We start from the raw sequence: 108,196 nt of genomic DNA, 5'->3' as shown, positions 1-108,196 counted from the left end.
GTACAGCGAGTGGAGAGCGAGCAGGCCGGGCGCGGCGGCGCGCACGACATCGACCAGCTCGGCGGCCCAGGCCGTGGACGCCTCGGGCGTGGTGGGGTTGCTCGGGTAGAGGTTGTTGACCTCGTTGCCGAGCGTGACGGCGAACACGTTGTCGCGGGTGGCGACGGCGCGGGCGAGCCGGTCGGCGTACACGGCGATGCCGTCGCGCACATCGCGGTCGGTGAAGAGGCTGCGCCGATGCCAGGTGAGCACCCACGACGGCAGGAAGTCGAAGCTGGACAGGTGCCCCTGGAGCAGGTCCACGGCGACGGACAGGCCGAACTCGGCGGCGACGTCGATCAGCGCCAGCAGGTCGTCCACGCCGCGCTGCCGGATCAGCGCCCGGTTGGGCTGCATCCACGGCCAGATCGGGAACACGCGCACGTGGTCCAGGCCGATCGAGGCCAGGTCCTCGAAGTCGTGGCGAACGGCGTCGAGCGAGAGGTCGAGCCAACTGTGGAACCAGCCGGCCGAGGGCACGTAGTTGGCGCCGTAGCGGATGGGGTCGGACAGGGGCACGCGTCCTCCGGGGGTCGAACGATCTCCCGGCGGAGCCTAAAGCGTTTTAGTCACCCTGCCAAGTCCCTGGCGGCGCCGTGCTCTCCCGGACCACCAGCCGGGGGGTCGCCGTCTTGACGTCCCGGCGCAGCCCCGGCTCGGCGATGACCTCCAAAATCACCTCGGCGAGCTGCTTGCCGAAGGCGAAGGTGTCGCGGGAGAGCGCGCTGATCGCGGGGTGCGCGATCCGGGTCAGCACCGAGTCGTCGAAGGCCACGATGGACAGCTCGTCCGGCACCTTCATCCCCATCTCGCCCGCCACGCCCAGCCCGGCCAGTGCCATCACGTCGCTGTCGTAGACGATGGCCGTCGGCCGGCGGGGACGCGACAGCAGCGCGCGGGTCGCGGCGGCGCCCTCGGAGTCACTGAAGTCGGTGTGCACCGATACCGCCTCCTCCAAGTCCAGCCGCCCGGCGCGGTCGCGCAGCGCGCGCGTGCGCCGCTGGGTGTGCCGGAACGCCGGGAGGCCCGCGACGTGGGCGATCCTGCGGTGGCCGAGCGCGGCCAGGTAGTCCACGACCGACAGCATCGCCTCGCGGTCGTCGGCCCACACGCTGGACAGGCTCCCGTGCTTGCCGGGACCGCCCAGGACCACCGCGGGCGTCCCCAGCTCCTCCAGCACCTCGATGCGCGGGTCTCCGACCTTGAGGTCCACCATGACGAACCCGTCCACCCGGTGCGCGGAGGCCCAGTCGCGGTAGACCTCCATCTCGGCCTCGGCGTCCTCGACGATCAGCAGGTGCAGCGCCGCCGACTGCGTCGACAGCCCCGCCTGCAGCCCGGACAGCAACTGGGCGAAGAACGGCTCCACGCCGAGGGTGCTGGCGGGCCGGGCGATGACCAGGCCCACGGCCTCCGCCCGAGCCCCGCCCAGGGCTCGGGCGGCGCTGTGCGGACGCCAGTTCATCTCCTTCGCGACCTGCAGGATTCGCGCGCGGGTGGCCTCGCCGACCCCCGGGCGTCCGTTGAGCGCGAAGGACACCGCGCCCTTCGAAACCCCGACCCGCTCCGCGATGTCGGTGATCGTCGGTCGGCGCACCACTGCTCCTTCACGAGTTCGTCTCAGCTATTGACACATGAGTCTAGCCGGAGGAATAGTCCCGCAACTAGAGCGATTTAGCACCCAAGGAGAGCGTCATGCGTAGGTACTGGACGGGACCGGCGGTGGCAGCCGTCATGGTCGTCTCGGGCTGCGGGCTCGGTGGGGCCGACCCGCAGGGGGCCCCCGCCCCGACCGCGGCGGCCACGGGCGAGGTGAAGGGCACGGTCACACTGCAGACCTGGGCCCTGAAGCCCAAGTTCACGACGTACATGGAGGGCGTCATCGGCGCCTTCGAGAAGAAGTATCCGGGCACGAAGGTCCAGTGGCTCGACCAGCCCGCCGACGCCTACTCCGACAAGGTCCTCAGCCAGGCCGCGGGCGGCACCCTGCCCGACGTCGTCAACCTGCCACCCGACTTCGCCCGCCCGCTGGTCAAGCAGGACATGCTGCTCGACGTCGCCCAGGTGGACTCCAAGCTGGCCGACGAGTACGTCGCGGGCGGCCTCGACGCGTACCGGTTCCGCGGCCACCAGGGCACCTACGGCTACCCGTGGTACCTCAACACCGACGTCAACTACTGGAACTCCGAGTTGATGACAAAGTACGGGCTGGACCCGAAGAAGCCGCCGACGTCCTTCGACGAGCTGGTCGAGCAGGCCCGGATCATGAAGGAGAAGTCGGGCGGCAAGGTCCTGCTGATGAGCCGCCGCCCCGAGATCGGGGACCTGAAGGAAGGGGGGGTCAAGCTCCTGTCCGACGACGGCACGAAGTTCGTCTTCAACACCCCCGAGGCCGCCGCGGTGATCGACGAATACCGCGCCGCCTTCAAGGAGGGGCTGATGCCGCGTGACGTGCTGACCGACACGTACGCCGGCAACGCCAAGCTGTTCAACGAGGGCGCGGTGGCCTGGACCACCGGCGGCGGCAATCACATCACGAGCGTGGCCAACGAGAACCCCTCACTCGCACCCAAGATCGTGGCCTCCTCCGACTTCGGCATTCCGCCGCTGTACGTCCAGGGCCTGTCGATCTCGAAGAAGACCAAGAACCCGCCGGCCGCGATCGCGCTGGCCCGCTGGGTGACCAGCCCGGAGAACCAGGCGGCGTTCGCCCATCTGGTGAGCATCTTCCCGAGCACGAAGGCCTCGGCGAACGACCCGTTCTTCAGCAAGAGCGACGGCACCAACGCCGGGGACGCCAAGGTCATCGCCTTCAATTCCCTGGCCAAGGCGGAGGTCCTCCAGCCCTTCGAGGTCACCGACGCGATGAGCAAGTTCATCCGGCAGCAGATCGCGGCGGCCCTCACCGGTGAGATCTCCTCCAAGGAGGCCCTCGACGCCGCGGTCGCCAAGTGCAACGAGCTGCTCAACCAGTGACGTCTCCCGCACTGACCCGCCCGGGGCGGCTGCGCCGCCTGTTCACGCCTTGGGCGCTGGTGGCGCCCGCCACGCTGTGGCTGCTCGTGTTCAACGTCTGGCCGTCGATCAACACGATCGTCCTGGCGTTCACGAACGCGAAGCCGCTGGGCGGCGGGCACTTCACCGGCCTGGACAACTTCGCCCGGGTGCTGAGCGACGCCCAGCTCGCCGACGCGCTGCTCAACAGCATCGTGTTCATGCTGGTCTGCCTGCCGCTGCTCACGGTCCTGCCGCTGCTGCTGGCGATCCTGGTCGAGAAGAAGATCCCGGGCATCGCGTTCTTCCGTACGGCCTTCTACACGCCGGTCGTCGCCTCCGCCGTGGTGGTCGCGCTGATCTGGAGCTGGGTGCTTAACGACCGGGGCCTGGTCAACGGGATCGCGCAGTGGCTCGGCGTCATCGCCGAACCGATCCCGTTCCTCACCGAGCGCTGGCTACTGGTGTTCAGCGCCATCTCCCTGACCGTGTGGAAGGGACTCGGCTACTACATGATCATCTATCTCTCGGCGCTCGGGAACGTGCGGCGGGAGCTGCACGAGGCCGCGGCCGTGGACGGGGCCGGGTCGATCCGCCGGTTCTGGAGCGTGACAATCCCCGGCGTGCGGAACACGATGCTGCTGGTCTCGGTGATGGTGGCGGTCTCGGCGCTGCGCGTGTTCTCGGAGCTGTTCGTCCTCTCGAACGGCACCGGCGGCCCCGGCGGGCGCGCCCAGTCCGTCGTGATGCTCATCCAGATGTACAGCCGCGGCTTCTACGGCCACTTCGGCTACGCGTCGGCGCTCAGCATCGTGCTGCTCGTCATCACGATCGGCCCGATGCTCCTGCTGCTCCGGCTCAACAGGAAGGCGGGCTGACATGCCCGACGTCACAGCACGCGCCGACCCCGGGCCCCACGCCGTACCGGATGAGAGATCGCGGCCGAAGCCCGGCCCGGCGCAGGGCAGGCACGCGGGCCGTACGCGGCGGCGAGGGCGGGGCGGCTTCGGTGCGGCGGGATCGGGCGAGCTGGTCCTGCGCTACACGCTGCTGGTGCTGGTGCTCCTGCTGCTGGTCTCACCGTTCCTGTGGCAGCTGTCCACCTCGCTGAAGAGCCTGCACGAGGACATCTACACCGAAACCCCGAGCTTCCTGCCGCAGCAGCCCACGCTGGACAACTACGCCCAGGTCACCGAGACCATCCCCGTATGGTCGTACGCGCTCAACTCCCTGATCGTGGCCGTCATCGTGGTCCTGGGCAACACCGCGGGCGCGACCCTCGCGGGCTACGCGCTGGCCCGGCTGAGATTCCGGGGCGCGAAGCTGCTGCTGGTGGGGTTCCTGTCCACCCTGGTGCTGCCCGGCGAGGTGACGATCATCTCGCAGTACATCACCGTGCGCGGGCTCGGCCTGGCGGACACGCTGCTGGGCGTCGCGCTGCCCGGCGCGATCGGCATGCTCAACGTGCTGCTGATGCGCACCGCGTTCATGGCCATTCCGCAGGAGATGGACGAGGCCGCGGTCATCGACGGCGCGACCCCGTGGCAGCGGCTGATCCGCATCGGCCTGCCGAACGTACGAGGCATGCTGAGCGTGATCACGATCTTCGCGTTCATCGGGGCCTGGGACGACTTCCTGTGGCCGCTCATCGTCCTCAACGACCCGGAGAACTTCACGCTCACCGTGGGCCTGCAGTACCTCAACGGGACGTTCACCAACAACCCCCGGCTGCCGGCGGCCGGGACCATGATCTCCTTTATCCCCATCGTGATCCTTTTCGCGTCGTTGCAGCGGTTCTTCTTCCGCGGCGTCGAAGAGGGCGCTATCAAGGGCTGAACCGGTTTCCAGAACGAGGAGTCTCTCCCCATGCATGACGACCGCGAGCTGGTCGAAGCCCGACTCAGGCGGGTGCTCGACGAGCGGATCCGCCCCGCGGTGTACCCCGCGTCCGTACCGCTGGACGTGGCCGTGTGGCACGCGCCCGGCGAGCCCGTGCCGGTGGCCGAGGGCCTGGCGGCCTCCCCCTCACCGATCGCGGTCGGTGACGCGTGGGGCGCGCCGTGGGGCACGAGCTGGTTCACGGTCACCGGCACGGTGCCCGCCGACTGGGCGGGCCGGACCGTGGAGGCCGTCCTCGACCTGGGCTTCGACGAGAACATGCCGGGCTTCCAGTGCGAGGGTCTGGTCTACCGGCCCGACGGCAGCCCGGTGAAGGGTCTCAACCCGCGCAACCAGTGGGTGCGCGTCGGCGCGCCGGTCCAGGGTGGTGAGGAGGTGCGGCTGCACATCGAGGCGGCCTCCAACCCGGTCATCCTCGACTACCACCCCTTCCTGCCCACGAAGCTCGGGGACGAGGAGACGGCCGGGAGCGAGCCGCAGTACCGGCTGGCCCGCATGGACCTGACGATCTTCGACGAGGCCGTCTGGCAGCTCGTGATCGACCTGGAGGTGCTCGGCGAGCTGATGGCGGAGCTGCCTGTCGACGGCGCCCGCCGCTGGGAGCTGCTGCGTGCCGTCGAGCGAGCCCTCGACGCGATCGACCTGCAGGACGTCAACGGCACGGCCGCCGCCGCCCGCGCCGAGTTGGCCGGGGTGCTGGCCACGCCGGCCGCGCCCTCTGCCCACCGGATCAGCGCGGTCGGGCACGCCCACATCGACTCGGCCTGGCTGTGGCCACTGCGCGAGACCGTGCGCAAGGTCGCCCGCACCACCTCCAACATGACCGCGCTGCTGGAGGACGAGCCGGAGTTCGTCTTCGCCATGTCCCAGGCGCAGCAGTGGGCGTGGATCAAGGAGCACCGGCCGGAGGTCTGGGCTCGGGTCGTCAAGGCCGTGGCCGAAGGGCGGTTCGTCCCGACCGGCGGCATGTGGGTGGAGTCGGATACGAACATGCCCGGCTCGGAGGCCATGGCCCGGCAGTTCGTGCACGGCAAGCGCTTCTTCCTCGACGAGTTCGGCGTCGAGAACGAGGAGGCGTGGCTGCCCGACACCTTCGGCTTCGCCGCCGGGCTCCCGCAGATCATCAAGGCGGCCGGATCGAAGCGGCTGCTCACCCAGAAGATCTCCTGGAGCCAGGTCAACAAGTTCCCCCACCACACGTTCCTGTGGGAGGGCATCGACGGCACCCGGATCTTCACCCACTTCCCGCCCGTGGACACCTACAACTGCTCGATGAAGGGCAGTGAGATCGCCCACGCGGCGCGCAACTTCAAGGACAAGGGCGTGGCCCGGCACTCGCTGGCCCCCACCGGCTGGGGCGACGGGGGCGGTGGCACCACCCGTGAGATGGTCGCCAAGGCGGCCCGCCTGCGGGACCTGGAGGGGTCGGCCACCGTCGTCTGGGAGACGCCCACCGAGTTCTTCGCCAAGGCCGAGGCGGAGTACCCCGCCCCGCCGGTCTGGGTCGGCGAGCTGTACCTGGAGCTGCACCGCGCCACGTTCACCAGCCAGGCCAAGACCAAGCAGGGCAACCGCCGCAGCGAGTCGCTGCTGCGCGAGGCCGAGCTGTGGGCGGCCACCGCCGCCACGCGTGTCGGGTCCGAGTACCCCCACGAGCGGCTCGACCGGATCTGGAAGACCGTGCTGCTCCACCAGTTCCACGACATTCTGCCCGGCTCCTCCATCGCCTGGGTGCACCGCGAGGCCGAGAAGACGTACGCCGCCGTGGCCGCGGAGCTGAACGAGATCATCGACGGCGCGCAGCGGGCCCTCGCGGGGAACCCCGGCTCCGGCGAGCTGGTCTTCAACGCGGCGCCGCACGCCCGCAACGGCGTCCCGGCCGGCGGCGCGGCCGCGGTTCCGGCCCCCGCCCTCACCGCCGAACTCCGCACGCGCGGCGAGGGCGGGTACGTCCTGGACGACGGCCTGCTCCGGGTGGAGATCGACGGCCGCGGCCTGGTCGTCTCGGCATACGACCTGCGGGCGGAGCGGGAGACGGTCGCGCCGGGGCATGCCGCCAACCTGTTGCAGATCCACCCCGACTTCCCCAACATGTGGGACGCCTGGGACGTGGACCAGTTCTACCGGAACACGGTGACCGACCTGGTGGACGCCGACGAGGTCGCGCCGGGCGAGGAGCCGGGCTCGGTCCGCGTGGTGCGCTCGTTCGGCGCGTCGCGGGTCACACAGGTCCTCACCGTGGAGGCCGGGCGGCTCGACATCCGCACCGAGGTGGACTGGCACGAGACCGAGAAGTTCCTCAAGCTGGCCTTCCCGCTGGACGTGCACGCCGACCGGTACGCCTCCGAGAACCAGTACGGCCACGCCTTCCGCGCCACCCACACCAACACGAGCTGGGAGGCCGCCAAGTTCGAGGCGTGCAACCACAAGTTCGTGCACGTGGAGGAGCCGGGCTGGGGCGTGGCGCTGATCACCGACTCCACCTACGGCCATGACGTGACCCGCACCGTGCGGGCGTCCGACCCGGGCACGACCACCACGCTGAGGGTGTCGCTGCTGCGGGCGCCGCGGTTCCCCGACCCCGAGACCGACCAGGGCCTGCACCGGTTCCGGCACGCGCTGGTGCCGGGCGCGGCGATCGGCGACGCGGTGCGCGAGGGCTGGTTCCTCAACCTGCCCGAGCGGCGGGTCCCGGGCGACGCCGAGGTCGCGCCGCTGGTCACCGTGGACGACGACGCGGTCGTGGTGACCGCCGTGAAGCTGGCCGACGACGGGAGCGGGGACGTCGTCGTCCGCTTCCACGAGTCCCGGGGAGGCCGGGCCCGCGCCCGCGTCTCCACCGGCTTCGCCGCCACCGGCGTCACCGTGACCGACCTGCTGGAGCGCCCGCTCGCCGACGCGGACGGGCCGGATCTGATCGACGGGTCGGTGGCGGTGTCGCTGCGCCCGTTCGAGCTGGTCACGCTGCGGTTCAGCCGCTGAGCGCGCGCCCTCGGCGTACCGCCCGGGTGGGCGGTACGCCGAGGGCCGGGCGACGTCCTCCTCCAGCGGGGAGCTCACCCCGATCCTGCGGCCCTACATCGATCGCTCCTCGATCCGGGCCGGCTGGACGCAGCCGGCGCTCCGGCTTCTTCGGGTGTTGATGAGATTTCAGGGATTCCGAAGGTCTATCGTCCTCATCGTTCGTCCTGCTCTGACGGTGAAGGCGAGGAGGCCCGGGTTGGCACTGGCGGTGAGACGCATGCGTTCAGTGGGGATACGGATGCTGACCTGGACGACACTGCTCGCGACCGCGGTGGCATGCGGCCAGGAACGGCCGGTCGCGCAGGACGGTATCGCCCCGTCCGCGCAGGAACACGCATCTACGCCGAGCCCCGCCCCCGAGGAGGGTTCCAAGGCGCCCGCGGACACTGCCGAGCATTCCGATGAACCGCGCGAGAGCGACATAGGTCCTGATCACAGCTTGTTCGAAGGCAAAGTCACGCTCGCGGACGGACGCCGGGTGGCGATGCACTACCGGCGCGGCGAGGGACTCTTCGAGCAGCACCAGATTCCAAACGCCGGCGGATGGACCAAGCCACGCCTGATCTACCGCACCAGGACCCCTGCCTGTCAGGGCATCGAGCTCCAGGCCAGCGATGGCACGGTCACGGCGATCGCGGACTTCGGCCTCTACTGCGCGGACGGCGAGCCGCCGACGGAGTCCATCGCGGCGGTGGGGATGGGGGACCTGCGTAGATGGGATCACCACCTCACCAAGGACTTCGACGGCTGGGAGCGCGTCACCGTCACCGACCACGGCAGGAAGGCCACCTTCGTCAATAGGTCCCTGAAGGGGCATACCACCCTCGTTTGGACTTTGACCGGCGGCTTCTCGGACCCGGTGGACAAGCACGCCGACTGAAAAAGAGCTGGTCACCGGCCGCTACCGGCGGACTCGGAACTGCCGGCGATCACCGTGCCGGCCCGCGCCCCGAACGCGCTCCAGAACCGCCGGCGACCCCGTCAACGATGGGATGATCGTATGACCGCGCCACCGCGATGCTCATGCCATGGGCGTGAGCACCGCGATCTGGTACCCGTCGGGCCCTGCGACGAGCTGGTAGCAAAAGCGCTCCCGCGCCTTGCCGTCATAGGACCATGTGACATCGACCCATAGGCTGCCCGGTGCCTCCCCCATGACGACGATCTGTCCGTCAACAGCGTCGATTCCGTCGTATTGGCCCCACGACGCGGCAAAGAACTCCTCGGTCTGGCCGGCATCGCCGACGGCGATCGACTTGCCGGGTAACACGATCAGCGAGGGGACCGCATACATGCCCGCGATCGCCTTCTCGTCGCGGGCCAAGAGCGCGGCCGCGTATCGCTCGAAGAACTCGTGCGCCGTGTCACTGGTGTCTGTCATGGCACTCATGCTAGGAACCAAACCCGACAAGCCGGTGTCACCTTTAAGGTGAACCTGTGAACCGAGGCACCCGGCTCGCCGCATCCTCCCGCGACGGGCATCTGGCACTGCGGCGTGTCGAGCGCCAGCAGGCGCTGATCGAATGGCTGCACGCCGCCCACGGCCAACGGATACGACTAGGGGAGCTGGCGCGCGGCCTCGGCGTGTCCGCGCGGACGGTTGCCCGCGACGTGGAACGGCTCCGACTCAGCGGCGTCCCGCTGAACGCGCACCAAGGCCGTGGAGGCGGGGTGAGCCTCCTGCCCGCCCGCTCCACGATTGCCATCGTGTTGGATCTGCCAGAAGCCGCCGCGCTGATGTCCAGCCTCGCGGTGCTCGGGCCGAGCGTGAGCCAGAGCGCGGCCTCGGCCATGCGCAAGCTGGCCGAGGCTTTGAACCCGACCGACCCGGGTGGCCGTTGACGAATCTGCGGCCGGAACCGGCCGCAGACAGCGGACCATGGACGTCCTCCAGCGCTCGACGCAGGTCATGATCGACGAGGCGGCCGCCCGCGGGCAGACCGCCTCGACCCGGTCGGCGTGGACTCCACCACAGCCCGTCCCCGCGGCGTGGTGGGCACGGGCTGTGGTGGAGTCCACGCTGCAGGAGCCGAAGAAGACCGTCAGGAAGAAAAGGGGCTGCGCGAACGAGGCGAAACCAGATTCAACCTGCCCTGTACCGGGCCGCGCCACCATCCGTTGGAAACCCGATGGACGAGGCGGTCCAGGCGATGCGATAGTCCCACCGTGACCGAGACCACGGCCTCCCCCACGCCCATCGCACCCATCTCACTGGCCGGCGGCCTCGTCCTGCGACAGGCACAACCCGCAGACCTCGACCAGATCGGCACGCTCCTCAGCGAACGCGGCGAACCGGCCGACGCCCTCGACCACCGGCTGGTCGTCACAGACCCCGACGCCGGCTGGTCCGCCTGCGCCGTGGTCGTCGACGGCGACCGGGTCGTCTCCACCGCAACGCTCCTCGACGAAGAAGTACGCATCGGCAGCATCCGCCTACCCGCCGGCCAAGTCGAACTGGTCGCCACCGACCGCGAATATGAAGGACGCGGACTCGTACGGACGCTCATGCAATGGGCCCACGACCGCTCCGCCGCCCGCGGCCACGTCATTCAGGCGATGATCGGAATCCCGTACTTCTACCGGCTGTTCGGCTACGAGTACGCCATCGACATACCGCCGGCGCTGACCGTGCACACCCCACCGCCCGGCGAGGCGACACCCGCACTCCGCGCCGCCCGGCCCTCCGACATCCCCGCCATGGCAGCTCTGCAGGCCACGACCCAGAACCGGTTCGACGTGGCCATGCCACACTCGGCGGCATGCTGGCGATGGTTGCTGGCCCACGAGGCGAGCACCCTCTGGGTCCTGGAGCACGCCGACACTGTCATCGCCACCGGACGCACCACGCCCCCCGACGACCAGGTGCTTCTGGCCGAGGCCGCCGCACTCGACGAGGCGGCGGCACGGGACCTGCTCCGCGGAGTCGCCGCCCTGACACCCGGCAGCCAGGTGCGAGTCGTCCATCGGACCGGCACCGTGACCGCCGCCGCCTGGCAGGAGTTCCTCGACCACGAACCGCGCAAGCAGGCGGAGCAGTACTACGTCCGCATCCCGCACGTCGCGGCGCTGCTCGACCGGTTGCGGCCACTGCTCTGGCACCGCCTCACCACAGCCGGGATGGATCGCACCGGCCGCGACCTCGTCATCTCCACCTTCGGCGCCCACTACCGGATCCCGGTCCACGCCGACGGCCTCGGCGAGGTCATCACCGGCGGCGCGATGCAGGGGCCCGGAGCCGTGGGGGGCGCCGGAGTGGCGCCCGACCACCTGGCCGCCCTGCTGTTCGGCCCGCACGGAATCGAGGGGCTGACCCGGATCCGGCCCGACGTCTACGCCGGGGAGGAGGAACTGTTCCAGGCACTCTTCCCGCCGCTCACCGCCGATGTGCTCAGCTACTACCTGCCTTACTAGGCCTGTTCGGGATTCGGATCAGCGTGGACGCCGGCTACGAGAACGCCTGGCCGACCGCGCCCGCCTGGTTGCACGAGGCCCGAGCCATCACTACCCGGCAGGACCGACTTGCCGCGCCGGCCGCCTTCCCGTACCGGCTATCCGGATCACGAAATGCGTGATCCGGATACCAGGCTCTGCTCGTTCCACCGTAGGGAAGAAGTCAGACGGAGGGCTTGCGGAACTGTTTGATCATCGCTGCGTAACTGTCGTCGGCGTGGCCGTCGGCTGCCGCGCGTTTGGCCAGTTCCAGGAAGAAATTCGGCAACTCGGCGTTGACGCCGAGCGCCTCGGCCTCCTGGACCAGGTGCTCCATCCCGCCCATGTGGATGGCAACGGTGGCGTCGGTGGCCGGATACTTGCCCTCGTCGATCTGCTGCGCGTATGCGGAAACGTAGTCGGTCGTCACGTTGATCGCGGTGCTGGCCAGGGTCGCGAAAGTCGTCGCCTTGACATTCGCGGTGCCCAGCAGTGCGGCACCCTGCAGGAAGCCGTTCAGGACACCCCACATGATGCTCAGGACGGACATGTCATACAGGGCAGACAGGCCGTGGTCCTCGTCGAGGTAAACGGTTCCGGTCTCGCCGAGTGCCTGGAGGGTGGCCTGGTGCTCCTCGAAGGCGGCCTTCGATCCGGAGTACAACAGCGTGGCATCGGCGGTGCCGATGGCCTGGGGAAGGGCGAGGATCGCCCCGTCGAGGTAAGCGCTGTCGATCTTGGCCGCCCACCCGGCGGTTTCGCGCGCTTGGGTGGAACTGGCCGTGGTCAGGTTGACGAGGGTACGGCCGGCCAGCGAGGCGCCGACCGGGTCCAGCAACTCGTGCACGGCGTCGTAGTCCGAGACGCAGACAACGACGAGTGGGCTTGCCTCGACCGCGCTCTTGATCGAGCCGGCCAGGGTGGCGCCGTTGGCGACGAGATCGTCAGCCTTGGCCGCCGAGCGGTTCCAGACGGTGGTCGGGTGACCATTCGTCAAGAAGGCCGCGGCCAACGCATGGCCCATCAGTCCCAGGCCGACAACGGTGACCGGCGATTGCGAGGCGGAAGGGGTGGACATATGTGCTCCTGCGTATCTCATGCGGCGTCCGCCGCGACGGGTGTGGTTGCCGTGGCCAGGGCTTGGGCGTGATAGGTCGCCGGTCCGGACGGCTCGGCCAGGTATGTCGTGATGGTCGCCGAGTCCAGCGCGCCGGCGGGGACCGGCGCACTGTCGGTGGACCGGCACGCTGTCGGTGGACCGGCACGCTGTCGGTGGACCGGCACGCTGTCGGTGGACCGGCTGGGGCCGAAGCCGGCACTCGGTCATTGCGGCGAGGTGGCCCAAGCGGCGGTCCAGCCGTGCTACGGGTACCTCATGTGAAGAACCCGACGATGCTGCGGATGCGGTCCCCGGCGAACTCGACGACGTCGTAGCCGGTGGCGACCGTGCCGAGTTTCCAGCTGAACAGCGCACGGTCGTGGTGGGCGCCGACCACGGTGTCGAGGGTGAACCTCAGGTCGCCGAGCTTCTCCCGGGCGCGGCCGATCGCCTCGGACAGTTCGGCGTGCCCATGCAGACCCGCGTTGTCGGGATCGGCGTAGAGCGAGTCCTCGGTGAGGACGGACTTCATCAGTGTCACCCGGGCGGCGGCGTCTCGCTCGTTCCAGATGTCGAGGTAGGCGAGGATCACATCGGTGGCGCTCACTTGCCGGCTCCTTCCAAAGTGGATGTTCGCTGTGGTTGCAGAGGGGGCCTGATGACGAGGGCGACCAGGCCACAGGCGACGGTGACGGCGGACGTCCAGCCTGCGAGGTGCAGGCCATCGAGTAGATGGGTCGAACTGGTGGTGAGGACGACGAAGACCGCGAGGCCGAGCGCGCCGCCGATCTCCAGCCGGTCCACGGTTCGCCCGCCGAACAGCAACAGGCCACCGAGCCCGCCGGCATAGGCGCTGACCGTCCACTGCACCGACTGCGGGCTGAACTCCAGCGCGTGCCCGATGTCGGGCAGCGCCACGTACACGATGTTGTAGTCGAGCGCCACGATGAGCCGGGTCAACGCAGCAGCCCGGGACGAGGTCCTTCTCTGGCCACAAGCCCCATTTCTATATGCCGTCGTATTACTACACGGTGTTTAGTTAAAGCATGCTGTAGACTAGAATCAACACTGTAGACTGTCAACTGTGAGCGACCACACGATGAGCCGCCGCGACCGGCTACGCACCCAGACCAGCGCCGAGATCAAGGCGATCTCCATGAAGCTCATGGCGGACGGCGGCCCGAACGCCATCTCGCTACGCGCGATCGCCCGTGAGATGGGCATGACGGCCGGCGCGATCTACAGCTACTTCGCCACCCGCGATGACCTGATCACGACGCTCATCGGCGACGTCTACACCTCGGCGGTCGACGCCGCCGAGGCCGCCCGTGACGCGGTGCCGGAAACCGATCCAGGCGGCCGGATCCTGGCCTGGGCCCAAGCCATGCGCGAGTGGGCGTTGGCCAACCCCGAAGGCTTCCGTCTGATCTACGGCGACCCCGTGCCCGGCTACCGTCCGCCCGACGACGGCCCCGGCAAACAAGCCGAGGCACGCGCCTGCAGCGGACTGATCGGCCTCGTCGCCGCAGCCTGGCCGACAGCCCAGGCGCGCCGATCCCAGGACCGCGCCTACAACTGGGCTGACTTCGATCCGGACCTGGTAGCCCATGTCCGGAAGGACTTTCCGGACCTGCCACCGGCAGGCATCGCGATGACGCTAAGGGTGTGGGGCCGCATGCACGGGCTCATGGCCCTAGAGATCTACGGCCACCTGAGCACCCTCATCCACGACCCGGCCACTGTCTACCGCGACGAGATGCACGACCTCGTCGCCTCCCTCGGCCTCATATCGTGACCGCAGCCCGCGATCAGCGGAGATCCGGCGAACGTGCCGACCATGAGGGGCACATTGCCGGCGTCGCCGGCCTCGCCCTCTTGCAGCACGATCACCTCACCGGATCCGATCACGCCGCCCGGGCCGGCACCCGGCGCCCGCGCGGCCACCGTCCCGGACTCCGTCGTACTCGGCCCGGACCTCCTATGGCTACGGCAAGCCGCCACCCGGTCGATCGCGGGCGCGGAGGTAGGCGTCCAGGTCGGCGGCGCCTGTGAGCATGGCGCGGCCCCGGGCGGACAGGCGGGCCTGCCAGTCGCGCAGCATCGACTCCAGCGGGGCGACGCCTCCGGCGGAGCGGACCTGGGCGATCAGCGGGGCGATCTGCTCCAGCAGGTAGCCGCCCCGCCTGAGCTGGTGGGCCAGCCGGGCGTCGCGTACGTCGGCCGCGCTGTAGACCCGGTAGCCCGTCTGCGGATCGCGACGCGGCCGGACCAGCCCGGCGTTCTCCCACTTGCGCAGGGTGGCCGGGCGGATGCCGAGCCTTGTCGCCAGGGGGCCGATGAAGGTGTCGCCGCGCTCCTGCGGCACGGGCGCCAGATCGCGGAGCGCGGCTTCGACGGCCTGGAGGGTGCGGCGGTCGTCGAGGAGCTGGCCGTGGCTGTCGTCGATGAGCCGCAACGCGTCCTCGGTCGCGTCCCGGTTGACCGCCTGCATGATCGAGGTCGCCGTCTGGTGGCCGTGTCCGGGCACGAGGGCGAGGAACGCGCGCAGGGCCTGCGCGTGCAGCGGCGTGTAGGCGCGGTAGCCGTGGGGGGTACGTTCGGCGGCCGGCAGGATGCCGGCCTCCTCGTAGTTCCTGACCGCCTGCGTGGACAGACCATGCCCGCGCGCCAGGTCCACTGGCCTCATGAATGCATCACCGATTGAAGGTCTGTCGCGATGAGAACGAGTATTTCGCGGCAAAGTTTACACTGAAAGTTCAACGATACCGTTGAAGGTATGGATATCAAGGACACGGCCCGGCCGCTCGACGGCGCGGGCGTCTCGACGTTCCTCCGGTCGCTTCCCGCCAAGCCCCTGCTGCTCGGCCTGGGCGAGGCCAGGCACTTCGTAGGGGAGCTGGGCGAGCTGCGCAACGAGATCTTCCGGCATCTGGTCGAGCACGAGGGCTACCGGTCGTTCGCCATCGAGAGCGACTGCCTCAGGGGCCTCATGGTGGACGACCACATCACGACGGGCACGGACACGCTCGATGACGTCATGGAACGCGGTTTCAGCCACCGCTTCGGCGCGTCCCCGGCCAACCGCGACCTCGTGCGCTGGATGCGCGCGTACAACGAGAAGCATGACGAAAAGCTCCGATTCTTCGGGTTCGACGGCCCGCTGGAGTATTGGGCCGAGAGCCCGCGCCAGGCGCTCACCGCCCTCTACGCCCTCCTCGACGGCCCGCTCCCCTGCACCAGGGAGACCCTCGACGCGCTGCTCGGCCCGGACGAACGGTGGACGAACGAGGCCACGGTCATGGACCCGTCCCAGTCGATCGGCCAGTCCGCCGACGCCCAGCGGCTGCGGCTGCTCGCCGACGACCTGGTGGCGCTGCTCGACACGCAGGTGCCGCGGCTGAGCGCGAAGGACAGGGAGCGGGCGGCACTGTACGGGCGCACCGCCGTCGGCCTGCTCCGCTACCACTACTGGATGGCCGACACGTCCTCGGCGCGGATAACGCGGCTGTCGGCCCTGCGGGACGCGATGATGGCCGCCAACCTGCGCGCCGTCGCCGAGCACGGCCCGGCCCTGGTCTTCGCCCACAACCTCCACCTGCAGCGGAACAAGAGCCTCATGCCGGTCGGCGACCAGACGCTGGAGTGGTGGAGCGCGGGGGCGATCACCGAAGCGCACCTGGGCGACCGGTACGCCTTCCTGGCCTCAGCATTCGGCACGGCCGGCGACGACACCCCGCCCCCGGACACCGTCGAGGGCATCCTGTCCACGCTCCCGTGGGACCATTCGCTCATCGACGCCCGCCGCCTGGCCGAGGCCATCACGAAGCCCGCCCCGCGCATCTCCCACGATTTCGCCTATTTCCCGCTGGACCCGGCCCAGCTCGGCATGATCGACGGCGTCGTCTTCCTCAAGGAGGCTGTCAGGCTGGATTGACAGGCGCACCATCACACCATCTATGCCCGGGTGCCGTTGACGCCGCTGTCACCGGCCGCCGTTTCGGCGTTGAGCTGGGTGAGCAGTGGACGATGGATGGCCGCGGAGTGCCGTAGCTGGTGGAGATCGAGTCCGGTGTAGGGGTGGAGCAGAACGCGGGTCCGGTCGTAGCCCAGGCGGGCTCGGCCGGTGCTCTTGGCGACGGCGCGGGTCTCGTCCGGGGTCTCCTTGCGGCGTTCGGCCTCGGCGGGCCAACTCGATCGGGCGCTGCTCGCGCAGAACCTTCCAGAAGGTCATCAGATCGCAGTCCAGGTCGTTGACCGTCTCCAGCCGGGAGGGCTTCTTGGCCGGGAGTACGGCCAAGGATCCGGCGAACGGTTCGACGTGGTGGGTGTGCTCGGGCAGCATGACGGCGATCTGGTCGGCGATCTTCCGACCGGTCGCCTTTACGATGTAGATCAATAACTTTGAGCGGCGTCGCCCCGAGCCCAGGCGCCTGAATCCTGTCCAGCGGGCAGAGCCCCGGCCTGCGCGTCGACTTACCGCACCCCCACCAGGCCGACGCGGGCTACCACCATCCATACTGCGAGACTGTTCCCGAAGGCCCCTTGAGCCGAAGCTCTCACCCCTCCCCCATCGGGTTCGCCCTCCGGGTCATCCTCGACGCCGTTCTTCGGCCGGTCCCCCACCGCGACGGCGGCGTCTGATCATCGGACCTCAGCAACCCGCTGGATCAGGACCGCTCCCTTACGACTACGGCTGCTCTCCGAGCGCCCGCGCGAGCAGGGCGGCGTGCGCCGAGGAAGGCTCGGACAGATAGGCGTCGTGAGGTCACAAGGGCGGCGGAGCCTGGATGGCGGGAAGGAAGAGGGTCCAGAACTCGCTGATGCGCCGGGCCAGGTCGGCGCGGGCGGTCAAGGCGTTGGACACGTGCTGGACACCGAAGAACGCGGCGGCCGTCATCCACCCCAGCGTGGCAGGCTCCACGCCGTCGCGCAGTTCGCCCTGAGCCGCCGCGTCGGCGTACAGAGCGGTGAAGGAGTCGATCCAGCCGACGAACGGCGGCGGGAGCGGCGCGTCGATGACGTTGCGTTCGAGTTGCAGGCGCGATGCCGCCTGAATGGCGGCATCGTCCGTCAACGCCGACGTCAGCGCCTCGAGCAGCTGCTGGACCCGGACCAGGCCGGGCGATTCCGGCTGGATGCGCGCGACCATCTCGGCCCTGCGCTGGTCGAACGCCTGGACCAACGCCACCGTGATGGCCGCCTTGGGAAGATGTTCATCGTCGGCACACTCGCTTTCGGCGCAGCCTCACTGCTGTGCGGTCTCGCCCAGACCTCCGGCGAACTGGTGGCCGCGCGTCTGCTGCAGGGCCTGACCGGAGCCGCCATGGTGCCCCAGGTGCTCGCTCTGATCAGCGCGGTCTTCCCGCCGGCCGAACGTTCCCGTGCGCTGTCGTGGTTCGGCGTCACCGTGGGCGTAGGCGGGGTGGCCGGGCAGGTGCTGGGCGGCGTCCTGCTCCAGGCGAACGTGCTTGGCTTGGGATGGCGGGTCATCTTCCTGGTCAACGTGCCGATCGCGCCGGCCGCCGCCGTACTGGCCCATCGGTTGCTGCCACGTCTGCGCTCGGCGGCCAGGCCCCGGCTGGACCCGGTGGGCGCGGCCGGCATCTGCCTCAGCCTCGCCCTGGTGCTGGTGCCGTTGGTGCTCGGCCGCGCCGAGGGCTGGCCGCTGTGGGGGCGGTCTTCTTCCAGGCTCTGGGAACCGGCCGCGGTCCAGCCAGCCGCCTACGCCTCCGCTCTGGCCACCGTGGTCGTCGTCGACCTACTGCTGGTCGCGCTCGCCATGATCGGCAGCCTCCTGCTTCCCCGCCCCGCCCGCAAGCAGCCGGCCTGAACGCCATCAGCCACACCACCCGCGCGAGCCGCCCCCGGCCGTACACCAGGACGAACCGATGGTCAGGCTCACCACGGCCGTCATCGGCCCGGCGGTCCGGCCTTCACCACGGGAGCGCCAGCGCCTGTTTCCCGAGCCGAAATCAGGCGCCGCCACCCCTGGAACCGCTCACCGAAGCATTGCTCGGCGGGCGGGGCGACAATCGGGGCGGGGGCCGACGCAACGGCCGACTGAGTCAAGGCGTCCAGAACTCGCTTCAGCTCATCGGTCCGCCACGGGGCGGGCGGACGGCCGTCCACGTCCTCGAACAGCAGCGCGACCCAGCCTTCGGAATCGAAGGAGGCCAAAAATCCAGGCGCGGGCACGTCGGCGGAGGTGGGAGGGTCAGGAAGCGGTGACGGGGACCTTCTCTTGGGCCGGAGCAGGAGCGGAACGCCGCAGTACGGCGAGGCTGACCACGAGGGCGGCCGCGAGGAGCCCGGCGGCTACCGTAAAGGCCAGCCGGTAGCCGCCCGTCAGCGCCGCCGCCTCGGAGGCCCCGGAGGCGAGCAGGACGCCGGTGCGCGAAGCGGCGAGCGTGGACAGGACGGCGACGCCGAGCGCCATGCCGATCTGCTGGGTGGTGTTGAACAGCCCGGACGCCAGCCCGGCATCGTCGGCTTTGGCCCCAGACATGCCCAGCGTGGTCAGCGCGGGAAGCACCAGCCCGCCACCCGCGATCAGCAGCATCACCGGGAGCAGGTCAGCGGTGTAGGAGGCCTGCACCGGCACCCTGGTGAGCCAGCCCATCGCGCCCAGCAGCAGCACCAGGCCGGCGACCAGGACGGCGCGCTCCCCGAAACGGGTGTTGAGCCGGGCGGAGACGAACAGCGACACGCCGCCGATGGCGACCGCCGCCGGAAGCATCGCCAGCCCGGTGTCGAGGGCGCCGTAACCGAGAACCTTCTGCATGTAGAGGGCAACGATGATCTGGAAGGCGAACATGGCCGACAGTGTCAGCATCTGCACCAGGTTGGCACCCGAGACGTTGCGCGAGCGGAAGATGCGCAGCGGCATCAAAGGGGTGGGCGCGCTCGCCTGGCGGAGGAGGAAGGCGGCCAGCAGGACGAGCGACACGGCCCCAAGGCCCAGCGTGTGGCCGGCCAGCCATCCGTACTCCTCGATCTTGACGACCGTGTAGATTCCCAGCATCAGCCCCGCGGTCACCAGTAGGGCGCCGAGGACGTCGGCACCCGCGGCCAGCCCCACGCCGCGGTCGGCGGGTAGCACCTTGACCGCCAGCGCGACGGTGGCCAGTCCGATCGGCACGTTGACGAAGAAGATCCAGTGCCAGCTGAGCGCATCGGTGAGCACTCCCCCCAAGACCTGGCCGATCGAAGCGCCGGCGGCACCGGTGAAGCTGAAGACGCCGATGGCCCTGGCGCGTTCCCCGGCTTCGGTGAACAGCGTCACCAGGATTCCCAGCACCACCGCCGAGGCCATCGCGCTGCCCGCCCCCTGCAGGAAACGCGCGGCGATCAGCAGGCCGGGACCGGTGGCCGCCCCGGCGAGCAGAGAGGCGGCGGTGAAGACCGCGTTTCCGGTCAGGAACATCGCCTTGCGTCCGATGAGGTCACCCAGTCGCCCGGCCAGCAGCAGTAACCCGCCGAACGCGATCAGGTAAGCGTTGATGGTCCAGCTCAGGCCGGCGGTGGTGAAGCCGAGATCGCGCTGGATCGCGGGCATGGCCACGGTCACGATGCTGCCGTCGAGAATCGACATCAGCATCGCCGCTGACAGCACGGTGAGGGCGAGGCGTTGGGGATAGGACATGGTCTTCTCCTGTTCGGAAGCAACAAGAGAAACCGTAACAGATAGTTTTGTTATAGACGATCCCTTGCGGATCTATTGTCGGGCTCGCCGCGCCGCCTGTGGTGCCTCCACCGGGGTGGCGAGGTGCCCTTGAACCAGGCGATCCATCGCACGGAGCAGCACCTCACGCTCGGCCTGCGGCAGCGCGTCCAGGGCCGCGCGATGAACGCCGTCGACGATCTCCTGGCTGCGCTTGGCCACTTCCCTGCCTTTCTCGGTGACCGCGATGATCCTGGCCCGCCGGTCGGCGCTGGACGGGCGGCGCTCGGCCAGGCCGGCTTTCTCCAGGGCGTCGACCGTGACCACCATCGTTGTCTTGTCCATGTCGCCGATCTCTGCGAGCTGGATCTGCGTGCGCTCCTCCTCGGCGGCGTGAACCAGCACACAGTGCATGCGGGCCGTCAGCCCGATCTCGGCGAGGGCCGCCGCCATCCGGGTACGGAGCACGTGGCTGGTGTGGTCGAGCAGGAAGGACAGGTCGGGCACGGTGCGCGTCGAGGCCATAGTGGTCATGGGGCCAGTCTAAGTTCGTTGCGGATTATCTGCGTCATGCCTATTCCGCAGGCAGCCGAGGCATGACCGGGATGCATGACCACGACACTCAAGACCGCTTCCGCCGTCTCAGCGCTGCCGGTAGTAGTCGGCGAGTGCGGCGAACGCGGCCTTGGGTTCCCACGGCATGTCGGGGTAGGTGGCTCCGAGGCGGTCCTCGTAGACCTTGACGATGCCGTAGCTTGCCAGGTCCAGGTCCTCACGAGGGTCGCCGTCGGGGCGGTGCGGGTGGTCGTAGAGCGCGAAGGTGAACACGAAGGTGCCGTCGATGCCTCCGGCTTCGAAGGCCTCCAGCAGCTCGCGCAGATACGCGGCCTGACCTGCCTCGTCGCGGGCGTACCGACCCTTCAGCCGAACAGGAACACGGGTGTCCTTGCCGTACTCGACGATCTCCAGACCGTGAGCGCCCCGCTCGCCGGCCCCCTGGTAGCCGGCCGCGCCGAACTCGGTGATCGCGACCGGCTTTCCCTGCGCGACAAGGTTACGGACGCCTTCGGCGAAGCGGTCGGCGATCTCGGCCGACCGGTAGAGATCCACGGACATGATGTCGAAGGGTGTCCAGTCGACGCGCTCAAGCGGTACGGAGGCGTAGGTCACCTTGCCGCCGAAGTGCTCACGGACGAGTGCCACGACCCTGCCGAGGAAGTCGTTGACACGCGCGCTGACCTCGCCGATCTGCTCACGCACGCGATGCGGCCGGCTCAGCAGCGCCAGGCGAACCGCTACTGGAGCTCCCCCCTCGGCGCGATCCTGCGCGAACTGTTCTCTGCAGCCGGCGGCGTGTCGGAACTCCTTGCGCAGCTGCAAGACCAGTCCGGCGACGCCGCAGCCGCCCCCTGGTTGACCATCCTGGGGCGCGCGGTCGCACGCGGTGAAGCGGCCCCCGAAGCACTCCATCCACGGGTCGCCACCGTGGCCATCGTCCTGCTGCGCAACGAATTCGTCGTGCGCGGGGTCCCTACCGCACCCGACGACGTCCTCGTCGAGATCGTCGACGAGGTGTACCTGCCTCTAGTACGGCGACGCGGGCCGACCCCGGACTGATCTTCCACCGGCGCCGAGACCTGCCCAGCGTCCGCTGTCGCGGTTTCCGGCCGAGGCGCATATCGGGGTCGGCCCGGTCTGACGGACAGTGGAGCGGCCCACGCCTGGGTGCCCGGCGATCGCGGCGACGGACTCCACGACCATGAACAACAGCTTGTCGACCATGGACTGCCTGCCGAGCCGGTGAATCCCCGCGCAGATGCCCGGTCCTCGCGGCGCCGAGATCCGGAAACACGTTGTGAGCACTCACCCACTGCCGGGCCTTGCCGAAGGCTTCTGCGTTGGTCCGCGCGGAGAACGGCGACCTGGCGATCGACCGGCAGCCCGGACATCCGCCGGCCTCTCGGCCGGTGGTTCTGCGAGCGACGAGGGGTCGTCAGGGCGGACTCGGGGGAAGGCCCGGGAGACCAGTAGGAGCCGCGCCGCTCACGGGAATACCGGCCTATTCATGAGGCAGCGTTCCGGGCACAGATGCTACGGTGGACGGCACTCGTAATCGCGGGCAAGGGGAAACCAGACATGACAGGTGACGACGACATCTCCGGGTGATACCGGAAGTGATCGGTCCACGGCAGGCGTGTAGAACCGCCGCCGAGGCCATGTCGTTGTTTCACAAATCCCTGTCACCCTGTCGGGCTGCTGCGGCGCGCCCGCGTTCCATACGAGGTCTCTTCCATGTCCGGCGTGTTCATCGTCTGTTCCAACCTGTCCTTCTCCTGGCCTGACGACACCCCGATCTTCCACGATTTGTCCTTCACCATGGGCCCCGGCCGCACCGGCCTGGTCGCCCCCAACGGCGCGGGCAAGAGCACCCTGCTCAAGTTGATCGCCGGCGAATACCGGCCGGGTGGCGGAAGCGTCACGGTCGGAGGCGTACTCGGCTACCTGCCGCAAAGCCTTCCCCTGGCCGGCGACCTGACCGTGGCCGAGGTCCTCGGGATCGCCCCAGTGATCAGGGCCCTGGACGCCATCGAGTCCGGGGACACCAGCGAGGAGCACTTCAACACGATCGGCAATGACTGGGACATCGAGGAGCACACTCGCGCCCAGCTTGACCGGCTCGGCCTCGGAGACGTTGATTTCGGCCGCCACCTGCGCACGCTCAGCGGTGGCCAGGTCGTCTCCCTCGGGCTGGCCGCGCAGTTGCTGAAGCGACCCGATGTGCTGCTGCTCGACGAGCCGACCAACAACCTCGACCTCGACGCCCGCCGTAGGCTCCACGGCGTGCTCGACGACTGGAACGGCTGCCTACTGCTCGTCAGCCACGACCGGACGCTGCTCGACCGCATGGACGGCATCGCCGAACTCGACCAGGGAGAGCTGCGCTCGTACGGGGGTGACTTCAGCGCGTATGAGGAGGCCGTGCGCGCCGAGCAGGAGGCCACCGAGCGGAACGTGCGCAGCGCCGAGCAGGAGCTGAAGCGCGAGAAGCGGGAGATGCAGCAGGCCCGCGAGCGCGCCGAGCGCCGGGCAGGCAATGCCGCGCGCAACCTGAAGAGCGCCGGCCTACCGCGCATCTTCGCCGGGAACATGAAGCGCGGAGCCCAGGAATCGGCGGGCCGGGCGGGCAAGACGCACACCGCGCGGGTCAGCGACGCCAGGACCCGACTGGACGAGGCAAGCCGCGCCCTGCGCGACGACCAGAAGATCGTGCTGGATCTACCGGAAACCAACGTCCCGGCCGGGCGCACGGTCTTCCACGGCGAATGCATGCAGGCCCGCTACGGCGAACGCCCCCTCTTCACCGGGCAGGGGATCGACCTGACCATCCGAGGCCCGGAGCGCATCGCCCTGACCGGGCCCAACGGCGTCGGCAAGTCCACGCTGCTGCGCATGGTCAACGGCGAGGTGGAGTCGGAGGGCGGTCTCGTCAGGCGGGCCGTCGGGCGCATCGCGTATCTGTCCCAGCGGCTGGATCTGCTCGACCTCGACCGCACCGTGGCGGAGAATCTCGCCGCCTTCGCGCCCGGGATGCTCCCAGCCGATCGGATGAACCTGTTGGCCCGCTTCCTCTTCCGGGGCTCCCGCGCCCACCTTCCGGTGAAGGTGCTCTCCGGCGGCGAGCGGCTGCGCGCCACGCTCGCCTGCGTCCTGTGTGCCGAGCCGGCACCACAGCTCCTGTTGCTGGACGAACCCACCAATAACCTCGACCTGGTCAGCGTCGGCCAGTTGGAGAGCGCGCTCGCGGTGTACCAGGGGGCATTCGTGGTGGTCAGCCATGACGAGCGGTTCCTCGCAGAGATCGGAGTGAGCCGCTGGTTGCGGCTCTCCGAGGGCCGCCTGCTGGAAGCAGGGGGTCCGCAAGGCGCCTGATGCGCCTGCCAGGTCGGTATCGATCACGCGGTTGGTTCTGTTCTCCCAGCTCAGAACGCCGACCTGGGCTGACACGACCGCGTGCGCTTCGTGACGACTTCGTTGCCGACACCCCTGATACGGCCACGGGCCCGCCGCCATCCGCGTGAGCGGCCCAACGTAGTCGATGCCGGACGAGCGCCTACCCCGAGACCGTCGTCTTCATCGCTGCCTGGCCTCTGCCGGGCCTCAGCCCCGGCAGAGGCCCGGCGACCCGATCCTGGAGCCGACTGAGACGACCCTCCTCAGGACCGCCTTCAGGGCCGGGTCAACGCATCGCGCCCCCTGTCCACGATCTCCCTGACCGCCTTCAGGTCTCCGATGTCGCCGGCGGTCGCGAGTGCCGCCTTGGCCGCGTCGTAGGCGTCGAGGACCGCGTGCCAGTCGGTCCCGTCCCCGCCCTCCTGGTCCAGGAGATCGATCTCCTCGCCCAGCCGGGTCACCTCCTCCTCGGCGCGCCGCCTGCCGGCCTCGAAAGCGGCCTTGGACTCGGCGGCGGATCGCCGCCCGGCTCGGCGGCGCCTCAGCTTGATCCTGATCGCTCGGAGCACCAGGGCGACCACGAGCAGGCCGCAGACTGCAAGGACGATGATCCAGCCGGTCGCCAGTCTGCTCGTGGAACCCGAGAGGTCGGCGTCCTTGGCGTATTCGACGTCCATGTCGGTGACGTCAGCGCCCTCGAAGGTGGCGCCTTTCACCTCGGCGTGGGACAGATCGGAGGCGATCATCTTGGCGTTCTTGAAAACGGCGTCGAAGAACTGGCCGCTGCCCATCTCGGCCCGATCCATCCGGGCCCGGGTGAAGTCGGCCTGGTCGGCCTTGATGGAGGAGAGGTCGGCATCGGTGAGATCGGCGCCGACGAACTTGGCGCCAATGGCGTTTCCGCTGTTGAGTTTCGCCCTGGACATGAAGGCACCGCTCAGATCCGCCCCCGCAAGCTCGACGCTTCTGAGCTCGGCCTGGCCGAGACGGGCCCCCCTGAGGTCGGCTCCCTTGAGATAGCGGACCGTCGCACCGGTGAGCGAGGCCTTACGGAGGATCGTACGGTCGAGCCGTACGGAACTCAGATCGACTCCGTCCAGCTTGGCGCCCGTCAGGTCGGCGCAGCTCAGGTCACTGGGGAATTTCTTGATCGCGGTCAGGTCCCAGCCCGCGTACTGCTGCCCGCCGCCCGGCTCGCACGCGGCGTCAGGAAGAGGTAATTCCTGGGGCACGCCCGTGCTGCCCGCGAGTCGCGCGCCGGTCGCGTCACGCAGGTCGGCCTGGCTGAGGTCGGCTCCCTTGAAGGTCGCCCCCTCCAGGGCCGTGGAGTAGAGCTCCGTCCCTGTCAGGTCGGCGTCCCGGAACACGGTCTTGAGGAACGTGGAGCTGCGAAGCTTGGCCTTGCCGGCCTTGACCCGGGTGAGGTTCGCGCGGCGCATGTCCACGTTGTACGCCTCGGCGTCGCGCATATCGACGCCGACGAGCTTCGCGTCGTCGAACTGGGCCTGGTAGGCCTTGGCCCGGACCATCGTGGCCCCGCTGAGATCGGCTCCCTCCAGGTGGGCGCCGTAGAAGGAGGCGTCGTCGAGATTCGCTCCGCGAAGATCGGCGCCGCGGGCGTTCGCGTCGGGGAAACTGGCCTCGGAGAGATCGGCCTTGCGCAGGTCGGCACCCGCCATCTCCGCATAGCTCAGGTTCGCTCCCTTGAACGAGGCGCCCCTGAGATCGGCCCCGGTGAGCACGCTCCGCACGGACACGCCGTCCAGCTTCGCGTTGCGCAGATCCGCACAGGTCAGATCGGCAGGCAGGGGGGCTCGGCTGAGGTTCCTGCCGGCCAGCTTGAGACCGCTTCCGGGCGTGCATGCGGCCTCAGCCCTGGACAGAGGGCTGAGGACGACCGCCGCCAGGATCGCGGCCGACATGAGTACTCGAGGTATTACCGACATTTCCGCTCACGATCTCCCCCGAGACACCTGAATCCTATCCTCAAGGGAGGAGAACGGAGATCCCTCAGGGACCTTCGACAAGGTCGGCGTAGTCGGGATGACGCTCGATCCAGCCCTTCACGAACCAGCAGCTCGGCACGATCGTCACTCCTTCGGCGCGGGCGGCGTCCAAGGCCACGCGGACGAGTTCACTGCCCACCCCCCTGCCCTCGAACTCCGGGTCGACCACGGTATGGGGATAGACGATGACGGCGCCGCGCCGGACGAGATCCAGCCGTCCCGCGTGCTTGCCGTCCACCTTTGCCTCGAAGGAATCGCCGCCGAGGGAGAGCTTGACGTCAATCTGCATGAGGTCTCCTTGGTCGGGCCGCCGGACGGCGGCGCATCGGTCAGCCGATCCGTTGCGGGATTCATTCCCCTGAGTGTGGGAAGCGACCTGTTCACCGGGCGCTTCACCGAACAGTTCGGCTCCGCCTGAAGGGGGCACACGTGGAGCACACCCACCTCGGTCGCAGCGGCCTTTCCATCGGATGGTCTCGCGCCCGGTCGGTCGGCGGACTCCGCGCGAACGGCGCATCGGGCGCGCGATGCGCAGCCGTTGAGTCAGGGATCGGTCGATCGTCTGCCTGCGGCGCGGATCATAAAGCGACAGGTAGATCGCCCTCCCGCGAGACCACGGGTGAAAACCCGCGGTCTCGCACACGCACCTCCACGGCTTCATGATCATCTATGGGTGATGCGTTGATCCCTTGAGGCCGCCATCGTTCATCGACGGTCGGCAAGATCGGCTCCTGCTGCATCCAGAGCGACGGCATGACCAAGGCGTCAGATGATCCCGTGTTTTCTGGCAAGGATTCTCGCAGACAGGCACGCCACCAGGTCCTGCCGCACGGGGATGATCAGTCGGTCGGTGAAGTGCCGCAGAGTGCGTTGTCGATTAGGCGGGCAGTGGCTTGGGCCTGCTCTTGTGTGCCGGGATAGGTGGTGCGTGAGACGATCACGCTGGAGCGGCCGTCCTGGGTGACGGCGTTGTCGGTGATGAACCCGGGTGTACCGCCGGGGTGCGACCAGGCCGTGATCCCGCAGCTCAGTTGCTGCTTGGCCATGCCCAGGCCGAACTCCCTGCCGGGCACGCCGACGGGGACCGTGGTCGTCATCTTCTTCAGCTGTTGCGGCGGCAGTAGCCGCCCGCCCAGCAGCGCACGCCAGAACCTGCTCAGGTCGCCGGTGGTGGTGACGGCCTCGCCCGCCGCGCCGGCCCAGCCGAGACTGAGCAGGGTGGCGCGGAACGGCCGGGAGGTCTCGGCGTCCTGGGTGTAGCTCTGCGCGTGCGGCTTGGGCAGGAGCGGGGAGTCGCCGGGCAGGGTCGTGTTCCGCAGCCGCAGCGGCGTGATGATCCGGCGATTCACCTCCTTGCGCCAGGAGTTCCCGGTGGCCTGCTCGATGACCAGCCCGGCCAAGAGGTAGTTGATGTTGGAATAGCTCCAGCGGGAGCCGGGGGCGAAGAGCGGGCGCTGGCGGACGCTGAGAGCCACCAACCGCCGCGGGTTCATGCGCAGGAACCGGTAGGTGCGGTAGCCCCGCTCGGTGCGCATCTGTTTCTCGATGTCGCCCACGGAGTCATACAGGCCACTGGTGTGCTGGAGCAGGTGCCTGATGGTGATCGCGCGCCCGTCGTTGCCGTTGCCACGCACCAGATCGGGAAGCCACCGCTCGACGCTGTCGTCAAGGGACAGGCGGCCCTCCGCCTCCAACTGCAAGACCACGGCAGCGACGAAGGTCTTGGTGTTGCTGCCCATCCGGAAGTGCCCGTCGAGCGGGATCGGCACGTTGCGGCCCCGCACCGCCGTACCGCTCGCCGCGGCCAGGTCACCGCCGGGTGAGACCACCCGCGCCTGCACTCCCAGCGTGCCGGCGTCGCGGATCGCATCCAGATCCGCCTGCAAGGCCGCCCCATCGTATCCCGACGACGATGCGTGAGCCGGACTCACCGCCAGCGCACCGATCGACAGCGCACCGACCGACGCGGCCATGGCCGCTGACGCCACGACCGCATGGAAACGACGCCGGCCCACACTCTTCATAATCATTTTTGCCTCCCGGCGGAAATACGGATGTCTGCCGGGGGTTCCCGGCCGGTATCCAGACCATCACTCCGAGAGGCGGCGAACCTCCTGACAGCGGATGATCCAGGGCCGGGGCCCTGGATCCCTCCCCCGGCCCGGGACCAGGACCCTGGTCCTGGTCCTTGCCCCGATCCGGGTCCGGGGTAGGGTCCCGATCCGGGTCCGGGGCCGCGAGCTGCCGCCGGTGCTGCCACTGCGGCTGCTGTGCAACCTGTCCCGGGGGCCGCAAGGCCCGACACAGGGAGAACGGACATGCTCAGGAGCCGACACGTCGGGCCCGGCGATGCCCGGGAGCTGCCGCACAGTGATGAGAGGCGGGTGCGCACCGCTGACCAGCCCACATCCACCGGGTTGGAGCCGGCAAGAATTCAACAGGCATCAGGCTCTGACGGCGCGCCCGGGCAGGGCGGTCGGCAGCAGATGCTCGCCGCGGACCACGAACTGGCCGCCGACAAGGACATGGACGAAGCCGGAGGAAGGCCTGGCCGTCTCGGTGTAGCTAGCACGGTCGCTGACGGTCTCGGGGTCGAAAACGGTCAGGTCGGCGTCGCAGCCCGCCTGAACGCGGCCCTTGCGCCGCATCGCCGGGACGCCTGAGCCCACGACGTCGGCGGGGATGAGCGTGCACCGGCGCACGGCCTCGGGCAGCGACAGGACATCGTTCTCCCGGACGAGCCTGCGCAGCGTGCGGCCGTAGGTGCCTGCCGTACGAGGGTGGGTGACGGCGTCGGGCGCGAGCGGCCAGGAGAGCGGGTCGGGTGCGCCCGAGCGCCATAGGAGGGGTACGGCGTCGGTGGCGACGGCGGCGTCGGTGAAGGTGAGGGCTCGCTGGATGTAGTCGAACTGGGCGGGGTCATCCTCGTCGAGCAGGTGGACGAAAGCGGCAGAGCCGGGTTCGCTCTCGCGGACCCGGCGCAGGGTGTCGGCGTCGGGGATGCGACCCCTGGCGCCGAGCAGGCCGATGGAGTGCGGGGTCAGCCCGCGCCGGTGAAGGAGTTCCGGGGCGAGGAAGGCCGCGCCGATGCCGGTCATGCCCGCGCCGTAGGGGTAGGCCTCGGTGGTGACGCGCGAGCCTTCGGCGCGGACCTTCTCCACCAGGCCGAGCACGCGGTCGACATGGCGGATGGAGGTGCTGTTGACGTGGCAGTAGTGCATGTGCGCGCCGGTCTCGGCGGCGGCGCGGGCGATCTCCTCGGCGCCGTCGACGGGGGTGGTGGGATCCATCTCGACAAGTTCGCGGGCGTGGGTATAGGTGGGCAGCCCGGCGCGGGCGGCGAGGGCGGCCACGGCGAGGTACTCGGAAGGGTCGATGCGGGGCGCGTAGCCGACGAGGATGCCGATGCCGAGTGCGCCGTCGCCGAGGTCGCGCTCCAGCATGCCGACGATGCGATCGACGGTATGCCGCGGGGCGGCGCGCTGCCATTCCTCGCGGCCGATGTTGGCGAGGAAGTCGTTCTTCAGGTCGCCGCCGGTGTCAAGGCCGAGGAGGACGGCCATACGGGCCACGGCCCACGAGGTGGCGAAGCCGTAGTTGAGGGGCCTGCCCTCGATCTCGGCCCTGCGGTAGGCGGCGGCGACCGGGTAGGCGCCGGCCTCGAGTTCCAGGACGGTGGTGACTCCGTCGAGCGCCTGCAGGCGGTGACCGGCGACGTCCATGCTGTGGCTGTGCAGGTCGATGAAGCCCGGGCTGACGACCAGGCCGGTCGCATCGACGGTGGTGACGCCGTCGAGCGGCTGGTCGGAGACGGCCTGGATGACCCCGCCATCGACGCCGACGTCGCGCACGGCGTCCAGACCGGTCTCGGGGTCGATGACCCGGCCGCGGGCGAGGACCAGATCGTATGTCGTCACGCGAGCTCCTTCGTTCCGAGGCTGAACTGTTCAGGGCGCTGGGGCACGATCAACGCGATCAGCGCGCCAAGGATGGTGGTGGCGATGAGCAGGCCGAAAGCGGCGGTGTAGGAGAATTCGTCGACCAGGAAGCCCATGAGGACAGGGGCGAGGACACCGGCGATCTGGCCGCCGACGTTGACGATGCCCATGCCGGATCCGATGACGGCGGGCGGCAGGGCGCGCACGGGCATGCCGAGGATGCCCATCGCGGAAAGGCCCGCCACACCCATGGCGAGGGTCTGGTAGACGGTGAACCCGACGGCGGAGTCGGCCATCAGCATGAGCACCAGGAGCACGGCGGTGACCAGGAGCAAGGGGATGACGTAGAGCCTGGTCCTGTCGTGGAAGAAGCGGTCGAACAGCCAGCCGCCGAGGAATGTGGTCGCGCACGCGACCAGGCCGGGGATGGCGGCCATGACGCCGGTGTTGATGAGGGAGATGCCGCGCTCCTCAAGCAGGTAGCTGGGCACCCAGGTGATCAGGCCGTAGCCGAGCATGTTGGTGGTGCAGAAGAGGGCGGCGAACTTCCAGACCGACCGCGAGCGCATAACGGCGCCGAGGCTGATCCCCTTGTCCTGAACGATGTCGGAGCCGTTGAGGTGGGCGGGCAGCGCCTTGGGCAGCAGCTTCCAGAGCAGAACGCCGATGGCGACGCCGGCGGCGGCGGTGACCCAGAAGGTGTGGCGCCAGCCGAGGACGAGGATGAGCGGCGCGACGATGAGCGGGGCGACGCCGGCGCCGAGCTGGTTGGAGGCGAGCATGGCGCCGGCGGCGGTGGCGCGGGCGGCGGGGGTGGTGCGTTCCGCGATGGCCTTGAAGGAGGCGCCGGGGAAGAGCCCCTGGCCGACGCCGAAGAGGGCGCGGATGACGAGGAGGGACGCCAGCCCCCAGGCGATGCCGGTCAGAGCGGTGAAGACCGACCAGAGCAGCAGAGAGACCATGAGCTGGCGGCGAGCGCCGAACCTGTCGGCGAGGATGCCGCCCGGAACCTGGCACAGCAGATAGACCAGGGAAAAGGCGGTGATCAGCCAGCCTTGCTCGGTCTTGGTGAGCGCGAACTCCTCGCCGATGAACGGCAACGCGACGGCCATCATCACCCGATCGACGTAGTCGATCACCCAGACACCCATGAGCAGGCCGACGGTGACGGTCGCCGTCCTGCGTATCTGCGCGGACGCCAAGGTGGGGGTGTCTTCGGCGAGTCCCATTCACAGACCTCCGGAGCTTTCGAATCGACGTTCCAGCAACCCTCCATCACGTCATCCGAGAGTGCTTCGTGCAGGGACATGAAGTCGGGGCCACCGGCGGTGCGATTGCACCAAAATCTGTCCGCCGGTGTTGAAACGCCTCGATGACGCTCCGTTTGGGTCCATGCGAGGAGCCCCACAGACATCCCGGGAGCTTAGGCGTCAAGTGGCAAGGGATCTGGGGGTTCACCCGAAGGGAGTACACCGTCCGTCATGCGGCGGGTAGCGTCGTAACGGACTGCCGCTGGGCGGGTCTTCGTGCCCCGCCTGGTCCACCGGACCGAAGCGCTCCGCCCAAGGACCCGGACGACCGGGTGCGCGCCGCCGTCACCGCGCTCATGCACCCCTGAGGCACTCCGGTCCAAGCCTCAGTACGCCGTGACCCGGTCGGGCTCCGGGACAGGTACGGTCGCACGGTGCTGCGGGTGGCCGTCCTTGGTGGGCCGTGGGCGGAACGGCCACCAGATGGCCCGGCCGAGGAGTGCGGCAAGGGCGGGGACCAGCACCAGCGAAAGGACGAGCGCGGAGAGCATGATGCCGAGCGTCATCGCGAAGGCGATCTGCCCGTTGCCCGGGGTCGTGGCGAGGGTGGCGAAGGAGGCGGCCAGCACCAGGCCTGCCGTCGCGATGGCCGGTGTCGTGTGCCGTACCGCGCAGGCCACGGCGGCGCGGGCCGGGCCCGGCTGCTGCATCTCCTCCCGGATCCGGTCGGTGATCAGGATGTTGTAGTCGGTGCCCAGTGCCACGACGAACAGGAACAGCACCAGCGGGAGGGTGTAGTTGACGCCTGGGTTGCCGAGAGCGTGCTGGAACAGCAGCGTGGCGGCGCCGAGGGTCGCGGCGAAGCCGAGCCCGACGGAGAGCATCAGGACCACCGGTGCGAGCAGGCTGCGCAGGAGCAGCAGGAGGATCAGCGCGATCAGCGCGGCCGCGACCGGGAACACGATCTTCAGGTCGTGGTCGACGGCGGTCGCGATGTCGGCGAAGATCGCAGCCGTTCCGCCCACGTGTGCTGTCGTCCCGGCGGGTGTGTGCTGGGCGACCGCGGCCCGTACGGGTCCGGAGGCCAGGTCGCGGGCCTGCTGACTCTGCGGGTTCGCGGTGAGGTAGAGGTCGATCCGGGCGGCGCGGTGGTCCTTGTTCAGTACGGTCCGTGCGACCTGGCCCACGCCCTTGACCTGGGCAAGCGTACGGGAGAGGCCGCCCAGGCGGTCGGCGGTGAGGGTGCCGCCGTCCTTGGTGGTGACGAAGACGCTCGTCGGGTCCGACACGCCGGCCGGCAGCGCACGGGAGATCTCGGTCGCGGTGGCCGCCGCGGGGGTCCTGGCAGCGGCGTCGCCCTGGCCGTAGTCCATGCGAATCCCGACCATCCCGGCGGCCAGCGCGCCGAGCAGGGCGACGGAGGCGACCACCATCGCCACCGGTCGTCGCGTGACCAGCGCGCCGAAGCGGGCGGCACGGCCCTCGAGCGGCTCACGTTGCAGGGCGCGGGAGGGCCAGAACATCTTGCGCCCGGCAGCCGCGAGCAGCGCCGGCAGCAGGGTGAGGCTGCCGAGCAGCATCACCAGGACCGCGACGGCGATGGCGGGGCCCAGCGAGCGGAACTGCCCGAAGGTCGCCACGCCCAGTGTGGCGAAGGCGGCCACGATGGTCAGCGCCGCCGAGGTGATCGCGGTGCCCACCCGGCCGGAGACCTGTTCGGCCGCCTCGCGGGCGGACTGCTCGGGCCGGGCCCGCAGTTGCTCGCGGAAGCGGAACAGCAGGAACAGCAGGTAGTCGATGCCGATGCCGAGCAGGACCACGTTGATCAGCTCCGTGATGCCCGCGTCGAGCATGCGCCCGGTGAGCATTGCGCCACCCGCGACGGCTCCCACCGCCACGCCGCCGATCATGGCGACCGCGAGCAGCGGTAGCAGGGCCGCCAGCGCGCTGCGGAACACCAGCACGTTGAGCAGGACGATGAGCCCCAGGGCGAGGGTGCCCCCGACCTTCGCGGCGGTCTTGTGGGAATCGGCGGTGTCGACGCTGTCGGCGAGACCCCCCGTGAAACCGGTGCGCATCCCCGCCTCGGAGAACTGCGTCCGGGCGGCGTCCCGGAAGGTCCGGTAGACGCCCTGGACCCCCTTGTCCGCTCGATTCCCGATCAGCTCGACGGAGAGCAGTCCGAAACTTCGGTCGGGCGCCATCATCGCCGGGGCGATCCGGGGCGTCTGGGAGCGGTCCGGGACCAGGAACCGCGGACGGTCGTCTTCCCTTGGCATGATCACCCGGCGCTGGGCCAGCTTCGCCGCCTCGGCCTCGATCCGCTTCTGGTCGGCGGCGCCGAGGGCCTTGCCGTCGGACCGGGCCACCAGCACCGTCACCGTGGTGGCGTCGGGGTTCACCCCGAACTGCTCCTGGGCGATGTGCAGCGCGGCGGCCGAGTCGTAGCTCCGGGGCAGGAAGTCCCCGGTCTGGTTCTGGGTGACGCGGGCGATCAGCGTCGGGGTCAGGGCGCTCAGTGCGACACCCAGCACCGCCCAGAGGGCGATGACCTTCCACGGGTGTCTGGTCGAGTATCTGGTCAGGGCGCGGATCACGATGTCCTCCGGCGGACGGACTTGAATGCGGACGTCTGCCGGGGGTTTCCGGCCGGTATCCAGGCCATCACTCCGAGAGGCGGCAAACCTCCTGGCAGCGGATGATCCATACCGGGGCCCTGGATCCCTCCCCCGGCCCGTGACCAGGACCCTGGTCCTGGTCCTTGCCCCGATCCGGGTCCGGGTCCGGGTCCGAGGCAGGGGCCCCGAACTGCCGCCGCCGGTGCTGCCACTGCGGCTGCTGTGCAACCCTGTCCCGGGGGCCGCAAGGCCGGACACAGGGGGAACAGACATGCTCAGGAGCCGACACGTCGGGCCCGGCGATGCCCGGGAGCTGCCGCACATCGACCATGCCGAGCCGCCGTGGACCCGTAACGACGCACTCGTGGCCGGCGGGGCCTGCGCGATGAACCTGCTCAGCTACGTGTTCTTCGACGACCCCGACGGCCGGTACGCCGTGAGCGTGGCCGGGTTCCTCCTCGTCGCGCTGGCAGCCCTGCCGCTGCTCGCCCGGCGCCGCCACCCGGTGGCGGCGCTCGCCGCCGTCCTGGTACTCGATTCGACGGCCACCCTGACCGTGCCGCTGCCCAGCCACTTCGGTGCCGTCCTGCTGGTCGCCCTGTACTCGGTCGCCAGGGCCTGTCCCGGCCGGGTGACGGCGTTCGCGGCCGTCGCAACGGTGTCGCTGACGCTGCTAAGCCAGAGCGACGGCCGGATTCCGCCCTGGCAGGACTCCGTTGTCGCACCCCTCTCCACCCTGATCGTCGTCGGCACCGCCATGGCGATCAACCGCTGGCAGCAAGAGGTGGCGGCCAACCGCAGGCTCCTTGCCGACCGTGCGGTGGCCGACGAACGCCGCCGCATCGCACGGGAGTTGCACGACATCGTGGCCCACCACATCACCACCATGCAGCTGATGGCCGGCGGAGCACGGGCCAACATCGCCGAACCGGAGGTGGTCCAAGACGCCCTGGTCACCCTGGAGGCTTCCGGGCGCCTCGCCCTACGCGAGATGCGCCAGCTCCTCGACGTCCTGCGGGCCGGTGACGAGCCGGAGGACGTACCGTCGCAGCCCCAGCCCGGCGCCGACGACCTCGGCGGCCTGGTGGCCGAGTCCCGCCTCGCCGGACTGCCGACCGAGTTCAGCGTCCACGGGCGGCGGCGCCCGCTGCCGCCGACCCTCGGCCTCACGGTGTTCAGGATCGCTCAGGAGGCCCTCACCAACGCCCGCAAGCACGCGGGGCCCGCCCGCGCGTCCGTACAGCTGACCTACCGTCAGGAGCGGGTCACCGTCGAGGTGCGGGACGACGGCGGAGGTGCACCGCCGCAGGAGGGGGCGTCGGCGATGGGTTCGGGCGGTTACGGCCTGGTCGGCATGCGCGAGCGCGTCGCCCTGCACGGCGGCACCCTCACCGTCGGCCCGCAGGCCGACGGGGGGTTCGCCGTGGTGGCCGACCTGCCGCTGACCCCGGACGAGGCGGCCGAGGCGGCCGTCCAGCACGAGGGAGCACGCCGATGACCGGGACCGGGCCGACGCCGCCGCCGCCGCCGAGGATCAGGGTGCTGATCGTGGACGACCAGCCGCTGATCCGGCGTGGCCTGTCGCTGATCCTCTCCCCCGACCCGTCCTTCGAGGTGGTGGGAGAGGCCGAGGACGGAGCGCAGGCCGTCGCCCTCGCCCGGCAACTGCGCCCCGACGTCGTGGTGATGGACATCCGGATGCCCGTACTGGACGGGGTCGGCGCGACCGGGGAACTCGCCGCCACCGTGCCCGGCTGCCGGGTCCTGGCCCTCAGCACCTTCGACATGGACGAGTACGTCGTGGGCGCCCTGCGCGCCGGAGCCTACGGGTTCCTGCCCAAGGACAGCTCCCCGGAGGACCTGAGCGCGGCGATCCGCACCGTCCACGCCGGCGAGGCCGCCGTCGCGCCGCGCCTGCTCACCCGGCTGATCTCCACCTACGTACGGGCGCCCCGCGGTGCGCGGCCGACCCTCGCCGGCCTGGGTGAACTCACGCCCCGCGAGGTCGAGGTGTGGCGGCTGATGGCCACCGGCCTCGACAACGCCGGGATCTCCCGCGCCCTGGACATCAGCCTCTCCACGGTCAAGAACTACATCACCAGCATCTTCGACAAGCTCGACGTCCGCGACCGCGCCCAGGCGGTCATCGCGGCCTACGAATCGGGCCTGGTCACTGCCCGCGCGGCAGCCGGGGACCCGCCCGGCGACGGGCACACCGGATAGCGGGGACCGGTACGCTCACTTCCCGCACAGGGTGGTGTCGAGGAGGGCCCGGACTTCGGCAAGCTGTCGCAGGTCGTCCAGGGCATGGCGGTTTTCAGGCCGCTTCAGCGGGCATCGCGTAGGTCGCGCTGGCCCGTTTTCGGACCTCGTCCACCACCGGTGAGCTGGTGAATGCCGCCGACACCGCGCTCAGCCAGGCCGTCTCCGCGTCGATGCTGGGTATCGAGGCGGTGCGCGCGGCGGGCGGTTGCGGCCAACTGTGCCCGGACTTCTGGGCCACCAGCGCGGCGGCGAGTTCGGCGGCCGTCATGGTTGGCTCGTCCTCGGCGGCGGCGTGCCGGCAGGCCGACTCGCGCACCCAATCCGCCAGTTCGGGTGGCACATGCCGGCGCAGGACCAGCAGTCCGTCCCGGATCTCGATCAGCCTGCGATACAGCGCGAACTCCGCGCCACACCGGGCAGTCGGCGGCAACGCGATCCTGGGTAGCGCGGCCACCAACACCGACCATAGCGGCGTTACCGCGCGGACGTTGCGCCGGGCCGTCAGCCACCGCAGCGGTCGCTCCACCATGCCCTGCCAGGTGGTCACCACCGCGCCCACGACCCACAGCACCATTGCCATCAGCCCGATCATTCGGCCGACCGGCAGGAAGTCGTCACCGGACAGGCCGGTCACCGACAGCCAGAGCGTGGGAAGGCCGGAGTACACGCCCCACACCACGGTCACCGCCGAGGCTGTCACGATCACCTGCAGTCCGGTGCGGAAGCTGCCACGTGGGCACTGCCGGGCATGCCCGGTGAGCACTCGCATGAACGTCATGAGACAGCCGACCGCGTATCCGACCAGCACCACCTGGTATCCGACGGTGCCGAACCGCCAGCCGAAACCGGGGACGTTGAGCTGATCCACATGCAGCACCATGTCGACGAAGCACACCGTCATCAGCACCCAGCACAGCACCAGCGGCCACAACCGGGTGCGCGGTACGGGAGTCTGGGTGGCGCGGGCCAGCCGCATCAGTAAGTGCACGGCCAGCACCTGCAACGCGTTGCTCACCAGCCGGCACACCAGAGCCACCGTAGGCAGCCCATGGGCGAGCAGCGATCGCACGGTCGGTTCGGCCGAGATCGCCAGCGCTACCGCCATACTCAGGAAGAACCCCAGCAGGTATCGCATACCAGGGCTCATCGGGATGCGCCGCGCGGCGGCCAGCTTGCCTGCGCTGATCAGCACCAGCAGCCCGGCCGTGAAATAGCTGATCACCTCAGTCACCGGGACCGAACGCCGAGTGCAGATGTTTCAGTTCGCTGCTCACTGGTTCGGCGGGCACGCCGCGGCGGGCCTTGTGCATGATCAGCGAAGCGACCGTCTCCGCCTCCCGTTCCTGCCGTTCGGCGTAGGTCGTGCGGCCCAGCACCCGCCGTACGAGTTCGACCGGAAGGTTCGGCATGAGCACCGAGGAGACCGTCTCGTCCAGTTCGCTGGAGCCCGTGTGGCCGCACAAGAGATGGCCCAGCTCGTGCATCAGGATGTGCTCCTGGTGCAGGGGGCTGGTGTCGGCGGTGTAGAAGACGTAGTCGGTCCGGTCGGTTGCCGCGAGCACGCCGCACAGCGTGCTGGGGTGTGCCGCCAGCGGGATCAGCTCGATGGGCCGACCTCTTCTGGCGGCAAGTGCGGCGACGAGCGTGGCGACGTCAAAGGGATCCGGTATATCCACAGTGGACACGATCTGTGCGCAGTGTCGCCAGAGCGCGTTTCGCCTGTACCGCAATCTCACTCCTCCGGCTTGCGACCGTGCGCCTCCCTGGCGCCGCCCCGTTGCGCCTCGCGGCGCTCAATGGCATCGATGATGTCAGCGACCGTGCCGAGGCCCTCCTCGGAGAGGTTGACCGCACGCAGTGCCACATCACGCACCGCGCTGTTGCGCAACGCACCGAGTAGCTCCAACTCCCTGGCGATCACCGCGCCCTGTTCGTCGTCGAAGAAGTACGCGGGTGGCACCTGAAAGAAGGCGGCGAGGGCTTCCAGGTGCCGCTTGGTCGGGTTGTCCCTGCGGCCGGTGCGAAGCTGCCAGAGGTAGGTCGCGGAGAAGGTCTCACCGGTGCTCTCCCGGCAGGCCTTAGCCACCTCCTCGTGGCTGTGCTGCTCGCCGTTGGGGCGACGGACCACCTGGAACAGGTGATCGATCCGGTCGCTGAGCGTGCCGGCCACCGGTGCGCGGTCCTGCTCGTCGGTCATCTGCGCCTCCGGAGGGTAGGTGGCGACGACAGCAGAGATGAATGATTACGAGAAGATCATTCATCTCTGTTGACATCCCCATGGTGTGTGGCTAGCTTGTGTCTTGATCATATTAGCTGAGATGAATGAGGGAGGGAGAAGCGGATGAAGAAGATGCTGGGTGCCGCCGTACTGGCCGCCGGCGCGATCGTGATCGCGGCGGGACCGGCGTCGGCGGAAGCCCGTTCGTTCACCGCGACCGCTCAGGGCACGAGCCAGACCAGCGCAGTGAGCAGCGCGGTGAACTTCGCCTACGGCAAGGCGACCACGGCCGGATTCCTGCGCTCGCAGTGCTACGTGAGCAACTCCAGCGCGAGGTCCGGAGACATCCCGGGCAGTTGGTTCGGCACAGCGACGGTGTACTGCCAGCGCTGAACCCTAGTACTGGAACCAAACAACAAAAGGGGTCTTCAGGAATGCGTTCGATCGTTGCTCGCGGCGTCGTCGCCGCGATGGTCACCGGCCTCGCCGTCCTCGCTCCGGCCGCGGCGTTCGCCGCGCCGGCCGCGACGGGACAGGCGAGCGTGCTCGAGGAGCGCGGCTTCAACGGCATGGCACTCGAGAACAGCCCCAAGGAGGCCAAGCGCGAGGCGGAGAAGGACGCCCGCCACCAGGCGCTGATCTCGGGCTTCAGCGACGAGCAGTGCGTGCTGCTGTTCGCTGACTCGTCCCGCCTCGGGCCGGGCTACTACTGGGGCAGTGCCTCCATTCGGTGTACCCGCTGATGCCGGCGGTCACAGTCGCGCCCGTGCCGCGCCGCTGACCGCCGTCAATCGCCCGGAGGTGGCACTCCAGCCCACCTCCGGGCGATCGCCCTGCCTGCTCACGATGAGCTGGCGGCACGGATCACGAACTCCCCAGACCGACGGTGAAGATGAGCACCCCGACGGCCCCGTCCATACCCATGGGCCTCTGCTCCTGTCCGACCGCCGGCTCGTCCCCGCACGCCACCCCGGCCCCGAGCACATCTACCCCCACACCGGCCGCGGCCGACTCGGCTACGACCGCACCCGCGTCCGCCCGGCGGGGGTCAAGGGGTCAATAGGTGTTGCCCTCCCGGTTGCGATCCTGCTGGTTGGCCAGGGCGACAAGCAGACCGTCGGCCATGCCGCCGAACATGGCACGCAGGTCACCGGGGTTGTCGACGATGACGACGCTGTCGAGCAACTCCGCGCGAATCTTGGCGGCGCGGACGTCGCCGGCGCCGTCCGGGTCGAACGCGGTCGCGGCGAGGAAGAGCCCGCCAATGCCCGTGGACGCCGCCGCGTCCGCAGCCGCGGTGCCGCTCACACTGGAGGCGTCGTCGGGGACGGCAGGCAGGGCGGGCTGACCGTTGCGGGCCAGGAGCGTCAGGGGGCGCGCCGGCGTGGTCTCCGAGACGCTTCCCTCCGGCACGTGCGTCTCCCCGGTGACCAGCCGCGCCTGGTCACCGGGGTAACCCCACGGCCGGCCCACGGCCGCGTCCTTCAGGCCGGCGCGGGTGAACAGGCCGCCTTCGGCGTCCAGAACGAGATCACCCGGCTGCCACTGCTCACCCTCGATCGGGTGGTGCGCGTCGTTCATACGGGCACGTTACCCACCAGGACCGACAAATGACGTCGAGAAGACGATCAACTGATCGCAGGCGCGAATCAAACCGGGCCGGGACTCACCTCGATTTCTGGCGCTCAGCGTGGCCGGAGCGCCGATGGCAACCGTAGGCCCCGGGTGGGCGAGCCTGATCGATGCGGCCACGTTCCTGGTGAGTGCGGCCTTTCTCTCTCGGCTTCCTCGCGCGGTCGCCGCGCAACGCCTGGCAGCGAGCACGGGGCTACTGGCCGGCATCGAGGGAGGTCTCGCGGAGGTCACCTCAGCCGTACTCGTGAACGCCCCCTGATCGGCCGCTCGCGGGGATCGGCGGCTCCTGGGATGTCGCTCAGCCTGAGTGGAGGATCTTGGTGAGGAGGTCGACGAGCTGGGTTCGTTCGGCGGCGGAGAGTCGTCCGAAGAATTCGTCTTCCATGGCGTCGGCATCGGTGTCGACGGCGGCGAGTGTGGCGCGTCCAGCGTCGGTGATGGTGGTGATGTAGGCGCGTCGGTCCTGGGGGTTGCGCTCGCGGACGAGGAGACCTGCTTTTTCGAGGGCGTCGACGGTGCTGACCATGGTGGTGCGGTCCAGGCGCAGGCCCTGGCTGAGCTCCTGCTGGGAGCGCGGGCCGGCGGCGGCGAGCATTCCCAGCACCAGGTATTGGGTGAGGCCGAGTCGGTGGCTGGCGGCGGCGGTTTCGCCGAGTCGGGATGCGAGAGTTCCTGCCCGACACAGGCCGACGATCTTGCGGCGGCGCAGCAGATCGGCGAAGTAGTCGGCGGGCAGTGGGGACCCGGTGTTTGCCATGACCGTAGCTTAATGGATTGTTGGGTGGTCAACAGTTGATTGTTCGTCGTCGTGTGGGCGGCGGACCAGGCGTCCGTTGGCCTGGAGCTTGTCCAGGCGATGTTGCTCACGGACGACCCATCGGGCCACGGCGTCCGGGGCCAGGGGGCCGCCATGGCCGACGTGTAGGGCGGTGGGCTTCAGCGCGAGCATCGTGCGGAGACTGGCCAGGTTGCGTTGCGGGTCGTCATGGAAGGGCGGGTTCGCGGGTTTCCCGGGAATCAGGCCCATGAAGGAGCCGGACACCAGGTCTCCGGCGACGAGGTCGCCGGTGGCGGTCAGGACGGACACGGAGCCGGCGGTGTGCCCGGGGGTGGGCATGATGCGCCCGTCGATGCCGTAGTCCGACAGATCCAGCTCGCCGGTGAGGTGCACGTCAGGCTCGACTGTCTCGACGCTTGCGTGCAGGGCCTTGTTCATGGCGAGGGCTCGGCCGAAGGGGCCTGTGGGCAGGTACGGTTCGCGGACCCGGCCAGTGCGGTAGGAGACGAGGTCGGCGACGTGTCCGGCGACGGGTGCTCCGATCATCCGGCGTAGCTCGGCCGCGGAACCGAAGTGGTCGATGTGTCCGTGGGTGAGGACGATCAGAGCGACGTCGGCAGGGTCCACTCCATATCGGACGACCTGGTCATGGATCCGCTGGGCGGCGCCGGGGATTCCTGCGTCCACGATGACCGGGCGTCGCCCGAGCAGAAGGTAGGCATTGACGTTGTGCCGTCCGAGAACGGGTAGGGCGAGGACTTTCGTGCCGGACATCGAGTCTCCGTGAGAAGCATGGTTCTGCCGTGACAGCACCCGTAAATGTTGACCAGCAAACTATCAGTTAATCACGTGACTGCCCAACAATTGGGTGGACACGTTTAAGTCAGTCTTCGCAGCGCACGTCATCTCTGGCGGCAAGTCAGGACGCGTGCTTCCGGATCGGTCGCCCCGGGCACGGGCCCGGTTCTGCGGGGGCGGAGTCTGATGCACTCCAGAAAGATCACTTTCCATACCGGAAAGAAGGAGAGGGCGACAGGGTCCACGATCCCCACCAGCGCCGCCCGCTGACTGCCACCGCTACGATCGCGGCTGCTCCTGCGCGGACGGAGAAGCTGAGCGCCGAGCCGAGGGCAGACGGTCGTTGAGAGGGGCCGCTACCGGCCCTGCGATGACGATTTACGCCGACAAGGGGGCGGCCGCCTGCGCGCGACAGCGCCGTGCGCACTGTCGATCTTTGATCCGGCCCCCTGCCGCGAGAGGGAACCGCCGAAGGCGCACTACCGACCACCTGCGCCCCGGGATCTTCGCCGGGTGGATCAGGCAAGACTTAATGATCTTTCTGACATGAAGTGGCAAATCCACTGACATCAACGGGCATTACACCAGGACAACTTCGCGGCAGTTTGCAGCTGATAGAACGCCGACAGCGCGGACAGCGGTTCAAGCAGTTGATCACGGCTCGTGAACGCCCCCTGGCCTGCCGCCGGATCGGGCCGAGCAGGCAGGGGACACCCCACTTCGACGACCAACACCTCGTTCTTGCTTCCGGAGATCGTCCAACGCATTGGGCGGCGCCGTACGGCGGCAGGGGTCAGAATCCTTCCCCCTGTTCGTCGTAGGAGCAGGAGGTCAGGCCGGCGGCGGTCAGAGTCAGGTGCTTGGCCAGTACTTTGGCGGCGGTGTCGGCGTCACGGGCCAGGGCCGCCTCCTCCAGGCGGCGGTGTTCGGTGATGCCGTCGCGGTCGGGTGTGCGGTGGGCCGACCAGCGTCGGGCCAGTTCGCTGGCCGTCCACAGTCTGTCGAAGGTGTCCAGTAGCACTGGGTTGCCGCATCCCTCCAGCAGGGTGCGGTGGAAGACGCGGTGGGATTCGGACCACGCGCCGCTGTAGTACGCGCCTTCTTCCGGCGCGTACACCGGGGTGCGGACCAGCCGGTGGTGGGCCGCGCGCACCCGTGCTTCCCAGTCGACGTCGCCGCGCTCGATCGCCAGGCGCAGCATGACCGGTTCGATCGTGCGGCGCGCCTCGGCGATCTCCTGCCAGCGTCGATCGGAGAAGTCCGGGACCGCGAAGCCGCAGTTGGGCAGCCGCACCGCGATGCCCTCGCCGACCAGCCGTACCAGGGCTTCGCGGACGACCGCCAGGCTGAGCGGCCCCACCGGCCGGGCACGGCCTGCACCGCTACTTCATCGTGGTGCACGCCCTCGACGTCGAGACCCTCGGCGTCCCGGCCCAGGCCACCCCTGCCTACCTCGGCTTCACCATCGCCGGCCGCATCCTCGGCCGTGCGGTCCTGACCGCCACCGCCGAGATCCCCGCCTGACCACCGAAGCCGGCAACGGCGGCAGGAGGCGATGTGGTTACTCCTACAGCCGTTGCCGGCTCCCCCTCGGGATGCCCGCCTTGGCGTAAGGGGGAACAGGAAGCACTGCCGCGCCGGCTGTTGAGAATGGCGATCACGTCACCCACCCGGTACGGGATTGAGACTGGTAAGAGTCGTTGGCGGTAAGCCGCTCCGTCGCAGATCACGGAATGCCGCGCAGGGCACCGGTGCAGGGTTTCCTGCGGCCGTACCCTCACATCAGCCGCCCCTGACCGCCTGTCCCTTTCACATTCGACCAGCTCACCGCCACTCGGATCAAAGCCCGTGAAAGCGATCGAGGAACCGTCACCCGGCAGAGGGCCCCGATCAGTCACGATCGTGATGGCATACGGCCTCCAGCATGATCCCGAAGGGGTCGAGCCAGAAGGTCGCGTAGTAGGGCGGCGGATACTCGGGGAAGTACCGCGGCTCGTGAAGCACCTCGGCGCCGAGCTCGACCACACGGGCGTGCACCGCGTCCACGGCCGATCGGGTCTTCACCATGAAGGCGATGTGCTGAAGCCCGGCCCGGTGCCGTGAGTGGGCGCCGTCCTCCGCGGCCTGATAGACGAAGAGGAACGTGCCACGCCCGCCGTTCACCGGACAGTAGGAGAACTCGCCCGCGGTGCTGAAGAACTCCTCGAAGTCCACCAGTGGCATGACCTCGTCGTAGTACGCCTTCGCCGCCGAAAGATCCGGCACATTGATCCCGATGTGGCCGATCACCCTGGGATCGTCTCACAACCCGCTCACGGCTGCCACGGGCGGGACACAACGGATGCCGGGTGGTCAGGAGGCGATCGAGACGCCGAGGCCACCGCGGGTCTGCGCGCCGTAGCGCTCCTTCTCCCCGGCGATGTCGAGGGGCTTGATGCTGCTCCGTCCCCGCAACCCTTCTTCAGTGATCAGGTCGTCCGGGCGCATGGTGAAGATCTTGACGGCTGTTGAGACGCTGCGGTTCAGGGGGCCGGGTTCAGCGGCCGAAGCCCTCCGGGCAGCTCGGGAAGAGGGCATCGGCCCAGTTGCGCGGGTGGGCGGTGTGTCAGGTGGTGATGGTGGCGACGGGTTCGAGGCCGTAGGTTCGGGCGTAGCCGTTCTCGGTGCCGACGAGGAGGTCGATGACCTCGAAGTAGCGGTCCCAGAACGGGGTTTCGCGCAGTGCGTCGATGAGGAGCTGGTAGGCGTGGTGGTCTTCGGCTTCCCACACCCAGACGTCGGTGACGCGCGCGGAGTAGAACTCCGTGTCGTAGAAGCGTGACCGGACGCCGGTGGTCTTGGCCTCGATGGCCGGCAGGACCTGGGTGGTGAAGGCGTCCACGCGTTCCTGGACGGTCAGAGCGAGCCACTCGGGTGTGGTCTTGACCAGTATGAACGCCGTGACCGGCGGTTCGGTCTTTTCAGTGGACATCAGGGTGCCTCCAGAGTGGCAGGTGGTCTTGGTTCGCCGGGCTGTATGTGTTCCGGCGCTGGGTGCTGGACTTCAGGAGAGGACGGCGGGTTTGAGGGTCTGGGCGCACCACTGCTCGAAGCTGGTGGGGAAGGTGGTGTCCGGAGTGCGGGCGATGCCGGCGTCGAGACCCTCGTCCTTGGCCCGCTTCATGTCGACGATGCCCTGGACGAACGCCTCGTTGAGGCCGTAGCCGACGAGGGTGGTGTACAGCTCGTCGAGCGGCTGGCGTTCGTAGCGGACGGGGCGGCCGAGCTGTTCGGTCATGATGCGGGCCAGGTCGTTGGGGGACAGATCCTGCGGCCCGAGGACCGGGACGCTGTCGGTGCCGGTCCACGAGCGGTCCAGCAGCAGGCCGGCGGCGGCGGCCGCGATGTCGGCGACAGCGACGAAGGGTGCCTTGCGGTCGGCGTCGACGGAGTCGGTGAAGAGGCCCTTCTCGCGGATCGAGTCGGACTCCTCCAGGAGGTTCTCGAAGAAGGACGGGCTGGCCAGGGCCCGGTAAGCGACGCCGGTGTCGGCGATGAGGTCGTCCATGGCGAGGGAGGCGGTGACGAGGCCGGCCCGGTCGGCGAGCGGGGTGCCGCGGCCGAGCGCGGAGACGCCGACGACATGGCCGACGCCGTGGGCGGCGAGCGCCTTGACGGCGGGGCGGGTGAAACCGCTGTAGGCGTCCTGCGGGGTCAGGGAGGCGTCCGGGGGAACGAGCCAGAAGACGGCGTCCGCACCCTCGAAGGCCCGGTCGAGGACCTCGGCTTCTGCGTGCGAGCCGGTGACCACCTCGACGCGTCCGCGCGCCGCGTCCGGAAGCCGGGCGGGATCGCGCACGATCACGCGCAGTTCCTCGCGCGCGGCGGGGGCGGACTCCAGGAGCCGGGAGAGTAGGTGACGGCCGATGTTCCCGGTGGGAGCAGTAATGACGATCATGAAAACCTCGTAGGTCGCGCTGGTTCGGTACGCCCCTCATCCTGCTGAGGATCTCCGTGCTGCCACAATGGGAACTTCAGCACAGAATCATTGACTGAAATGGAATAATGCTGGTGAGCAGCCCGGATCCGGTCATCGACGCCAATCTCGCCATCGCGCTGGATGCTCTGCTGGCCGAGCACAGCGTGACCCGCGCCGCCGCACGTCTGCACACCTCGCCCGCCGCCATGAGCCGCACCCTCGCCCGTCTGCGCCGCATCCTCCAGGACCCCCTCCTGGTCCGGGCCGGACAGACCATGGTTCCCACCCCCCGCGCCCAGGCCCTGCGAGAGGAAGCCGCCACAGTGGTACGCAGCCTCGGAGCGCTGCTCAGCCCTGGCGCGAGTGTCGACCCCGCCAGCCTCCGCGGCACCTTCACCCTCCAAGCCGCCGACCTGGTCGGCGCGGCGCTGGCCCCCGGACTGCTGCAACTGGCCCAGCGGGAGGCGCCGGGGGTCTCGTTCCGGATCCGGGCCGAAGAACTGGAGGCCGGGCCCGCCCTGCGCGACGGCCGGATCGACCTGGAGATCGGATCCATCGACCATGTGGACCCCGAAACCCAGATCGAAGAGCTGGTCAGCCTCCGAATGGTGGCGGCCGTCCGGTCCGGCCATCCGCTCACCGAAGGGCCGCTGACCCCAGTCCGGCTTGCTGCCGCCCAACACGTCGCGGTCAGCCGCCGCGGCCGGTTCACCGGCCCCCTCGACACCGCCCTGGCCGAGCAGAACCTCCGCCGGCGGGTCAGCGTCGTCCTCCCCAGCCACCTGGCCGCGATGACCCTCGCCGCCCGCAGCGACATCGTCTGCCTCGTACCCGCCGCACCCCCCGGCGCTGCCCCCTCGCCCCTCACCCACGACGCCAGCGCCCTCGGACTGCACCTCCTCGACATCCCCCTGGCATTGCCACCACTGACCATCGGCATGGCCTGGCACCCCCGACACACAGCCGACGGAGCCCACCACTGGCTCCGCAACGCCGTCCGCCGGACTCTCTGCACACCGACAGCAGCTTCTGAGATCACCGTGGCGGACGCGATCGACCCCGAGTAGTACGACACCGCCCCGGCCTATGCGGACGCATGCCCGTTGACAGCGATGTCGCAGTTCGGAAAGCAAGCCGAGTCATGCTCCGGCTCCTACCGGCCCGCTGGCAGAAGTGCTCCAATCCGCCAGTTCAAGCGAGCAGTCACACGGGTTCTGCCCCCGTCCTGGGACAGAACCCGGTAGGAGCCGGTGGGTGTGACGCGTGGGCGACTCACTGACGAGCAGGGGAATTCGATTGAGCCCGTTGTGGCCGATCTCGATGCCGGGCGGCATCCCCTTGGCCGGCTTCGTCCCCGACGGGATCGTCGACCGGTTGTGCCTGCTCGGCTCGACGTCCGCGCATGTGGACCGGCCACGCCGAGCTCAGCGAGTTCGGCGTGGCCGGGTTCGCACTCTGGCTGGTGCCGGCGTACGGGCCCGCGGTGCTCGGCCCCTTCAGCTCGCGGCCTGCCCGCCGCAGAACACCTCCTTGATGAGCCTCTGCGTCAACTTCTGGTACTCCGTTGCCAGGTCGATTGCGGCGTCCCCGGTGGTTATCGAGGCGGTCAGGGTCTTACTGCCGTCGGGCGAGCTGTACATCAGCGCCCCGTAGCCCGCCGGAGGGCTGCCGTTGTGCTGGAAGACGATGCCGCCGCAGTTCGGGCCCACATCCTGCACCCACAACCCGAAGCCGTAGCCGAGCTTCCCCTGCGGCTTGCGCATCTCGGCCATCAACGGGGCCGGCAGGAGCTTGCCGCCCATCAGCGCGGAGAAGAACGTCTGGAGATCCTGGGTGGTCGAGATCAGGTCACCGGCGCCGGCCAGCAGGGACAGATTCTGGCGGCTGACGTCGACCACCTTCCACTGGCCGGCGTCCTGGTAGCGGAAGTAGCCGTGCGCGTGCGGCCCGGGGAGCCGCGTCCGGTTGCCCGCCGCCATGGTGCCCCGCATCTTGAGCGGCCCCAGGATCCGCCGCTGCAACTCCTCGGCGTAGGAGTGGCCGGTGACCTTCTCGATCAGCAGCAAGGCCAGCGTGTAGTTGGTATTGGCGTAGCTCTGGTCCGTCCCCGGCTCGAACCGCGCCGGCTTGGACAACGCCAGCCGTACCAGCTCTTCGGGCCGGTAGCTGTGGAACCGGTTGTCCAGCCACTCCTTGCCCGTGCCGGGGATCCCCGGCACGATCGTCCCGTCGTCGTAGTACTCGCCGGTGTAGTTGAACAACCCGCTGGTGTGCTGCAGCAGCATCCGCACGGTGATCCGCCGGTCCAGCCCGAGCTTGGGCAGGTAGCCGGCCACCGGGGCGTCCAGCCCGATCTTGCCCTCGGCCACCAGCTGCAACACCAGGGTCGCGGTGAAGGGCTTGATGACGCTGCCCGTCCAGAACGACCCGTTCGTCGGCGGCTTGGCGCTCTGGCCGAGCTTGCGCACCCCGGCGCTGCCGACCCACTCGCCCCGCTCATCGTGCACGCGCAGCTGCACCCCGGCGAGACCGGAATCGACGAACTCCTGGATGGCCTTCTGCAGTTCCGGGCGGTCCTGCCCGGCAGCGGCCTTCGGCACGGCCACGCCGCTGTCCGCGGTGGCCGCCCCGGGTGTGGCCATGGCCGCCCCGGCCAGCAGCGCCGCCGCCAGCGCCGTGGCCCCTACTCGCCGGAAGACCCGCGGCATCCGGACCCTGTTGATGCCGTCGAGCACGATCTTGTCTTTGAATGCCCTTCGCAGCCCCGAGGCCGCAATGGCTGAACCGTTCATGGCATTCACCGTCGCCGACCGCCCTGACATCGGGCCGTTGCCGTGCTGACGCGGCCGCTGACACGACACCACAGCAGACCTGATCGCCGCAAAGGGCCCCGTCGGCCTGGCACGCCGCCCGACGCCGCCTTCATCACCGCCACCCGCGCCGCCTACGACACCGTCGCCGCCCGCCATGCCGAGTCCATCCCCGAGCGTTTCCATTCCAGCCCGCTCGACCACGCGATGATCCCCGTCTTCGCCGAGCTGATCCGGGCCGCCGGTGACGGCCCGGTGGCGGACGTGGGATGCGGCCCCGGCCACATCACCGTGCGCCTGCACTCCCTCGGCGTCACCGGAGATGATCGCGATCGCCCGCGGCGCCCACCCGGAGCTACGTTTCGAGGTGGGGCTGATGGATGCACTGGAGGTGGAGGACGCCTCCCTCGCCGGGGTGCTCGCCAACTACTCGATCATCCACACCGCGTGGGCGCTCAGCAGCGGCAGGCCGTGGCGCAGGAGGCGGGTCAGGTAGGCGTTGGCAAGGGCGTCGGCCTTTTCCACGGCGGGAAACAGCGGTTCCATCAACAGCCCCGCGGCCGCCGGGCCATCGTCGGCGGCGGTCACGGTGGGGATTTGCATGTGGATCCAGGCGTGCCTGGGGCCTGTCCGAGATGTTCCTGCTGTTCATGCTGCTGATGAACGCCGCCCCGGCGCCGTTCGAGGCCGGCTGGACGGACGTTCCCCCGAGGGCGTCGAACTGCTCCGCGGCGCGGCCGGGGGCAACCCGCACACGCTCGTCGCCGACCCGGACACCTGCCGGTGGACGACCGACGTGTCGGACTCCGACGGGCCGGCGATCGGCGTCTTCATGACCTCGGCCGTCGTCTACCTGCTGCATCCCGAGCACGGAGCCACGGGCTGCACGCCGGGCAGCTACGCCGTCCGGCGGCAGCACGAGCACGAACGGCGCAGGGCACGCCTCGTCGCGGACTGATCCCGGCGCACTCGGCAGGCTTCCTCAAGGCTGTGAACAGCCGTCCACACCGGTCTCGGACATCGAGGAGGCGGTTCAGTCTTCGGTGCTCCGGGGCGACAGGCCGGATTCGAGGTGAGCCAGCGCGTCGTCGAGCAGTCTCCGGTGGCGGTGGACGAAGCCTTCGGACAGGTCGTTCGCGGCGGCGTTCCAGGCGGCGATGGCGACCCCGATGGCCGCGCCCGAGACGGTGAGGAGATGGATGTCATCGGCGGGACGGCCGAGGCGCCGGGCGAGGGTCTCGGTCAGTAGCGGCAGCGCGGCGGCGATGTGGCCGGGGACCCGGGCACGCAGGTCGGGGACGCTGCGCAGCAGTTCTTCACGTTGCCGGTTGAGCGCGTGCTCCTCGGCTGTGGCGGTGTCGACGAGCGAGGTGACGGCGTTGCGCAACGCGCCGATGAGGCTGGTCTCGTCGAGATGCTGGGGGAGCACGTCGAGCACCATCAAGTCGGCGATGTCATGCAAGACGAGGTCGGCCTTTGTCGGGAAGTAGCGGAAGAACGTCGCCCGTGAGACCTCGGCGGCTTCGGCGATCTCGTCGATCGTGGTGGTCTCGTAGCCGTTCTCGGCGAACAGGCGCATCGCCTCGCGCTGGATCGAGGCCTGGGCTCTGGCCTTCTTGCGTTCCCGCAGCGACACCTGGCTGGTGCCGTCGGCCGACCGTCGTCTTGCCATCGTTCACTCCTGGCTGGATTCGCCCGCCTGCGGGCCGCGGAACCGTTCGGTCATCTGTCGTAGCCTGTCGAGTTGTCCTGCTTCACCGATGGCCATCCCCCACAGCTGGTGTGCGGCGTGGAAGCCTAGGTCGTCGAGGAACGCGCGTTTCCACGGCCTGACGGCGATCGCGTGGGTGAGCAGTCGTGAGGCGCGTGGCCGCGCCATCATCATCTCAGCGATCTCCCAGGCCCTCGGCAGCAGGCGCTCCCGTGGCAGCACCTCGTTGACCAGGCCGAGCCGGAGCGCGGTCGGCCCGTCGATCGGCTCGCCGGTGTACATGTAGTACGACGCGCGCTTGGTGCCGATCGTGTGCTGCAAGGTCAGGCCCATCCCGTCTCCCGGCACTCCGCCGCCCAGGAAGTGCGGGTCGAAGAAGTCGGCGTCCTCCACGCAGAGGGTGATGTCGCACGCCGTGGCGAACTCGCAGTGCGTGCCCGGTCCGTTGACCGCGGCGATGGTGGGGATGTCCACGGCGGACACGAAGCCCTCCAGCAACCTAACCATATCGCCGTACATCTTGAGCTGGCTGTCGGTGCTCCATTGCGGGAACGGTGTGTGCCACAGTTCGGCCGGATCGCCGGTGTGCCACCGCTCACCGGTCCCTGTGATGATCAGGACCTCGTTCTCCGGGTCGTTGCCGACCTCGGCCCACGCCTGGTGCCAGGCGTTGTGGCCGATCCAGCTGTGCTTGAACGGCCCGCCGTCGGTGTGCATCCGCAGCTCGATGATCCCATCCCGGCGAGTCATCACGAAGAACTCCTCGTACTTCTTGGAGTACTCCTCGAACGGCGTCGGCTTTACGCGGCCGTCCCACGACGACAGTTGCTCCGGCATGTCCTTCTCCTAATTGATCGGACCGCTCGCCGCGGTCTTCCGCCACTCCCATAATGAGACTAGTGTCATTTGAGACTAGTGTCATTATGGGAGTGGGAGGGAATTTGACTGACGACGTGCTCGACCTGGCCGGCGGTCTGATGGGCTCGCCCTGGCTCTACCTGGTGCTGTTCCTGTGCGCGGTGCTGGACGGCTTCCTGCCGCTCCTGCCCAGCGAGGGCATGCTGCTGCTGGCGGGAGCGTTCGCCGCCACCGGACGTCCCAACGTCGCACTGGTGGCCCTCGTCGCGGCCTCCGGCGCCTTCGTCGGCGACCACATCTGCTACCTGATCGGGCGACGCCTCGGCCCGCCCGTCCTACGCCGCCTGCGGCCCGGTACAAAACGCCACACCGCCGCCAGGTGGCTGTCCGAACTCCTCGGCCGTCGCGGTGGTGTCATCGTCATCATCGGCCGATTCCTCCCCGGCCTGCGGTCGATCACCACGCTGACCGCCGGAGTGGCCGCCTACCCGCGGCGCGCCTTCGCGCTTTTCGACGCGATCGGCGCACTGATGTGGGGTGTCTCAGGCGCGTTCCTGGGCTACTTCGCCGGCACCGCCTTCCAGGATTCACCGGTGAAGGGACTGCTCGTCGCTCTCGTCCTCGTAGCCGTAGTGATCACGATCGGCGAGATCGCCCGGTACGCGCAACGCCGCCTGAGGGCGTCCGGCGGCGGGGGCGACTCCCCGGAGTCCCAGGACACCGCCGCACCGGCGCCCTGACGCGCTGCCGTACGGCTCACCGGGCAGGCGCGGGGGCAGGCTTCCCGCGCCTGACCACCGTGTCACCGGTGCCGGCGGGGGTGGCGAGCTTCTCCCCGCGGATCAGGAGGTCAGGGGGTGGAGTCCTCGCGTCCGGGACGAGCGTGCAGCGGCACCGGGAAGAATCCGCGCGAGGCCCTACCGTCGGTTCGATTTTTGGAACCACGGCGCTGGACACTCAGGAGCTCCCGCGGCCGTGACCTCTGGGAGCCGGGCCAGCGTCGCCCCCGGGGCAGAAGACACCCCGTGACCGAGCCGAGATCTTGGGCTGCGATGATCTTGGCGGTCCCGTCCCCGTAGGGCAAGAGCAGTAGGAGAACCTCCGATGAGATGGCCGCTCGCCGCGTTCGCCGTCGCCCTGGCATCCGCCCTGGCCGCCGGGCTCGGTGACGGCGCGAGCGCCCAGAGCGCTCCGGCGGACCCGGTGGAGGCGCTCAAGCACCAGATGGCGGGCAACGGCGGAGTGCGCTTCTCCAGGGTCGCGGTCGACACGGTCGAGGATCAAAGCGATGTTCCCTCATGGATGACCGAACACAAGCAGAAGATCACCTTCCGCAGCAAGGGAGCCGTCCAGTTCGGCGGGGGGAAGGTCACGGCCAGCGATGTGACGCACCGGAACAGCTATACCGGACCGGACAATCCCCTGCGGTTCGTCACCTTCGAAGGCCGCAACTACATGTCGGGATGGCTGGCACCGCCCCTGCCCGCGGGCAAGGAATGGGTCCTGTTCGAAGACGACAAGACCAGACCGGAGATGGACACCGGACGGATCAGGCTCGCCGATCCCGCCACGCTGCGGGCCGTACTCGCCACCACCACGACCAGACGACCCGCAGGCGTCTACGACGGCACCCGCACCACCCTGTACCAGGGAAAGGTCACCTTCGGCGAGCTGAGCAGGGCCGATCTTGGGCTCCGTCTCAGTTTCGACGAGAAGCCGACCGTGAAGGATCTGAAGATCGAGGTCTCGTGGCGGCTCTGGATCGGCGAGGACCAACTCGTCCGCAGGGCGTGGAGCTCGTGGACCGAGCCGTTCATCAAGGAGACCAACGACTACGTCTCCAGCGTCACCGACGTCCGCCTGACCGGCTGGGGCGCTGCACCCCGTGTCCTTGCCCCTTCGGACGACCAGGTGGTGAAGGCCGGTGGTCCCGCCCCGGACTTCACCGTCCATACCTTACGGCGGATGGGCGAGGACCTCAGGTCCCAGGACCGCCCCGCCTCCCGCTGACCGCCCGGCCCGGCTGCCTGGTCGTCATCAGTGACCGGCTCCCTGCGCCATTCACCCGGACCGGGGTGCGGTCCCCTGCTGCCGCCACCTCGAACTCACCCACCAAGAGTCCGCCGGCGCGCGGCTGGAGCTGTTCGCCGCCGAGGCGGATCCGGCACCCTGCGCAGACGCCTCGGTGCCCGCCCGTGACGCCTTTATCCGAAAACTATGCGTTTCTCATCTTCGGGGGTCCGAACGGAGTAATCGCGCCGGATGTCGCAAGACCGGCGCGGAGTCGACGCGCGCTGTCGACCAGAGCTTGATCGGCATGTGCCCCCTCGCGACCTGCGAGGTGAGGCACACCGTTTCATCGACATCAGCTCCCCGATGGCCTCGGCGGACCTGATCGGCGGGGCCTGGTGATCGCCGGTGTCAGGCCGGGCGCATCGGCTCCTGGCCGGAGACGATCGAGGCGCATCGTGACCGGTCGTGCGGCAGACCCGCCTCATGAAAGGCCAACGCGACCGACAGAACCCGGCACCAGGTGCGATCTGCGCCAGCGGGGGAAGGGCAAGGCGGCTCGGAAGCTCCGGTCCGCCTTGCCGGAAACCTAGACGGCCCGCCGTACGGTCACCTGGGTGTGGGCCACAGCGGCGTTGCCCGCCCGGTCCACCACCCGATACGTGATCCTGTACACCCGAGCCGACCCGCCATCCCGCTCCGCACGCAGCGCGAAGGAGGTGTCGGCCGTGCCGTACGAAGCACCGCGGACGTCGCCCTCCACCCCGGCCGACGAGCTGGTGATCGAGACCAGGGTGACCGTGACGGGACCGGCGTCGGCCGCCTTCAGCGAGATGTCCACCGGCACCAGCTTGTGGTTCGGCGGCCACAAGCGGTCGGGGCTGGGCGTGACGGTCAGCGTGGGAGCCGTCGTGTCGATCCTGACGGTGACCGATCGGGACTCCTCGACGTTGCCGGCCCGGTCGACGCTGCGGAAGGTCAGCACGCTCTCCCCCTCACGGTCCACGCGCACGGGACCGGAGTAGGCCCGCCAGGCGTCGTCGCCGAGGTGGTACTCGGTCCGCTCTACGCCGGCGCCCGCGTCGGAGGCGGTCAGTGCCACCTGTACGGGCTGGGAGGCCCAGCCTGAGGGCACCCCGGACGCGGTGGTCACCGGCGCCTCGCCGTCCCCAAGAGCAGTGTGGATCTTGAAGCCGTCGACGATGAAGTAGGAGCCGTCCTTCTTCACCCCCTTGAGTGTGTGCGGCCCCGATGCCAGGCCGGTCTTGGTGTAGACGATCTTCTGGTACTCGCGGATCGGGTTGTGGTTGTCGATGGTGGTGTCGAGCTTGCCGTCCAGGTAGAGGTCGACCTTGCCCTCGTCGGAGTTGACCTGGGCGATGTATTCGACGCCGGTGCCGTGAAAGGCCAGCTCGAAGGCGTCCCCGTCGGTCTGGGTGGCGTGTAGGTCGTCGAGGGTGGATCGGGCGCCGCCGCGCTGGTCGTTCTTCCAATCCCAGCCGGTGCCGGTGTAGGTGACGCCGGAGACGTTGTCGATCGTCTCCACGCCGGCGGCCTTGGTCAGGCTCAAGTCCGTCAGCGCCTGGTTGCGCCAGACCTTCAGCGCCGTCGGCCGTCCGGCGGGAGTGCGGTTGTAGACCTTCCAGAAGCTGTTGCGGTCGCTCACCTTGACGTCGGCGATCTCCCTGATGACGTCGCCGGTGCGCAGCCCCTGCCGCCAGGCGTGGGAGTCGGCGGGCACGGCCGCGAAGAACAGGCCGTCGTAGTCGGTGAGCCCGACGGAGGACTTCACCTCGTCGCTGTGGATCTCGGTGACCGTCGCGCCCATGAGCGGCTCGACCAGGTTGCCGATCGTCATGCCGGTGTCCGGCTTGCGCCAGGTGAGCGGCGGCGGCGTGGGCGAGCCCGGCTTTCCGAATCCGGTCATCGCGAAGGGCTTGAAGCCCAGCGCCAGAGCCGGGGAGCCGGCCTTGAGGGAGTAGTCGAGCTTGGCCGGATCGGCGTAGGGGCTCGCCCCCTCGAACAGGGGATCGCCGACGATCGAGCGGGTGTCGAGGCCGCGGGCGCGCCAGGCGTCGGTGATGTCGGCGACGGGCTTGCCGTTGTTCCAGAAGAGGTTGTCGTCGTAGGCGGTCTTGGAGGTGGACGGATCGCTCTGGATGAAGTCGTAGGGGTCGTCGGTGACGAAGATGTTCTTCTCGACGACGTCGCCGTTGTCGGCGTAGGAGACGTGGAAGTGCCCGCCGCCGTTGACGAAGACGTTGCCGCGCACCGTGCGGAAGAAGCCCTCGCGCAGCTTCACCCCGCCGTTGAGCAGGAGGTTGCCGGTGACCTCGTAGTTGGATGAGCCGTCGTCGAGGTCGACGTCCCAGTGGGAGGAGTGCCAGATCCGGTTGTGCCGGATCTTCGTGGTCTCCATCGCGTCAAGCTTGGCGTAGTCCTTCTTCACGGCGTCACCGGCGGTCAGGGGCCAGAAGCGGTCGCGGCCCCAGGAGTTGATCGGCCCGTGGTCGGAGGTCTCCTTGACACAGTCGAAGATGTCGTTGTCCTCGATGACGTGCCCGCCCCAGGTGCCGTCGTTGATGTCGACGCAGGCGCGCGGCCCGTCGTGCACGGTGTTGCCGGAGACCGTGACCCGGCGGCTCATCGAGATCTGCACGCCGGAGGTCTGCTTCTCGAAGCGCCCGTTGCGGGTCAGGTAGTTGCCGGTGATCGCGATGTCGCGCGGGTAGTCCTCGGTCTTCGGGCCCGGCGTGGTGTCGGTGATGGTGCTCCGCATGGCATCCCAGGTGGAGCGCTCTCGGATGGCGTCGTGGGAGCCGATGACCGCGATGTCGCTCGCCCCGGAGTCGCGGAAGTCGCCGCCGGAGACGACGTTGCCCTCGGCGTATCCGTCCATGAAGACGGCGTTGCCACCGACCTGGTCGAAGCGGGCGTCACGGACGGTGATCCCTCTGGTGTTCTTGAGGTAGACCGCACCCGCGCGGGCGATGGCCCAGTCACCCAGCTGCAGTTTCTCGTACGGCCGGCTGAACAGCGTCCGGTGCGTCTGGGTGAAGGTGAACCCGGCAAAGGTGAGGTCGTGCACCGGTGACGCGGGTGAATCGCCCACGACGCGGATGAGCTCCTCCCGCTCGGCCGTCTCGACGCGGACCGCCGCGGGGTCGACGCCGGCGGGAGGCTGGAGGTACAACCTGCCCGCGGCCTTGTCGTAGAACCACTCCCCCGGCGCGTCCAGCTCCTCCAGGACGTTCTCGACCATGCGCTTTTGCGGGTGCAGCCCACTGCCCCGGTTGTTGTCGCCCACCCACTGCAGCGTCGGGTCGCCGTTGCCGTCGACGCCTGTCACCTTGAAGGAGTTGCCGCCCCATTCGCCCTGGTGCAGCCCGCGCACCAAAGCGGTCGTGGGGTTCTTCCAGCGGGCCACCCGCGACGGGGAGATCGCGTCGGCGGCGTACCCGTTGAGCACCGCGACCTTGGGATCGAAGTTCGGGTACCTGGCCAGGACCTGCCGCTTGCCGTCCAGGAAGAGTTCGTCGAAGTCGAGGTCCTTGCCGATGTCGGCGACCAGGGTGGCGCCCTGGTGGGTGGTCCAGGCGGGCGCGAGCCTGCGCCCGCCGCTGAGCACGACCTGCTCGCCCGCGGCCGCCTCGTAGGTGGCACCGGAGTCGACGGGGGTGAAGGTGAGGGGCTCGGAGAGGTAGTAGACGCCGCCCCGCACCCGCACCCGCAGCGGGCCGGTCGTGGTGGGCAGTGCCTCACGTACGGCGCGCTGGGCGCGTGCGATCGTCCTGAACGGCGCCGTCTCGGTGCCCGCGGCATCGTCGTCGCCCTGCGTGGCCACGTGGAAGACGGTGTCGGCCGCCAGGGCCTCGGTGGGGGTGAGGGCGGTCAGCCCGCTCGCGGCGACGCATGCCGCGAGGAGCAGCCGCCAGGACTTGCCGTGACGCATAGGGGTCTCCTGTCGTGGATCACCTCATTTTTGACACAGTCCCCTTGTGAAGGCGATCACGCCAAGGTCACGTTTCATCCGATCAATCAACGTCCGAAGTCCCCTCATGAGGCGAAAAGCATGCTCAGTCCCCGCTACCGGCCCCCTTATCATCGGATCTCTTTTCGTCACGCAACCCGCCGCGACCGCCGACACGCCACCCGCCCTTGTGGGACAGCAAGAGCAGCGGGCGTGACACCGTCGACCTCGGACCCCGCCGCGACCTGGCCAAGGAACTGTTCGACGCGGCACGCCAGGACAAGGCCAAGCTGAAGGCCGGGTTCTACTACTCGCTCTATGAGTGGCACAACCCCGCCTACACCGGACGGCCGGCCACCAAGATGGACGGGCCGCTTCACCTCAGTGGCGCGCAGGTGTCCGGGACGCTGGATCTCAGCGGCACGGCGATCCACGCGGATCCGGCCGTCCAGGCCGACGGCCTGACCGTCAACCGGGATCTTCTGGGCGCGAACGCTGTCATAGACGGCGGGATCTGCGTCACGGGCGCCAGGATCGGCGGGACGGTGAGACTGGATGGCACGCGGGTAGGGCGGCCGGGCGGCCATGGTCTGGCCGCCGAGGGGATCGTCATCGAGGGCGGGTTGTCGTGTCGCGGCGGCTTCCAGTCCTACGGCGAGCTGAGCGTGCAGGATGCCCGGGTGGGACGTCGTTGCGTGTTCAGTGGCGCTCGGCTGTCCAACCCCGGCGGCATCGCCCTGAACGCCGAGCGGCTCACCGTCGAGGGCGGGCTATTCATCGATGACGGCTTTGCCGTCGACGGCGAAGTCCTGTTGCGCGCAGCCCACGTGGCCGGTTCGCTCTCCCTCGCTCACGCGAGCCTTGCCAATCCGGGTGGATACGCGCTGAACGCGCCGCTGATGGAGCTGGGCAGCGGATTGCGAGCCACACCGGGCTTCGTGGCGATCGGAGAGGTCTTCCTGGACTCCACGCAGGTCCGCGGATCGGTCACCTTCGACGGCGGGAGGATCTCCAACCCGGACGCCACGGTGCTTTCGCTGCGGAGGCTTACGGTCACCGGCAGGCTCAGCTGCAGCGAGGGCTTCCGTGCCGATGGCGAGATCGTGCTCATCAACGCCAGGGTCGAGGGCGGCTTGGAGTTTCACGGCGCCGCGCTCAGCAATCCCAGCGGGCGCGTGCTTGCTCTGTGGGAGGTGAATGCGGGCGGTGGAATCGACTGCTGCGAAGGCTTCACCGCCACGGGAACCCTCTCGATCAGGAATTCCCGGATCGCCGCCACACTGTGCCTCGCCGAGAGCACCATCGACGGCGACCTTCACCTGCGTGGCGTAGAGGCGGCTTCGCTGAAGATCGGGCCGCAGACCGCCCTGCTCGGTAGCGTCGACCTTCGCCACACTCACATCGGCGTGCTCGACGACGTTCCCGGCCAGTGGCCTGCCCGGCTCTTGATGAACGGCTTCACCTACGACAGCCTCGAGGCGCCCCTTCCGGTCCGAGGGCGCCTCGGCTGGCTGGCCAAGGAGGCCTACCAGCCCCAGCCGTATGAGCAGCTGACCGCCGTCTACCACAGGCATGGTCACGATGAGGCCGCTCGAGACGTGCTGCTGGCCAAACAGCGTCGCCGCCGCGCGGGACAAGGGCTTGGGGCGCGAGCATGGGGATACCTGCAGGATTGGACCGTCGGCTATGGCTACCGCCCCTTGCGTGCCGCGCTCTGGCTCGCAGCTCTTCTCCTCGTCGGCACGCTGGTTTTCGCCATCCACGAGCCGCCGGCCGTCAAGCCGGGCGAGGCACCGCCCTTCAACGCCTTCCTGTACACCCTGGACCTGCTTCTCCCGATCATCGGCTTCGGGCAGGAGAGCGCCTTCGGCCCGCGTGGCGCACAACAGTGGCTCGCCGCCGCGATGATCGCTGCGGGGTGGATCCCGGCAACGACCATCTTGGCAGGCCTCACTCGCGCGCTCTCCCGCCGATAACCGGCCAGAGGCGTTCACCTCGGCACCCCAGCAGCCACTGTCAGGTCGGTCTCCTTCGGGGCTGGAGATGCTCGGGAGAACGCCTCCAGGGCGAACGCCTCATCGACGTGGCTTCCCGGCTACACGGGATGGCACCACAGCTTTGCCACAGATGGGTGGCGCCATAGGGCAGGATGCACTCACCTTCGGATCTGAAGAGGAGGCCTATTCCGATGCCTGCCGTTGACCCTGCCGTCGTGATCACCCGCAACCTGGGGCACATGCTCATCCCCGGCCGCCCGTACCCGGGTGAGTTGCCCACGGAACTGGCCCCGTGGCACTGCTACACCCCCCATGACGGCCACTCGATCATGGTGCTCCTCGCCCAGTTCGCCAGCGAGGGCGACCCGGAGGACTACATCGTGCCCCTCCCTGTCAAGTCGGTGCTGCGCGCCGGCTGGCAGGTCAACGGCGACGGATTCATCGTCATCGACCTGCCCTACAGCACGGAAACCGGCCTGGTTACGCCGCCTGAGGACGATGAGTACTAAGCCCATCCGCGGCGGCCTTGAGGCCGAATCTCAACATGTCCATCGCTGAACACACGGTCATGGAACATCTGAAGTCCCCGCCGCACAGCCGGAGCTTCGCATGTTCCGCCGCGCGGATCGGTCAGAGCAGATCGTCGTCGCGTTCGTAGGCCAGCCACGCGCACACCCTTCACCATCGCGTCCAAGCCCTCCTCGCCGCTCAGGGAAGCAGGGCCGGTCAGGACGGCGTGTTCATCCAGCAGCGCGCCGAACAAAGGGCGTCGTCGATGCCTTGGGACTTGAGCCAGGTGAACAGGAAATGCCGCAGGCGGTGGGGTGGCATGTTGTGTTCCAGGCCGGCTTTGGCGGCGTAGCGAGCGAGCATGGCGCGCACGCCCCAACCGGGCGATCCGCCTCGAAACAACGGTCAGAGGCGAACTGCGCCGGGACGGGAACGTACGCTATCGCTGCCCACCGCCGAAGTCCGCGGTGTGCTCGGCGGCCCACGCCGACAGCGTCGTGGCGGGCTCGCCCGTGGTGTCGGGCACCGCGGACGTGACGTCCGGGCGCGGGGCCGCCGCCATCTTGGTGTAGCCGTCGAGCAGCTCGTCGACGAAGCCGTCGGGGAAGTCAGGGTCGGCCAGCAGCCGGGCACGCTCCTGCTCCAGCGACAACTCCTCCCAGCGCAGCGGACGGCCGATGGCCTCGCCGATCAGCCGTACCTGCTCGGCCTGGGTCAGCACCTCGGGCCCGGTGAGCGTGTAGCGGCGTCCTTCGTGCCCGGATTTGGTCAGTGCCTGGACGGCCACCGCCGCGATGTCGTCCTCGTGAATCGGTGTCATCGCCAGCGAGCCGAAGGCCCCGCGGACACTGTCGCCCGCCCTGATCTGGTCGCTCCACCACAGGGTGTTGGTCATGAAGGTGCTGGGGCTCAGCACCGTCCATTCCATTCCGGACTGCTCGATCAGCCGCTCGACGGTGGCGTGCCAGCGGGCGACCGGGTTGGGCTGCTCTTCGGGCGCGACTCCGGGGAGTGCGCCGCCACCGGTCATGAAGACGACACGGCGGACGCGGCGCTTGAGCGCGTCGACGATGGGACGGGCGCGTTCGGCCGAGTGGAAGGGCCACATGAGGAACGCCGCCTCGACATCATCGAGAGCGCCGGGCGCGCCCAGGTCCGGGGTGATCACTTCGACGCCTTGGGGCAGCTTCGCGGCCTCAGGGTTGCGGCTCGTCGCTCGTACGGCGGCGCCCCTCCAGGCCAGCCGCTCGGCCACCCTTCTGCCCACACTGCCCGTTGCGCCGAAAACCAGGTAAGTGCTCATGCATCAAGAATCCCGTCACCCCGGCGACCACGCACCTCATGGACTATTTTGCGGCGATAAGTAGCGTGAAACCATGAAACATGGCGAAAACTAGCGTGTTGGACGCGATGGACTACGCTCTCGTGCACGCGCTCCAGATCGACGGCCGCGCCTCCTTCCGCACGATCGCCGACGTGCTCCACGTCTCCGAGCACACGGTCGCCCGCCGCTACCGGAAGTTGCGCGCGCACGGCGTCCTGCGCGTGGTCGGCTGGCTCGACGGCCGGCGCTTCGGCCGCACCTCGTGGTCGGTACGGCTCGTGTGCACGCCCGACGCGGCAGGCCAGGTGGCCGAGGCCATCGCCCGGCGCGACGACACCGTCTGGGTCCGCCTGCTGTCCGGCGGCACCGAGATCGCCTGCGGCGTCCAGACGGGCGGCGACCAGGACGGCGACGCCCTGCTGCTGAAGAAACTGCCGCGGACCCCGCGCATCGTGGCCATGTCCGCGCACGCCACCTTGCACATGTTCGCCGGATGGCGCAGCCGCGTCGCCGTGCTCACCGACGAGCAGGCCGAGCGAATCCGACCCGCTCTGCCGTACGAGATGGAGATCTCCCTGAGCGCACAGGACCACGCCATGCTGCGCGTGCTGGCCCAGGACGGGCGAGCCGGGTACGGCGAGCTGGCCGCAGCCAGCGGATGGTCGCAAACCACCGTACGACGCCGCCTCGGCGAACTGCGATCCGGCGACGCGCTCAGGTTCGACGTCGAAATCCCATCGCAGGCCCTGGGCTACCACGCCGAGGCCTGGCTGTGGATGAAGGTGGAGCCAGCGGCCCTGGCCTCGGTCGGCGCCGCGATAGCCGCTCACCCCGAGGCCGACGTGGTAGCCGCCACCACCGGCCACACCAACCTCATGGCCGGCGTGACCTGCCGCGACACCCGCGACCTCTACCGCTACCTCACCGAGCGGGTAGCGCCGCTCCACGGCGTGCGCGAGTTGGAGACCGCGCCCGTGATCCGCACGGTCAAGCGGGTGGGCACCCTCCTGGCCTGAGACTCAGCCCGCGCCCGGCCGATGCCTCACCCACTGCCCGTGCTCTCGAACGCGCCGAGTTGTCTGCCGACACCGATATCGGAAGTCAGCCTGGACCTCCTGGCCGGGCCCCTCCACCGGCGAGCCGCCATCATCCAGGCCCCCACCCAACCCGGAACGCTTCCAGCGCCGCTCACCGACACGATCATCGCCGCCCTGGCGGTTCGACAACTGTCCATCTGCGGCAACGCCTCAAATGGCAGCTGGTGGGGCCAACCTTACCGGCAGGCCTATTCCGGTGGAACGCGCTGGAACGCCCTGAAGCTGCGGGGGTGAGCACCTCCGCGGAAGGGAGCAAGATGAGAGTCCTGAACCGTTGGAGTGCAGTGGTCCTGGGCACGGCGGCCGCCGGGATCCTGCTGTTTCCGAGCGTCGCACAGGCTGCCCCGGGAAGCGAGGTCGGAGTCGGGGTCGGTCCGACCGACACCTCGCGAGGGCTTCCACCGGGGATTACATCGACACTGCCGTTCCCGTTCGCTGCCGGCGACTGTGCGCAACTGGGTGGGGGTTCACCTGCCGTCCAGTCAGAGGTCCGCCTGGACAAGCCAGACGCCAGTGGCAAGTCCCGCTTCACCTGGGACGCCCACACCTATACACGACATACGAACAACGCCGACATCTGGCACGGGAGGTTCGTCTTCAGGACGGCGTTCGGCACTCCGGTGCTCACGGTCGGCCCCTTCGACTCGGTGCCGATGCGCGTGGCGTTCCGCACCTACTCGACCGTGCGAAGCACGCCGGTCGTTGTCGATCCCGCGTTGTTCGACGCGATCACGAAGGTCGACTGGCTCGGCGATTGCTGAGCGTCCAGCAGGCCGCTGACAACCCGATCGCGCCGCGACCCCCGCGCATACGCGGGGGTCGCGAAACCCTGCGGCCCGAATCTGCCGCATTCCGGTGGCACCCCAACTGGGCCCGCTACGCGGTAGAACTCCCTAACCGTTCGCCCTCCGCAGCCGACTTCCGGGAAAGGAATGACGTGGCCGCTCCGATGAACGCCACCATCGTTTCGAGACGGCTGCAAAGACGCGTCATCCCGGTATAGGACCCGAGAACGTCAGGTAGGGGTGTTCTCCATCGAGCCACCCCCGGTCGAGCCGGACCCCTGTGGCCAGTTCGACGGCTGTCAGGAAACCTGCCTTCCAGTTCCAGCCGTCGTCTCTCCCGAGACAGTCCTGGTCCACGACGTCGACGAAGAAGTCCTCCATCGCCGCCAACTCGGGCCACCGTGTCAGGTTGGGGTGGTCCTCGGGGCGGCATGGGAACAGTCCGTCGATTGCCAGGAGGACCTCGCCGTCGACGGCGAGAGACAGGTAGTTCACGGAGTTGGCGTTCCACCAGGCGTTGTAGACCCTGGCATTCGGGCTCAGGCGCTGGAGCACTCCGGAGAGGGAGAGACAGCCGGGCCCGTACAAGACGGTTGCCGTGCCGAGTTGGTCCACGACCGCGCACGGCCCGGGGAGGGGGAGGGGGAGATTGACGATGTGGGGACGTGCCGTCTGGTGAAGCTCGTAGCTCGTTCCTCCGCCCAGCCTCGTGCTCACCTCCTGCAGGGTGAGCGGGTCCACGCCGTCGTCGGGAAGCACGACCGTCCAGCTCAACGCCACATCCAACTCGGGCTCGCGAACAAGCCGCCGGTAGTGCTCATATACCTCATCGGCCGAAAACCGTCCGGCATCCACGTGGTGGCCTCTTCCATCATTGGTGAACAGGTCGAGAGGACCTTCGCAGGGACGGGGAATGTACTCGGATGCCTGTCTCATGCCGAGGATCGGCGTCCTCACAATGGCGGTCGACGTGGAGATCCTGAACAGCAGTGATGCGTTGACCCTCTTTTCGCAGAGGATCAGCCAGTGGACTCCACGACGGCTCGCGCCCACCATCACGCCGCGGGGATGGCACTCGATCCGGCGCTGCTGCAGGAGTTGGAGAAGGCGGCCGAGGAGGAAAAGGGGATCCGCGAAAGGGGCAACCGGCCCAAAGCGCGAAGCTGGGCGAGGACGGGGAAGGCAAACGCGCTGGACGCCGGCGGCTGAGGCGACGGCGCCGGGTGCGGCTGAAGGCGGCCGAGTCGGGCCGTTCCCGGGGTGGGCTGACCAGCAAGGTGCATCTGTCCGCCGACCGGTGCTGCCGTCCACTGTCCTTTGTTCTCACTCCCGGCCAGGCCGGCGACAGCCCGCAGTTTCGCGTCGTCCTGGGCCGGATCAAGGTCCGCCGGCGCGGACAGCGGGTGCGGGAGGGGGTCTTGGCCACGGCTACGTGGAGGGTGTCGGCGACCAGAGTCCGGCCGCGGTTCCCTCCTCGATGTGCTTGCGATAGGTGACGACCTTGCCATGGATGATCTCCAGACTGGTCGTCAAATCGGCGATCCTGTCCCGGACGGTTCTTTCGTGCTCCTCCAGGAGCGCGAGCCGCTCCGCCTCGTTGCCCGGACCGGATCGGACAAGCCGAGCAAACCTCTTCAGTGTGGCGATGGGCATGCCGGATTCTCGCAGCCGGTTGCACAACAGGAGCCACTCCACGTCCGCCGGTTCATAGACGCGCTGCCCTCCGGCCGTGCGCGGAATCGGACGGATGAAGAGCTCCTCACGTTCGAAGAACCGCAAGGCGTGCACGCCCAGGCCGGTCGCCTTCGCGACGTCTCCGATGTAAAGGCCGTCCGCGTTCCTGCTCATACCGCACCGCCATAGCTTGACCTAGATTGCACTCTAGATTTTAACCTCGAGGACATGGCAATCACGCAACACAAGATCGGCTCGGGATTCAACGCGCACAGCACGGCGGACGAAGTCCTGGCCGGCATCGAGCTGTCCGGCAAGAACGTCCTGATCACCGGCGGCTACTCAGGTCTTGGGCTAGAGGCCACGAGCGCGCTGGCCCGCGCCGGGGCGCACGTCATCGTGCCCGCTCGCCGTCCTGCCGTGGCGACGGAGGCGCTGTGCGGCATTCCGCGGACGGAGGTGCGGGAACTCGACCTGGCAGACCCCGGCAGCATCGGGATGTTCAGTGACCGGTTCCTGGAGACCGGTCGGCCCCTCGACATCATCATCGACAACGCGGGTGTCATGGCCTACCCGAACACGCTCATCGGTCCAGGTTGGGAACCGCACTTCGCCATCAACCACCTCGGGCACTACGCCTTGGTCAACCGCCTGCGCCCGGCCCTGGCCCCTACCGGGGCGCGAGTGGTGTCCGTCGCTTCGTCCGGGCACTTCCTGTCGGACATCCGCTGGGACGACCCGCACTTCCGCCACGGCTACGACCACTGGCTCGCCTACGGGCAGTCCAAGACGGCCAACGCCCTGTTCGCCGTCCATCTCGACGCCCTCGGCGCGGCCGATGGCGTGCATGCCTTCGCGGTGCACCCGGGCAGCATCCTCACCCCGCTGCAACGGCGCATCCCCCGCGAGCAGCAGATCGCCCAGGGCTGGATCACCCCGGAGGGCCGCCAGGCCGACGGCTTCAAAACCCCAGCGCAGGGTGCGGCGACGGCCGTATGGGCGGCCACGTCACCTCTGCTCGACAAGTACGGCGGCGCCTACTGCCAGGACTGCGACATCGCCGAACCCGCGACCACCGACGACATGCTCGTCGGCGGCGTCAAGACGTGGGCGATCGACCCCGATTCCGCGTCCCGGCTATGGGCCCTCTCCGGCGAACTCACCGGGCTGGATTGCTTCTCCTGACTTACGAGCTGGTGCGTGATAACGAAGATGACGTCTTGACCTGAGCCGAGGTCCTCGGGTTACCGATCGGTGGCGCGATCGGAAACGAGACCGGCAATAGCCAGGTAGGTGGCGGGCAGAGTGTCACGACGATGGGTCCAACAGGTCAGCCCTTTCCACCGCTTGTGGTCGGCGATGGCGTTCTCGACCGGAATACGCAGCGAAGAATGCCGGTGGCGGGCGAGTTCTCGTGCGGCGTGAACCTCCGGAGCCGCGATCTTTCCTGGTTTGCGCGGCGGCGTGACGGCTTGCCGGGGATGGTCACGCCGTAGTCCCGGATAGCCCTCATCAAGCAGGACCCGGACATCGGGGAAGAGCGAGAACAGATCATCGATCCCTTCGCTGCGCGCCGCGGTGACGTCATGCATCCGCCCAGGCCGTATCGCTCCCGCCCATAAGGTCCGGCCGTGCTCGTCGGCCACCACGGTGGCCTTCATCGTGTTCATCTTCTTCTTGCCCGATACGAAGGCCCGCCGTCCGCCGCGGTGGCCCGTGGGCCGGCGCACCTGCACCTCGGTGGCATCCAGCCGTAAGACGACCCGCTCGGCGTGGGCGTAGGCGAACACGTCGGCCAGAGTTCGCAGCCGCAGACCGTTGTGCTGCGGTACGGCGAAACCACGAGCGGCGAGCAGGGTTCGTATCTCACCGACCGCCCGGGTGATCGTTGAGCGGTCCACGGCGAACAACACGCCCAGCACGGCATGCGGCAGATCGTGGCGCAGGTAGATCAAGGTGGCGATCACCCGGTCGGCGAACACCAGGCGGTGTCTGGCGCCGGCGCCGGCAGCTCGTCGACGCTCGCCCCCGCGGACCATATGGCGCCGCCCTTCCACCATCGCCTGCCACGGACGCGCCAGCTCCACGACCAGGTCCCCCAGATGCTTCAGGGAGACTCCCGTCAGAGCCTGGTGTGCCAAAGCGGCACGATTCAGCGCGATCTTCACATCACCGAATCTTGCCGTGCCTCAACGCCACGGACCATGCTGTCGCTATCGCGCACCAGCTCGTTACTGAGCGTTTCAAAATGAAGTCGGCGCGACAGCAACATGGACCAGTTGAACATCGCGTCGCAGGCTGACAACCGCTGAGAGACCTTCCCCGGCATCGGATGGTTGTCGGTCCCATATGACAGTGTTCCGGGCATGCTGATCGTGATGAGCGGCTTACCTGGTGCTGGCAAAAGTTCCATCGCCCAGAAGCTGGGCCATTTGCTTCCAGCCCCGGTGCTGTCGGTCGACCCGGTGGAGGCCGCGATGTGGAGAGCGGGAATCGACCGCGGCCAGCCGACCGGACTGGCGGCCTACGTCGTGGTGGAGGCGCTCGCCTCCGACGTTCTCGCGCTCGGGAAGACGGTCATCATCGACGCGGTGAACGATGCGCAGGAGGCACGGGAACAGTGGCGCGGCCTTGCCCGCCGCCAGAGTGCGGCGCTGTGCTACATCGAAGTGACCTGCTCCGATCGTGCCTTGCATCGGCGACGGCTGGAAGGTCGTCAGCGCGACATTGACGGCTTCGTCGAGCCGACCTGGGCGTCAGTGGAGGCGCGACGCGCGAACTTCGACGCATGGTGCGAGGACCGCCTCGTACTCGACTCCACCGCTCCGCTGACCGGCAACGTGCAGATCGCCATGGCTCACCTGCGCGCTGCTCGCCGAGATCCCCTACCGAGCACCTCAGAATGACGTCTGGAGTCGGCGAAGGCAGATGATGCTGCATGCCAGCTCAAGCAGGCCTTGATAGAGGTCGGCTCGGCGCCCGTACCCGCGCCGCCTCCTCCCGAACCCGCACCGCCCCACAGCTGCGAGAGACGCTCACGGCCGAGTCCAGCCAGCTCAGCGCCGCTTCCGGGCCTTTGGCCGCCGCGACCGAGCGCGCTCCGAGCACCAGCGTCCAGGCATGCTGCACCGGCATTCCGGCGCGCCGGAAGCCCTCCGCCGACTCCTCGAACAGCTTCGCCGCCGCGGCGTGCTCGCCATCCGCCAGATGGAGTACGGCCCACGCCCGGCGAGCGTTCGAACGCTGGACGGGCAGACCCAGCTGCTCGGCAACCGTCTCAGCGTCTCCTGCCCAGCGGCGGGCGGCGTCACGGTCACCGCATCGCAGCGCCGCCGTCGACAGGGTGGCCATGATCTCGGGACGGAGCTGCGGCTGAGCCAACGGCAGGCCCTCACCGCCCCCTTCCTCCAGGAGAATCCGCACACATCCGTGAGCGTCCCTGCTCATCAGCCGGATCTGGCCCAGTTGCACGGCCGCCGCACCCGCCCACCAACCCTGACCGGGTGAGGTGCCGCGCATCCCCTCTTCGGCGAGCGCGACGATCTCGGCGGCGTCCCGGCGGCTCCGCGCCCATATCAGCACCGCGGCGCGCATCGTTATGGCCAGCCCTACGGCATCGTCAGCGCCGATGGAGCGAGCGAGCCGCTCGGCTTCCAGCGCCCACTGCCGCGCCTGGTCCAGCCGACCGGTCCACTGACCGAGGAAGGAGAGTCCCGGAAAGTGGTGCATCGCCATGTGCTGCGCTCCACCACTTGTGACTCTCAGCCCTCTGCGCAGGTGCCGGAAGGCGTCCGCGAAGCGCTCCAGGTAGATTTCGGCGCAGCCGATCATGGCGAGCGCTTCGGGGATGCGTGCCGCCGCGGCGTCGGGCAATCCGTCGACCAACCGGGCGCACCGCGCGACCTCGGGCATCCCGGTGTCCATCTTCCCGATGTAGACGTCACCGAAAGCGGAGAGCGTCTGCAGGCCCAGCCGTGCGACATCGCCCGTCCCGTCCGCCGCACCCGCGACCTCGCGGACCAGTGCGCGCGCCTGGCGGTAGGTACCGCGCAGCATGTGCACCAACCCGTACTTGAACGCCAGGTCGGAGGCTCCGGCCGGCAGCGGATCCGGCAGCGGCCTCGGCAGTGTTTCGAGCGCGACCTGTGCCACCGCCTCCGCTTCGTCGTAGCGGCCCAGCAACCGCTCGACGTCGGCGCACACCGCGTAGGCGTTCAGCCGCAAGTCCTCTGGAAGCCTTGAGCCGTCGCTCAGCACCTCGTGGACGAGGTCTCGGGCGTCCTCGAGCCGCCCGGCGGCGGTCAGGGCACGACAGCAGTCGAGCATGAGCGTGACGTGGGACGGAGCCGCCCTGTCCCCGTCCGGCAGAGACTCCTCGTCGCACCGATGAAGGTCATCCAGCATCAGAACACCGCCGGAGGCGGCCGCCCAATCCGCGAACAGCGTGCGGACCAGGAGTCCCATCAGGAAGCGTGTCGGCACGGACGCGGAGGTTTCCTTAGCCCAGGGAAGTAAGGCCGGAATCCGAGTTTCCACGCCGACCCGACTCGCGCCAAGCATAGATCGAGTCAACGATATTCCGGACGCGCCGAGTAAGGACGATCTCGTCCCGACCGCAGCGACGGTACCGAGCGCCCAGCGGCGGAGCCCGTTTACGGCTCGGCCGGACCCGCCTCGGGGCGTGGCAACGAGTAAAGAACCTGATCGTGTCAGCGTCCGCAACGCCACCGCGCCTGGCGTATGACACCCTCCCGCTGGAACCCGGCCCTCTCCAGCGCGCGCTGCTCTGCCCGGTTGCCACTGTCGGTGAAAGCCTGGATGCGCTGTTCGAACTCGCCGACGCCACACTGGCCGCCGGGCCGACGATCTCACTGCCACACCTGTCACTCGATCCACCGCACCGGCGAGGGGCTGTCGGCCGGCACTCCGGGGCGGCCCTTGCCGGTCTTGGCCTTGAAGTCGATGATCGGGATGTCGTTGGCCTCGGCGAACGACATCACCGCCCGGCGGAATTGCTGTCCCCGCCGATCCAGCGAAACCGGGGAGGGTCACGGGTGCCGCATCAGGCAACGCTCGCCCTGGCGGGACGTGTGTGAAGCCGTCGTGATACGTTGCGCGTCGCAGTGCACCGCATCGACCCGGAGGAGGTGAGACCGATCAACGCTGTGACAGGTCGGGGCTCCCTCCCGTGTATCGCCTAGGGAGCGCCCGCACAAGGCATCCCGAAAGGCTTGAAACGCGCATGCACTTCACCTCGCAGACGTCGACCGACGGCGTCACCGAACGATCCTTCACCCTCGGCGAGATCCCCGGCGTGCTGTGGACGCCGGAAGACGCTGAACCCTGTGCCCTGATCCTCATCGGACACGGCGGCGGACAGTACAAGCAGGCTCCCGGCGTCGTGGCCCGCGCCCTCCGGCTGGCGGCCGAGTGCGGTTTCGCGGTCGCGGCCATCGACGCCCCAGCCCACGGAGACCGGCCCAAGACCGCCGAACACGACCGGATCATCACCGAGATGCGGGCCTGCATGGCCGACGCGGGCGACCCGGTCCCGCTGCTGGCCGAGCTCCACACGCTGCTGGCCGCCCAGACCGTGCCGGAATGGCGCTCGGTCCTGGACGCGCTCGGGGATCTGGGCCCAGTGGGTTACTGGGGCATGTCGCTGGGCTGCGCTCTCGGCATTCCGTTGGTCGCTGCCGAGCCGCGGATTCGCGCGGCAGTGCTGGGGCTGAACGGGACGTCGTTGGCCTCGGCCGAGGTCGCCACCCGGGTCACCATCCCTGTGCAGTTCCTGCTGCAGTGGGACGATGAGCGGGTACCGCGCGAGGAGGCCCTGGCACTGTTCGACGCCTTGGCCTCGGCGGAGAAGACGCTGCACGCCAATCCCGGCAAACACGGGGAGGTGCCGGCCTTCGAGGCCGACAGCGCGTTGCGATTCTTCGCCCGGCATCTGGGCTGATTCCGGCGCCTGTCGTCCGCAACGCGCCGATCGGGGACGGATCCCGATCGGCGCGTTCAGCGCACACTGGCCGGCGTGGCCGAGAGGGTTCAGGTTCGGGAGATCGACGATCCCAACGGTTCGTCGTCGACCCTTGGGTTCCCCGCGAACTCCGGGCTTTCAGGAGGTGTCGCCAAGACTCCTGTCACGAAGTACACGCGATTGCGTTAGCACAGGTCAGTGGCACTCTTTTCGTGCCCGACAGCGAATCTTTCGCCGATCCTCGATGTGCCCGATCAGACGCGGTCAGCATGAACAGCGGAATCGTGGGATCTACGACGGCTGATCACCTCGTGCGTGGTGGAGATCACCCGTTGATGCGGGACGGCACGCCCGGCAAGGCCCGCTGTCGTGCCGCACCGAGCCGCGGGCCCGCCAGGGTTTGGCCCTCCTGGCCGGTCGGCTCGTCCGGGACCCGTTCAGGGCACAGGGGTGGACCTGTTGCCCTGGGGCGTCGGCCGGGCCGGGGGGTGCCCCTTTCTCCGGGTGGTTCAGGCCGGATTCTCGCGCAGTTCCCTGGTCGCCGAGCGGTAGGCCCGGGCGACGCGAGTGAGCATGCCCAGCATCAATGGCACCTGTTCCGGTGAGTAGTGCGCGCGGATCTCTTCCAGGTGCCGCTCGGACGTCTCGCGGGTGGCGTGGTATTCGGCCATGCCGTCCTCGACAAGTTCCACGGTGACCGTGCGCCGGTCGCGTTCGCCGCGCACTCGTCGTGCGTAGCCGGCCTTCTCCAGCCGGTCGATGAGCCGGGTCGTGGAGGCGGACGGCAGTCCCAGTTCCTCGGAGATCGCCCCCACCGGGAGCGGTCCGCGCATCTCCAGCAGGATGAGGGCGGCGACGTCGACGTGATGCACGTCAAGCCGGTCGGCGATCGCCTCAATGTGCAGCATGACCGCGATCAGGAACTCGCGGAAGACGTCCTCTTCTGGATGCTTGTGGACCACCCGTCCTAACCTACTTCATAACGATGTATCTTCGTAATGGAGTTACTTCGATTTGGAGTGAATATGGACGTTCTTGTCATAGGAGCCGGCGTGGGCGGCCTGGCGGTCGCACGGAGCCTGCTGGCCGCCGGTCACCGGGTGCGGGTGTACGAGCAGGCACAGGCCATGCGGACAGGCGGCGCGGGGCTGAGCATCTTCAGCAACGGCGCCGCCGTACTGAACGATCTCGGCGTCAGTCTCGACGGCGTCGGCGGCCGGTTCGACAGGATCGACGCGTTGACGGCCGACGGCCGTCTGCGTCTCAGGTCCGACATGGCCCACGCGGCCGCGCGCTACGGCTTCCCGAGCAAGTCGATCTCCCGCCGCCTCCTGCTGGAGCGCCTGTCCGAAGGACTGCCCGGCGACCTGATCAGGTACGGCATGGCCTGCCGCAGCGTGACCCAGGACGGCGACCAGGTGACGGCGACCTTCGGCGACGGCTCGACGGTCACGGGGGATCTGCTCATCGGAGCCGACGGCCACCACTCGGTGGTACGGCGCGCGCTGTGGGGCGACGTCCCCATCCGGACGGCCACCTTCGGCACCTGGCAGGCCCTCAGCCCGATCGACATCGACCTCACCCGCACCCACGTCCACCTCATGATCACAGGGCGCGAGGGCGCGTGCGGGCTCATCCCCGCTGGGGACGGCATGCTCCAGTGGTGGTTCGACGTGCGCTGGTCCCCCGGCGACCCGCGCCCCGCCGCACCCCTGGCCGAGTTGCGGCGCCGCTTCGGCCACTGGGCGTCGCCCGTCCCCGAGGTGCTCGCCCAGGCGTCCGAAGACGACCTCGACTTCTTCGGCCACCACTGGCAGAAGGTACGCCGGGTATGGGGCAAGGGTTGCGTCACCCTGCTCGGCGACGCCGCCCACCTCATGCCGCCCACTCTCGGACAGGGCGCCAACCAGACCCTCGAGGACGTGTGGGTGCTTGGGCGTGAGCTCGCCAAGGGCGGCGATGACCTGGCGGAACGGCTGCGCGCCTACGAGAAGGCCCGCTACCCCCACATTTCCCTGGTCTCCCAGATGGCCAGGCGCAGCCCCGCCAACTGGCGGATCCCGCCGCTGATCGGCCGCCTGGTCTCCGAAACGTCCCAGAGCGCCATGCTCGCCCGCTTCAGCAACCGCCTCACCGCCCTCATCGCCACCTCCTGATCCGGTGCTGACGGAGTTTCTGGCGGACGGGCAGTCGTGTCGCCGTGCGCATCACCCTTCCGGATTGTCGCTGCGGCACCGCCGGATCGGTGACGGCGCGCTCGAGTGCCGTCTTCTTTCCGGCTGAGGGGTCATCATTTCCAACGCCGCCGCCAGCGCGCTCCCGCCGACCGACACAGGCCGCCGCCCGCACCGGCTACCGTCCAGCGCGGGATGGGAGCCGCGAGGCCCCTGGGGCTGGCACCGGCCGGTCGGGCCCCGCTCGGGTCGGCGCCACCAGGGGCGAAGTAGCTTCGTGTGACGACAGGTGCTCGGGGCTTATCGCACGAACCCGAGCAGAGGGCCTTCAGGGGGCGTGATCTCGCAGGGAATCGGAGGTCTCTGACCGCTCGGCGAAGGCCGTCCAGCCGCGTTCGAGCAGATCGAAGATCGTCTGCGCGGCCTCCCGGGGGTCGGCCCGCCGACGGATCAGGCCGGCGGCTTCGAGCGCGACCTCGATGTCGGTGTCCAGGTCGAAGACCAGGGCTTCCTTCTGATCCGCCGCGGTGTCCACAAGAGCGTCCAGGCGCTGGAGAAGGACATCCGCGCCTGGACGGATCAGTGGAATGACGATCCCAAGCCGTTCGTCTGGACCAAAACCGCCGGCGAGATCCTCGAATCCCTCGGTAAATATTGCCGACGAATTTCAGGCGCAAGACACTAGGCGTCCCCGAAGACCTCCCAGACCTGGAGCAGCTGGCCGCTGCGCGGGTTGTAGTCCACCTTGGCCAGGACGGGATGCTCGGCCCCCTTCACGACCTTGGTGAAGGCCGGCGTGGTGCACCCCTTGGTGCCAAGCCCGTCGCGCCCGGCGTTGACGTGGTCGGCCAACCAGGCGTCACCGCACTTCCCGGTCACGCGGCTGAAGAGCAGGGCGGTGTAGCCCAGCTTGACCGATCGGCCGTCCTTCGCGAAGACGACCGTCGTGTCGTTGTGGCGCTTGATCGTGCCGTAGGCGGTCTTCGCGTCGCTCGGCGTCGCGAGGAGCTCGTGGATCCGCTTGGTCGTGCCCAGCGAGACCCTGACCGGCACGGGGCCGAGCCCGAGGGCGAAGGTCAGGTCACCGGCCCGGCAGCGGGTCGTGCCCAAGCCCTTTCCATCGAGCTTGACGACGCCCTCGTTCTCCTTCAGGCCGCATTCGGCGGTAGTCCTGCGAAAGTCGACGCCGGCGTAGTTCAGCCGCCGTTCTCCGGCGCCGGCGACGGAGGTGAGCTTGTAGCGCGGGACACCACGCCCCTTGACGAGGGTCGCCTTCATCGGTGTGATGCGCAGGGTATCGGCTCCGTCGGCCCAGGCGAAGCCGTAGAACACCTCCGAGGTGGAGGCGATGGCGGGCGTGGCGGCCAGGCCGGTGGCGCAGACGGCGAGCGCGGCGGCGGTGGTGAGCGAACGCAGCATTGAACTGTCCTCCCCGAGTCGTGATCCTTACATGGGTGAGACTCGCCAAAGCTCTCGAAGGTTCGTATCGGCCTACGACCTCGATGTCGACCAGGCCGACAGCGCCTCGGTGAATTCCGCGACCCATGTCAGGCTCGGCCTGCGGACATGCTCGGGAGGAGGACGCCGAGGTGGGTCGGTGGGAGGAGGCGCTGGAGGCGATCGCCGAAGCCGTCACCATCCGCCGCCCTCGTCGTGCGCGTTGTGTTCGGGGTGTCGGTAAGACTCGTGTCGCACCGACACAAGTCTTACCGACACCCCGACCTGCGTCTGCCCGAGGCCCGTGTCGTGGCCGGGGCTTTCAGCCCGGAAGGTTTCCTCGGTGGCGAACACGCTGGACATCATCGAGAGTGACCATGAATGTGGATGCATGACCAGTTTGTACTCGCACGCAGGCGGCGACGAGGCACTGCACAGGCTCGAAGAGATCTTCTACGCGAAGGTTCTCAACGATCCCCTGCTCAAGCAGCTGTTTCCCGAGCGTAACGCCACCCATGTCGATCACCTGACCTGGTTCACGGCCGAGTCCTTCGGCGGACCTGACCGCTTCACCCGCGAGCTGGGCTTCGACCACCTCATCCAGGTGCACCGCCATCTCAACATCTCCGACGAGCAGCGCGAGCGTTTCGTGGAGCTGTACATGGAGTCCTTCGACGAGGCAGGGCTGCCCGACGACGAGCCGTTCCGCGAGGCGGTGCGCGAGCATCTAGAGTTCGGCTCGCGGGTGGCCCAGCAGAACTCCCACGCGGCCACCGACGAGGAGCTCCACCCGCTGCGCGACGTCCCGCTGTGGACATGGAAGGAGCCCGATCAGTCCAGCTCGTAGTGCAGCCGCGCCTCGATGGCATAGGCGTGTGGCGCGCCGCGTTCATCGGGTGGTCGGAATAGGAGACGTGGGTGCCCGGCGAGGCCTGTAGGGCGGTGAAGGCTCGAGAGTCGAGGACGTCGATGAGCCGGTCGTTGTGCACGGAGCGGGCGAGCACGACCTTCTTCTTGCCGGACGCCCGGATGATCGGGCCGGTGCCGGCGTAGTTCTTGCGCGCGTTGGCGCTGGCGTAGCGGTACACGCCGGAGCCCGCAGACCGCTCATCGCTCATGTCGTGAAACTCCGTGACTTCAGGTAGCTGGCGCCCTCGGTGAGGGCGAAGACCGGGCCGCCGCCGTCGCCGCCCCTGCCGCTCTCTCCGTTCTTGATGGCGGCCATCAAGTCGGTGAAGCGCTCCCCTTCGTCGTTGCATATCCGGTTGATCTGGCCGTCGACGGTGTATCCGCACCTGGCGCCGGTGGTCGTGCCCGAGTCGAGTCAGCCCGGCCACCAGAGCAGCACTTCGTGATCTTTCGGCATCGTATCCGCAGTGCCGTACGGTCATACCGAGACGGCCTGTGACAGGCACTGGCGTCCACCCGCCGCTGAAGACAAGGATCTTGGCATGAGACTTACCGCTCGACGGCTCAACCGGGCCACGCTCGGCCGGCAGATGCTGTTGAAGCGCGAATCGCTGGCCGTGGCCGATGCCGTCCGCCGCATCGTCGCGCTGCAGGCGCAGGAGGCCCCGTCACCGTATCTCGCCCTGTGGAACCGGCTCACCGACTTCGATCCGGAAGACCTGGACGCCGCGTTCGCCAACCGCGAGGTGGTCAAGGCCTCACTGATGCGCATCACGTTGCACGCGGTGCACGCCGAGGACTATCCGGCGTTCCACAGCGCGATGCTGCGCAACCTACGCGCTGCGCGCCTGGGCGACTCCCGCTTCACATCGAGCGAGCTGTCCATCGCCGACGCCGATGCCGCACTTCCCCATCTCGCGGAGTTCACGGCCCGTCCGCGCACCGGCGCCGAGATCGAAGAATTCTTCAAGGCCGGCTTCGGTGAGGCCAGGCGGGGTCTGTGGTGGGCGCTGCGGACGTTCGCGTCTTTACACCACGCGCCGACCGGTGGGCCGTGGTCGTTCGGTGCGCGGTCGTCGTTCGTCGCCGCGCGGCCCACGTCAGGCCCGGAGTCTGAGGACGAGTCCGTGCAGCGGCTGGTTCTGCGCTACCTGCGGGCGTTCGGTCCCGCCTCGGTGCCGGACTTGGCGCAGTTCACCACACTCAGACGGCCGGTGCTGCGGCAGGCCGTGCAGGCTTTGGCCGGCAAGATCGAGGAGCTGGAGGGGCCGGATGGGGCAACGCTGTTCGACGTGCCCGGGGCGCCGCTTCCGGCGGAGGACACCGTCGCCCCACCCCGGCTGCTGCCCATGTGGGACAGCATCCTGCTCGCCTACTCCGATCGCAGCCGCCTCATTGCGCCGGACTACCGCCCGCTCGTCATCCGCCGCAACGGCGACGTCCTGCCGACCCTGCTCGTCGACGGCTACGTCGCCGGTGTGTGGCGCCCGGTCGAAGGAGGCATCGAAGCGACGGCTTTCCACCGCCTGGACGAGGAGGTGTGGAACGGGCTCGCGGTGGAGGCCGGTGCGCTGGCGGCGTTCCTGACGGATCGCGGGACCACCGTCTATCGTCGCTACGCTCACTGGTGGACCAAGCAGATGCCGAGCGCCGAAGTCCGTTTGTTCCCGAGCTGATACGACCTTCAGCTGAATACGGCCTTCGGGGAGGAGGGTTCGGAAATCAGCGATGGGGCCGCCGGCTTCGCCGATCCGGGTGCCGGATTCGACGGCGTGAAGCATCTCCGCCGGCGTCCCCGGCCTATGGCCGATGCCTGAGCCGCTGAACACGACGAAATCAAAAGATCATCAAGCTCATCCCGTACGGCTAGCCCTACCAACGGACGGGGGTTCACCGGCTCGTGCCCGGAATATCCGAATCTCTAGCGTGAGGTTCGACCAAGCAGGAGATCCGGAAACGAGGGATGACAGGTGGCGACGCACGCGGTGCGCCTCAACGCGGTGACCAAGACTTACGGAAAGGGGGTGCACGCGCTACACGGAGTCACGGTCGACCTGCCCCGCGGCGGCTTCACCGCCATCATGGGCCCGTCGGGTTCCGGCAAGAGCACCTTCCTGCACTGCGCCGCCGGACTGGACACCCCCACGTCGGGAACGGTCCACATAGGCGAGACGGAACTGTCGCGGATGAACGAGACCCAGCTCACCGAACTGCGCCGGGAGAAGGCGGGCTTCGTCTTCCAGGCGTTCAACCTGATCCCTTCACTCAGCGTGGTCGAAAACGTCCTGCTACCGTTCCGGCTCGCGGGCAAGCGGCCCGACCACGCCTGGCTGGGCGAGGTGATCGAGCGGGTCGGACTCGGCGAGCGCACGCGGCACCGGCCGTCCCAGCTGTCCGGCGGACAGCAGCAGCGGGTGGCGATCGCCCGCGCACTGGTCACCAGGCCGGAGGTGGTCTTCGCCGACGAGCCGACGGGTGCGCTGGACACCCAGACCGCGGCCGAGGTGCTCACCCTGCTCCGCCAGGTGGTGGACACGACCGGCCAGACCGTGGTGATGGTGACCCACGATCCGACGGCCGCCTCCTACGCCGACCGGGTGCTGTTCCTGGCCGGCGGCGCGCTGGTGGACGAGGTCCACGCCGCCGGGCCGGAGACGATCGCGCGGCGCATGGCCACGCTCGGCCGCCCGAGGGCCGTGCGATGCTGAGGCTCGCCTTCGCCACCTCGCGTGGCCGCCTGCCCTCACTCGTGGGCTCGTTCATCGCGCTGCTGTTCGCCGTGGCCCTGGTCGCCTCGTGCGGGCTGCTCATGGACAGCGGCCTGCGCGCCCGCGTGCCCGCCGAGCGGTACGGCGCGGCCCCGGTCGTGGTGGCGGGACAGCAGCAGATCACCCTCGACACAGAAGAACCCGACATGGGGCAGTCGCTTTCGGAGCCGGCCGCGATCCCGGCCACCCTGGCGGGGAAGATCGCCAAGGTGCCCGGTGTCACCCGGGTCGTACCCGAGGTCGGCTTTCCGGTCGGGCTGACGGGCGCCGATGGGCGTGTGGTCGGGCGTTCCTGGGAGTCGGCGGGGCTCACGCCGTACACCCTGAATGAGGGCCGCGCTCCCGCCGCGGCGGGAGAGATCGTCGTGGACGTCACGCTGAGCCGGAAGGTGGGCGAGAAGGCGCGGGTCGCCGGCAGGGACGGCGTCCGGGAGTACACCGTGACCGGGATCGCCGGCGGACCGGGCCCGGCCCGGCAGGCGTCGGTGTTCTTCACCGGGGAGCGCGCCGCCGAGCTGTTCGCCCGTCCCGGCAAGGTGTCGGCGTTCGGGGTGTTCGGCGAGGGCGAGCGGCTGGCGGAGCGGGTCGAGCGGGCGCTCGGCGACTCCGTGACGGTTTACGCGGGCGACCAGCGCGGGCTGGCCGAGGACGCCTCGGCGCGGGAGGGCCGGGAGATGCTCATCACGCTCAGCGGCAGCCTCGGCGGCGTGATCGTCATGGTGGCGGTGCTGGTGGTCTCCGGCGCGTTCGGGCTCGCCATCCGGCAGCGAGACCGGGAGATCGCGCTGCTGCGGGCGATCGGGGCGACGCCCAAGCAGGTCCGCACCATGATCGGGCGGGAGGCGCTGGTCGTCGGGCTCGCGGCCACCGTGCCGGGGCTGCCGCTGGGGGTCGCGGTGGGGACGTGGCTGTTCGGCCAGTTCGTCGCGCGAGGCGTGGTGCCGGAGGGGTTCACGCCGCTGGCGGGTCCCGTTCCGATGCTGGTCGCGGCCGGGGTCGGGCTGCTCACGGCCTGGCTGGCCGCCCGCGGCGCCGTACGGCGCGCCGCCCGCATCAAGCCGACCGAGGCGTTGGGCGAGGCCGCGGTCGAACGCAGGGAACTCGGCCGCGGCCGGATGATCACCGGCCTGGTCTTCCTCGCCTTGGGTCTGTCCGCCTCGGGCCTGTCCATGGTCGCGGCCGGTGAGACGGCCGCGGCGAGCGCCGGCGCGATCGTGCTCCTCCTCATCACCGCCGCCGCCCTCCTGGGCCCTTGGCTGGTACGGCTGGCCGCACGCCTGGCAGGCGGCGTGGTCGGCCGGACCTCGCCGGTCAGCGGCTACCTGGCCGTGGCGAACACCAAGACGGCGGCCAAGCGGCTGGCGGCCGTCGCCAGCCCGCTCATCCTGATGTTCGCCTTCGCCTCGACCACCCTTTTCTCCCAATCCACCCTGGGCCACGCGGCCACCCGGCAGGCGCTGGAGGGCAACCTCGCCGACTACGTCCTGGAGTCGACCGGACCGGGCCTGCCTCCCGACGTCGCCCGGGCCGCCCGCGATCTGCCCGGCGTCAAGGGAGTGACCGAGACGATCGGCACCAAGGTGATCGCCGACACGGTGGAACTGGGAGCACGCACGCTGAAGCCGCTGAACGCGATCGGCCTGACCGTCCCCGCGCACGGGATCGACCTCGGCGTCACGTCCGGCTCGCTGGACCGGTTGCACGGCGACAAGGTGGCGCTGAGCACGCTGACCGCCGGCAGCCTCGGCGCCTCGGTGGGAGACAGGGTTCGGCTGCGTCTGGGCGACGGCGTACCCGTCAAGCTGACCGTCGTGGCCGTCTACGAGCGCGGCCTCGGGTACGGCGACGTCGCCCTGCCGTACCCGCTGGTGCGCGACCACTCGGAGACCGGGATGGCCGGCCGGGTGTACGTCACGGGCGGCACGAAGGAACGGCTCGCCGCACTGACCCCCGGGTTGACGGTCCTGGACCGGGCGGGCGCCGGCGCGGCGGTCAACGCGGCGCAGGAGTTCAGCGACTGGGTCAACCTGCTGGTGCTCGGGCTGATCATCGTGTTCATCGCGATCTCGGTGGTCAACACGCTGGTGACGGCCACCGGCGCGAGGGTGCGGGAGTTCGCGCTGCTACGCCTGGTCGGCGGCACTCGGCGGCAGGTGCGCGGCATGGTGCGCTGGGAGGCGCTGCTGGTCGGCGTGCTCGCGGTGATCACGGGGACCTTGATCGCCGCACCGACGCTGATGGCGCTCAGCTACGGGGTGACCGGCTCGCCTCTGCCGCACGTGCCGCCCCTCGCCTACGCGGCGATGGCGGTGGCCACGATGGGGTTGGCGTACTCGGCGGCTCTGACGCCGGCCCGGACGGTGCTGCTGGGCCGGCCCGCCGAGCAGATCCGCGGATGAGCTCCCACGCGATGCCGTACGACCTTGGGTGACCGGCGGAAAGCCTGGGAAGCGCGGTGGTGGCGCTCCTGCTGTTGGTCTGCTGGATCGCCGCCGCCGCGGTCAGCCGAAACGCATCGCGCGGCCCGCATCCACCCGCGCCGGCCACCGGGGAAATCACCGGCGGCCGGCGCGCCCGGTGACATATCGATGGATCATCGGTGGACCGGCATAATCCGGTTGGCCGTCGTCGGCCGTACGTGGATACTGTCGGGATGTTCTCCGATGCCGAGGCCGCGGCTCTCTACGATGTGATCAACCCGTGGGACCCCGCCCGTTTCCCCGAGGCCGGCTTCTGCACCGAACTCGTCATGGCGGCCGGTGCCGTACTGGATCTCGGCTGCGGCACCGGGAGCATGCTCCACCACGCCCGCGCCCTTGGTCACACCGGACGTCTCGTCGGGCTCGATCCCGACCAGGGCATGCTGGATCGAGCCAGGCGCCGCACCGACATCGAGTGGGTCCATGGCGTCGCCGCCGACGCCGCCTGGGCCGGGGAGTTCGACCTGGCCACGATGACCAGCAACGCCTTCCAGTGCCTGATCACCGACGATGAGCTGCGGGCATCCCTGACCGCGATCCGCACCTCGCTTCGCGACGGGGGCCGGTTCGTCTTCGGCACCCGCCACCCGCAGGCTCGCGCCTGGGAGAACTGGAACCCGTCGAAGGCCTTCGACATCGAAGGCGCCGCCGGGCGCCCGCTACGCATGTGGCACGAAGTCGAGTCCATCGTCGGCGACGTCGTCACGTTCACCGAGACCACCGCCGAGCGCGACGACACGGTTCTCCGCGTCGACCGGGCAAGCCTGCGCTTCCTCGACGTCCCGGCACTGGCCTCGTTTCTGACCGAGGCCGGGTTCACCGTCGAGGATCAGTACGGCGACTGGCATCGGGGGCCCGTCACCGAGGCCGGCCGCGAGATCATCACGATCGCCCGCCCCAGCTGAACCCGACGAAGCGGGCGGACTTCTGTCGAGTCTCATCGGGGACGATGAGATCAGCCGCTACATGACGGCTTCGCCTCCTGCCCGCCCCTGCGCACAGGTCCCTGGCGCTGCGTGCCGGCCCGGCGCACGGTAGATGCCGGCCGGGCAGGAGTTTCGCACGGCGACGCCTGGACTTATGCGTCCTGCTTGAACTGGATGACCTGGAGGTAGTTCCCATCAGGGTCCGCGAACGTCCCGAAGCGGCCGGAGGGGCGATCCGCGACGGGAACGAGCCAGTCCACGCCGGCCGCCCGCAGCTGCGCCTCGACGGCGTCGAAGTCGTCGACGTGGAAGTTGAGGATCATTCGGCCCGGCTCGTTGTTCTTCGCGTCGACGTCGTCGCGCTGCTCGATGACCATCAGGAAGCCGCCGAGATCGATCGGTCCTTCGCCCTCGTGTCCCGGTGCAAGCGCCCTGCGATACCAGTCACGCAGCTCCGCGGGCCGGGTGGTGCCAAGAAGGATGCTGCCAGGTTTCGGCGTTGTCATTCCAGATCTCCTTGTCGTTGTATGCGAATGGCTGTAGCGCCCGGCTGGGAAGTCGCTTCGGCGCTTTACAGTGATGGCGGCCTGTCTTTGCCGGATGTGGTCGCGGCCCCAGGATTGTTTTCGAATTCCAAGCGGGTCGCGATGGCGGCATACTCGCGCTCCAGCGTCTTGGCCGGACTGCCCTGCCAACCGGCGGCCATGGTCTGCGACATGGGGTCGGGGAAGATGTCTTCCTCCTGGTTCTCCACGCCGTCGAAGATGGCTCGCGCGACCGATTCCGGCGAGGCCTTCGGGGCGTCGAACTCGCGGGACATGTCGGTGTCGGTCGGGCCGGCGAGGACGGCGTGGACCCTTACGCCCTGGTCGGCGAGGAGTGCCCGCTGCGACTGCGTCAGGGAGAACGCGGCCGCCTTCGAGATCGAGTAGGCCGGGACGACCGGCAGCGGGGCGAAGGCCGCCATGGACACGTTGTTGACGATGGCACCGCGCGAACGGGCCAACAGGGGGAGGAAGGCCTGTGTCACGCCGTAGATGCCGAAGAGATTGACGGCGAGGTGGCGTTCGAGCACGGTACGGTCGTTGAGATCGTCAGAGAGTGCCACGCCGGCGTTGTTGACGAGAATGTCGAGCGAGGGGACCGCCTGGGCGGCCTGCTGCGTCTGTGCCGCGTCGGTCACGTCAAGGAGCAGGGGCGTGACCCGTTCGTCCGGGTGGGCGAAGGATTCGCGCGTGCCGGCGTACACCTGCTGTGCGCCCCTGCGCAGGGCTTCCTCCAGCAGTGCCCGCCCGATACCTCGGTTGGCGCCGGTGATCAGGACGATCTTGCCTGTGATCGCGGTCATCTCAGGCGCTGTTCGACTCGGCGTCGGCCAGGCCGGTGGCCTGAGGTGAGCGCCTGGTGCGCAGCACGGCGGCGGCGTGCTGGTGAGCCGGGGCGTTCCCGTCCTGTTTCGGGTTGGGCTGCCCCTCCCCTGTGTTGATCAGGTTTCGCAGGCTGCCGCCGATATAGCCGCCCCACGCGTTGGAGCACACGTCGTAGCACTCGTACTGCGGGACCAGGCCCACGTGGGTGAAGTGGACCTCGGCGCCGCCGTCCCTTTCGGAGATTTCGAAGACGACCTCGGTGTCCTTCCATTCGGCCTGGTCTTCGATGAAGTCGAAGTAGTTGTCCAGGACGAGCCACGCGACCTTCCGGCCGGGCACGAGTTCCGTGACGCGGATCGTGCAGCGGTGGACGTCCTTGTAGTGGTAGTCGAACTCGCCGCCGACCCGGTCGGTGACGCCCTCGACCTCTTGCGACCACCAACCGCGGACGTCGGTGATGGCCTCGAATGCTTCCTGGGGACTCCGGTCCACCGAAAAGGTGGTGGTGAAGCTCTGCTTCCGATCAACTTGCATCATGCAAGCAACCTTAGTCCGGGCGCTTTCATGACGCAAGCGCCCACGGTAGACTGGGCGCATGCTGGGGAAGACCTACGACTCGCAGGTGTGCTCGATCGCACGCGCCCTGGAGGTGATCGGCGAACGCTGGAGCCTGCTGATCGTTCGCGACGCCCTGTTCGCGGGGGCGACCCGCTACAGCGACTTCCAGCGCGGCCTGGGCATCGCGACCAACATCCTCAAGGCCCGGCTCGACGGCTTCGTCGAGGCCGGGATCATGCGGCGCCACAGATACTCCGAGCAGCCCGAACTGCATGAGTACCTGCTGACCGACAAGGGGCGTGCGCTCGCGCCCGCGCTGGTCGCGCTCTCCGAGTGGGGCGACCAGTGGGCGACCGACGGGGAGCCGCCGATCCTCTACACCCACTCGGTGTGCGGCACCGGAATCACCCAGCGGACGGTGTGCGCCCACTGTGGTCACGTGGACGACCCGACCGAGATCCAGGCCACGATCGGGCCCGGCATGCCCCCCGAACGCATACCGCAGAAGGCCTGACCTTCGGCGCGATTCGCTCGCGACCGCGATGCTCCCGCCAAAGCCGGGGTCCCGTCGTGGTGACCGGCTCGCGGTGGCTTCCGCCGCGGCGCGGGGACCGCGGCCACACGTTCACCGTTGCTCGGCCTTTTACGCATGCCGGTTCACCGCGCCGTCCTCGCGGGCCGGATGGCCGAACACCAGGCGCTTGTACGGACCGGTCACCACGGCCGCCTCGGTCGCCATCAGCAGGTCCGGCAGCTACTCCACCCTCGCCGCGCGGAGCGAGTAGACCTGCGGGACGCGCAGTCCCGGCGGGAAGCGGAAGTGGCCACGGTTGTGTTCATGCAGGAACTCCAGCCGGAGGCCGGCAGCAGTCAGGGCGCTGACGACATCGCCGATGCCGTGCAGCCATTGGACCGTGAGGGTCGCGGTGGTCACCGCACTCGGGTAGGCATAGGTGCCGGGCACGTCCACGATGATTGGATCTCGCTGGAAGTAGTCGTTCTCGACGGTGCGACCGTCTTCAGCCAGAACGTCGGCGAAAGGATGGAACTCGGCCAAGTAGAGGAAGCCTCCCGGAGCGATGAGCGCTGCCGCAGTCTGTGCCCACCGGGTCATGTCCGGGAGCCGGCACAACGCGCCGAGGCCGGTGTAGACGATGTCGAAGGTCTGTGCGCCGAGTGCGTGGACGGCGTCATACACGTCGGCGGCGACGAAGCGGGCGGTGGCGGCGCCGATCTGCTCGGCCAGGCCGGCGGCCGCAGCCACGGCCGGCTCCGAGAAGTCGAGGCCGGTGACGATGGCTCCGCGCCGAGCCCAGGACAGGGTGTCCAGCCCGATATGACACTGGAGATGGAGCAAGGTCCTGCCACCGTCGTCGCCGACCTCGGCGAGTTCGAAGTCCTGGAGCGTGTCCTTGCCTGCGACGAAGCCGGGAAGGTCGTAGAAGGAACCTGCGACATGGATCGGAACGCGTTCGTCCCAGTTGGCGCGGTTGGCCGCACGCCAGTCGGCGGGGCCTGGAGCCGTTGATCTCCGCATAATCCGGATTGATCAGGACGTACGGCATGCGCCCGGCCATGCCGGGACGGTGGGCCACCATCGACCAGCCATGAACAGCACGGTCAGCGGCGGGCGAAGATCCCTACAGGCGCCGCGTCCGGGTTGCCCGGGTTCCAGGTCATCTGTGCCGATTTCGCATCCTCCATCCCGATCTCTGGCTACCGCCGCCGGTCGGCCGGTGGCCGCAGGAGGCCGTGCACGAGTGCGCGTACGCCCTTGTCGTAGGTGTCGCGGGCGGTCAGCTCCTCCCACCGCTCGCCCAGCGCCGCCAGCCGCGGCAGCTTGACCGGGTCGAGGTCGGTGAAGATGCGGCTGCGATACGTTGGCCGGTCCTTCTCACGCCGACGTGCCACAGCCGCCCGCGCGCTGATCTCGCCCGCCGTGTAGTGCCAGATGATCCGGTATCCGTCCACGGCCTCCTCCGGCGTCAGCCCGGCACGTACGAGGCCGTCGATGATCGTCTCCGGGTACCAGAGCGCGCGCACGGACAACAGATCGTCCGACCTGAGCACCTCCACGATCCACGGGCAACCGATCAGCGCCTGCCGCATGGCGGTGGCGGCGGCCGCGACGCGCTCGACGGGGTCCTCATCGTGCAGCTCGGGCATCTCGATCCCGGCCGCGTACTCGTCGAGCAGCAACTGCAGCAGATCGTCCTTGTCCCGCACGTGGTGGTAGAGCGCCATCGCCGTGGTGCCGACCTCGCGGGCCAGCCTGCGCATGGTCAGCCCCTGGATCCCCTCTGCGTCGATGATCCGGTGGGCGGCGGACATGATGTCCGCCCTGGAGATCTTGGGGGGGCGCCCCGTTCGAGCCGGCATCCTGCCATGTTACTTTCTATACATGTATAGAAAGTCTCCATGGATCGCCATCGGTGTACTCGCCTACGCCGTCGCGGTCGGAACCCTGCAAATGACGGCGGTGGTGCCGATGCTGCCCGTGCTGCAGCACGACCTCCAGGTGCCGCTCACCTCCGCCTCGTGGGTGCTCACCTCCGCCCTCCTGTCCGGCGCGGTCGCCATCCCTCTGCTGTCGCGCCTCGGCGACCTGTACGGCAGGCGGCCGGTCGCGCTGTGCGCGCTCGCCCTCCTGGTGGCCGGGTCACTGGTCGCCGCCATGGCCACCACGCTCCCGCTGCTCGTCATCGGACGCGTGCTGCAAGGCGTCGCCGCTCCCCTGCTCCCGCTGGCCATGGGCATCGCGCGGGAGACCGTGCCCCGCGAACAACTGCCCACGGCCATCGGCGTGCTCAGCGCGATGATGGGGGTCGGCAGCGGTGGCGGGATGATCCTGGCCGGGCTGGTCGGCGGCACCTACCAGGGGCTGTTCTGGATCCTGGCGGGACTCGGCGCGGCCGGCTTCGCCCTCGTGGCCGCCTTCGTCCGCGAACCCCGCCGCGACCGCGTGAGCGACGGGCGTCCGGATCTCGCGGGCGCCGTGCTGGTCGCCGGCTGGCTGGTCTGCCTGCTGCTCGCCATCAGCAAGGGAGCGACCTGGGGCTGGGCCTCGCCGCTCACCTTGGGGTTGCTGGCCGGGGCGGTCGTCGTGGCCTGGGTGTGGGTGCTGACCGCGCGCCGTACCGCGTCCCCGCTGATCGAGATTCCCATGCTGCTGCACCGCGGGACGATCGGCGCGACAGCGGCGTCGATGCTGCTGGGCTTCGCCCTGTTCACGTCGATCACCACGATCTCCTCCGTCGCGCAGGGCGCGCTGGGCGGATCGGTGCTCCAGGTGGGCCTCTACCTGCTGCCGACCGCGGTCCTGATGCTGGCGGTCTCGCTGCTGGCGGGCCCGCTGATGCGCCGCTTCCCCGCGGCGTCCCTGGTCGGCACCGGCTCCCTGCTGGTGGCCGCCGCCGCACTCTGGCTGGCCGCCTCGCACGACGCCCCCTCCGACCTGTACGGAGCCGCGACCATCCTGGGCGTCGGCGTCGGGCTCGGCTACGCCGCGCTGGGCACCATGGCCGTCGAACACGTCGAGCCCGCCAAGACGGCGGCCGCGGGCGGCGTGAACGCCCTGGTCCGCGTCGTCGGCAGCAGCCTGGCAGGCACGATCACCGGGGCCCTGCTCGCGGGCGGCGGCACCGGATGGAGTTTCGGCGTCGCGGCCATCGCAGCCCTCGTTTCCGCGTTCTTTGGATTCATCCACCATGTCCTGGCGCGAGTTCCAGGCGTACTGATCAAGGAGCCGGCATGACCGCACGTGACGACAGGCTCGTGGCATGGGGCGACGAGCTGGTGAAGCTGCACGACGGCTTCCGCCGCGACCTCACGGAGCTGCGCCGCTCCGCGAGCCTCGGACCCGGCCTGCGCGAGCACTGCCTGACGTTCTGCGAGGCCTTGCACGCGCACCACGCGGGCGAGGACGAGGTCCTCTTCCCCCACCTGGACGGCCTGCACCCCGAGCTGGCCGAGGTCCTGGCGCGGCTCAGGAGCGAGCACCAGACGGTGGCGCGCATCCTCGCCCGGATACGATCACTGACCGAGACCGGGGACCGGGCAGCGACGGGAGCCGAGCTGGACCGGCTCGCCGGGGAGTTGGAAGCCCATCTGGATTACGAGGAGGAACAGCTCGTCCCGCTGCTCAACCAGATGATCGACATGCCGGAAGACCTCTGACTCCTTTACCGGTTTTCGGCTTTACCGGTTTTCGGCGCCTCGACCAGGCGTCTCAGGGGCACCATGGAGCCGGAACGCGCCGGCGCCGGTCAGCCGATGATCTTCCCCACCTCTGCGATCGAGCGGGCCGTCAGGGATCGCGGGCGCGGTCCACACGACGGCCGGCTCGCAGAGCCCGGCGTCGGTGGCGGGCAGCCAACGGCCGGCTCGCCTGAAGGGAGCGGCTCCAGCTGCTGGATGGGCGTCGAGACGGCCTACCGCGTCAGGCGGAGGCGGGTCCGCGGCGTGCGTGATGTTCAGCTCCTGCGCGACCGCGATGAAGGATTCCACGCGGCGGACCTCGACGTCGGTCATCATGCTCACGTCACAAGGTCCGGCCGCGTGCTCTCGACACGAACAGCGACTGTGACAACCCTCGGAATCTCTTGTTTCCGCAGTCGAGATCGGTCGATACAGGATTTGGGCACCCGATGATCCTCGTCGAGAGGATGACCATGTGCCAAAGTCATGGCGAGCATCGAACGCGTGGTGGTGTTCGCGACCACGCCCGACAACCACGTGCAGATTCTCTCCAAGGATCCCGCCGTCGTGGTCGCCGCGATCGAGGAGGTCGGCAAGCGGGCGGCGTGAGTCACCCCGCCGGTGTGGAACCAGCCGTGGCCGACACCCGCAAGCCCGCCTCGACCGCGCGAAAGCCGATCGCCTCCAGACGCGGCTCGATGAAGCCCCGCACCGTGCGACAGCGCTTGACCGGCTCGGCCCACCACTCGGCGGACGCGTCGTCGTCGCTGTTCGATCATGCGGTGGCGTGGCTACGCGGAAACCGGATGCCGCTGCCGCGGTCGGGCCACAGCCGGCCCTACGCCACGCAGAACTCGTTGCCCTCCGGATCCTGCATGATCCACCAGTGTCCGGCCGGTCCCTTGTTCACCTCGCGGACACGGGTCGCCCCCAGGTCCTCCAGCCGGGCCACCAGCTTGTCACGGCCGTCGGGCTCGCTGTGGATATCGAGGTGCAGGCGGTTCTTGCCGGTCTTGCCCTCGGGCACGTCCTGGAAGAGCAGTCGCCGACCGCGGCCGATGCCGCTGATCTCGTCGAACTGATCCTCGGGGTGGCGGATGGCGGCGTAGCCGCGGAAGATCCTGCGGCCGCGATGCTCGACGATCGCCTCTTCACCGATGTGGCCGGCGGCCAGCAGTTGCTCGATGAGAGCGCTGGGATCTTCCACCTCGTAGCCCAGTGCCGCGGCCCAGAAATCCGCCAGGGTGGGTGCGTTCGTGCTGTCGATGACCAGTTTCCAACCCAATGCCATGTAACCATTTATATTGGTTACATGGACTCCGCCGCAACCCCAGGGCTAACGCTGTACTCCCACACCGGCGTCGCCTACCGGTTCGACCCCGGCGCGTTGTGCCTGGAACTGCTGACCACCGGCGGTCCCGGCCCCTACGCCCGATACGAGGTGCTGCACCAGCCCGCCGACCTGGCCGTCTGGGCAGGCCGTTCACGGCTGACGCCGACGCCCGAACTACGGATCTCCGAGACCGAGGTGGCGGACGCGCGTCGACTGCGAGACGCGTTGTTCCGGGCGGCCATCGCCCGAACACGTGGCGAGCCGCCGGCACCCGGCGATCTGAAGGTCATCAACGAAGCATCCGCCCACCCGCCCCTGGCTCCCGCCATCGGGCCGGGCGGAGACCGGCGGTGGGCCGGAGCCGCCGGCGGCGCACACTTGCTCGCCACCGTCGCGCGCGATGCCGTCGAGCTGCTCACCGGCCCGTTCGCGCACCGCATCCGGGTGTGTGCGGCCGATGACTGCCATCTGATCTACGTCGACACCTCTCGCCCCGGGCGCCGCCGATGGTGCTCCATGGAGCACTGCGGCAACCGCCACAAAGTCCGCGCGCTACGCACCCGCCGCTCCGAGAAAGAATGATCACGATGGCCACCGGGCTCACCAGCCTCGTGGCCGCCGGCGTCTACTACAGCGTGGTGGAGTCGCACGCTGTTTCGGCACCGCTCGTTCTCCGCAGGCGCGGCGGCCAGCCTGGTGCACGCGATGACGATGAGCTCTTTCTTCCTACAGCGCGGCGGGGAGCTTCCCGCACGCCTTCGCGATGGGCCCTCTCGCCGGTCCTGGACGTGGTGCGGGACTACCGGTGGGGGCGGGTCGAGGAGACCATGGGCGAGGATCCGTATCTCGTCTCGATGATCGGCGCCGCCTACGTGCGCGGCCTGGAGGGCGCGGGGATCATCGCCACGCTCAAGCACTTCGCCGGTTACTCCGCCTCGCGCGCGGCCCGCAACCACGGTCCCGTCCCGATGGGGCGGCGTGAGCTGATGGACATGATCCTGCCGCCGTTCGAGACGGCCATCGCCCTCGGCGGGGCACGGTCGGTGATGAACTCCTACTCCGATGTGGACGGCGTGCCCGCCGGAGCGGACCCCTGGCTGCTGACCGAGGTGCTGCGCGAGGAGTGGGGCTTCACCGGGACCGTCGTCTCGGACTACTGGGCGGTCTCGTTCCTGGCGACCATGCACCGGATCGCCGCCGACACCGACGAGGCCGGCGTACGGGCGCTGGCCGCCGGCATCGACGTCGAGCTGCCCGACACCCTGGGCTTCGGCCGGCAACTGGTCGAACGGGTGCGCCGCGGCGAGATCCCCGGGGCGCTGATCGACCGGGCGGCGCGCCGCCTCCTCACCCAGAAGGTCCAGCTCGGGCTGCTCGATCCGGACTGGACGCCCGAGAAGTCCGTGTCCGGGGCCTCCTCCGTGGATCTGGATTCGCCGGACAACCGGGCGCTGGCGCGCGAGCTGGCCGAGCGGTCGATCGTCCTGCTCGACGCCGGGACCGCGCTGCCGCTGCTCGGCGAGGGGCGCACGGCGCCGCGCCGGATCGCCGTGGCCGGGCCGTGTGCCGACGACCCGCGCACCTTCATGGGCTGCTACGCCTTCCCCACCCACGTGCTGCCCCGCCACCCCGGACTCGGGCTCGGCGTCGAGGCGCCCAGTCTCCTCGACGCGCTGCGCGCCGAACTGCCGGACGCCGAGATCGTCCACGAGCGTGGCTGCGACGTGCAGGGCGACGACCGCTCCGGCTTCGCCGCCGCGGCCACCGCGGCCCGCGAGGCGGATCTGTGCGTGGTGGCCGTAGGCGACCACGCCGGGCTGTTCGGGCATGGAACCTCAGGGGAGGGCTGCGACGCCGACGACCTGCGGCTGCCCGGCGTGCAGGAGAAGCTGCTGGCCGAACTCGCCGCCACGGGCACGCCGGTCGTCGTGGTGGTCGTCTCCGGACGTCCGTACGCGCTGGGCGCGGCACATGCCGTGGCCGCCGGGCTCGTGCAGGCGTTCTTCCCGGGTGAGGAGGGCGGTCACGACGTCGTCGCCCAGGTCACCCGGCCGGTCAGGCAGCTGACCGGGTTCGCGCGGATCCCGCTGGAATCCGGAGCCGAGGCAGACGTGACCTTCCACGTGCACGCCGACCGGACGGCCTTCACCGGAAGGGACCTGAGACGCATCGTGGAGCCCGGCGACATCGAGGTGTTCGCCGGCACGTCGGCAGCCGAGCCGCCGTGTCAGGGCAGGGTGCGGCTGACCGGCCCGACGCGGGTCGTCGGCCACGACCGGCGCCTCGTCACCCCCGTATCTGTCGAAAAGCACGAGGGAAGCGATGCCGACCAGTTCTAGGCGGGCCACGCTGGCCACGGTCGCGGCCTCGGCCGGCGTGTCGGTCGCGACCGTGTCCAAGGTGCTCCACGGCCGCAGCGACGTCGCGCCGGAGACCCGCTCCCGCGTGGAGTCGCTGTTGCGGCAGCACGACTACGTCGCGCCCCCTCCGCGCCGGGGCGAGGCCGTCGGGAGCGACACGGTCGAGGTGCAGTTCGACGGAGACATCTGCGGCTACTCCGCCGAGATCATCCAGGGCATGGTGACGACCGGGGCCGAGGTCGGCGTCGGGGTGGTCGTCAGCATCAGGAAGGACCCCGACCTCACCGTCGCCCGAGCCCGCGACCTGGTCGCCGCCGGACGGCGCGCGTTGATCGCCGTCACCAGCGAGCTGACCGCCGAGCACCTCGCCGCGCTGTCGCGCGTCCGCCTGCCACTGGTCGTGATCGACCCGCTCAACATGCCGCCGGCACGGGTGACCAGCGTCGGTTCGACCAACTTCGCCGGCGGACTGGCCGCCACCCAGCACCTGCTCTCCCTCGGGCACCGGCGTATCGCCTACATCGGAGGTCCGGCCACGGCGTCTTGCAACCAGGCACGCCTGCACGGCTACCGGGCCGCCATGGAGGCCGAAGACACGCCTGTGCCACCCGGCTACACGCGGTTCGGGCACTTCCGCTACCGGGACGGGCTGGAGGACGGCGCGGCCGTGCTCGACCTGCCGAAGCCACCGACGGCGATCTTCGTCGGCTGCGACGAGTCCGCGCTCGGCGTCATGGAGGCGGCCAGGGCACGGGGCCTGCGCATCCCCGAGGACCTGAGCATCGTGGGCTTCGACGACACCCAGATCGCCCGGATGACCTCGCCGCCGCTGACCACCGTCCGCCAGCCGCTGCGTGAGATGGGCGCCGTCGCCCTGCGTACGGCACTGCGTCTGGCGGCCGGCGAGCCGATCGACTCTCCCCACGTCGAGCTGGCCACCGAGCTGATCGTCCGTGGCTCGACGGCGAGCGTGACCCGCTAGGAGCATGGCTGAGAGGCGTCCGCCACGTCATGGGACGTCGAGGTTCCGGCTGTCGTCCGCCGCGAACACGGGCATTCTGCAGAAAGCCAAAGAAATCAGCGCCGTAACTGTAATGAAGGCCGGGATCACGCGAAGCAATATCTCTGCAAGGACTGCTGAATGTCGCGGCGGCGAATCCGCTTCTGACGGGTAGGGGCGTGGTTCCCTTGCCTTGAACCCATTGGGCGAACGGCGTGCGGGCCTGATCCCGGCGCGCTTGCGACGCCCGACGGATAAGGGCATTTTCATCCGAAGAAAGAAGGAACTCGCCTATGTCCAAGAAACCATCGCGTTTCCTGCTCGCAGGTCTCGCGGCGAGTTCGGTACTGGCTGCCACGGCCTTTTCCGTCTCGACGCCCGCATTCGCCTCCGAGACGGGAAGCGCGCGCCAGAGCGTCGTCACCGTGCTCGACTACAACAGCACGGGTTGGACATACCTCCAGGTCCCGCCCGCCACCGACGTGCCCCTGTTCTACGAGCGGGGCTTCGACGACAGTGCCTGGCGGAGGGGCCAGGAGGGCTTCGGCACCGCGACCGGCTGCTCGTTCAACAACCCCGTCAACGTCAAGACGCCATGGGCCGTGAACACCGACATTCTGGTACGCCACTGGCTCCATATCCCACGGGACGCCCAGCAGGTCCGTATTCAGGGAACCATTGACAACGATGCGCAGGTCTATCTGAACGGCCATCTCGTGCAAACGGCCAACAGCGGCTATTGCAAGACCGGCGCGATCGACGTCGTCGTTCCGACCACCTATCTGGACTGTTGCAACCTGCTCGCCATCCGCGGGCACGACTATGGCGGAGCGACCTACCTGAACGTCCAGGTCACCTATATCAAGCCCACCCAACCGTAACGCCCCAGCGGTCGCCCGACTCCATTCACGGGGGGCGACGCGAGTGATGACGCCGTAGCCCGTAACGCACAAGCCGTGGCCCGTAACGCACAAGAGGAATGCGCGCGGGTGCGGGCGACGGCAGGCCCGACGCGGCGCCGGTCTCGCAGGGCAGCGGCTTGGACGGTCGAACGTCCTCGCGGGTTCACCCGGATGGGCCCGCGAGGATCTCCTCAAGGGCATCGCCGGCGGCTACCGACCCGACCCCGGTGCCCGACTCTGAGAATCCAAGGCGATCAAGCGTTGCGCGGTGGCCCTGGCGCCGTCAGTGCGCACCGCGGCGGCGATGATCTGGGCACGGCCTGCCACGTCGGGCTGGAGGGCGTGCTTGAGAGCCGTCGCCAGCGAGTCAGCGGTCGGTGCGCCGGGCGGGTGGGCGGATCCGATCCCGAGCCGGCGGATTCGTTGCGCCCAATAGGGCTGGTCGTACATCTGGGGAATGACGACCTGGGGTGCTCCGGCTCCCGCGGCTGCGGTTGTGGTGCCCGCGCCGCCGTGGTGGACGACGGCGGCGACCCGCTTGAAGAGCGCCTGCTGGTTGACCTCGCCGATGGACAGGCAGTCGGGTTCGTCGTCTATCGGTGACAGGCCGGCCCACCCGCGCAGCACGATCGCACGGCGGCCGAGCGCACGGGCCGATCGGATCATCGCCTGGGCGAGGGCTTGTGGAGCGCGAATGCTGCCGAAGCCGAAACAGACGGGTGGTTCGCCGGTGTCGAGGAAGTCCACCAGCCCGGGAGGCAACGGACGCTGATCCGCCAAGATCCAAGCGCCCGTCTGCACGACATCCGGGTCCGCAGGCTCAGGCCAGGGCCCCAACGTCGGGTCGGCGGCCAGCCAGGGCCGGTCGGTGAAGATGTGGCTTCGCACGTCAGTGACCGGGGCCAAACCGGCCGATGCCCGATGGGAGTTGAGAGCGGCGCCGAAGGTGTCGTTCCAGCGTTGTGCGTCGGCGACCCACAGAGTGCGGTCATCGACCGTTCCGTCCGCCGGCGTCTGTCCCGGCATGGGGATCGGCGCGTGGTGAGGGGAAGGCAGGGTTTTGGGGCAGTAGCTCGCGTAGACGTAGGGGACGCCCATCCGTTCGGCTATCGAGCGGGTGGCGATCTGCAGGGCGCCACCCGCCACGAGGACGTCGCAGCCTTGGGCCGCCTCCGCGATCGTGGCGAACTGGGTGGCGACCGAAGCTTCCACCCCTTGAAGCAGCTGCTCCCGCGTAGGTCGGGGCCGGTCGGCCGACGCGGTCCCGCGCAGCTCGGGGCCGATGGGCACGACGGGAATCCCGAGGCCGTCGATCCAGTCGCGAAAGTCCGGGGGCACGCACAGGCGGGCTTCCTGGCCGAGAGCCCTCAACTCCATCGCCAGCGCCACCAACGGCTGAACCTCACCACGCGACCCGATCGTGGACAGCAGCACGCGCATGAAGACTCCTCTTGCAATGGCTTCGGCTACGGTCGCCGACCGCATCGTGAATGTGAGCGCGCGTAGGCGTCCGGCTCCGTTCGCCCGGGGCCGGCTCGGCTCACGGCCCCGTATTCTGTCCCGGCATCGGGGTCTTGCGGCAAGTCCCCCTCCCCGCTATACGTTGAAAGTGGAGACGGGGGACGGTGTCTCCGCGTGGGAGGCAAGCCGCATCCCAAAATAGACGCCAGCAAGAGGAAATCACCTGCTCAAGGCGGGGAGTCGCGTAAGAGGGCGGCTCCCCGCCTCTGCTTTGGTTGGGTGCCGGACGCGTGTGGCGCGTCGCCGTGAACGTCCGGTGGTCGAGGAGGCGCCCGAGCTCGCCATTGACTCAGCGAACGACGGTCCCGGCGCACGCTGGGTGGTTCGAGCCCGGACCCGCCTCTCTTCGTCACCAGACCCCGATCGAGTGAGGAGCGAGCAACTGTGACGGCACCGAGCACTGGCATCGAAAAGGCCGACCGGCAGGAGATCGAACGAATCTTCCACGAGTGGGACGAGGCGCTTGGAGCGAAGGACATCGACGCCGCGATCGCCCTCTACGCGCCCGACGCGACGCTTGAGAGTCCTCTCATCCGCCACCACCTGGGCTCCGAAGAGGGCATCGTGCGGGGTCGTGAGAAGTTGCGCGAGTTCGTCGAGATCGTGTTCGCCCACCAGCCACCGGAGCGTACGCGTTTCCGCACCGGTTACTTCACCGACGGCCGGAAGCTGATGTGGGAGTATCCGCGGGCCACCCCGGATGGGGAGCAGATGGACTTCGTCGAGGTGATGGAGATCGCCGACGGTCTCATCCAGCATCACCGCGCCTACTGGGGTTGGTTCGGCCTGCGGCTGCTCCAGACGCACCATCGGTAGCCCGCGCCGACGATCAGCAGGACAAGGGGCCGGGACGTACGTCCCGGCGCAACCGGCTCCCCGTCCGGAGCGGCGGGTCGCCTGTCACGGATGCCAGTACAGCGAGGGGTTGGGGTGGTCGGTGAAGCCGAGTGCACGGTAGAGCGGTTCGCCTTCGACAGAGGCGTACAGGTCCACCCGGGCGACCTCACGTTCCCGGAACCAGTCGAGAAGACCATGCATGATCGTGCGACTGTGGCCGCGCCGTCGATACGCCGGGTCGGTGACCACTCCGATCACCTGTCCGATCCGGCCGTTGCGCAGGTGCGGGCCGGGCAGCCGTTGCTCGATGGTGCCGATGCCACAGGCGGCGAGGCCGTTGTCGCCGTCCACGACCATGATCCGCACGGTGTCGGCCGTCAGCTGTTCCTTCAGCACCGAGGCAAGGGAGTACCGCCAGTCGTCGTCCGCCGATGAAGGGGCGAAGAAGTCGCCGCCGAGGGTCTCGAACAGCAACGCCCGCAGGCGTACGAGCTCCGCGACGTCGTCCTCCGTCGCCTGCCGCACATCGGTGTGGTGTCTCATGCCGACCAGGCTGATGTAATAAACCTATGCATATCAACCCTTACGGCGCGGATGCCGTGAACCTGGCAGCGGACCTGGCCAACCGGCGCCCGGCGAGCGCCGAGGAGCTCGCGGACCGCTGCCGCGCCGCCGGGTTGGTGCTGGAGCGCCCGGTCACATCGCAGGACCTGGACCGTACCCAGATCATGCTGGAGGCGTGGGAGAAGGTCGTCGACGCCACCGACGAGCGTGAGCGCGCCGAGTTGCTCAACCGGATGCTGGTGGAGGCCGCCGCCTACCCGCGGCTGACCGACCATGCAGGCAGCGGCTGGCACCTGCACTACCGCGACGACCGGCAGCCGCTCGGCTCCGTGCTGTTCGCGCTCATCTCCGTGGGCACCGCGCTGCACCTGGCGGGGCGGGGCATGCACCGGCTCCGGCGGTGCGCCGTGACCGAGTGCACCACGATCTTCGCCGACACCTCCCGCACCGGGCGGCAGCGCTACTGCTCCCAGCGGTGCGCCAACCGCGACGCGGTACGCCGGCATCGCGCCCGAGCCGCGCGCTGACGAAGATCTACCGCTCGGCGAGCGCCCTGCCGAACACGCCCATCGACCAGGGTGACTCGGCCACCCCTGACATCACCGCCGGCGGCGGAGCTCCGGGAAACAGGTGGGCAACTATACGACCGACCGGTCGTTAATATAGTCTGAGCCGCATGACACAAGACGGCCGGCGGCTGCGCGGGTTGCGTAGCCGCGAGACGATCCTCCAGCAGGCGGTGAAGCTGGCCTCCGTCGAAGGACTGGACGGACTCTCCCTGGGGCGGCTGGCGGCGGCGACCGGCGTCAGCAAGTCCGGGTTCTTCGCACACTGGCCCGACAAGGAGCAGTTGCAGCTCGACACCGTGGAATGGGCCGCCCGGCAGTGGACCGAGCAGGTGGTGGGGCCCGCCCTGCGCGCCCCCGCGGGCGTACGGCGCCTGTTCGCACTGCATGAGGCTCGGCTGACGTTCTACGACGATGCCGTGCTGCCCGGCGGGTGTTTCTTCTTCGCGGTGCAGGCCGAGTTCGACGATCGTCCCGGCGCGGTCCGCGACCGGCTCGCGGAGGCCATGCGCGAATGGCAGGACTTCATCCGCAAGCTGGTGGCACAGGCCGTGACGCTGGGCGAACTGGTCGAGAACGTGGATCCGGCCCAGCTGGCCTACGAGATCGACGCGCTCGGCGAGATGGTGATCATCCATTCCCGGTTGTACGACGGACCGGCCGCCCTCGTTCACGCCCGCCGCGCCGTGCTCCAGCGCCTGCGTGCGCTCTGCCCTGACCCAGCGCTTCTCCCGGAGGATTGACATGACCGCAAGCGGCGTTCACGAGCCGGTCCAAGTGCATTTCGACGACCTTGACGCGATGGGGCTGTTGCACAACTCGCGCTACGCCTTGCTGGTCGAGCGGGCGATCAGCGCGTACTGGCACCGGCTCGGCTGGTCGCCCGACCCCGGCCGGTCGACGTTCAAAGACGTGTTCCTGGCCGTACGCGAGTTCAAGGTGACCTACAACGTGCCCATCGCCGGGGCGGGCGAGCCGTTGGTGCACTTCTGGATCGAGCGGATGGGACGTACCAGCGGGGTGTACGGCTTCCGCGTGCTGTCCGCCGATCGCGCCGTGGTGCACGCCGAGGGCTACCGCGTCAACGTCAACCTGGACCCGGCCACCATACGGCCGACGCCGTTCAGCGATGAGCTCCGTGCCGCCGCCGCACCTTTGCTGCTCACGGAGGCGGCGGTGCCGTGCTGAGGTCGCGCTGGATCGCCGGACCAGAGGCCGAGCGGCCGGGACCGCTGGTGGCCGCGCTGACGGACTTCCGGATGAACCGGACGCTCGACCTGCCCGGTATCGCGCGGCGCGGCCTGTCGCTGGGCCGCCTGTGGCCGACGCTGCCTGGCGCGGTGGGCATGTGGTTGTGGGCGGACGTGGTCAACCGGCGGGTCGGTTCGCTGTCGGTATGGCGCGGCGAGGACGATCTTCAGGAGTTCGTACGGCTACGCGCGCACGTCCAGATCGTGCGCGAGTACCGGCATCGGGGCACGCTCCGCTCCCGTACCTGGCAGATCGACGCGCTGGACAGGGCCACCCTGTTGCACGCTCTGCGCGCCCGCGCCGATGCTCGGTGAGATCCAGGCTCGCACTCGGTGCCCGGGTTCGCTGAGTGGGTCATCCGGTCACCGCGAGTGCGTGAAGGGGTGTCACACGCCGGCAGAAACGGGCCGTGTGCTCGAGCTGCCGTCCGCTCGCCACGATCTCCGCCAGTTCCTCGAAGTAGGCCTCGCGCGGGGCGCCGGGGGCGAACAGGACCAGCATCGAGGCGGGCCTCTCCGGGTTGTTGAACCTGTGGATCCCGCGCTGTGTGAGGGGCGCGAGCCCGGCCCGGATCGAAGGATCCCGGGCCGGGCCGGTATTCGCCTGCCGATCAGTTCGCCATGCCGGCGAACATGCCGGGCTCGTAGGAACCCCCCGGGTTGCGCACGATCACGTTGAGCCGGTTGTTCGCGTTGATCATGGCGACCAGGTAGACCAGCGCGACGATCTGGTCGTCGTCGTAGTGCTCGCGCACCCGTGCCCAGGTCTCATCCGACACGCCGTGGTGGGCGTCGGCGAGCCGGGTCCCCTCCTCGGCGAGCGCCAGCGCGGCCCGCTCGGCCTCGGTGAACACGGTGGACTCGCGCCAGGCCGCGACCAGGTGGAGCCGGACCTCGGTCTCCCCGGCGGCCGCGGCGTCTTTGGTGTGGTAGTCGACGCAGAAACCGCAGCCGTTGATCTGGCTGGCGCGCAGCATCACCAGGTCCTGGGTGGCCTGGGGCAGCGGCGACTGCTGGATCGCCAGGGCGGCGTTGTAGATCCTCTTGGCGATCTTGGCGCCGAGTTCGTTGGCCATCAGGTCGAAACGGAGTTCCATGACGTGGTCCTCGCTTGTGGAGTTGTGTGCCGCGTGGCTCGTCCGCGCGGCGTCCTGACGAACAAGAGATGCCGGTGACCCGACCCCTGTGACAGCACGGCCATGTGATGCGCGTCACCGATCGTGGGTGTCACAAAGCGGCGGGGACCGGCGTCTTGTGCGTGTGGCACAGTCGAGAACGAACAGGCGGGAGCCGGCTATGAGCGAGCGCAGCGAGCCGACGATGGACACAGCCGAGGCGCTCGCCCGAAGCGACCGCATGGACTCCGCCGTGGACTCCGCGTTGGACTTGGCCACCGAGGCGTTCGTCGCCCACCGCAACCTGCTGTTCACCGTCGCCTACGAGATGCTCGGCTCGGCCACCGACGCCGAAGACGTCCTGCAGGAAACCTGGGTGCGGTGGGCGGGCATCGATCTCGGCACCGTGCGGGATCAGCGTGCCTACCTGGTCCGGATCACCACCCGGCAGGCGTTGAGCCGGCTGCGTACCCTCGGCCGGCGCAAGGAGTCCTACGTCGGCCCCTGGTTGCCCGAGCCGCTGCTGACCGCGCCCGACGTGGCCGAGGACGTCGAGCTGGCCGACAGCGTCTCGATGGCGATGCTGCTGGTGCTGGAGACGCTCACGCCGACCGAGCGGGCGGTGTTCGTGCTGCGCGAGGTGTTCGATCTGGCCTACGACGAGATCGCCGAAGCCGTCGACAAGCGCCCGGCCGCGGTCCGCCAGATCGCCCACCGGGCACGAGCGCACGTCGCCGCGCGCCGACCGCGCGGGGTCGTTTCCGCAGCCGAGGCCCGAGACGCGCTCGAGGCGTTCCAACGGGCGGTCGAAACGGGCGATCTGCAACGCCTGCTCGACATCCTCGCGCCGGACGTCGTCCTCCTGGGTGACGGTGGCGGAGTCGTGCAGGCCGCGCTGAAGCCCGTCGTGGGGGCCGGCCGGGTGGCCCACGTGCTGGGCAGGATCGCGGCCGCGGCGTCGCTGCAGCCGGCGCAGGTCAATGGCCGCCCGGCGCTGATCCTCCGGCTCAACGGCGAGATCGACGCCGTCATGGCGGTGCGCATCGACGACGGCCTCATCACCGGGCTCTACGCCGTGCGCAATCCCCAGAAGCTGTCGCGTATGGAGCGGGAGACCACCGTGAGCCGCTGAACCCGGGGCTCTGCCGGCAAGTTGACACTCGAGCAGGCCGACCGCCTCGTCGAACGACACCGCATCCACCCGGCCGACGGCCCGGCGTCAGCCTCGAAGGGTCCCAGAGGTCCCGGTTGACGCAATCTGGAAGTACGTACTAATCTCTAATCTTATTATGAAGGACGTATATATCTATGAGCACGATCCAGCCGGTTTCCTCTACGACCCTCGAGCCAGAGCCGCGATGACCCAGCTCATCGGCGGCCAGGACGACCTGCCCGCCTTCGAGGCGGGCGCCGCCGTCCGCACCGCCTATCACTCCGTCGAGCGCATGCGTGCCCACGGCGCCCAGGGCAGAGGAGTCAGTGCGGGCGCCCTCGACCTGCTGGTCCGGCTCAACGCCGGCGACCAGGGGATCAGCATCGGCGAACTGGCCCGCGCCGCCGGGGTCAGTTCCCGCAATGTCACCGGTTTGGTGGACACGCTGGAGCGCGACGGGCTGGTCCGCCGAGTCCCCGACCCGAAGGATCGACGTTCGGTCCTGGCCGAGATCACACCTGCCGGCCAGGCCTGGGTCGAGGCGTTCCGCAAGCCGGCCCAGTTGGCCATGCAGGCGATGTTCCAGGGGTTCACACGGGAAGAACTGGTCGTCTTCCGCGACCTGTGCCTGCGGCTGGCCGCCAATCAGCATCGCCTCGCCGACCGGCTTCCCCAGATCGGATCCCAGCAATGACCCTGACGACTCAGGAACAGACTCGCCGCGCCGTACGCGGCTACCACGAAGCCCGCTTCCGGGGGGATGTGTCCGCCGCTGCGGCGCACCTGGGAGAGCCGTTTCGCTTCCAAAGCCCGTTCATCGACTCCAACGATCGGACGGGGCATCTGTCGACGCTGCCGGGGTTCGTGTCGATCGTGACCGGGGTCGAGCTCATCAGCGAACTGTACGGCGACGCCGAAGCGACGCTTGTGTATGACGTGCATACCGCGACACCGGCCGGTACCCAGCGCACGGCCGAACACTTCCGCCTGAACGACGGCAAGATCGTCTCGATCATGCTGGTGTTCGACGCCTCACCCTGGCAGTCGATGACGGCTCAGATCAAGCCGTGAGAGAAGAGATGCGCGCCGGGTCCACCCGGCCATGAGGTTGGCGGCAGTCGGCCGATCGGGGGGAAGGCTGCCACGGGTTCCCCCACCCGGCCACTCGGATCGAACCCGGGCCCGCCGAGATCGGCTTCGGCGGCAGCGCGGACGCGGTCGCGGTGGTGACGGACCGTCACCACCGCGACCCGACCGGCTCAGCCGGTGGTTCGGCACTCCCCGGTCGAAGCGAGATCATCCGCGTACTCGGACGACGCGGCTCTCGAAACAGCGGCCGGCGTCCACGTCAGGATGACCGAACAGGTCCGAACCGTTCAGCGGTTGGTCCACAGATGCCAGAGCCAATCACCTTCGGAGCAGGTGTAGTGCTCCCAGTGACCTCGGTCGATCCCGCCTTGACCGGCCGTCACACAGTTGGAGTGGCTGCTGTACCAGTCACGGTACACATCATCACCGGCAGGCATCCGGCTGGTCGCACCGACGGTCGCGGCGTGGGCGGATGCCGAGAGGACCGGGGTGGCGAGCAGGGCGGCTGCGGCGAATGCCGCGGCTCCGGACTTCAACACTGTCTTGATCATGGGGTGCCTTCCCTGAGGGAGCGCCTACGACAATTACAGTAAGTGATTTAACCATTACCATACGTGTCGATGGAAGTCCCCGCCCGCAGCCGAGAGGAAGCCACCGCGACGACGGACCGAGGACGCGAGGCCTCCCGAAAGATGCATGGCGGGGAGTTCGGCGCTCGCAACCCGGGGCGGCACCGCCGCGCTACGTGGCGCGCGGTTTCGCGCGAACGTGCACGCGTTCGCCCTGCGGCCCGAACAGGCTGAGGATCTCCACCGGCCCCTCCCCGGTGCTGCCGAACCAGTGCGGTAGCCGGGTGTCGAACTCCGCGGCCTCCCCCGCCTTGAGCACGATGTCGTGCTCGGCGAGCACCAGTCGCAGCTTCCCGCCGAACACGTACAGCCACTCATAGCCCTCGTGCATGCGCAGATCGGGCTCGCGGCGGCCGGCGTCGATGACCATCTTGAACGCCTGCACTCCGCCGGGGTGCTGTGTCAGCGGCACGATCGTCGAGCCTCCGCGCTTGATCGGTTTCAATCGCACCCGCGGGTCCCCCACCGGCGGCGCGCCGACGAGCTCGTCGAGCGGCACCTGGTAGGCGCGCGCGAGCGGCAGCAGCAACTCCAGGTTGGGTTTGCGTTCACCGGATTCGAGGCGGGACAGGGTGCTGATCGAGATGCCGGTGGTCTCTGCGAGCTGGGTCAGGGTGATGCCGCGCTTCTTTCGCAGCGCGCGCAGCCGCAGGCCGACGGAGGCCAGGACCGCAGCGTCGTCGTTTGCCATATCAGCAAGGTTACTTTGTCGGCTCGGCCGTTCGGATGCACCGTAGGCGACGAGCGCAGGAAGACCTGCGATGGAAGACACCTACGAGGTGGCCGTGGTGGACGGGGGCGCCGCCGATCTCACCCCGGACGGGCACTCGACGTCGGCGGCGGAACCCCGCCGATCGTCGGACGCCGCGGCCTCCCCCAGACCCGGTACGGCTCAAGCCACCACGAACGGAGTTCACGTTGAAGTCGATCGGCATTGTCGCTGGAAGAGATGAACCAGTGACCGGAAATGCAGAACGAACACCTTCGGTTCGGTGGGCGCTCGTCGGCCTTTCGCTGTCCATGTTGCTGTCCTCACTCGGCACCAGCATCGCCAATGTCGGCCTGCCGACGTTGACACAGGCGTTCACCGCTTCCTTCCAGGAAGTCCAGTGGGTCGTCCTCGCCTATCTCCTCGCCATCACCACCCTGATCGTCAGCGTCGGACGGCTCGGCGACATCACCGGCCGCCGACGACTGCTACTGGCCGGAATCCTCCTGTTCACGGGGGCCTCGGTCCTGTGCGGCGTCGCGCCCACGCTCTGGATGTTGATCGCCGCCCGGGCGGCGCAGGGACTTGGAGCGGCCATCATGATGGCCCTCACCATGGCGTTCGCCGGTGAAACGGCCCCCAGGAAAAAGGTCGGTAGCGTTATGGGGCTGCTCGGGACCATGTCCGCGATCGGCACCGCTCTTGGTCCATCACTCGGCGGCGTTCTGATCTCCGGACTCGGCTGGCGGGCGATCTTCCTGGTCAACGTACCGTTGGGCATCCTGACGCTCTTTCTCGCCCATCGCCACCTGTCCGTCGACCACCGAGGACCGAAGAGCGACCGGGCCCGGTTCGACAACCTGGGCACGGTGCTGCTCGCTGTGACGCTCGCGGCTTACGCACTCGCCATGACGATCGGGCACGGTCGTTTCGGTCCCCTCAACATCGCCCTGTTGTTGGTCGCTCTCCTCGGAGTCGGCCTCTTCGTCCTCGCCGAGGCGAAAACGGCATCACCTTTGATCCGATTGGTGATGTTCAGTGATCAAGTGTTGAGTGCGAGTCTCGCCATGAGCGCGCTCGTCTCGACGGTGATGATGGCGACCCTGGTGGTCGGGCCGTTCTATCTCTCTCGTGCACTCGGGCTCGACGCGGCTCCCGTCGGACTCGTCATGTCCGTCGGTCCGCTTGTCGCCGCGCTGACCAGCGTGCCGGCCGGGCGCATCGTGGACCGTCTCGGCGCACAACGCATGACCATCGCCGGGCTCGTCGCAGCAGCGGCCGGTTGCCTCGTTCTCTGCGTGATGCCGGCCAGGCTCGGCGTCACCGGCTACATCGCCCCCATCGTCGCCATCACCGCCGGCTACGCACTGTTCCAGACGGCCAACAACACCACCGTCATGGCAGACATCCGCCCGGACCAACGGGGCGTCATCTCGGGCATGCTCAACCTGTCGCGCAACCTCGGGCTCATCACCGGCGCATCCGTCATGGGCGCCGTGTTCGCCTTCGCATCGGCGACGACCGACATCACAACGGCACACCCCGAGGCCGTTGCCGGCGGTATGCGAATCACGTTCGCGGTCGCGGCGACTCTGATCGTCGCCGCGCTCGCCATCGCGATCGGAAGCCGTGCTCTCGCCCGTCGTTCCCTGGAGAGGTGACGGCACGCGCAGCGGGCCGTCACCGGCCTTCCCCGGGCGGCCCTATCCCTGTTTCGCGAGCCACTCGTCGAAGGTGGTCGGCGCGATGCGGACGCGCTCACCGGGCAGCAGCACGTCACCGGCCATCGCCGGGCCGAACATCGTCGACCACGTCGGCACGAGCTTCACCACGTGGCCGCGCGCCTCGTTGGTACGCCGGGCCATGTCCACCAGGTCCTGCGGATCGGGCCCGGCGACATCGACGTAACGCCCCTGCGGCGCGCCCGCCGCCACCTCGGCGAGGACGTCGGCCACGTCCGCGGGCGCGACCGGCTGCACGAGCAGCGGCGCGATCGGGGCGACACCGTCCTGCTCGGTCCAGCTCGCCACCATCGCGGCGAAGTCGTGGAACTGTGTGGCCGGGACGACCGTCCACGGCACCGGTCCCGCGGCCACGAGGCGCTCCTGCTCCCGCTTGCCTGCGTAGTGCGCGTTGCCCTCGATGCGATCGATTCCGACGATCGACAGCAGCACATGGTGGCGGACACCGGCCCGCTCCTCGGCGGCGAGCAGATTCCGCGTGGCGGTGCCGAAGTACGCCACCGTCTCGGCCTGGTCGGCCGCCGTGCCGTTGGTGACGTCGACGACCGCCTCGACGCCGGCCAGGGCGTGGTCGAGCCCGTCACCGGTCGACAGGTCCACGCCGAGCGAGCGGCTGATGCGCACGACGTCGTGCCCGTGCTGTTCGAGGGCGGTGACGGTGAGGGCCCCGATGTTCCCGGTCGCGCCGGCAACTGCGATCCGCATGATGATCTCTCCTCTTTTGGCAACCGTGCGGACGGTATCATGGACTAAAAAGGTCCACAATGTCTGCGATAAGCTTGGGCCGTGAAGCTGCCTGTGAGCACCGAATGGGTCCTGCACTGCGCCACGACGCTGGCACAGCTCGATCCGGGAGCCAGTGCGTCGACGACACAGCTCGCGCGGTATTACGACCTCCCGGTGGCCTATCTCGCCAAGCAGCTGAAGGCGCTCGTCAAAGCCGGCCTGCTGGCCGCGACCACGGGTCCGAGGGGAGGGTTCCGGCTCGCGCGACCCGCCTCCGAGATCACGCTTCTGCAGATCGTCGAGGCCGTCGACGGCACGTCCCCACCGTATGAGTGCCGCGAGATCCGCCAGCAGGGACGGGGAGCGCTACCCGCCGAGGAGTGCCGCCGCACCTGCATCCTCGCCGAGAAAATGGCCGAGGCGCACGAGGCGTGGCGACGCAGCCTCGCCGGAGTCGCCCTCGCCGACATCATCGCCGAGCTGCCCCCGTCAGCGCCGTCCCGCACCCGGCTACGCCTTGCGGGGACGATGTAGCCCGCGCGCCGCCGCGTGCGGCGCCATGATCAGATGCCGCCGGGTCCGCGGTCCCCGGCCACTTGCCGTCCGAGTGGTCAGACCCGGCGGAGCCTGCGGATCGGTGGGATGAGCAGCAGTGCCGCGCACACCGCGACGCTGACGCCCGTCGAGAGGAACAGCAGGTCGCGGGGTTCGACGACGGAGGACACCGGGCCCACCAGGGCTTGGCCCACCGCCACGCCGGAGACCGAACCGGCCACCTCGTAGGCGGTGACTCGGTTGAGCACGTCAGGGGCCACCTGGGTCTGGACGCTGGTGGACCACATCACCGACCAGAACGCCCAGGAGACGCCGCCAAGCAGATGACCCGCCATCAGCGCGGGAAGCGGGAGATCCAGGGCGACCGAAAGGGGAATGCAGGCGAAGCCGATCAGGGCCACGGCACCCGCGGCCAGGGGGTGGGAGGGACGGAAGCGGATCGCGGCGAGGCCGCCGATCACGGTGCCGGTGCCCAGGCCCGCCATCGCCCAGCCGTAGGCGGCGTCGCCGAGGCGGTCGCCGATCAGCCGGGAGCTCAACGGGATGTAGGGACCGAAGACGAGCATGCCGAAGAACACCCAGACCAGGATCACCGACCACATCCAGCTGCGGGAGCGGAACTCCGTCCAGCCGCGCCGCAGGTCGAGCAGGACCGTCGAAGGCTCCCCGGCCTCGCCGGCGGAAGCATGCCTGATCAGCGCCAGGCAGAGGCCGCTCAGCAGAAAGGTGCCCGCGTCGAAGGCGTAGACCGCGCCCGCGCCGGTCAGCGTCATCAGCAGACCCGCCAGGACCGGTCCGGCGAGCTGCGTGGCCGCGTCAGCGATCTTGAGGGTGCCGTTGGCGCGCTGGGGGTCCTTCGCGACGAGCGGAACCATGCCCTTGGCACCCGGCTCGAACATGGCGGCGGCCGTGCCGGACAGCGCGGAGGCGACCAGCAGCAGCCACAGCGGCGGGGTTCCGGCGAAGAAGGCGACGGCGAGCACGCCCTGGGTGAAGATCCGGACCAGGTCCGCGCCGACCATCACGGCGCGTGCGCCGATCCGGTCGGCGAAGACCCCGCCGAACAGAACGAACAGGACGAAGGGCGCCGTCCAGACGGCAAGAACGTACCCCACGCCCGAAACCCCATAAATGGTCCCGACCGCCAACGCCGCCGCGACCGGCATCATCGCATCGCCCAGCAGCGACACGACCCGGGCTGCGAAGTAGAGCGAGAAATCCCTGGTCCAGAGCGATTCCGAGATCCTCGAGGTCGCTTCACGATCAAGGGTTGCGGTCATTTGACGAACTCCATGACCACTCATTCTGGACATCCGTCCGCCCCTACACAGGCATCCCGAATGACATCATCAGGTACATTCACGCCATGAAACATCGGGTGGTCGCCCTGGTCGGCCCGCCGTAGGAGATGTACCCGGTGACCTGCGCGTCCGCCGTGTTCGGCTACCACGGACCGGGCATCCCCCAGTTCTACGACTTCCGGCTCTGCGCCGAACGGCCCGGCCCGATCACGACCACGATGGGCGTCGACGTCGTCGTCAACGACGGCCTGGAGGCCTTGGCGGAGGCCGACACGATCCTCATCGCGGGCTGGTGCCCCGGCCCGGATCCTGGCCGGCCGGCTGGACGAGACCGAGCCGGCGGCCGTCGCCCACCATGACGCCGCTCCTGGTCCCGTCGTGCGAGGGTCAGGAGCGGCGCGGTGGGGTCAGCCGATGGCGTGGACGAACAAGTAGTCGGCGCGGTAGGGGACGGCCACCGTGGGCTGGGTGGCCGGATCGCACTTACCGGTCGGAGCCACACCGCCCACCGTGTTCAGGCGCAGGATCTCGTCGGTGCCCGCGAGTAATCCCTCGGGCCGGCCCACCTGGGTGGCGGCGATGTCGAGTTCGGCGATGTTCCCTGCGCCGTTCGGAGTCCTGGTGAGCACCGTGCCGGTGACGGCGGAACGGTCGGCCGCCCGCCACTCCGGCGGGCCGGCGGGGCCGGCCTTGGCGAAGAAGTGCGCGATGCCGTGCTGGAGCGAGGCGCTCACGTTGTCCTGGGTGAAGGCGAAGGTGCCGTCGACCTGCTTGGTGCAGGCGTAGATCTGGGCACCCCGGATGACCGAGGCCTTGAAGTTCTGCAGGAGTGCCCGCTTCATGTCGATGGTGCTGGTCAGTTTGTGGACCTGTCCGCGAACGGCGCCGTCCGGGAACTCACCGGTGTGGAGGTCGACGTAGAAGTCGCCGGGGTTCGCCTTCAGCTCGTCGAGGAGCCGCTGGTCCCTGACCCGCACGGTGCCCGTCACCGACGTACGTCCATCGGGCTGTTTGAAGGCGAAGAAGGAGATCTTCACATTGCCGTTGGCGCCCTTCACACCCTGGTGGAGGTCGCCCGCGACGGGTGCCGCGATGCCGTGATATTCAACGGCGAAGGACACTTCGTCACCGTCGACTTCGAGGAAGGCGACAGCGCTTCCGTCCCTGTCACCGCCGGCCGCCGGGACCTCGTTCGCGCCGTTGAGACTGGCCGCGAAGAAGGTGGCGCCGGCCGTGCCGTCGTCCCCGCCGGCCGCCGCCGGCAGGGCGATGAAAGCCGAGACGGCGGTGACAGCCGCGGCGGCGATGACACTCCGGTTCATGGCGAATCCTCCGTTGCGCAGAGTGGGCCGACCGGTTCACTTCGGTTCTTCATGCGTTTCTCCTTTTGTCAGAGGGCCGCATCCGCCACCACCGTTGCTCGTCTCGTAGGTGTGATGGGGCCCGCGGTTTGCGACGTCGCGTGGCGAGAAAACTTCAGCCTTTCGCCGCCGGCAGGCGCGCTGGATGCAGACGCCACCGGCCGAGGGAGAGGAGAGCCGTCGATGCTCTCGTTGTTCCCGAGGCTCTACCGCGTTCCCGAGGCCCTACCGCCCCTAGATTTTCCAGCGCTGAGCCGGACTGGTGTGGCTCGGGTCGCACGGCGCAGGGATGATCGGTGTGCCATTGGCCGAGCTGTTGTCATTGAGAGTGAGACATCGGCCGGTTTTCACATTCTGCAGCTGCTGGAACCATCCGCGG

The 108,196-nt window shown here is 69.0% G+C and carries 115 protein-coding genes and 1 pseudogene (2 of these 116 cut by a window edge); 55 read left to right on the top strand and 61 right to left on the bottom strand.

The genetic code is table 11. The features are described 5' to 3' along the window. Together ACQPYK_RS21950 and ACQPYK_RS21945 are read right to left on the bottom strand one after the other, a co-directional pair. Positions 1–558, bottom strand: partial view of a glycoside hydrolase 5 family protein gene (locus ACQPYK_RS21950; protein ID WP_433257941.1) — the 5' end (the start) only. Its footprint begins 663 nt before the window's first position; the window shows 558 of its 1,221 coding nt (coding positions 1–558); its start codon is at positions 556–558; the stop codon falls past the left edge of the window. 46 nt (positions 559–604) lie between these two features. After that, positions 605–1,636, bottom strand: coding sequence for a LacI family DNA-binding transcriptional regulator (locus ACQPYK_RS21945; RefSeq protein ID WP_433257940.1), 1,032 nt, complete (start codon positions 1,634–1,636; stop codon positions 605–607). A gap of 98 nt (positions 1,637–1,734) precedes the next feature. Here ACQPYK_RS21945 and ACQPYK_RS21940 point away from each other — a divergent pair, with 98 nt between their 5' ends. From ACQPYK_RS21940 to ACQPYK_RS21920, 5 genes are all read left to right on the top strand, one after another. Continuing rightward, positions 1,735–3,015, top strand: coding sequence for an ABC transporter substrate-binding protein (locus ACQPYK_RS21940; protein ID WP_433257938.1), 1,281 nt, complete (start codon positions 1,735–1,737; stop codon positions 3,013–3,015). Next, positions 3,012–3,911, top strand: coding sequence for a carbohydrate ABC transporter permease (locus ACQPYK_RS21935; protein ID WP_433257936.1), 900 nt, complete (start codon positions 3,012–3,014; stop codon positions 3,909–3,911). The genes ACQPYK_RS21940 and ACQPYK_RS21935 overlap by 4 nt, the downstream gene beginning before the upstream one ends. A 1-nt stretch (position 3,912) precedes the next feature. Next, positions 3,913–4,869 carry a carbohydrate ABC transporter permease gene (locus tag ACQPYK_RS21930; RefSeq protein ID WP_433257934.1) on the top strand — a complete coding sequence of 319 codons (957 nt, stop codon included), beginning with the start codon at positions 3,913–3,915 and terminating at the stop codon, positions 4,867–4,869. A 30-nt stretch (positions 4,870–4,899) separates the two neighbouring features. Next, positions 4,900–7,914: an alpha-mannosidase gene (locus ACQPYK_RS21925; RefSeq protein WP_433257933.1), complete on the top strand. Its 3,015-nt coding sequence runs from the start codon at positions 4,900–4,902 to the stop codon at positions 7,912–7,914. Positions 7,915–8,194: 280 nt separating this feature from the next. After that, complete coding sequence (locus ACQPYK_RS21920; RefSeq protein ID WP_433257931.1) at positions 8,195–8,836, top strand: hypothetical protein; 642 nt, start codon at positions 8,195–8,197, stop codon at positions 8,834–8,836. A 141-nt stretch (positions 8,837–8,977) separates the two neighbouring features. Here ACQPYK_RS21920 and ACQPYK_RS21915 read toward each other — a convergent pair whose 3' ends face one another. Further along, positions 8,978–9,337 carry a hypothetical protein gene (locus ACQPYK_RS21915; protein ID WP_433257929.1) on the bottom strand — a complete coding sequence of 120 codons (360 nt, stop codon included), beginning with the start codon at positions 9,335–9,337 and terminating at the stop codon, positions 8,978–8,980. Between the two features lie 56 nt (positions 9,338–9,393). On the opposite strand from ACQPYK_RS21915, the gene ACQPYK_RS21910 reads away from it, so the two are divergent. After that, complete coding sequence (locus ACQPYK_RS21910; protein ID WP_433257927.1) at positions 9,394–9,798, top strand: helix-turn-helix transcriptional regulator; 405 nt, start codon at positions 9,394–9,396, stop codon at positions 9,796–9,798. A 324-nt stretch (positions 9,799–10,122) separates the two neighbouring features. Continuing rightward, on the top strand, positions 10,123–11,367 hold the full coding sequence (locus tag ACQPYK_RS21905; protein WP_433257925.1) for a GNAT family N-acetyltransferase: 1,245 nt from the start codon (positions 10,123–10,125) through the stop codon (positions 11,365–11,367). A 202-nt stretch (positions 11,368–11,569) separates the two neighbouring features. Here ACQPYK_RS21905 and ACQPYK_RS21900 read toward each other — a convergent pair whose 3' ends face one another. The 3 genes from ACQPYK_RS21900 to ACQPYK_RS21890 all read right to left on the bottom strand — a co-directional run bounded on the left by ACQPYK_RS21900 (position 11,570) and on the right by ACQPYK_RS21890 (position 13,444). Beyond that, entirely contained in the window at positions 11,570–12,463 is an 894-nt protein-coding gene (locus ACQPYK_RS21900; RefSeq protein WP_433257924.1) for an NAD(P)-dependent oxidoreductase, read from the bottom strand. A gap of 295 nt (positions 12,464–12,758) precedes the next feature. Beyond that, complete coding sequence (locus ACQPYK_RS21895) at positions 12,759–13,091, bottom strand: nuclear transport factor 2 family protein (protein WP_433257922.1); 333 nt, start codon at positions 13,089–13,091, stop codon at positions 12,759–12,761. Then, entirely contained in the window at positions 13,088–13,444 is a 357-nt protein-coding gene (locus ACQPYK_RS21890; protein ID WP_433257920.1) for a hypothetical protein, read from the bottom strand. The genes ACQPYK_RS21895 and ACQPYK_RS21890 overlap by 4 nt, the downstream gene beginning before the upstream one ends. A 124-nt stretch (positions 13,445–13,568) precedes the next feature. On the opposite strand from ACQPYK_RS21890, the gene ACQPYK_RS21885 reads away from it, so the two are divergent. After that, on the top strand, positions 13,569–14,279 hold the full coding sequence (locus tag ACQPYK_RS21885; RefSeq protein ID WP_433257918.1) for a TetR/AcrR family transcriptional regulator: 711 nt from the start codon (positions 13,569–13,571) through the stop codon (positions 14,277–14,279). 189 nt (positions 14,280–14,468) lie between these two features. Here the strand turns inward: ACQPYK_RS21885 and ACQPYK_RS21880 are convergent, their stop codons facing one another. Continuing rightward, entirely contained in the window at positions 14,469–15,170 is a 702-nt protein-coding gene (locus ACQPYK_RS21880; protein ID WP_433257916.1) for a TioE family transcriptional regulator, read from the bottom strand. A gap of 90 nt (positions 15,171–15,260) precedes the next feature. Here ACQPYK_RS21880 and ACQPYK_RS21875 point away from each other — a divergent pair, with 90 nt between their 5' ends. After that, positions 15,261–16,418: an erythromycin esterase family protein gene (locus ACQPYK_RS21875; protein ID WP_433257914.1), complete on the top strand. Its 1,158-nt coding sequence runs from the start codon at positions 15,261–15,263 to the stop codon at positions 16,416–16,418. 48 nt (positions 16,419–16,466) lie between these two features. On the opposite strand, the gene ACQPYK_RS21870 is transcribed toward ACQPYK_RS21875, so the two are convergent. Both ACQPYK_RS21870 and ACQPYK_RS21865 read right to left on the bottom strand, forming a co-directional pair. Continuing rightward, on the bottom strand, positions 16,467–17,000 hold the full coding sequence (locus tag ACQPYK_RS21870) for a DNA adenine methylase (RefSeq protein ID WP_433257912.1): 534 nt from the start codon (positions 16,998–17,000) through the stop codon (positions 16,467–16,469). A gap of 249 nt (positions 17,001–17,249) precedes the next feature. Next, positions 17,250–17,672 carry a hypothetical protein gene (locus tag ACQPYK_RS21865; protein WP_433257910.1) on the bottom strand — a complete coding sequence of 141 codons (423 nt, stop codon included), beginning with the start codon at positions 17,670–17,672 and terminating at the stop codon, positions 17,250–17,252. A gap of 21 nt (positions 17,673–17,693) precedes the next feature. Here ACQPYK_RS21865 and ACQPYK_RS21860 point away from each other — a divergent pair, with 21 nt between their 5' ends. Then, on the top strand, positions 17,694–18,314 hold the full coding sequence (locus tag ACQPYK_RS21860) for an MFS transporter (protein ID WP_433257908.1): 621 nt from the start codon (positions 17,694–17,696) through the stop codon (positions 18,312–18,314). Between the two features lie 384 nt (positions 18,315–18,698). Here the strand turns inward: ACQPYK_RS21860 and ACQPYK_RS21855 are convergent, their stop codons facing one another. The 3 genes from ACQPYK_RS21855 to ACQPYK_RS21845 all read right to left on the bottom strand — a co-directional run bounded on the left by ACQPYK_RS21855 (position 18,699) and on the right by ACQPYK_RS21845 (position 21,404). Then, positions 18,699–20,126: an MFS transporter gene (locus ACQPYK_RS21855; RefSeq protein ID WP_433257907.1), complete on the bottom strand. Its 1,428-nt coding sequence runs from the start codon at positions 20,124–20,126 to the stop codon at positions 18,699–18,701. Between the two features lie 72 nt (positions 20,127–20,198). Further along, positions 20,199–20,678: a MarR family winged helix-turn-helix transcriptional regulator gene (locus ACQPYK_RS21850; RefSeq protein ID WP_433257906.1), complete on the bottom strand. Its 480-nt coding sequence runs from the start codon at positions 20,676–20,678 to the stop codon at positions 20,199–20,201. Between the two features lie 108 nt (positions 20,679–20,786). Beyond that, a complete protein-coding gene (locus ACQPYK_RS21845; protein WP_433257904.1) occupies positions 20,787–21,404 on the bottom strand; it encodes a hypothetical protein in 618 nt (205 codons plus the stop codon). Between the two features lie 3 nt (positions 21,405–21,407). On the opposite strand from ACQPYK_RS21845, the gene ACQPYK_RS21840 reads away from it, so the two are divergent. Further along, the gene (locus tag ACQPYK_RS21840) at positions 21,408–21,761 is read left to right on the top strand and encodes a TetR-like C-terminal domain-containing protein (RefSeq protein WP_433257903.1); all 354 of its coding nucleotides are present in this window, start codon (positions 21,408–21,410) and stop codon (positions 21,759–21,761) included. A 675-nt stretch (positions 21,762–22,436) separates the two neighbouring features. Then, a complete protein-coding gene (gene abc-f / locus ACQPYK_RS21835) occupies positions 22,437–24,074 on the top strand; it encodes a ribosomal protection-like ABC-F family protein (protein ID WP_433257902.1) in 1,638 nt (545 codons plus the stop codon). A gap of 296 nt (positions 24,075–24,370) precedes the next feature. Here the strand turns inward: abc-f and ACQPYK_RS21830 are convergent, their stop codons facing one another. The 7 genes and pseudogenes from ACQPYK_RS21830 to ACQPYK_RS21800 all read right to left on the bottom strand — a co-directional run bounded on the left by ACQPYK_RS21830 (position 24,371) and on the right by ACQPYK_RS21800 (position 33,886). Continuing rightward, positions 24,371–26,017 (bottom strand): pentapeptide repeat-containing protein, encoded by a 1,647-nt coding sequence (locus ACQPYK_RS21830; RefSeq protein WP_433257901.1) that lies wholly within the window; start codon positions 26,015–26,017, stop codon positions 24,371–24,373. A gap of 88 nt (positions 26,018–26,105) precedes the next feature. Further along, a complete protein-coding gene (locus tag ACQPYK_RS21825) occupies positions 26,106–26,390 on the bottom strand; it encodes a GNAT family N-acetyltransferase (protein ID WP_433258876.1) in 285 nt (94 codons plus the stop codon). A 177-nt stretch (positions 26,391–26,567) separates the two neighbouring features. Then, positions 26,568–26,702: pseudogene (locus ACQPYK_RS21820) on the bottom strand (IS30 family transposase); the annotation flags it as partial. Between the two features lie 238 nt (positions 26,703–26,940). After that, positions 26,941–28,089: a serine hydrolase domain-containing protein gene (locus tag ACQPYK_RS21815; protein WP_433257900.1), complete on the bottom strand. Its 1,149-nt coding sequence runs from the start codon at positions 28,087–28,089 to the stop codon at positions 26,941–26,943. A gap of 456 nt (positions 28,090–28,545) precedes the next feature. After that, a complete protein-coding gene (locus ACQPYK_RS21810) occupies positions 28,546–30,018 on the bottom strand; it encodes an amidohydrolase family protein (protein ID WP_433257898.1) in 1,473 nt (490 codons plus the stop codon). Beyond that, positions 30,015–31,268 carry an MFS transporter gene (locus ACQPYK_RS21805; protein WP_433257896.1) on the bottom strand — a complete coding sequence of 418 codons (1,254 nt, stop codon included), beginning with the start codon at positions 31,266–31,268 and terminating at the stop codon, positions 30,015–30,017. The genes ACQPYK_RS21810 and ACQPYK_RS21805 overlap by 4 nt, the downstream gene beginning before the upstream one ends. 407 nt (positions 31,269–31,675) lie before the next feature. Continuing rightward, on the bottom strand, positions 31,676–33,886 hold the full coding sequence (locus ACQPYK_RS21800) for an MMPL family transporter (protein ID WP_433257894.1): 2,211 nt from the start codon (positions 33,884–33,886) through the stop codon (positions 31,676–31,678). A gap of 292 nt (positions 33,887–34,178) precedes the next feature. On the opposite strand from ACQPYK_RS21800, the gene ACQPYK_RS21795 reads away from it, so the two are divergent. Together ACQPYK_RS21795 and ACQPYK_RS21790 are read left to right on the top strand one after the other, a co-directional pair. Next, on the top strand, positions 34,179–35,405 hold the full coding sequence (locus ACQPYK_RS21795) for a sensor histidine kinase (RefSeq protein ID WP_433257891.1): 1,227 nt from the start codon (positions 34,179–34,181) through the stop codon (positions 35,403–35,405). After that, positions 35,402–36,130 (top strand): response regulator, encoded by a 729-nt coding sequence (locus ACQPYK_RS21790; RefSeq protein WP_433257889.1) that lies wholly within the window; start codon positions 35,402–35,404, stop codon positions 36,128–36,130. Before ACQPYK_RS21795 ends, ACQPYK_RS21790 begins: the two co-directional genes overlap by 4 nt. 94 nt (positions 36,131–36,224) lie before the next feature. Here the strand turns inward: ACQPYK_RS21790 and ACQPYK_RS21785 are convergent, their stop codons facing one another. Genes ACQPYK_RS21785 through ACQPYK_RS21775 form a run of 3 tightly spaced genes read right to left on the bottom strand, consistent with a single transcriptional unit; the run spans position 36,225 to position 38,369 of the window. Beyond that, on the bottom strand, positions 36,225–37,394 hold the full coding sequence (locus ACQPYK_RS21785) for an MAB_1171c family putative transporter (protein ID WP_433257887.1): 1,170 nt from the start codon (positions 37,392–37,394) through the stop codon (positions 36,225–36,227). 1 nt (position 37,395) lies between these two features. Further along, positions 37,396–37,848: an ImmA/IrrE family metallo-endopeptidase gene (locus ACQPYK_RS21780; RefSeq protein ID WP_433257885.1), complete on the bottom strand. Its 453-nt coding sequence runs from the start codon at positions 37,846–37,848 to the stop codon at positions 37,396–37,398. Positions 37,849–37,904: 56 nt separating this feature from the next. Further along, the gene (locus tag ACQPYK_RS21775; RefSeq protein WP_433257884.1) at positions 37,905–38,369 is read right to left on the bottom strand and encodes an XRE family transcriptional regulator; all 465 of its coding nucleotides are present in this window, start codon (positions 38,367–38,369) and stop codon (positions 37,905–37,907) included. A gap of 144 nt (positions 38,370–38,513) precedes the next feature. Here ACQPYK_RS21775 and ACQPYK_RS21770 point away from each other — a divergent pair, with 144 nt between their 5' ends. Further along, a complete protein-coding gene (locus ACQPYK_RS21770) occupies positions 38,514–38,783 on the top strand; it encodes a hypothetical protein (protein WP_433257882.1) in 270 nt (89 codons plus the stop codon). A gap of 41 nt (positions 38,784–38,824) precedes the next feature. Then, the gene (locus tag ACQPYK_RS21765; RefSeq protein WP_433257880.1) at positions 38,825–39,133 is read left to right on the top strand and encodes a hypothetical protein; all 309 of its coding nucleotides are present in this window, start codon (positions 38,825–38,827) and stop codon (positions 39,131–39,133) included. 313 nt (positions 39,134–39,446) lie between these two features. On the opposite strand, the gene ACQPYK_RS21760 is transcribed toward ACQPYK_RS21765, so the two are convergent. After that, a complete protein-coding gene (locus ACQPYK_RS21760; RefSeq protein WP_433257878.1) occupies positions 39,447–39,971 on the bottom strand; it encodes a hypothetical protein in 525 nt (174 codons plus the stop codon). Between the two features lie 124 nt (positions 39,972–40,095). Between ACQPYK_RS21760 and ACQPYK_RS21755 the strand changes: the two genes are divergently transcribed. Continuing rightward, the gene (locus ACQPYK_RS21755) at positions 40,096–40,284 is read left to right on the top strand and encodes a hypothetical protein (RefSeq protein ID WP_433257876.1); all 189 of its coding nucleotides are present in this window, start codon (positions 40,096–40,098) and stop codon (positions 40,282–40,284) included. A gap of 39 nt (positions 40,285–40,323) precedes the next feature. Here the strand turns inward: ACQPYK_RS21755 and ACQPYK_RS21750 are convergent, their stop codons facing one another. The 3 genes from ACQPYK_RS21750 to ACQPYK_RS21740 form a co-directional block, all read right to left on the bottom strand. Further along, entirely contained in the window at positions 40,324–40,782 is a 459-nt protein-coding gene (locus ACQPYK_RS21750; RefSeq protein ID WP_433257874.1) for a MarR family winged helix-turn-helix transcriptional regulator, read from the bottom strand. A 9-nt stretch (positions 40,783–40,791) separates the two neighbouring features. Further along, positions 40,792–41,577, bottom strand: a complete 786-nt coding sequence (locus ACQPYK_RS21745; protein ID WP_433257872.1) for an MBL fold metallo-hydrolase — start codon at positions 41,575–41,577, stop codon at positions 40,792–40,794. A gap of 817 nt (positions 41,578–42,394) precedes the next feature. Then, the gene (locus tag ACQPYK_RS21740) at positions 42,395–42,961 is read right to left on the bottom strand and encodes a GntR family transcriptional regulator (protein ID WP_433257870.1); all 567 of its coding nucleotides are present in this window, start codon (positions 42,959–42,961) and stop codon (positions 42,395–42,397) included. Positions 42,962–42,996: 35 nt separating this feature from the next. Here ACQPYK_RS21740 and ACQPYK_RS21735 point away from each other — a divergent pair, with 35 nt between their 5' ends. Beyond that, positions 42,997–43,125, top strand: a complete 129-nt coding sequence (locus ACQPYK_RS21735) for a hypothetical protein (RefSeq protein WP_433257868.1) — start codon at positions 42,997–42,999, stop codon at positions 43,123–43,125. 366 nt (positions 43,126–43,491) lie between these two features. On the opposite strand, the gene ACQPYK_RS21730 is transcribed toward ACQPYK_RS21735, so the two are convergent. The 4 genes from ACQPYK_RS21730 to ACQPYK_RS21715 form a co-directional block, all read right to left on the bottom strand. After that, positions 43,492–43,890 carry a VOC family protein gene (locus ACQPYK_RS21730; RefSeq protein WP_433257867.1) on the bottom strand — a complete coding sequence of 133 codons (399 nt, stop codon included), beginning with the start codon at positions 43,888–43,890 and terminating at the stop codon, positions 43,492–43,494. Positions 43,891–43,953: 63 nt separating this feature from the next. Next, positions 43,954–44,088: a hypothetical protein gene (locus tag ACQPYK_RS21725; protein ID WP_433257865.1), complete on the bottom strand. Its 135-nt coding sequence runs from the start codon at positions 44,086–44,088 to the stop codon at positions 43,954–43,956. 118 nt (positions 44,089–44,206) lie between these two features. Next, on the bottom strand, positions 44,207–44,572 hold the full coding sequence (locus ACQPYK_RS21720; RefSeq protein WP_433257864.1) for a darcynin family protein: 366 nt from the start codon (positions 44,570–44,572) through the stop codon (positions 44,207–44,209). A gap of 72 nt (positions 44,573–44,644) precedes the next feature. Then, positions 44,645–45,538 (bottom strand): NAD(P)H-binding protein, encoded by an 894-nt coding sequence (locus ACQPYK_RS21715; protein WP_433257862.1) that lies wholly within the window; start codon positions 45,536–45,538, stop codon positions 44,645–44,647. 113 nt (positions 45,539–45,651) lie between these two features. On the opposite strand from ACQPYK_RS21715, the gene ACQPYK_RS21710 reads away from it, so the two are divergent. Next, the gene (locus tag ACQPYK_RS21710; protein ID WP_433257860.1) at positions 45,652–46,626 is read left to right on the top strand and encodes a LysR family transcriptional regulator; all 975 of its coding nucleotides are present in this window, start codon (positions 45,652–45,654) and stop codon (positions 46,624–46,626) included. Positions 46,627–47,055: 429 nt separating this feature from the next. On the opposite strand, the gene ACQPYK_RS21705 is transcribed toward ACQPYK_RS21710, so the two are convergent. Together ACQPYK_RS21705 and ACQPYK_RS21700 are read right to left on the bottom strand one after the other, a co-directional pair. Beyond that, the gene (locus ACQPYK_RS21705; RefSeq protein WP_433257858.1) at positions 47,056–48,351 is read right to left on the bottom strand and encodes a serine hydrolase domain-containing protein; all 1,296 of its coding nucleotides are present in this window, start codon (positions 48,349–48,351) and stop codon (positions 47,056–47,058) included. A 444-nt stretch (positions 48,352–48,795) separates the two neighbouring features. After that, positions 48,796–48,972, bottom strand: a complete 177-nt coding sequence (locus ACQPYK_RS21700) for a hypothetical protein (RefSeq protein ID WP_433257856.1) — start codon at positions 48,970–48,972, stop codon at positions 48,796–48,798. Here ACQPYK_RS21700 and ACQPYK_RS21695 point away from each other — a divergent pair. Beyond that, a complete protein-coding gene (locus tag ACQPYK_RS21695; RefSeq protein ID WP_433257854.1) occupies positions 48,971–49,327 on the top strand; it encodes a hypothetical protein in 357 nt (118 codons plus the stop codon). The two genes, ACQPYK_RS21700 and ACQPYK_RS21695, sit on opposite strands and share 2 nt — an antisense overlap. A gap of 75 nt (positions 49,328–49,402) precedes the next feature. On the opposite strand, the gene ACQPYK_RS21690 is transcribed toward ACQPYK_RS21695, so the two are convergent. Beyond that, positions 49,403–50,041: a TetR family transcriptional regulator gene (locus ACQPYK_RS21690; protein WP_433257852.1), complete on the bottom strand. Its 639-nt coding sequence runs from the start codon at positions 50,039–50,041 to the stop codon at positions 49,403–49,405. Between the two features lie 3 nt (positions 50,042–50,044). Next, complete coding sequence (locus ACQPYK_RS21685; RefSeq protein WP_433257850.1) at positions 50,045–50,917, bottom strand: enoyl-CoA hydratase/isomerase family protein; 873 nt, start codon at positions 50,915–50,917, stop codon at positions 50,045–50,047. A gap of 104 nt (positions 50,918–51,021) precedes the next feature. Here ACQPYK_RS21685 and ACQPYK_RS21680 point away from each other — a divergent pair, with 104 nt between their 5' ends. Together ACQPYK_RS21680 and ACQPYK_RS21675 are read left to right on the top strand one after the other, a co-directional pair. Continuing rightward, entirely contained in the window at positions 51,022–51,678 is a 657-nt protein-coding gene (locus tag ACQPYK_RS21680) for a DedA family protein (protein ID WP_433257848.1), read from the top strand. Positions 51,679–52,042: 364 nt separating this feature from the next. Beyond that, positions 52,043–52,948: a hypothetical protein gene (locus ACQPYK_RS21675; RefSeq protein WP_433257846.1), complete on the top strand. Its 906-nt coding sequence runs from the start codon at positions 52,043–52,045 to the stop codon at positions 52,946–52,948. A 589-nt stretch (positions 52,949–53,537) separates the two neighbouring features. Here ACQPYK_RS21675 and ACQPYK_RS21670 read toward each other — a convergent pair. Beyond that, the gene (locus ACQPYK_RS21670; protein ID WP_433257844.1) at positions 53,538–56,900 is read right to left on the bottom strand and encodes an OmpL47-type beta-barrel domain-containing protein; all 3,363 of its coding nucleotides are present in this window, start codon (positions 56,898–56,900) and stop codon (positions 53,538–53,540) included. 206 nt (positions 56,901–57,106) lie between these two features. Here ACQPYK_RS21670 and ACQPYK_RS21665 point away from each other — a divergent pair, with 206 nt between their 5' ends. Beyond that, a complete protein-coding gene (locus ACQPYK_RS21665; RefSeq protein ID WP_433257842.1) occupies positions 57,107–58,894 on the top strand; it encodes an alpha-L-fucosidase in 1,788 nt (595 codons plus the stop codon). A 212-nt stretch (positions 58,895–59,106) separates the two neighbouring features. Next, positions 59,107–59,424: a hypothetical protein gene (locus ACQPYK_RS21660; protein ID WP_433257840.1), complete on the top strand. Its 318-nt coding sequence runs from the start codon at positions 59,107–59,109 to the stop codon at positions 59,422–59,424. A gap of 217 nt (positions 59,425–59,641) precedes the next feature. Here ACQPYK_RS21660 and ACQPYK_RS21655 read toward each other — a convergent pair whose 3' ends face one another. Further along, complete coding sequence (locus ACQPYK_RS21655) at positions 59,642–59,797, bottom strand: hypothetical protein (RefSeq protein WP_433257839.1); 156 nt, start codon at positions 59,795–59,797, stop codon at positions 59,642–59,644. 67 nt (positions 59,798–59,864) lie between these two features. Then, the gene (locus ACQPYK_RS21650; RefSeq protein WP_433257837.1) at positions 59,865–60,728 is read right to left on the bottom strand and encodes an NAD(P)H-binding protein; all 864 of its coding nucleotides are present in this window, start codon (positions 60,726–60,728) and stop codon (positions 59,865–59,867) included. Between the two features lie 80 nt (positions 60,729–60,808). On the opposite strand from ACQPYK_RS21650, the gene ACQPYK_RS21645 reads away from it, so the two are divergent. After that, the gene (locus ACQPYK_RS21645) at positions 60,809–61,765 is read left to right on the top strand and encodes an Lrp/AsnC family transcriptional regulator (RefSeq protein ID WP_433257836.1); all 957 of its coding nucleotides are present in this window, start codon (positions 60,809–60,811) and stop codon (positions 61,763–61,765) included. 338 nt (positions 61,766–62,103) lie between these two features. After that, positions 62,104–62,607 carry a hypothetical protein gene (locus tag ACQPYK_RS21640; RefSeq protein WP_433257834.1) on the top strand — a complete coding sequence of 168 codons (504 nt, stop codon included), beginning with the start codon at positions 62,104–62,106 and terminating at the stop codon, positions 62,605–62,607. A gap of 228 nt (positions 62,608–62,835) precedes the next feature. On the opposite strand, the gene ACQPYK_RS21635 is transcribed toward ACQPYK_RS21640, so the two are convergent. After that, positions 62,836–63,690 (bottom strand): hypothetical protein, encoded by an 855-nt coding sequence (locus ACQPYK_RS21635; RefSeq protein WP_433257833.1) that lies wholly within the window; start codon positions 63,688–63,690, stop codon positions 62,836–62,838. A gap of 9 nt (positions 63,691–63,699) precedes the next feature. Here ACQPYK_RS21635 and ACQPYK_RS21630 point away from each other — a divergent pair, with 9 nt between their 5' ends. After that, entirely contained in the window at positions 63,700–63,840 is a 141-nt protein-coding gene (locus ACQPYK_RS21630) for a hypothetical protein (RefSeq protein ID WP_433257831.1), read from the top strand. Positions 63,841–64,059: 219 nt separating this feature from the next. On the opposite strand, the gene ACQPYK_RS21625 is transcribed toward ACQPYK_RS21630, so the two are convergent. After that, positions 64,060–64,479 (bottom strand): MerR family transcriptional regulator, encoded by a 420-nt coding sequence (locus ACQPYK_RS21625; protein ID WP_433257830.1) that lies wholly within the window; start codon positions 64,477–64,479, stop codon positions 64,060–64,062. 54 nt (positions 64,480–64,533) lie between these two features. On the opposite strand from ACQPYK_RS21625, the gene ACQPYK_RS21620 reads away from it, so the two are divergent. Beyond that, on the top strand, positions 64,534–65,490 hold the full coding sequence (locus tag ACQPYK_RS21620) for an SDR family NAD(P)-dependent oxidoreductase (RefSeq protein WP_433257828.1): 957 nt from the start codon (positions 64,534–64,536) through the stop codon (positions 65,488–65,490). 59 nt (positions 65,491–65,549) lie between these two features. On the opposite strand, the gene ACQPYK_RS21615 is transcribed toward ACQPYK_RS21620, so the two are convergent. Both ACQPYK_RS21615 and ACQPYK_RS21610 read right to left on the bottom strand, forming a co-directional pair. Further along, on the bottom strand, positions 65,550–66,473 hold the full coding sequence (locus ACQPYK_RS21615) for a transposase family protein (protein ID WP_433257826.1): 924 nt from the start codon (positions 66,471–66,473) through the stop codon (positions 65,550–65,552). Beyond that, positions 66,470–66,673 (bottom strand): hypothetical protein, encoded by a 204-nt coding sequence (locus tag ACQPYK_RS21610; protein ID WP_433257824.1) that lies wholly within the window; start codon positions 66,671–66,673, stop codon positions 66,470–66,472. The genes ACQPYK_RS21615 and ACQPYK_RS21610 overlap by 4 nt, the downstream gene beginning before the upstream one ends. On the opposite strand from ACQPYK_RS21610, the gene ACQPYK_RS21605 reads away from it, so the two are divergent. Further along, entirely contained in the window at positions 66,672–67,211 is a 540-nt protein-coding gene (locus tag ACQPYK_RS21605; protein ID WP_433257822.1) for an AAA family ATPase, read from the top strand. The genes ACQPYK_RS21610 and ACQPYK_RS21605 overlap by 2 nt on opposite strands. 40 nt (positions 67,212–67,251) lie before the next feature. Here the strand turns inward: ACQPYK_RS21605 and ACQPYK_RS21600 are convergent, their stop codons facing one another. Next, on the bottom strand, positions 67,252–68,787 hold the full coding sequence (locus tag ACQPYK_RS21600) for a hypothetical protein (protein WP_433257820.1): 1,536 nt from the start codon (positions 68,785–68,787) through the stop codon (positions 67,252–67,254). Positions 68,788–69,547: 760 nt separating this feature from the next. Here ACQPYK_RS21600 and ACQPYK_RS21595 point away from each other — a divergent pair. Further along, positions 69,548–70,264 (top strand): dienelactone hydrolase family protein, encoded by a 717-nt coding sequence (locus ACQPYK_RS21595; protein ID WP_433257818.1) that lies wholly within the window; start codon positions 69,548–69,550, stop codon positions 70,262–70,264. Positions 70,265–70,794: 530 nt separating this feature from the next. On the opposite strand, the gene ACQPYK_RS21590 is transcribed toward ACQPYK_RS21595, so the two are convergent. Beyond that, complete coding sequence (locus ACQPYK_RS21590) at positions 70,795–71,247, bottom strand: MarR family winged helix-turn-helix transcriptional regulator (protein ID WP_433257816.1); 453 nt, start codon at positions 71,245–71,247, stop codon at positions 70,795–70,797. 63 nt (positions 71,248–71,310) lie between these two features. On the opposite strand from ACQPYK_RS21590, the gene ACQPYK_RS21585 reads away from it, so the two are divergent. Continuing rightward, positions 71,311–72,441 (top strand): FAD-dependent monooxygenase, encoded by a 1,131-nt coding sequence (locus ACQPYK_RS21585; protein ID WP_433257814.1) that lies wholly within the window; start codon positions 71,311–71,313, stop codon positions 72,439–72,441. Positions 72,442–72,787: 346 nt separating this feature from the next. On the opposite strand, the gene ACQPYK_RS21580 is transcribed toward ACQPYK_RS21585, so the two are convergent. Both ACQPYK_RS21580 and ACQPYK_RS21575 read right to left on the bottom strand, forming a co-directional pair. Further along, positions 72,788–72,994 carry a hypothetical protein gene (locus tag ACQPYK_RS21580; RefSeq protein WP_433257812.1) on the bottom strand — a complete coding sequence of 69 codons (207 nt, stop codon included), beginning with the start codon at positions 72,992–72,994 and terminating at the stop codon, positions 72,788–72,790. Between the two features lie 146 nt (positions 72,995–73,140). Next, complete coding sequence (locus tag ACQPYK_RS21575) at positions 73,141–73,878, bottom strand: hypothetical protein (RefSeq protein WP_433257809.1); 738 nt, start codon at positions 73,876–73,878, stop codon at positions 73,141–73,143. A 409-nt stretch (positions 73,879–74,287) separates the two neighbouring features. Here ACQPYK_RS21575 and ACQPYK_RS21570 point away from each other — a divergent pair, with 409 nt between their 5' ends. From ACQPYK_RS21570 to ACQPYK_RS21550, 5 genes are all read left to right on the top strand, one after another. Beyond that, entirely contained in the window at positions 74,288–74,743 is a 456-nt protein-coding gene (locus tag ACQPYK_RS21570; RefSeq protein WP_433257807.1) for a group II truncated hemoglobin, read from the top strand. 604 nt (positions 74,744–75,347) lie between these two features. Further along, positions 75,348–76,481 (top strand): winged helix DNA-binding domain-containing protein, encoded by a 1,134-nt coding sequence (locus ACQPYK_RS21565; RefSeq protein ID WP_433257805.1) that lies wholly within the window; start codon positions 75,348–75,350, stop codon positions 76,479–76,481. Between the two features lie 294 nt (positions 76,482–76,775). Next, positions 76,776–77,513, top strand: a complete 738-nt coding sequence (locus ACQPYK_RS21560; RefSeq protein WP_433257803.1) for an ABC transporter ATP-binding protein — start codon at positions 76,776–76,778, stop codon at positions 77,511–77,513. Beyond that, entirely contained in the window at positions 77,507–79,972 is a 2,466-nt protein-coding gene (locus ACQPYK_RS21555; RefSeq protein ID WP_433257801.1) for an FtsX-like permease family protein, read from the top strand. Before ACQPYK_RS21560 ends, ACQPYK_RS21555 begins: the two co-directional genes overlap by 7 nt. 254 nt (positions 79,973–80,226) lie before the next feature. After that, complete coding sequence (locus ACQPYK_RS21550) at positions 80,227–80,958, top strand: class I SAM-dependent methyltransferase (RefSeq protein WP_433257800.1); 732 nt, start codon at positions 80,227–80,229, stop codon at positions 80,956–80,958. Positions 80,959–81,131: 173 nt separating this feature from the next. Here ACQPYK_RS21550 and ACQPYK_RS21545 read toward each other — a convergent pair whose 3' ends face one another. The 3 genes from ACQPYK_RS21545 to ACQPYK_RS21535 all read right to left on the bottom strand — a co-directional run bounded on the left by ACQPYK_RS21545 (position 81,132) and on the right by ACQPYK_RS21535 (position 82,886). After that, positions 81,132–81,485: a VOC family protein gene (locus ACQPYK_RS21545; protein WP_433257798.1), complete on the bottom strand. Its 354-nt coding sequence runs from the start codon at positions 81,483–81,485 to the stop codon at positions 81,132–81,134. Positions 81,486–81,550: 65 nt separating this feature from the next. Further along, the gene (locus tag ACQPYK_RS21540) at positions 81,551–82,327 is read right to left on the bottom strand and encodes an SDR family NAD(P)-dependent oxidoreductase (protein ID WP_433257796.1); all 777 of its coding nucleotides are present in this window, start codon (positions 82,325–82,327) and stop codon (positions 81,551–81,553) included. A gap of 1 nt (position 82,328) precedes the next feature. Beyond that, positions 82,329–82,886: an SRPBCC family protein gene (locus ACQPYK_RS21535; protein ID WP_433257794.1), complete on the bottom strand. Its 558-nt coding sequence runs from the start codon at positions 82,884–82,886 to the stop codon at positions 82,329–82,331. Between the two features lie 58 nt (positions 82,887–82,944). Between ACQPYK_RS21535 and ACQPYK_RS21530 the strand changes: the two genes are divergently transcribed. After that, on the top strand, positions 82,945–83,421 hold the full coding sequence (locus ACQPYK_RS21530) for a winged helix-turn-helix transcriptional regulator (protein WP_433257792.1): 477 nt from the start codon (positions 82,945–82,947) through the stop codon (positions 83,419–83,421). A 240-nt stretch (positions 83,422–83,661) separates the two neighbouring features. Here ACQPYK_RS21530 and ACQPYK_RS21525 read toward each other — a convergent pair whose 3' ends face one another. Continuing rightward, positions 83,662–84,444 (bottom strand): class I SAM-dependent methyltransferase, encoded by a 783-nt coding sequence (locus ACQPYK_RS21525; RefSeq protein ID WP_433257790.1) that lies wholly within the window; start codon positions 84,442–84,444, stop codon positions 83,662–83,664. A gap of 179 nt (positions 84,445–84,623) precedes the next feature. Continuing rightward, positions 84,624–85,286 carry a TetR/AcrR family transcriptional regulator gene (locus ACQPYK_RS21520; RefSeq protein ID WP_433257788.1) on the bottom strand — a complete coding sequence of 221 codons (663 nt, stop codon included), beginning with the start codon at positions 85,284–85,286 and terminating at the stop codon, positions 84,624–84,626. Between the two features lie 22 nt (positions 85,287–85,308). Here ACQPYK_RS21520 and ACQPYK_RS21515 point away from each other — a divergent pair, with 22 nt between their 5' ends. The 3 genes from ACQPYK_RS21515 to ACQPYK_RS21505 all read left to right on the top strand — a co-directional run bounded on the left by ACQPYK_RS21515 (position 85,309) and on the right by ACQPYK_RS21505 (position 87,713). Continuing rightward, positions 85,309–86,661 (top strand): MFS transporter, encoded by a 1,353-nt coding sequence (locus ACQPYK_RS21515; protein WP_433257786.1) that lies wholly within the window; start codon positions 85,309–85,311, stop codon positions 86,659–86,661. Further along, positions 86,658–87,083, top strand: a complete 426-nt coding sequence (locus ACQPYK_RS21510; protein ID WP_433257784.1) for a hemerythrin domain-containing protein — start codon at positions 86,658–86,660, stop codon at positions 87,081–87,083. The genes ACQPYK_RS21515 and ACQPYK_RS21510 overlap by 4 nt, the downstream gene beginning before the upstream one ends. Before the next feature lie 507 nt (positions 87,084–87,590). Continuing rightward, positions 87,591–87,713, top strand: a complete 123-nt coding sequence (locus ACQPYK_RS21505) for a hypothetical protein (RefSeq protein ID WP_433257783.1) — start codon at positions 87,591–87,593, stop codon at positions 87,711–87,713. Between the two features lie 229 nt (positions 87,714–87,942). Here ACQPYK_RS21505 and ACQPYK_RS21500 read toward each other — a convergent pair whose 3' ends face one another. Further along, on the bottom strand, positions 87,943–88,395 hold the full coding sequence (locus tag ACQPYK_RS21500; RefSeq protein ID WP_433257781.1) for a VOC family protein: 453 nt from the start codon (positions 88,393–88,395) through the stop codon (positions 87,943–87,945). Positions 88,396–88,416: 21 nt separating this feature from the next. On the opposite strand from ACQPYK_RS21500, the gene ACQPYK_RS21495 reads away from it, so the two are divergent. From ACQPYK_RS21495 to ACQPYK_RS21480, 4 genes are all read left to right on the top strand, one after another. After that, positions 88,417–89,019 carry a CGNR zinc finger domain-containing protein gene (locus ACQPYK_RS21495; RefSeq protein WP_433257779.1) on the top strand — a complete coding sequence of 201 codons (603 nt, stop codon included), beginning with the start codon at positions 88,417–88,419 and terminating at the stop codon, positions 89,017–89,019. 5 nt (positions 89,020–89,024) lie between these two features. Then, positions 89,025–90,776, top strand: coding sequence for a beta-glucosidase (locus ACQPYK_RS21490; RefSeq protein WP_433257777.1), 1,752 nt, complete (start codon positions 89,025–89,027; stop codon positions 90,774–90,776). Continuing rightward, entirely contained in the window at positions 90,760–91,779 is a 1,020-nt protein-coding gene (locus ACQPYK_RS21485) for a LacI family DNA-binding transcriptional regulator (RefSeq protein ID WP_433257775.1), read from the top strand. Before ACQPYK_RS21490 ends, ACQPYK_RS21485 begins: the two co-directional genes overlap by 17 nt. A gap of 311 nt (positions 91,780–92,090) precedes the next feature. Then, positions 92,091–92,678, top strand: coding sequence for a hypothetical protein (locus ACQPYK_RS21480; protein ID WP_433257774.1), 588 nt, complete (start codon positions 92,091–92,093; stop codon positions 92,676–92,678). A gap of 231 nt (positions 92,679–92,909) precedes the next feature. On the opposite strand, the gene ACQPYK_RS21475 is transcribed toward ACQPYK_RS21480, so the two are convergent. After that, complete coding sequence (locus ACQPYK_RS21475) at positions 92,910–94,139, bottom strand: glycosyltransferase (RefSeq protein ID WP_433257771.1); 1,230 nt, start codon at positions 94,137–94,139, stop codon at positions 92,910–92,912. 465 nt (positions 94,140–94,604) lie between these two features. On the opposite strand from ACQPYK_RS21475, the gene ACQPYK_RS21470 reads away from it, so the two are divergent. After that, positions 94,605–95,036: a nuclear transport factor 2 family protein gene (locus ACQPYK_RS21470; protein WP_433257769.1), complete on the top strand. Its 432-nt coding sequence runs from the start codon at positions 94,605–94,607 to the stop codon at positions 95,034–95,036. A gap of 84 nt (positions 95,037–95,120) precedes the next feature. Here the strand turns inward: ACQPYK_RS21470 and ACQPYK_RS21465 are convergent, their stop codons facing one another. Then, positions 95,121–95,600, bottom strand: coding sequence for a GNAT family N-acetyltransferase (locus ACQPYK_RS21465; protein WP_433257767.1), 480 nt, complete (start codon positions 95,598–95,600; stop codon positions 95,121–95,123). Positions 95,601–95,626: 26 nt separating this feature from the next. Here ACQPYK_RS21465 and ACQPYK_RS21460 point away from each other — a divergent pair, with 26 nt between their 5' ends. From ACQPYK_RS21460 to ACQPYK_RS21445, 4 genes are all read left to right on the top strand, one after another. Then, positions 95,627–96,148 carry a CGNR zinc finger domain-containing protein gene (locus tag ACQPYK_RS21460; RefSeq protein ID WP_433257765.1) on the top strand — a complete coding sequence of 174 codons (522 nt, stop codon included), beginning with the start codon at positions 95,627–95,629 and terminating at the stop codon, positions 96,146–96,148. A gap of 149 nt (positions 96,149–96,297) precedes the next feature. Further along, a complete protein-coding gene (locus ACQPYK_RS21455; RefSeq protein ID WP_433257763.1) occupies positions 96,298–96,930 on the top strand; it encodes a TetR/AcrR family transcriptional regulator in 633 nt (210 codons plus the stop codon). 1 nt (position 96,931) lies between these two features. Continuing rightward, a complete protein-coding gene (locus ACQPYK_RS21450; protein WP_433257762.1) occupies positions 96,932–97,375 on the top strand; it encodes an acyl-CoA thioesterase in 444 nt (147 codons plus the stop codon). Continuing rightward, the gene (locus tag ACQPYK_RS21445; protein ID WP_433257760.1) at positions 97,369–97,752 is read left to right on the top strand and encodes a hypothetical protein; all 384 of its coding nucleotides are present in this window, start codon (positions 97,369–97,371) and stop codon (positions 97,750–97,752) included. The genes ACQPYK_RS21450 and ACQPYK_RS21445 overlap by 7 nt, the downstream gene beginning before the upstream one ends. 40 nt (positions 97,753–97,792) lie before the next feature. Here the strand turns inward: ACQPYK_RS21445 and ACQPYK_RS21440 are convergent, their stop codons facing one another. Both ACQPYK_RS21440 and ACQPYK_RS21435 read right to left on the bottom strand, forming a co-directional pair. Next, positions 97,793–97,939, bottom strand: coding sequence for a hypothetical protein (locus ACQPYK_RS21440; protein WP_433257758.1), 147 nt, complete (start codon positions 97,937–97,939; stop codon positions 97,793–97,795). Positions 97,940–98,048: 109 nt separating this feature from the next. Continuing rightward, positions 98,049–98,534: a carboxymuconolactone decarboxylase family protein gene (locus ACQPYK_RS21435; protein WP_433257757.1), complete on the bottom strand. Its 486-nt coding sequence runs from the start codon at positions 98,532–98,534 to the stop codon at positions 98,049–98,051. A 259-nt stretch (positions 98,535–98,793) separates the two neighbouring features. Here ACQPYK_RS21435 and ACQPYK_RS21430 point away from each other — a divergent pair, with 259 nt between their 5' ends. The 3 genes from ACQPYK_RS21430 (at position 98,794) to ACQPYK_RS21420 (ending at position 100,776) form a co-directional block, all read left to right on the top strand. After that, positions 98,794–99,684, top strand: a complete 891-nt coding sequence (locus ACQPYK_RS21430; RefSeq protein ID WP_433258875.1) for an RNA polymerase sigma-70 factor — start codon at positions 98,794–98,796, stop codon at positions 99,682–99,684. A 157-nt stretch (positions 99,685–99,841) separates the two neighbouring features. Next, positions 99,842–100,399, top strand: coding sequence for a MarR family winged helix-turn-helix transcriptional regulator (locus ACQPYK_RS21425; RefSeq protein ID WP_433257755.1), 558 nt, complete (start codon positions 99,842–99,844; stop codon positions 100,397–100,399). Next, the gene (locus tag ACQPYK_RS21420) at positions 100,396–100,776 is read left to right on the top strand and encodes a hypothetical protein (RefSeq protein ID WP_433257754.1); all 381 of its coding nucleotides are present in this window, start codon (positions 100,396–100,398) and stop codon (positions 100,774–100,776) included. The genes ACQPYK_RS21425 and ACQPYK_RS21420 overlap by 4 nt, the downstream gene beginning before the upstream one ends. A gap of 305 nt (positions 100,777–101,081) precedes the next feature. On the opposite strand, the gene ACQPYK_RS21415 is transcribed toward ACQPYK_RS21420, so the two are convergent. Both ACQPYK_RS21415 and ACQPYK_RS21410 read right to left on the bottom strand, forming a co-directional pair. Further along, a complete protein-coding gene (locus ACQPYK_RS21415) occupies positions 101,082–101,345 on the bottom strand; it encodes a hypothetical protein (protein WP_433257753.1) in 264 nt (87 codons plus the stop codon). Positions 101,346–101,535: 190 nt separating this feature from the next. Next, entirely contained in the window at positions 101,536–102,114 is a 579-nt protein-coding gene (locus ACQPYK_RS21410) for a helix-turn-helix domain-containing protein (RefSeq protein ID WP_433257751.1), read from the bottom strand. Positions 102,115–102,341: 227 nt separating this feature from the next. Between ACQPYK_RS21410 and ACQPYK_RS21405 the strand changes: the two genes are divergently transcribed. Beyond that, positions 102,342–103,793 carry an MFS transporter gene (locus ACQPYK_RS21405; protein WP_433257749.1) on the top strand — a complete coding sequence of 484 codons (1,452 nt, stop codon included), beginning with the start codon at positions 102,342–102,344 and terminating at the stop codon, positions 103,791–103,793. Between the two features lie 42 nt (positions 103,794–103,835). On the opposite strand, the gene ACQPYK_RS21400 is transcribed toward ACQPYK_RS21405, so the two are convergent. Beyond that, positions 103,836–104,579: an SDR family oxidoreductase gene (locus ACQPYK_RS21400; RefSeq protein WP_433257747.1), complete on the bottom strand. Its 744-nt coding sequence runs from the start codon at positions 104,577–104,579 to the stop codon at positions 103,836–103,838. An 81-nt stretch (positions 104,580–104,660) separates the two neighbouring features. Here ACQPYK_RS21400 and ACQPYK_RS21395 point away from each other — a divergent pair, with 81 nt between their 5' ends. After that, the gene (locus ACQPYK_RS21395) at positions 104,661–105,134 is read left to right on the top strand and encodes an RrF2 family transcriptional regulator (RefSeq protein ID WP_433257746.1); all 474 of its coding nucleotides are present in this window, start codon (positions 104,661–104,663) and stop codon (positions 105,132–105,134) included. A gap of 77 nt (positions 105,135–105,211) precedes the next feature. Here ACQPYK_RS21395 and ACQPYK_RS21390 read toward each other — a convergent pair whose 3' ends face one another. Continuing rightward, positions 105,212–106,435: an MFS transporter gene (locus tag ACQPYK_RS21390; RefSeq protein WP_433257744.1), complete on the bottom strand. Its 1,224-nt coding sequence runs from the start codon at positions 106,433–106,435 to the stop codon at positions 105,212–105,214. A 137-nt stretch (positions 106,436–106,572) separates the two neighbouring features. On the opposite strand from ACQPYK_RS21390, the gene ACQPYK_RS21385 reads away from it, so the two are divergent. Continuing rightward, positions 106,573–106,815, top strand: coding sequence for a hypothetical protein (locus ACQPYK_RS21385; protein WP_433257743.1), 243 nt, complete (start codon positions 106,573–106,575; stop codon positions 106,813–106,815). Positions 106,816–106,863: 48 nt separating this feature from the next. On the opposite strand, the gene ACQPYK_RS21380 is transcribed toward ACQPYK_RS21385, so the two are convergent. After that, complete coding sequence (locus ACQPYK_RS21380) at positions 106,864–107,778, bottom strand: CHRD domain-containing protein (RefSeq protein WP_433257741.1); 915 nt, start codon at positions 107,776–107,778, stop codon at positions 106,864–106,866. A gap of 273 nt (positions 107,779–108,051) precedes the next feature. Then, positions 108,052–108,196, bottom strand: the final stretch of a protein-coding gene (locus tag ACQPYK_RS21375; RefSeq protein ID WP_433257739.1) for an RICIN domain-containing protein. It continues 407 nt past the right edge of the window; the window shows 145 of its 552 coding nt (coding positions 408–552); its start codon lies beyond the right edge, outside the window — the gene reads right to left on this strand; its stop codon occupies positions 108,052–108,054.

This window comes from Streptosporangium sp. CA-135522 (genome assembly GCF_050949235.1).
Classification (GTDB): Bacteria; Actinomycetota; Actinomycetes; order Streptosporangiales; family Streptosporangiaceae; genus Streptosporangium.
Note: the sequence above shows the minus strand (reverse complement) of the source record. Positions and strands in the feature narration are given on the sequence as shown.

What these genes read in the sequence shown, in the direction of transcription:
- ACQPYK_RS21530 (WP_433257792.1), top strand. Translation starts at nt 82,945, where the DNA reads ATGCTGGGGAAGACCTACGACTCGCAGGTGTGCTCGATCGCACGCGCC.
- ACQPYK_RS21675 (WP_433257846.1), top strand. Translation starts at nt 52,043, where the DNA reads ATGAGATGGCCGCTCGCCGCGTTCGCCGTCGCCCTGGCATCCGCCCTG.
- ACQPYK_RS21545 (WP_433257798.1), bottom strand. Translation starts at nt 81,485, where the DNA reads ATGACAACGCCGAAACCTGGCAGCATCCTTCTTGGCACCACCCGGCCC.
- ACQPYK_RS21525 (WP_433257790.1), bottom strand. Translation starts at nt 84,444, where the DNA reads ATGCGGAGATCAACGGCTCCAGGCCCCGCCGACTGGCGTGCGGCCAAC.
- ACQPYK_RS21555 (WP_433257801.1), top strand. Translation starts at nt 77,507, where the DNA reads ATGCTGAGGCTCGCCTTCGCCACCTCGCGTGGCCGCCTGCCCTCACTC.
- ACQPYK_RS21790 (WP_433257889.1), top strand. Translation starts at nt 35,402, where the DNA reads ATGACCGGGACCGGGCCGACGCCGCCGCCGCCGCCGAGGATCAGGGTG.
- ACQPYK_RS21860 (WP_433257908.1), top strand. Translation starts at nt 17,694, where the DNA reads ATGTTCATCGTCGGCACACTCGCTTTCGGCGCAGCCTCACTGCTGTGC.
- ACQPYK_RS21605 (WP_433257822.1), top strand. Translation starts at nt 66,672, where the DNA reads ATGCTGATCGTGATGAGCGGCTTACCTGGTGCTGGCAAAAGTTCCATC.
- ACQPYK_RS21450 (WP_433257762.1), top strand. Translation starts at nt 96,932, where the DNA reads ATGACCGCAAGCGGCGTTCACGAGCCGGTCCAAGTGCATTTCGACGAC.
- ACQPYK_RS21760 (WP_433257878.1), bottom strand. Translation starts at nt 39,971, where the DNA reads ATGAACGACGCGCACCACCCGATCGAGGGTGAGCAGTGGCAGCCGGGT.
- ACQPYK_RS21475 (WP_433257771.1), bottom strand. Translation starts at nt 94,139, where the DNA reads ATGCGCGTGCTGCTGTCCACGATCGGGTCGCGTGGTGAGGTTCAGCCG.
- ACQPYK_RS21900 (WP_433257924.1), bottom strand. Translation starts at nt 12,463, where the DNA reads ATGTCCACCCCTTCCGCCTCGCAATCGCCGGTCACCGTTGTCGGCCTG.
- ACQPYK_RS21505 (WP_433257783.1), top strand. Translation starts at nt 87,591, where the DNA reads ATGGCGAGCATCGAACGCGTGGTGGTGTTCGCGACCACGCCCGACAAC.
- ACQPYK_RS21720 (WP_433257864.1), bottom strand. Translation starts at nt 44,572, where the DNA reads ATGTCCACTGAAAAGACCGAACCGCCGGTCACGGCGTTCATACTGGTC.
- ACQPYK_RS21850 (WP_433257906.1), bottom strand. Translation starts at nt 20,678, where the DNA reads ATGACCACTATGGCCTCGACGCGCACCGTGCCCGACCTGTCCTTCCTG.
- ACQPYK_RS21840 (WP_433257903.1), top strand. Translation starts at nt 21,408, where the DNA reads ATGCGGCCGGCTCAGCAGCGCCAGGCGAACCGCTACTGGAGCTCCCCC.
- ACQPYK_RS21650 (WP_433257837.1), bottom strand. Translation starts at nt 60,728, where the DNA reads ATGAGCACTTACCTGGTTTTCGGCGCAACGGGCAGTGTGGGCAGAAGG.
- ACQPYK_RS21805 (WP_433257896.1), bottom strand. Translation starts at nt 31,268, where the DNA reads ATGGGACTCGCCGAAGACACCCCCACCTTGGCGTCCGCGCAGATACGC.
- ACQPYK_RS21880 (WP_433257916.1), bottom strand. Translation starts at nt 15,170, where the DNA reads ATGAGGCCAGTGGACCTGGCGCGCGGGCATGGTCTGTCCACGCAGGCG.
- ACQPYK_RS21940 (WP_433257938.1), top strand. Translation starts at nt 1,735, where the DNA reads ATGCGTAGGTACTGGACGGGACCGGCGGTGGCAGCCGTCATGGTCGTC.
- ACQPYK_RS21565 (WP_433257805.1), top strand. Translation starts at nt 75,348, where the DNA reads ATGAGACTTACCGCTCGACGGCTCAACCGGGCCACGCTCGGCCGGCAG.
- ACQPYK_RS21430 (WP_433258875.1), top strand. Translation starts at nt 98,794, where the DNA reads ATGGACTCCGCCGTGGACTCCGCGTTGGACTTGGCCACCGAGGCGTTC.
- ACQPYK_RS21435 (WP_433257757.1), bottom strand. Translation starts at nt 98,534, where the DNA reads ATGGAACTCCGTTTCGACCTGATGGCCAACGAACTCGGCGCCAAGATC.
- ACQPYK_RS21610 (WP_433257824.1), bottom strand. Translation starts at nt 66,673, where the DNA reads ATGCCCGGAACACTGTCATATGGGACCGACAACCATCCGATGCCGGGG.
- ACQPYK_RS21695 (WP_433257854.1), top strand. Translation starts at nt 48,971, where the DNA reads ATGTGGATCCAGGCGTGCCTGGGGCCTGTCCGAGATGTTCCTGCTGTT.
- ACQPYK_RS21510 (WP_433257784.1), top strand. Translation starts at nt 86,658, where the DNA reads ATGACCGCACGTGACGACAGGCTCGTGGCATGGGGCGACGAGCTGGTG.
- ACQPYK_RS21400 (WP_433257747.1), bottom strand. Translation starts at nt 104,579, where the DNA reads ATGCGGATCGCAGTTGCCGGCGCGACCGGGAACATCGGGGCCCTCACC.
- ACQPYK_RS21440 (WP_433257758.1), bottom strand. Translation starts at nt 97,939, where the DNA reads ATGCTGGTCCTGTTCGCCCCCGGCGCCCCGCGCGAGGCCTACTTCGAG.
- ACQPYK_RS21420 (WP_433257754.1), top strand. Translation starts at nt 100,396, where the DNA reads ATGACCCTGACGACTCAGGAACAGACTCGCCGCGCCGTACGCGGCTAC.
- ACQPYK_RS21745 (WP_433257872.1), bottom strand. Translation starts at nt 41,577, where the DNA reads ATGTCCGGCACGAAAGTCCTCGCCCTACCCGTTCTCGGACGGCACAAC.
- ACQPYK_RS21705 (WP_433257858.1), bottom strand. Translation starts at nt 48,351, where the DNA reads ATGAACGGTTCAGCCATTGCGGCCTCGGGGCTGCGAAGGGCATTCAAA.
- ACQPYK_RS21520 (WP_433257788.1), bottom strand. Translation starts at nt 85,286, where the DNA reads ATGCCGGCTCGAACGGGGCGCCCCCCCAAGATCTCCAGGGCGGACATC.
- ACQPYK_RS21490 (WP_433257777.1), top strand. Translation starts at nt 89,025, where the DNA reads ATGGCCACCGGGCTCACCAGCCTCGTGGCCGCCGGCGTCTACTACAGC.
- ACQPYK_RS21765 (WP_433257880.1), top strand. Translation starts at nt 38,825, where the DNA reads ATGCGTTCGATCGTTGCTCGCGGCGTCGTCGCCGCGATGGTCACCGGC.
- ACQPYK_RS21685 (WP_433257850.1), bottom strand. Translation starts at nt 50,917, where the DNA reads ATGCCGGAGCAACTGTCGTCGTGGGACGGCCGCGTAAAGCCGACGCCG.
- ACQPYK_RS21920 (WP_433257931.1), top strand. Translation starts at nt 8,195, where the DNA reads ATGCTGACCTGGACGACACTGCTCGCGACCGCGGTGGCATGCGGCCAG.
- ACQPYK_RS21550 (WP_433257800.1), top strand. Translation starts at nt 80,227, where the DNA reads ATGTTCTCCGATGCCGAGGCCGCGGCTCTCTACGATGTGATCAACCCG.
- ACQPYK_RS21465 (WP_433257767.1), bottom strand. Translation starts at nt 95,600, where the DNA reads ATGAGACACCACACCGATGTGCGGCAGGCGACGGAGGACGACGTCGCG.
- ACQPYK_RS21870 (WP_433257912.1), bottom strand. Translation starts at nt 17,000, where the DNA reads ATGGATGGTGGTAGCCCGCGTCGGCCTGGTGGGGGTGCGGTAAGTCGA.
- ACQPYK_RS21595 (WP_433257818.1), top strand. Translation starts at nt 69,548, where the DNA reads ATGCACTTCACCTCGCAGACGTCGACCGACGGCGTCACCGAACGATCC.
- ACQPYK_RS21725 (WP_433257865.1), bottom strand. Translation starts at nt 44,088, where the DNA reads ATGCGCCCGGACGACCTGATCACTGAAGAAGGGTTGCGGGGACGGAGC.
- ACQPYK_RS21855 (WP_433257907.1), bottom strand. Translation starts at nt 20,126, where the DNA reads ATGTCCTATCCCCAACGCCTCGCCCTCACCGTGCTGTCAGCGGCGATG.
- ACQPYK_RS21770 (WP_433257882.1), top strand. Translation starts at nt 38,514, where the DNA reads ATGAAGAAGATGCTGGGTGCCGCCGTACTGGCCGCCGGCGCGATCGTG.
- ACQPYK_RS21690 (WP_433257852.1), bottom strand. Translation starts at nt 50,041, where the DNA reads ATGGCAAGACGACGGTCGGCCGACGGCACCAGCCAGGTGTCGCTGCGG.
- abc-f (WP_433257902.1), top strand. Translation starts at nt 22,437, where the DNA reads ATGTCCGGCGTGTTCATCGTCTGTTCCAACCTGTCCTTCTCCTGGCCT.
- ACQPYK_RS21825 (WP_433258876.1), bottom strand. Translation starts at nt 26,390, where the DNA reads ATGCAGATTGACGTCAAGCTCTCCCTCGGCGGCGATTCCTTCGAGGCA.
- ACQPYK_RS21775 (WP_433257884.1), bottom strand. Translation starts at nt 38,369, where the DNA reads ATGACCGACGAGCAGGACCGCGCACCGGTGGCCGGCACGCTCAGCGAC.
- ACQPYK_RS21625 (WP_433257830.1), bottom strand. Translation starts at nt 64,479, where the DNA reads ATGAGCAGGAACGCGGACGGCCTTTACATCGGAGACGTCGCGAAGGCG.
- ACQPYK_RS21515 (WP_433257786.1), top strand. Translation starts at nt 85,309, where the DNA reads ATGTATAGAAAGTCTCCATGGATCGCCATCGGTGTACTCGCCTACGCC.
- ACQPYK_RS21795 (WP_433257891.1), top strand. Translation starts at nt 34,179, where the DNA reads ATGCTCAGGAGCCGACACGTCGGGCCCGGCGATGCCCGGGAGCTGCCG.
- ACQPYK_RS21380 (WP_433257741.1), bottom strand. Translation starts at nt 107,778, where the DNA reads ATGAACCGGAGTGTCATCGCCGCCGCGGCTGTCACCGCCGTCTCGGCT.
- ACQPYK_RS21570 (WP_433257807.1), top strand. Translation starts at nt 74,288, where the DNA reads ATGACCAGTTTGTACTCGCACGCAGGCGGCGACGAGGCACTGCACAGG.
- ACQPYK_RS21500 (WP_433257781.1), bottom strand. Translation starts at nt 88,395, where the DNA reads ATGGCATTGGGTTGGAAACTGGTCATCGACAGCACGAACGCACCCACC.
- ACQPYK_RS21640 (WP_433257834.1), top strand. Translation starts at nt 62,104, where the DNA reads ATGAGAGTCCTGAACCGTTGGAGTGCAGTGGTCCTGGGCACGGCGGCC.
- ACQPYK_RS21495 (WP_433257779.1), top strand. Translation starts at nt 88,417, where the DNA reads ATGGACTCCGCCGCAACCCCAGGGCTAACGCTGTACTCCCACACCGGC.
- ACQPYK_RS21460 (WP_433257765.1), top strand. Translation starts at nt 95,627, where the DNA reads ATGCATATCAACCCTTACGGCGCGGATGCCGTGAACCTGGCAGCGGAC.
- ACQPYK_RS21930 (WP_433257934.1), top strand. Translation starts at nt 3,913, where the DNA reads ATGCCCGACGTCACAGCACGCGCCGACCCCGGGCCCCACGCCGTACCG.
- ACQPYK_RS21585 (WP_433257814.1), top strand. Translation starts at nt 71,311, where the DNA reads ATGGACGTTCTTGTCATAGGAGCCGGCGTGGGCGGCCTGGCGGTCGCA.
- ACQPYK_RS21455 (WP_433257763.1), top strand. Translation starts at nt 96,298, where the DNA reads ATGACACAAGACGGCCGGCGGCTGCGCGGGTTGCGTAGCCGCGAGACG.
- ACQPYK_RS21875 (WP_433257914.1), top strand. Translation starts at nt 15,261, where the DNA reads ATGGATATCAAGGACACGGCCCGGCCGCTCGACGGCGCGGGCGTCTCG.
- ACQPYK_RS21535 (WP_433257794.1), bottom strand. Translation starts at nt 82,886, where the DNA reads ATGATGCAAGTTGATCGGAAGCAGAGCTTCACCACCACCTTTTCGGTG.
- ACQPYK_RS21390 (WP_433257744.1), bottom strand. Translation starts at nt 106,435, where the DNA reads ATGACCGCAACCCTTGATCGTGAAGCGACCTCGAGGATCTCGGAATCG.
- ACQPYK_RS21415 (WP_433257753.1), bottom strand. Translation starts at nt 101,345, where the DNA reads ATGATCAAGACAGTGTTGAAGTCCGGAGCCGCGGCATTCGCCGCAGCC.
- ACQPYK_RS21480 (WP_433257774.1), top strand. Translation starts at nt 92,091, where the DNA reads ATGTCCAAGAAACCATCGCGTTTCCTGCTCGCAGGTCTCGCGGCGAGT.
- ACQPYK_RS21750 (WP_433257874.1), bottom strand. Translation starts at nt 40,782, where the DNA reads ATGGCAAACACCGGGTCCCCACTGCCCGCCGACTACTTCGCCGATCTG.
- ACQPYK_RS21915 (WP_433257929.1), bottom strand. Translation starts at nt 9,337, where the DNA reads ATGACAGACACCAGTGACACGGCGCACGAGTTCTTCGAGCGATACGCG.
- ACQPYK_RS21830 (WP_433257901.1), bottom strand. Translation starts at nt 26,017, where the DNA reads ATGTCGGCCGCGATCCTGGCGGCGGTCGTCCTCAGCCCTCTGTCCAGG.
- ACQPYK_RS21700 (WP_433257856.1), bottom strand. Translation starts at nt 48,972, where the DNA reads ATGCAAATCCCCACCGTGACCGCCGCCGACGATGGCCCGGCGGCCGCG.
- ACQPYK_RS21540 (WP_433257796.1), bottom strand. Translation starts at nt 82,327, where the DNA reads ATGACCGCGATCACAGGCAAGATCGTCCTGATCACCGGCGCCAACCGA.
- ACQPYK_RS21425 (WP_433257755.1), top strand. Translation starts at nt 99,842, where the DNA reads ATGAAGGACGTATATATCTATGAGCACGATCCAGCCGGTTTCCTCTAC.
- ACQPYK_RS21755 (WP_433257876.1), top strand. Translation starts at nt 40,096, where the DNA reads ATGGCAACCGTAGGCCCCGGGTGGGCGAGCCTGATCGATGCGGCCACG.
- ACQPYK_RS21410 (WP_433257751.1), bottom strand. Translation starts at nt 102,114, where the DNA reads ATGGCAAACGACGACGCTGCGGTCCTGGCCTCCGTCGGCCTGCGGCTG.
- ACQPYK_RS21925 (WP_433257933.1), top strand. Translation starts at nt 4,900, where the DNA reads ATGCATGACGACCGCGAGCTGGTCGAAGCCCGACTCAGGCGGGTGCTC.
- ACQPYK_RS21670 (WP_433257844.1), bottom strand. Translation starts at nt 56,900, where the DNA reads ATGCGTCACGGCAAGTCCTGGCGGCTGCTCCTCGCGGCATGCGTCGCC.
- ACQPYK_RS21630 (WP_433257831.1), top strand. Translation starts at nt 63,700, where the DNA reads ATGGCACTCGATCCGGCGCTGCTGCAGGAGTTGGAGAAGGCGGCCGAG.
- ACQPYK_RS21645 (WP_433257836.1), top strand. Translation starts at nt 60,809, where the DNA reads ATGGCGAAAACTAGCGTGTTGGACGCGATGGACTACGCTCTCGTGCAC.
- ACQPYK_RS21715 (WP_433257862.1), bottom strand. Translation starts at nt 45,538, where the DNA reads ATGATCGTCATTACTGCTCCCACCGGGAACATCGGCCGTCACCTACTC.
- ACQPYK_RS21620 (WP_433257828.1), top strand. Translation starts at nt 64,534, where the DNA reads ATGGCAATCACGCAACACAAGATCGGCTCGGGATTCAACGCGCACAGC.
- ACQPYK_RS21575 (WP_433257809.1), bottom strand. Translation starts at nt 73,878, where the DNA reads ATGCTGCGTTCGCTCACCACCGCCGCCGCGCTCGCCGTCTGCGCCACC.
- ACQPYK_RS21660 (WP_433257840.1), top strand. Translation starts at nt 59,107, where the DNA reads ATGCCTGCCGTTGACCCTGCCGTCGTGATCACCCGCAACCTGGGGCAC.
- ACQPYK_RS21485 (WP_433257775.1), top strand. Translation starts at nt 90,760, where the DNA reads ATGCCGACCAGTTCTAGGCGGGCCACGCTGGCCACGGTCGCGGCCTCG.